Source organism: Photobacterium sp. AWH4_225 (assembly GCF_056158405.1).
This window is the reverse complement of the sequence record NZ_JBSWTF010000001.1, coordinates 2,651,448-2,766,790: the sequence shown is the minus strand read 5'-3', so window position 1 is coordinate 2,766,790 and position 115,343 is coordinate 2,651,448. Positions and strand designations below refer to the sequence as shown.

At 47.7% G+C, this 115,343-nt stretch carries 102 protein-coding genes and 1 pseudogene (2 of these 103 cut by a window edge); 52 read left to right on the top strand and 51 right to left on the bottom strand.

Translation table 11 applies throughout. The annotated features are described in order from the left end of the window. Positions 1 to 947 carry the 3' portion of a PTS glucose transporter subunit IIBC gene (gene ptsG, locus ACXAD4_RS12900; protein WP_475241898.1) on the top strand. Its footprint begins 484 nt before the window's first position, so only the last 947 of its 1,431 coding nucleotides appear in the window; the start codon falls outside the window, past its left edge; it ends in the stop codon at positions 945 to 947. Positions 948 to 1,542: 595 nt separating this feature from the next. Here the strand turns inward: ptsG and ACXAD4_RS12895 are convergent. The 3 genes from ACXAD4_RS12895 to ACXAD4_RS12885 form a co-directional block, all read right to left on the bottom strand. After that, entirely contained in the window at positions 1,543 to 2,442 is a 900-nt protein-coding gene (locus ACXAD4_RS12895) for a LysO family transporter (protein ID WP_475241895.1), read from the bottom strand. 206 nt (positions 2,443 to 2,648) lie between these two features. Continuing rightward, positions 2,649 to 3,572, bottom strand: a complete 924-nt coding sequence (locus ACXAD4_RS12890) for an HDOD domain-containing protein (RefSeq protein ID WP_475241893.1) — start codon at positions 3,570 to 3,572, stop codon at positions 2,649 to 2,651. A 98-nt stretch (positions 3,573 to 3,670) separates the two neighbouring features. Continuing rightward, entirely contained in the window at positions 3,671 to 4,252 is a 582-nt protein-coding gene (locus ACXAD4_RS12885) for an LON peptidase substrate-binding domain-containing protein (protein ID WP_475241890.1), read from the bottom strand. A gap of 292 nt (positions 4,253 to 4,544) precedes the next feature. On the opposite strand from ACXAD4_RS12885, the gene ACXAD4_RS12880 reads away from it, so the two are divergent. Both ACXAD4_RS12880 and dsdC read left to right on the top strand, forming a co-directional pair. Beyond that, a complete protein-coding gene (locus tag ACXAD4_RS12880) occupies positions 4,545 to 5,132 on the top strand; it encodes a TfoX/Sxy family DNA transformation protein (protein ID WP_475241887.1) in 588 nt (195 codons plus the stop codon). Between the two features lie 145 nt (positions 5,133 to 5,277). Further along, positions 5,278 to 6,180, top strand: a complete 903-nt coding sequence (gene dsdC, locus ACXAD4_RS12875) for a DNA-binding transcriptional regulator DsdC (protein WP_475241884.1) — start codon at positions 5,278 to 5,280, stop codon at positions 6,178 to 6,180. A gap of 101 nt (positions 6,181 to 6,281) precedes the next feature. On the opposite strand, the gene ACXAD4_RS12870 is transcribed toward dsdC, so the two are convergent. From ACXAD4_RS12870 to ACXAD4_RS12855, 4 genes are all read right to left on the bottom strand, one after another. Next, on the bottom strand, positions 6,282 to 6,830 hold the full coding sequence (locus ACXAD4_RS12870) for a hypothetical protein (RefSeq protein WP_475241882.1): 549 nt from the start codon (positions 6,828 to 6,830) through the stop codon (positions 6,282 to 6,284). A 230-nt stretch (positions 6,831 to 7,060) separates the two neighbouring features. Continuing rightward, a complete protein-coding gene (locus tag ACXAD4_RS12865; RefSeq protein WP_475241881.1) occupies positions 7,061 to 8,050 on the bottom strand; it encodes a 2-hydroxyacid dehydrogenase in 990 nt (329 codons plus the stop codon). Between the two features lie 133 nt (positions 8,051 to 8,183). Further along, a complete protein-coding gene (locus ACXAD4_RS12860) occupies positions 8,184 to 8,690 on the bottom strand; it encodes a response regulator (RefSeq protein ID WP_475241878.1) in 507 nt (168 codons plus the stop codon). Next, positions 8,687 to 10,639 carry an ATP-binding protein gene (locus tag ACXAD4_RS12855; protein WP_475242779.1) on the bottom strand — a complete coding sequence of 651 codons (1,953 nt, stop codon included), beginning with the start codon at positions 10,637 to 10,639 and terminating at the stop codon, positions 8,687 to 8,689. The genes ACXAD4_RS12860 and ACXAD4_RS12855 overlap by 4 nt, the downstream gene beginning before the upstream one ends. A gap of 258 nt (positions 10,640 to 10,897) precedes the next feature. Here ACXAD4_RS12855 and ACXAD4_RS12850 point away from each other — a divergent pair, with 258 nt between their 5' ends. The 6 genes from ACXAD4_RS12850 to ACXAD4_RS12825 all read left to right on the top strand — a co-directional run bounded on the left by ACXAD4_RS12850 (position 10,898) and on the right by ACXAD4_RS12825 (position 17,977). Then, on the top strand, positions 10,898 to 12,211 hold the full coding sequence (locus ACXAD4_RS12850) for a DUF945 family protein (RefSeq protein WP_475241876.1): 1,314 nt from the start codon (positions 10,898 to 10,900) through the stop codon (positions 12,209 to 12,211). A gap of 278 nt (positions 12,212 to 12,489) precedes the next feature. Then, positions 12,490 to 12,906, top strand: a complete 417-nt coding sequence (locus ACXAD4_RS12845) for a CBS domain-containing protein (RefSeq protein ID WP_475241875.1) — start codon at positions 12,490 to 12,492, stop codon at positions 12,904 to 12,906. Between the two features lie 203 nt (positions 12,907 to 13,109). After that, positions 13,110 to 14,513: an MATE family efflux transporter gene (locus ACXAD4_RS12840; RefSeq protein WP_475242778.1), complete on the top strand. Its 1,404-nt coding sequence runs from the start codon at positions 13,110 to 13,112 to the stop codon at positions 14,511 to 14,513. A gap of 231 nt (positions 14,514 to 14,744) precedes the next feature. After that, the gene (locus ACXAD4_RS12835) at positions 14,745 to 16,160 is read left to right on the top strand and encodes an SLC13 family permease (protein WP_475241873.1); all 1,416 of its coding nucleotides are present in this window, start codon (positions 14,745 to 14,747) and stop codon (positions 16,158 to 16,160) included. A gap of 10 nt (positions 16,161 to 16,170) precedes the next feature. Beyond that, the gene (locus ACXAD4_RS12830) at positions 16,171 to 17,493 is read left to right on the top strand and encodes an ATP-binding protein (protein ID WP_475241870.1); all 1,323 of its coding nucleotides are present in this window, start codon (positions 16,171 to 16,173) and stop codon (positions 17,491 to 17,493) included. Between the two features lie 10 nt (positions 17,494 to 17,503). Next, positions 17,504 to 17,977, top strand: coding sequence for a response regulator (locus ACXAD4_RS12825; protein WP_475241869.1), 474 nt, complete (start codon positions 17,504 to 17,506; stop codon positions 17,975 to 17,977). 76 nt (positions 17,978 to 18,053) lie between these two features. Here the strand turns inward: ACXAD4_RS12825 and ACXAD4_RS12820 are convergent, their stop codons facing one another. The 4 genes from ACXAD4_RS12820 to ACXAD4_RS12805 all read right to left on the bottom strand — a co-directional run bounded on the left by ACXAD4_RS12820 (position 18,054) and on the right by ACXAD4_RS12805 (position 23,242). Next, on the bottom strand, positions 18,054 to 18,791 hold the full coding sequence (locus tag ACXAD4_RS12820) for a YrhK family protein (RefSeq protein ID WP_475241866.1): 738 nt from the start codon (positions 18,789 to 18,791) through the stop codon (positions 18,054 to 18,056). A 142-nt stretch (positions 18,792 to 18,933) separates the two neighbouring features. After that, positions 18,934 to 19,215, bottom strand: coding sequence for a hypothetical protein (locus tag ACXAD4_RS12815; protein ID WP_475241865.1), 282 nt, complete (start codon positions 19,213 to 19,215; stop codon positions 18,934 to 18,936). A 126-nt stretch (positions 19,216 to 19,341) separates the two neighbouring features. Next, positions 19,342 to 20,328 (bottom strand): substrate-binding domain-containing protein, encoded by a 987-nt coding sequence (locus tag ACXAD4_RS12810; RefSeq protein ID WP_475241863.1) that lies wholly within the window; start codon positions 20,326 to 20,328, stop codon positions 19,342 to 19,344. 157 nt (positions 20,329 to 20,485) lie between these two features. After that, complete coding sequence (locus ACXAD4_RS12805; RefSeq protein ID WP_475241862.1) at positions 20,486 to 23,242, bottom strand: glycoside hydrolase family 3 protein; 2,757 nt, start codon at positions 23,240 to 23,242, stop codon at positions 20,486 to 20,488. 466 nt (positions 23,243 to 23,708) lie between these two features. Here ACXAD4_RS12805 and ACXAD4_RS12800 point away from each other — a divergent pair, with 466 nt between their 5' ends. From ACXAD4_RS12800 to ACXAD4_RS12785, 4 genes are all read left to right on the top strand, one after another. Further along, a complete protein-coding gene (locus ACXAD4_RS12800) occupies positions 23,709 to 26,132 on the top strand; it encodes a zinc/cadmium/mercury/lead-transporting ATPase (protein ID WP_475241860.1) in 2,424 nt (807 codons plus the stop codon). A gap of 217 nt (positions 26,133 to 26,349) precedes the next feature. Then, entirely contained in the window at positions 26,350 to 28,482 is a 2,133-nt protein-coding gene (locus ACXAD4_RS12795; RefSeq protein WP_475241858.1) for a methyl-accepting chemotaxis protein, read from the top strand. Between the two features lie 185 nt (positions 28,483 to 28,667). Continuing rightward, complete coding sequence (locus ACXAD4_RS12790) at positions 28,668 to 29,117, top strand: methyltransferase family protein (protein WP_475241856.1); 450 nt, start codon at positions 28,668 to 28,670, stop codon at positions 29,115 to 29,117. Between the two features lie 42 nt (positions 29,118 to 29,159). Continuing rightward, positions 29,160 to 29,462, top strand: coding sequence for an antibiotic biosynthesis monooxygenase family protein (locus ACXAD4_RS12785; RefSeq protein WP_475241854.1), 303 nt, complete (start codon positions 29,160 to 29,162; stop codon positions 29,460 to 29,462). 68 nt (positions 29,463 to 29,530) lie between these two features. On the opposite strand, the gene ACXAD4_RS12780 is transcribed toward ACXAD4_RS12785, so the two are convergent. Then, positions 29,531 to 29,707: a CCGSCS motif protein gene (locus ACXAD4_RS12780; protein WP_475241852.1), complete on the bottom strand. Its 177-nt coding sequence runs from the start codon at positions 29,705 to 29,707 to the stop codon at positions 29,531 to 29,533. Between the two features lie 107 nt (positions 29,708 to 29,814). On the opposite strand from ACXAD4_RS12780, the gene ACXAD4_RS12775 reads away from it, so the two are divergent. From ACXAD4_RS12775 to ACXAD4_RS12765, 3 genes are all read left to right on the top strand, one after another. Beyond that, positions 29,815 to 30,258, top strand: a complete 444-nt coding sequence (locus tag ACXAD4_RS12775) for a CopD family protein (protein WP_475241850.1) — start codon at positions 29,815 to 29,817, stop codon at positions 30,256 to 30,258. A gap of 55 nt (positions 30,259 to 30,313) precedes the next feature. After that, positions 30,314 to 31,084, top strand: coding sequence for a GNAT family N-acetyltransferase (locus ACXAD4_RS12770; protein ID WP_475241849.1), 771 nt, complete (start codon positions 30,314 to 30,316; stop codon positions 31,082 to 31,084). A gap of 68 nt (positions 31,085 to 31,152) precedes the next feature. Beyond that, positions 31,153 to 31,887 carry a glucose 1-dehydrogenase gene (locus ACXAD4_RS12765; RefSeq protein ID WP_475241847.1) on the top strand — a complete coding sequence of 245 codons (735 nt, stop codon included), beginning with the start codon at positions 31,153 to 31,155 and terminating at the stop codon, positions 31,885 to 31,887. Positions 31,888 to 31,931: 44 nt separating this feature from the next. Here ACXAD4_RS12765 and ACXAD4_RS12760 read toward each other — a convergent pair whose 3' ends face one another. Further along, positions 31,932 to 32,555: a LysE family translocator gene (locus ACXAD4_RS12760; protein ID WP_475241846.1), complete on the bottom strand. Its 624-nt coding sequence runs from the start codon at positions 32,553 to 32,555 to the stop codon at positions 31,932 to 31,934. Between the two features lie 396 nt (positions 32,556 to 32,951). On the opposite strand from ACXAD4_RS12760, the gene udp reads away from it, so the two are divergent. Together udp and ygjK are read left to right on the top strand one after the other, a co-directional pair. After that, entirely contained in the window at positions 32,952 to 33,719 is a 768-nt protein-coding gene (udp, locus tag ACXAD4_RS12755; RefSeq protein ID WP_107300108.1) for a uridine phosphorylase, read from the top strand. A gap of 644 nt (positions 33,720 to 34,363) precedes the next feature. Beyond that, a complete protein-coding gene (gene ygjK, locus ACXAD4_RS12750; RefSeq protein WP_475241844.1) occupies positions 34,364 to 36,940 on the top strand; it encodes an alpha-glucosidase in 2,577 nt (858 codons plus the stop codon). Positions 36,941 to 37,040: 100 nt separating this feature from the next. Here the strand turns inward: ygjK and ACXAD4_RS12745 are convergent, their stop codons facing one another. Further along, the gene (locus tag ACXAD4_RS12745; RefSeq protein ID WP_107300107.1) at positions 37,041 to 37,352 is read right to left on the bottom strand and encodes a hypothetical protein; all 312 of its coding nucleotides are present in this window, start codon (positions 37,350 to 37,352) and stop codon (positions 37,041 to 37,043) included. Between the two features lie 17 nt (positions 37,353 to 37,369). Further along, a complete protein-coding gene (locus ACXAD4_RS12740; protein WP_475241843.1) occupies positions 37,370 to 37,642 on the bottom strand; it encodes a hypothetical protein in 273 nt (90 codons plus the stop codon). A 254-nt stretch (positions 37,643 to 37,896) separates the two neighbouring features. Here ACXAD4_RS12740 and ACXAD4_RS12735 point away from each other — a divergent pair, with 254 nt between their 5' ends. The 7 genes from ACXAD4_RS12735 (at position 37,897) to ACXAD4_RS12705 (ending at position 44,307) form a co-directional block, all read left to right on the top strand. Then, positions 37,897 to 38,577: a TetR/AcrR family transcriptional regulator gene (locus ACXAD4_RS12735; protein ID WP_475241841.1), complete on the top strand. Its 681-nt coding sequence runs from the start codon at positions 37,897 to 37,899 to the stop codon at positions 38,575 to 38,577. A 10-nt stretch (positions 38,578 to 38,587) separates the two neighbouring features. Continuing rightward, on the top strand, positions 38,588 to 39,337 hold the full coding sequence (locus ACXAD4_RS12730; RefSeq protein ID WP_475241840.1) for an outer membrane lipoprotein-sorting protein: 750 nt from the start codon (positions 38,588 to 38,590) through the stop codon (positions 39,335 to 39,337). A gap of 30 nt (positions 39,338 to 39,367) precedes the next feature. Further along, positions 39,368 to 40,597, top strand: a complete 1,230-nt coding sequence (locus ACXAD4_RS12725; RefSeq protein WP_475241839.1) for an ABC transporter permease — start codon at positions 39,368 to 39,370, stop codon at positions 40,595 to 40,597. Position 40,598: 1 nt separating this feature from the next. Continuing rightward, on the top strand, positions 40,599 to 41,822 hold the full coding sequence (locus tag ACXAD4_RS12720; protein ID WP_475242776.1) for an ABC transporter permease: 1,224 nt from the start codon (positions 40,599 to 40,601) through the stop codon (positions 41,820 to 41,822). 52 nt (positions 41,823 to 41,874) lie between these two features. Further along, positions 41,875 to 42,558 carry an ABC transporter ATP-binding protein gene (locus tag ACXAD4_RS12715; protein WP_475241837.1) on the top strand — a complete coding sequence of 228 codons (684 nt, stop codon included), beginning with the start codon at positions 41,875 to 41,877 and terminating at the stop codon, positions 42,556 to 42,558. Between the two features lie 74 nt (positions 42,559 to 42,632). Beyond that, on the top strand, positions 42,633 to 43,793 hold the full coding sequence (locus ACXAD4_RS12710) for a hypothetical protein (protein WP_475242775.1): 1,161 nt from the start codon (positions 42,633 to 42,635) through the stop codon (positions 43,791 to 43,793). A gap of 109 nt (positions 43,794 to 43,902) precedes the next feature. Continuing rightward, positions 43,903 to 44,307, top strand: coding sequence for a VOC family protein (locus ACXAD4_RS12705; protein ID WP_475241835.1), 405 nt, complete (start codon positions 43,903 to 43,905; stop codon positions 44,305 to 44,307). 13 nt (positions 44,308 to 44,320) lie between these two features. Here the strand turns inward: ACXAD4_RS12705 and ACXAD4_RS12700 are convergent, their stop codons facing one another. Both ACXAD4_RS12700 and ACXAD4_RS12695 read right to left on the bottom strand, forming a co-directional pair. Then, positions 44,321 to 44,875, bottom strand: a complete 555-nt coding sequence (locus ACXAD4_RS12700) for a class IV adenylate cyclase (RefSeq protein WP_475241834.1) — start codon at positions 44,873 to 44,875, stop codon at positions 44,321 to 44,323. Positions 44,876 to 44,897: 22 nt separating this feature from the next. Beyond that, positions 44,898 to 45,461 (bottom strand): sugar O-acetyltransferase, encoded by a 564-nt coding sequence (locus ACXAD4_RS12695; RefSeq protein ID WP_475241833.1) that lies wholly within the window; start codon positions 45,459 to 45,461, stop codon positions 44,898 to 44,900. A gap of 130 nt (positions 45,462 to 45,591) precedes the next feature. Between ACXAD4_RS12695 and ACXAD4_RS12690 the strand changes: the two genes are divergently transcribed. Beyond that, positions 45,592 to 46,536 (top strand): LysR family transcriptional regulator, encoded by a 945-nt coding sequence (locus ACXAD4_RS12690; protein WP_475241831.1) that lies wholly within the window; start codon positions 45,592 to 45,594, stop codon positions 46,534 to 46,536. Positions 46,537 to 46,559: 23 nt separating this feature from the next. Here ACXAD4_RS12690 and ACXAD4_RS12685 read toward each other — a convergent pair whose 3' ends face one another. From ACXAD4_RS12685 to ACXAD4_RS12650, 8 genes are all read right to left on the bottom strand, one after another. Further along, the gene (locus tag ACXAD4_RS12685; RefSeq protein WP_475241829.1) at positions 46,560 to 47,432 is read right to left on the bottom strand and encodes a helix-turn-helix transcriptional regulator; all 873 of its coding nucleotides are present in this window, start codon (positions 47,430 to 47,432) and stop codon (positions 46,560 to 46,562) included. 9 nt (positions 47,433 to 47,441) lie between these two features. Further along, the gene (locus ACXAD4_RS12680) at positions 47,442 to 47,666 is read right to left on the bottom strand and encodes a hypothetical protein (protein WP_475241827.1); all 225 of its coding nucleotides are present in this window, start codon (positions 47,664 to 47,666) and stop codon (positions 47,442 to 47,444) included. Continuing rightward, positions 47,663 to 48,973 carry an FMN-binding protein gene (locus tag ACXAD4_RS12675; RefSeq protein ID WP_475241826.1) on the bottom strand — a complete coding sequence of 437 codons (1,311 nt, stop codon included), beginning with the start codon at positions 48,971 to 48,973 and terminating at the stop codon, positions 47,663 to 47,665. Before ACXAD4_RS12675 ends, ACXAD4_RS12680 begins: the two co-directional genes overlap by 4 nt. 74 nt (positions 48,974 to 49,047) lie before the next feature. Beyond that, a complete protein-coding gene (locus tag ACXAD4_RS12670) occupies positions 49,048 to 49,365 on the bottom strand; it encodes a hypothetical protein (protein ID WP_475241824.1) in 318 nt (105 codons plus the stop codon). Beyond that, entirely contained in the window at positions 49,365 to 50,879 is a 1,515-nt protein-coding gene (locus ACXAD4_RS12665) for a reductive dehalogenase (RefSeq protein ID WP_475241823.1), read from the bottom strand. Before ACXAD4_RS12665 ends, ACXAD4_RS12670 begins: the two co-directional genes overlap by 1 nt. Before the next feature lie 16 nt (positions 50,880 to 50,895). After that, positions 50,896 to 52,035, bottom strand: coding sequence for a tetratricopeptide repeat protein (locus ACXAD4_RS12660; RefSeq protein WP_475241821.1), 1,140 nt, complete (start codon positions 52,033 to 52,035; stop codon positions 50,896 to 50,898). Positions 52,036 to 52,226: 191 nt separating this feature from the next. Beyond that, entirely contained in the window at positions 52,227 to 52,532 is a 306-nt protein-coding gene (locus ACXAD4_RS12655; RefSeq protein WP_475241819.1) for an isoamylase early set domain-containing protein, read from the bottom strand. Positions 52,533 to 52,822: 290 nt separating this feature from the next. After that, the gene (locus ACXAD4_RS12650; RefSeq protein WP_475241818.1) at positions 52,823 to 53,989 is read right to left on the bottom strand and encodes a Card1-like endonuclease domain-containing protein; all 1,167 of its coding nucleotides are present in this window, start codon (positions 53,987 to 53,989) and stop codon (positions 52,823 to 52,825) included. A gap of 406 nt (positions 53,990 to 54,395) precedes the next feature. On the opposite strand from ACXAD4_RS12650, the gene treR reads away from it, so the two are divergent. The 3 genes from treR (at position 54,396) to treC (ending at position 58,807) form a co-directional block, all read left to right on the top strand. After that, complete coding sequence (gene treR / locus ACXAD4_RS12645; protein ID WP_475241816.1) at positions 54,396 to 55,340, top strand: trehalose operon repressor TreR; 945 nt, start codon at positions 54,396 to 54,398, stop codon at positions 55,338 to 55,340. A gap of 260 nt (positions 55,341 to 55,600) precedes the next feature. Beyond that, positions 55,601 to 57,025 carry a PTS trehalose transporter subunit IIBC gene (gene treB, locus ACXAD4_RS12640; RefSeq protein WP_475241815.1) on the top strand — a complete coding sequence of 475 codons (1,425 nt, stop codon included), beginning with the start codon at positions 55,601 to 55,603 and terminating at the stop codon, positions 57,023 to 57,025. Positions 57,026 to 57,127: 102 nt separating this feature from the next. Beyond that, positions 57,128 to 58,807 carry an alpha,alpha-phosphotrehalase gene (treC, locus tag ACXAD4_RS12635; protein WP_475241814.1) on the top strand — a complete coding sequence of 560 codons (1,680 nt, stop codon included), beginning with the start codon at positions 57,128 to 57,130 and terminating at the stop codon, positions 58,805 to 58,807. A 126-nt stretch (positions 58,808 to 58,933) separates the two neighbouring features. Here treC and ACXAD4_RS12630 read toward each other — a convergent pair whose 3' ends face one another. The 3 genes from ACXAD4_RS12630 to ACXAD4_RS12620 form a co-directional block, all read right to left on the bottom strand. Further along, on the bottom strand, positions 58,934 to 59,356 hold the full coding sequence (locus ACXAD4_RS12630) for a hypothetical protein (RefSeq protein ID WP_475241812.1): 423 nt from the start codon (positions 59,354 to 59,356) through the stop codon (positions 58,934 to 58,936). A gap of 185 nt (positions 59,357 to 59,541) precedes the next feature. Then, a complete protein-coding gene (locus ACXAD4_RS12625; RefSeq protein ID WP_475241810.1) occupies positions 59,542 to 60,045 on the bottom strand; it encodes a hypothetical protein in 504 nt (167 codons plus the stop codon). A gap of 417 nt (positions 60,046 to 60,462) precedes the next feature. After that, positions 60,463 to 61,101: a LysE family translocator gene (locus tag ACXAD4_RS12620; RefSeq protein WP_317522051.1), complete on the bottom strand. Its 639-nt coding sequence runs from the start codon at positions 61,099 to 61,101 to the stop codon at positions 60,463 to 60,465. Positions 61,102 to 61,713: 612 nt separating this feature from the next. Here ACXAD4_RS12620 and ACXAD4_RS12615 point away from each other — a divergent pair. The 7 genes from ACXAD4_RS12615 to ACXAD4_RS12585 all read left to right on the top strand — a co-directional run bounded on the left by ACXAD4_RS12615 (position 61,714) and on the right by ACXAD4_RS12585 (position 68,248). Continuing rightward, on the top strand, positions 61,714 to 64,146 hold the full coding sequence (locus ACXAD4_RS12615; RefSeq protein ID WP_475242773.1) for a DMSO/selenate family reductase complex A subunit: 2,433 nt from the start codon (positions 61,714 to 61,716) through the stop codon (positions 64,144 to 64,146). 12 nt (positions 64,147 to 64,158) lie between these two features. Beyond that, on the top strand, positions 64,159 to 64,776 hold the full coding sequence (locus tag ACXAD4_RS12610; RefSeq protein WP_107300087.1) for a DMSO/selenate family reductase complex B subunit: 618 nt from the start codon (positions 64,159 to 64,161) through the stop codon (positions 64,774 to 64,776). Between the two features lie 3 nt (positions 64,777 to 64,779). Beyond that, the gene (locus ACXAD4_RS12605; protein ID WP_475241809.1) at positions 64,780 to 65,556 is read left to right on the top strand and encodes a dimethyl sulfoxide reductase anchor subunit family protein; all 777 of its coding nucleotides are present in this window, start codon (positions 64,780 to 64,782) and stop codon (positions 65,554 to 65,556) included. 93 nt (positions 65,557 to 65,649) lie between these two features. After that, a complete protein-coding gene (locus ACXAD4_RS12600) occupies positions 65,650 to 66,267 on the top strand; it encodes a molecular chaperone TorD family protein (protein WP_475241807.1) in 618 nt (205 codons plus the stop codon). An 83-nt stretch (positions 66,268 to 66,350) separates the two neighbouring features. Then, positions 66,351 to 67,202 (top strand): MaoC family dehydratase, encoded by an 852-nt coding sequence (locus ACXAD4_RS12595; protein WP_475241806.1) that lies wholly within the window; start codon positions 66,351 to 66,353, stop codon positions 67,200 to 67,202. 207 nt (positions 67,203 to 67,409) lie between these two features. Continuing rightward, positions 67,410 to 67,760, top strand: a complete 351-nt coding sequence (locus ACXAD4_RS12590) for a RidA family protein (RefSeq protein WP_475241804.1) — start codon at positions 67,410 to 67,412, stop codon at positions 67,758 to 67,760. A 92-nt stretch (positions 67,761 to 67,852) separates the two neighbouring features. Then, the gene (locus tag ACXAD4_RS12585) at positions 67,853 to 68,248 is read left to right on the top strand and encodes a DUF2391 family protein (protein ID WP_475242772.1); all 396 of its coding nucleotides are present in this window, start codon (positions 67,853 to 67,855) and stop codon (positions 68,246 to 68,248) included. Positions 68,249 to 68,363: 115 nt separating this feature from the next. On the opposite strand, the gene yccS is transcribed toward ACXAD4_RS12585, so the two are convergent. Then, positions 68,364 to 70,562 (bottom strand): YccS family putative transporter, encoded by a 2,199-nt coding sequence (yccS, locus tag ACXAD4_RS12580; protein WP_475241802.1) that lies wholly within the window; start codon positions 70,560 to 70,562, stop codon positions 68,364 to 68,366. A 423-nt stretch (positions 70,563 to 70,985) separates the two neighbouring features. Here yccS and helD point away from each other — a divergent pair, with 423 nt between their 5' ends. The 7 genes and pseudogenes from helD to ACXAD4_RS12545 all read left to right on the top strand — a co-directional run bounded on the left by helD (position 70,986) and on the right by ACXAD4_RS12545 (position 78,153). Continuing rightward, a complete protein-coding gene (helD, locus tag ACXAD4_RS12575; RefSeq protein ID WP_475241799.1) occupies positions 70,986 to 73,073 on the top strand; it encodes a DNA helicase IV in 2,088 nt (695 codons plus the stop codon). 214 nt (positions 73,074 to 73,287) lie between these two features. Further along, positions 73,288 to 73,881, top strand: coding sequence for a glutathione S-transferase family protein (locus ACXAD4_RS12570; protein WP_475241797.1), 594 nt, complete (start codon positions 73,288 to 73,290; stop codon positions 73,879 to 73,881). Positions 73,882 to 73,906: 25 nt separating this feature from the next. Then, positions 73,907 to 74,176 (top strand): annotated as a pseudogene (locus tag ACXAD4_RS12565) (GNAT family N-acetyltransferase); the annotation flags it as partial. Between the two features lie 663 nt (positions 74,177 to 74,839). Then, positions 74,840 to 75,838, top strand: a complete 999-nt coding sequence (locus tag ACXAD4_RS12560) for an efflux RND transporter periplasmic adaptor subunit (RefSeq protein ID WP_475241795.1) — start codon at positions 74,840 to 74,842, stop codon at positions 75,836 to 75,838. A gap of 12 nt (positions 75,839 to 75,850) precedes the next feature. After that, complete coding sequence (locus ACXAD4_RS12555) at positions 75,851 to 77,080, top strand: ABC transporter permease (RefSeq protein ID WP_475241793.1); 1,230 nt, start codon at positions 75,851 to 75,853, stop codon at positions 77,078 to 77,080. Between the two features lie 10 nt (positions 77,081 to 77,090). Further along, entirely contained in the window at positions 77,091 to 77,771 is a 681-nt protein-coding gene (locus ACXAD4_RS12550; protein WP_475241791.1) for an ABC transporter ATP-binding protein, read from the top strand. A gap of 76 nt (positions 77,772 to 77,847) precedes the next feature. Next, a complete protein-coding gene (locus tag ACXAD4_RS12545; protein WP_475242770.1) occupies positions 77,848 to 78,153 on the top strand; it encodes a DUF6482 family protein in 306 nt (101 codons plus the stop codon). Between the two features lie 7 nt (positions 78,154 to 78,160). On the opposite strand, the gene ACXAD4_RS12540 is transcribed toward ACXAD4_RS12545, so the two are convergent. Beyond that, positions 78,161 to 79,036 carry a radical SAM protein gene (locus ACXAD4_RS12540; RefSeq protein ID WP_475241790.1) on the bottom strand — a complete coding sequence of 292 codons (876 nt, stop codon included), beginning with the start codon at positions 79,034 to 79,036 and terminating at the stop codon, positions 78,161 to 78,163. Positions 79,037 to 79,261: 225 nt separating this feature from the next. On the opposite strand from ACXAD4_RS12540, the gene ACXAD4_RS12535 reads away from it, so the two are divergent. From ACXAD4_RS12535 to ACXAD4_RS12525, 3 genes are all read left to right on the top strand, one after another. Continuing rightward, positions 79,262 to 80,251 carry a zinc-dependent alcohol dehydrogenase family protein gene (locus ACXAD4_RS12535; protein WP_475241788.1) on the top strand — a complete coding sequence of 330 codons (990 nt, stop codon included), beginning with the start codon at positions 79,262 to 79,264 and terminating at the stop codon, positions 80,249 to 80,251. Between the two features lie 135 nt (positions 80,252 to 80,386). Further along, on the top strand, positions 80,387 to 81,760 hold the full coding sequence (locus ACXAD4_RS12530) for an MATE family efflux transporter (RefSeq protein ID WP_475241786.1): 1,374 nt from the start codon (positions 80,387 to 80,389) through the stop codon (positions 81,758 to 81,760). A gap of 29 nt (positions 81,761 to 81,789) precedes the next feature. After that, a complete protein-coding gene (locus tag ACXAD4_RS12525) occupies positions 81,790 to 82,698 on the top strand; it encodes a LysR family transcriptional regulator (RefSeq protein ID WP_475241784.1) in 909 nt (302 codons plus the stop codon). Between the two features lie 37 nt (positions 82,699 to 82,735). Here the strand turns inward: ACXAD4_RS12525 and ACXAD4_RS12520 are convergent, their stop codons facing one another. The 7 genes from ACXAD4_RS12520 to torT form a co-directional block, all read right to left on the bottom strand. After that, on the bottom strand, positions 82,736 to 84,076 hold the full coding sequence (locus ACXAD4_RS12520; RefSeq protein ID WP_475241783.1) for a ferredoxin reductase family protein: 1,341 nt from the start codon (positions 84,074 to 84,076) through the stop codon (positions 82,736 to 82,738). A gap of 165 nt (positions 84,077 to 84,241) precedes the next feature. Beyond that, positions 84,242 to 85,657: an MATE family efflux transporter gene (locus tag ACXAD4_RS12515; protein WP_475241781.1), complete on the bottom strand. Its 1,416-nt coding sequence runs from the start codon at positions 85,655 to 85,657 to the stop codon at positions 84,242 to 84,244. A 140-nt stretch (positions 85,658 to 85,797) separates the two neighbouring features. After that, the gene (locus ACXAD4_RS12510; protein ID WP_475241780.1) at positions 85,798 to 86,985 is read right to left on the bottom strand and encodes a multidrug effflux MFS transporter; all 1,188 of its coding nucleotides are present in this window, start codon (positions 86,983 to 86,985) and stop codon (positions 85,798 to 85,800) included. Continuing rightward, complete coding sequence (locus ACXAD4_RS12505) at positions 86,982 to 87,629, bottom strand: recombinase family protein (RefSeq protein WP_475241778.1); 648 nt, start codon at positions 87,627 to 87,629, stop codon at positions 86,982 to 86,984. Before ACXAD4_RS12505 ends, ACXAD4_RS12510 begins: the two co-directional genes overlap by 4 nt. Positions 87,630 to 87,750: 121 nt before the next feature. Next, the gene (locus ACXAD4_RS12500; RefSeq protein ID WP_475241777.1) at positions 87,751 to 88,731 is read right to left on the bottom strand and encodes a zinc-binding dehydrogenase; all 981 of its coding nucleotides are present in this window, start codon (positions 88,729 to 88,731) and stop codon (positions 87,751 to 87,753) included. Positions 88,732 to 88,956: 225 nt separating this feature from the next. Then, a complete protein-coding gene (locus tag ACXAD4_RS12495; protein ID WP_475241775.1) occupies positions 88,957 to 89,415 on the bottom strand; it encodes a methylglyoxal synthase in 459 nt (152 codons plus the stop codon). 291 nt (positions 89,416 to 89,706) lie between these two features. Then, entirely contained in the window at positions 89,707 to 90,777 is a 1,071-nt protein-coding gene (gene torT / locus ACXAD4_RS12490; protein WP_475241773.1) for a TMAO reductase system periplasmic protein TorT, read from the bottom strand. Between the two features lie 219 nt (positions 90,778 to 90,996). Between torT and torS the strand changes: the two genes are divergently transcribed. Further along, complete coding sequence (gene torS / locus ACXAD4_RS12485; RefSeq protein ID WP_475241770.1) at positions 90,997 to 93,972, top strand: TMAO reductase system sensor histidine kinase/response regulator TorS; 2,976 nt, start codon at positions 90,997 to 90,999, stop codon at positions 93,970 to 93,972. Between the two features lie 391 nt (positions 93,973 to 94,363). Here torS and ACXAD4_RS12480 read toward each other — a convergent pair whose 3' ends face one another. After that, positions 94,364 to 95,737 carry a PTS transporter subunit EIIC gene (locus ACXAD4_RS12480; protein WP_475241769.1) on the bottom strand — a complete coding sequence of 458 codons (1,374 nt, stop codon included), beginning with the start codon at positions 95,735 to 95,737 and terminating at the stop codon, positions 94,364 to 94,366. A 16-nt stretch (positions 95,738 to 95,753) separates the two neighbouring features. Next, a complete protein-coding gene (locus ACXAD4_RS12475; protein WP_475241767.1) occupies positions 95,754 to 97,202 on the bottom strand; it encodes a glycoside hydrolase family 32 protein in 1,449 nt (482 codons plus the stop codon). 174 nt (positions 97,203 to 97,376) lie between these two features. Between ACXAD4_RS12475 and ACXAD4_RS12470 the strand changes: the two genes are divergently transcribed. Next, positions 97,377 to 98,411, top strand: a complete 1,035-nt coding sequence (locus tag ACXAD4_RS12470) for a LacI family DNA-binding transcriptional regulator (protein WP_475241766.1) — start codon at positions 97,377 to 97,379, stop codon at positions 98,409 to 98,411. 164 nt (positions 98,412 to 98,575) lie between these two features. Here the strand turns inward: ACXAD4_RS12470 and ACXAD4_RS12465 are convergent, their stop codons facing one another. The 11 genes from ACXAD4_RS12465 to ACXAD4_RS12415 form a co-directional block, all read right to left on the bottom strand. Next, the gene (locus ACXAD4_RS12465) at positions 98,576 to 99,790 is read right to left on the bottom strand and encodes a B12-binding domain-containing radical SAM protein (RefSeq protein ID WP_475241765.1); all 1,215 of its coding nucleotides are present in this window, start codon (positions 99,788 to 99,790) and stop codon (positions 98,576 to 98,578) included. A 2-nt stretch (positions 99,791 to 99,792) separates the two neighbouring features. Further along, on the bottom strand, positions 99,793 to 99,945 hold the full coding sequence (locus ACXAD4_RS12460; RefSeq protein ID WP_475241763.1) for a hypothetical protein: 153 nt from the start codon (positions 99,943 to 99,945) through the stop codon (positions 99,793 to 99,795). A gap of 59 nt (positions 99,946 to 100,004) precedes the next feature. Further along, positions 100,005 to 101,300 (bottom strand): sensor histidine kinase, encoded by a 1,296-nt coding sequence (locus tag ACXAD4_RS12455; RefSeq protein ID WP_475241762.1) that lies wholly within the window; start codon positions 101,298 to 101,300, stop codon positions 100,005 to 100,007. Further along, positions 101,297 to 101,974, bottom strand: a complete 678-nt coding sequence (locus ACXAD4_RS12450) for a response regulator transcription factor (protein WP_475241760.1) — start codon at positions 101,972 to 101,974, stop codon at positions 101,297 to 101,299. Before ACXAD4_RS12450 ends, ACXAD4_RS12455 begins: the two co-directional genes overlap by 4 nt. A gap of 6 nt (positions 101,975 to 101,980) precedes the next feature. Further along, positions 101,981 to 102,868: a sterol desaturase family protein gene (locus ACXAD4_RS12445; RefSeq protein ID WP_475241758.1), complete on the bottom strand. Its 888-nt coding sequence runs from the start codon at positions 102,866 to 102,868 to the stop codon at positions 101,981 to 101,983. A 21-nt stretch (positions 102,869 to 102,889) separates the two neighbouring features. Continuing rightward, entirely contained in the window at positions 102,890 to 103,492 is a 603-nt protein-coding gene (locus tag ACXAD4_RS12440) for a hypothetical protein (protein ID WP_475241756.1), read from the bottom strand. A 200-nt stretch (positions 103,493 to 103,692) separates the two neighbouring features. Next, entirely contained in the window at positions 103,693 to 105,003 is a 1,311-nt protein-coding gene (locus tag ACXAD4_RS12435; protein ID WP_475241755.1) for a rhodanese-like domain-containing protein, read from the bottom strand. A gap of 84 nt (positions 105,004 to 105,087) precedes the next feature. Beyond that, positions 105,088 to 106,665: a DEAD/DEAH box helicase gene (locus ACXAD4_RS12430; RefSeq protein ID WP_475241753.1), complete on the bottom strand. Its 1,578-nt coding sequence runs from the start codon at positions 106,663 to 106,665 to the stop codon at positions 105,088 to 105,090. A 123-nt stretch (positions 106,666 to 106,788) separates the two neighbouring features. After that, complete coding sequence (locus ACXAD4_RS12425) at positions 106,789 to 107,661, bottom strand: TPR end-of-group domain-containing protein (RefSeq protein WP_475241751.1); 873 nt, start codon at positions 107,659 to 107,661, stop codon at positions 106,789 to 106,791. A gap of 279 nt (positions 107,662 to 107,940) precedes the next feature. Continuing rightward, the gene (locus tag ACXAD4_RS12420) at positions 107,941 to 108,096 is read right to left on the bottom strand and encodes a hypothetical protein (protein ID WP_475241749.1); all 156 of its coding nucleotides are present in this window, start codon (positions 108,094 to 108,096) and stop codon (positions 107,941 to 107,943) included. 157 nt (positions 108,097 to 108,253) lie between these two features. Beyond that, entirely contained in the window at positions 108,254 to 108,745 is a 492-nt protein-coding gene (locus ACXAD4_RS12415; RefSeq protein ID WP_475241747.1) for an NUDIX hydrolase, read from the bottom strand. 145 nt (positions 108,746 to 108,890) lie between these two features. Between ACXAD4_RS12415 and ACXAD4_RS12410 the strand changes: the two genes are divergently transcribed. Then, positions 108,891 to 109,370 (top strand): RNA-binding S4 domain-containing protein, encoded by a 480-nt coding sequence (locus ACXAD4_RS12410; protein WP_475241745.1) that lies wholly within the window; start codon positions 108,891 to 108,893, stop codon positions 109,368 to 109,370. 73 nt (positions 109,371 to 109,443) lie between these two features. Here the strand turns inward: ACXAD4_RS12410 and ACXAD4_RS12405 are convergent, their stop codons facing one another. After that, positions 109,444 to 111,168: a sigma 54-interacting transcriptional regulator gene (locus tag ACXAD4_RS12405; protein WP_475241742.1), complete on the bottom strand. Its 1,725-nt coding sequence runs from the start codon at positions 111,166 to 111,168 to the stop codon at positions 109,444 to 109,446. A gap of 604 nt (positions 111,169 to 111,772) precedes the next feature. Between ACXAD4_RS12405 and ygeW the strand changes: the two genes are divergently transcribed. The 3 genes from ygeW to ACXAD4_RS12390 form a co-directional block, all read left to right on the top strand. Then, the gene (ygeW, locus tag ACXAD4_RS12400; RefSeq protein ID WP_475241740.1) at positions 111,773 to 112,960 is read left to right on the top strand and encodes a knotted carbamoyltransferase YgeW; all 1,188 of its coding nucleotides are present in this window, start codon (positions 111,773 to 111,775) and stop codon (positions 112,958 to 112,960) included. A 139-nt stretch (positions 112,961 to 113,099) separates the two neighbouring features. Further along, entirely contained in the window at positions 113,100 to 114,302 is a 1,203-nt protein-coding gene (dpaL, locus tag ACXAD4_RS12395; protein WP_475241738.1) for a diaminopropionate ammonia-lyase, read from the top strand. Between the two features lie 192 nt (positions 114,303 to 114,494). Then, on the top strand, positions 114,495 to 115,343 hold the 5' portion of the coding sequence (locus ACXAD4_RS12390; RefSeq protein ID WP_044623725.1) for a YgeY family selenium metabolism-linked hydrolase. 363 nt of this gene lie beyond the right edge of the window; only the first 849 of its 1,212 coding nucleotides appear in the window; its start codon is at positions 114,495 to 114,497; the stop codon falls past the right edge of the window.

The window sequence follows — 115,343 nt, the reverse complement described above, 5'->3', positions numbered from 1 at the left end:
TATGGCCTCCAGTTGGTGCTGCTATCGGTGCATTCTCGCACTGGGCTGCAGAGCAGAACCCAACAGTTGCATTCGGTATCTACGGTATCGTTGAGCGTTCTCTGATCCCATTCGGTCTACACCACGTTTGGAACGTTCCTTTCTTCTTCGAAGCAGGTTCATGTGTTAACGCTGCAGGCGAAACTCAGAACGGTGTTCTTACTTGTTACCTAGTTGCTGATGAAGCTTCTCGTATCGCTGGTAACGGCTTCGGTCAGCTAGCGGGCGGTTACATGTTCAAGATGTTTGGTCTGCCTGCTGCTGCAATCGCTATTGCTCACAGTGCTAAGCCTGAAAACCGCGTTAAGGTAATGGGTATCATGGCATCTGCAGCTCTGACTTCATTCCTAACAGGTATCACTGAGCCAATCGAATTCTCTTTCCTATTCGTAGCTCCTGTACTATACGGAATTCACGCACTACTAGCAGGTTCTGCATACGTTGTTGCTAACATCCTAGGCTTTGTACACGGTACTTCGTTCTCACACGGTCTTATCGACTTCCTAGTTCTGTCTGGTAACGCACAGAAGATGGGTCTGATGATTGGTGTTGGTCTGGTTTACGCTGCAATCTACTATGTAGTATTCCGCACTGTAATCAAAGCGATGGATCTTAAGACTCCGGGCCGTGAAGAAGAAGATACTTCTGCAGGCGCTGTAGCTGAAGGTTCTGAGCTAGCGAAAGACCTAGTAATGGCTTTCGGTGGTAAAGATAACATCACAGGTCTAGACGCATGTATCACTCGTCTACGTGTTGCAGTAGCAAGTGTTGACAATGTTGACCAAGACAGACTGAAGAAGCTAGGTGCAGCAGGTGTTGTTGTAGCTGGTGGCGGTGTTCAGGCTATCTTCGGTACTAAGTCTGACAACCTGAAATCTGACATGGATGAGTGGATTCGTAACAACTAATACGAATTACTGATTCAAAATCCAAAAGGGAGCTTCGGCTCCCTTTTTGTTTTGTTGGAGCAGGGAGCCTTGCTAGATCCTAGAACCTGGATCCTAGTTTCTAGGCAGAGCTGTAAGAGCAGGGAGAGAACGAAGAGCTAGAACTTGTGGGGCAATGAGATGCTGGGACTCAGTCCTAGAACCTAGCTTCTCAAAGGGGCTAAAGTGGAGGAATCAATATCTTTATATGGTTCTATCTAGAACTTAAGGCTGATTTTTCTAGGGATTACCCTCTAGGCTCTATGGATAATTCTGCTCTTTTCTGGGTTCCAGGAACTAGGATCTTTTCAGCCCTTACCTAGGGCCGCTTTTCTAGAAGCCCGTATCTAGGAAATTAAATCAATAAAAAAGCGAGAGGCTTAGGCTCTCGCTTCGTTGCTTTTCTCTTTTCTAGGATCAAGGAACTAGGATCTACTCTTACCCAGGGCCGTTATTCTAGAAGCCCGCATCTAGGAAATTGAATCAATAAAAAAGCGAGAGCTTCAGACTCTCGCTTTGCATTTTGCTTGTATCTAGGTTCCAGGAACTAGGATCTAGATACCTGCTCCTCCCGTTCTTACAACGACAAAAAGAACAGCATCAGCACAGGTACTAGCAGGCTTAAGATAAACCCGCTAACGATAGCGATAGGTACGCAGCGTATACCGCCGCAGTTTTGGATCACCGGCAGGGTAAAGTCCATCGCGGTGGCCCCGGCATAGCCGATAGCGGTGCTAGGGTAGCGGCTGATCATCATAGGGATCAGGCTCAGAGCGACCAACTCGCGCAGTAACTCATTGAGGAAGGCGACACCACCCATTACCGGGCCAAGGCTGTCACCAATTAAAATACCCGCCAACGAGTACCAGCCAAAACCTGATGCCATCGCAAGGCCTTGGTTGTAGGGTAGGTCAAGTAACCAAGCTGCAATCAAGCCACCGGGCAAAGACGTTGCGATAATTGTTAATGCAATGATGATACCTTTCTTGTTGAGCAAGATTTGCTTGAGGGTCATACCGCTGTTTCTCAACTGGATCCCAATGAAGAACAACAGAAGTAGTAGAATGACTTCGCTGGCCTGATCGACCCAGCTGAGATCAATACCCGCGACCAAGCCGACAACGAGCCCACCGGCCACGACAAAGATTAGCTTCATGGACTCCATTATCATATCGCGTAGCGGAAGTGTCTGGTGGCCATGCTCTGTTTCTGTGGGCATTAGCTTATCTAGCAAAGGTAAGGCTAGTAAGTTGCAGCCGCTGATAATCAAGAAGAATACCAAGGTATAGGTGATGATCTGGTTGAGGTTTTGCCCAATATTATCCAGCCCGGCAAGGCTCAGCCCCATCAGGCTAAGGATCACCAAAACCAAACGGCTGGTTTGGGTATTGATGAAGTCCAAAACCGCTGGCTTATTGACGGTGATGAGATAGCCGATTATCAGCGGCAGGAAAATATAAAGCATGCCAGAGAACATGGTGGTCCTTTTTAATGTCAGAGGGGCAACAGGCGGGATTATCCATAACCCCGTACTTATTTAGTCAACATATACCAAGGTGATCAAAGTCACTTTTTTCAGCAGCTTATCAGCTTGGCTGAGAATGGGTCAATATCCAATCTCAGCCAATTTATGCGTGCACTGCATGATGAAAGCAGGTTACAGCTTGAAGGGCGTAGTTGTCTCTATAGACCGCTGTTACTGATGACAGTCTTGAGACGTTGGTTAAACTCTTGGGAAGGGAGGTTGGTTAGCTCATACATGACTTCTGCACCGGCAAGATCGAGTTCAACATGATGATCGTCGATAGCATCATCATTGCTCTTGAACATCAGTAAGTGGTGGGCCATACGGGCGACATCGAGATAACCGGTATCTTCATCAGAAGCTGGATTTCGCAAAGACTGGTTGGTGGCGACTTCGAGATAATCGATATCGAAGCCCCAATGTTTGAGGATGACCTTGCTGGCTTCTTGACAGCTGTGCTGGAAGACATACTTGGCAATATCGATATCCAAATAGTTACCATTATCAAGATAGGACTGATACTCATGGATCAGACTGAATAGGCCGATATCGGCAAATAGCCCCGCCAGTAATGCTTTCTCAGGTTCTAACCTTTTAGGAAATTCATCGTGATTGGCGAGGTCATGGCTGATCAAGGCCATGGCGGCGGCAAGTTGGCGCGAGCGAACAGCACTTTGTTTAAGTAGCTCGTTACATTCCTTACTGAAGTGGTACCTCAGCTTGAGCTCTTCGATGGCCTTGGCGGTTATGATATCCCTTACCCTAAAGATGCCCAGGCGACTGACAGCCGTGTATATGTCATGGCAAACCACGTTGCGCCGATTGAACATCATGGTGTTCGAAATTTTGACGATGTAGGCCGTGATGCCAGGATCATCAATAAGCAAGTCTGCGACATCACGAACAGTGGTTTCGTCATCGCTGCAAAGCTTCTGGAGTTTATTGAGAACAGACGGGATAGGGGGAAGGATAAGCCGGTCCTTTTGGACTGCCGATTTAACTAGAGAGCAAAATTCTGACTCCAATCCCTTGATTATCTTGTCGTTTTCAGGTCTTAGCCAAAAAAAAGATACGTGAGTCATTTCTGTATTACGAAAAATAGAGACCCTATTATTCTATCGGGACAGGATAGGGATAGATATAGCGATCGTCATAATTTCGTGACTTACTGTTTAGGTGCTCAATTTTCAGGCGAATGGAGTAATTTATGTAGGAAGCGGGTGGTTAACTTAGCATTATCTTGTGTGACTAAGAGTTGTTTGTAGTGAACTTCTAGGGGGAGGACTTCAATCCAGCGCTGACAGACCCAGGAAATATCATCGTATTGTGGAGACGGATATAAAGCGCCGATCTCTGGCATAGATTGGAAAAACATTTTTAGCTTTTCAGCAATCTCTTCGTCGCGAGCAAGAATTGGCTCGGCCTGCCAATTCGGGTATAGCGTTGAGTCTCCTTGCATCAAGCCATCATCGTCCAACGTAATGCCATGAAGACGGATTTTCTGTGTTCCCTCAACCACAATAGATAGCAGGTTAGCTTCTGCCTGGTCAAAATTGATGACGTTACACTCCGTGGCGATAGCTGGGATCTGCTTGAGCTCACTCTCTTCCTCTGACTCATTGATCATACAGACGGCAAAAGGAGAGTTACTGGCCAGAGACTCTTTCAGCATTCTCAGATGCCGCTTTTCTACTAGGGTATATGAGGCCCTTCCTCCTGGTAGAAGATGAACGCTTGATGGGTAAAGAGCGGTTTTCTTCATGATATCGCCTAAAAGAATACCCACAAAATGAAAGTTAGTGATAAGAATAAAGATAGTGGTTACTGCATATTTTGGGACATCCGTCGGATTTTTTAGTAGCAAAAATCCGGTCGAAATTGGCACAATTTGCTTATTTTTCGCTCCGTAATATGTCTAAATTCTCACTTTTAAATGTTCATTGTTTCATATGTGGCGATTATTTTCTCACTGTGTCAAAGTCATTTTAATGACGCTATTCGTTTAGCGTTTCTGGATAAAAGACAAACCATTAACGTTTAATGGGAGAATAATTGTGCTAGGGTTCAGGGAAGAGATATTTAATTATTTGCGCGAATTTGGTGGTTTTGAAAAACGCTCCATGTTCGGGGGTACAGGTATTTTTATCGACAGTGCCATGTACGCCATCATTACTGATGAAGCATTATTCCTTCGCGGTGGTGATGAACTCGACCAACAATTGGCGTTGTTAGGCTGCGAAAAATTCAGGCATATCAAGCGCAGCACGACAGCCGTCGTAAATTATTATGATATTACCCACATCTACAATCAGGACTTGCCGTTAAGTGCAAAGTTGGTTAAGGATTCCATTGCGATATCAACATCTGAAAAAAGCTACAAGATGTCTGATAAAAGCAAAAGAATTAGAGACTTACCTAATATGCGATTAACACTGGAGCGCATGGTTAAAAAAGCCGGTGTACCAGATGTCAGCAGTTTTGTCTCTTTAGGTGCTGTGGAAGTTTTCCGCAAGGTTCGTAAAAGCCAAGGTAAAGATTTGGACGTAAAATTGTTATGGATGTTTGCTGGCGCGATTGACGGCTGCCACTGGACGCTACTGAAAGACGATCAGAAGCAACGCTTATTACGTGACGTTGAATAAGTTAGCTCTATTATTTTATCCAATCAAAAAAGCCACTGTTCTTCAGTGGTTTTTTATTTTTTACCGCCCCAAAGGACTGTTGAGGGGGAATATCGCGAGCTTTGGGTATATCATGTGATGATAAATCCATGCTGTTCAAAGATATATGCGACTACCACGTTTGACTGGGCCTGTTCTCTCGGGGCTCCATTGCTTCCTTATTGCTGCCGATCAAATGAGCTTTACCCGGGCGGCAGAAATCCTCTGCCTCACGCAAAGTGCAGTCAGCCATAAAATAAAGAATCTGGAAGAATCATTAGGTGTAAAGCTGTTTATCCGTCAGCCGCGTAAGCTGACCCTGACTGATGAAGGTAAGCGGCTCAAGGAGGTATTGGCTCTTAACTTTGGCGATATTGCCAATGAGTTGAGGGATCTGAGAACACTAGAGCTAAGTGGTGATCTCAATGTTTCTGTACCACCTACCTTTGCTCAGCGTTGGCTGTTGCCTCGGTTGAGCAGCTTTATGGATAAATATCCTGCGCTTCGGTTTCACCTGCGGACCAGAAATGAGCTGGTGGACTTCCATACTGAGTCTTTCGACTGTGCTATCTATTTTGGTAATGGTAAGTATACAGGGCTTCATGTGGTCAAACTCATGGATGAAAGTATGGTACCGGTCTGCAGTCATGAATATGCGGAGCAACATGGCCTGTATGGTAACCCGGCTAAATTGATGTCTTGCATGCTACTGCACGATGCCGCGCCTTGGGCTAGGGCAGGTAAAAACGATGAATGGCAATACTGGGCTCAGCAAAATGGGGTAGTGCTTCCTGAATCGGGGTGTACCTTTGACCGTTCAGACTTGGCTCTTCAGGCCGCTGAACGTGGTATCGGGGTGGCAATAGGGCGGGCTTCATTCATTGCTGAGCAACTGCAATCAGGGCGTTTGGTTACTCCATTTACCTTATCGGTACGCTCTCCACAAAATTATTACTTGGTGTGCCGCAAGGAAATGGCAACATCACCGCGGGTAAAGGCATTTATCGACTGGCTCGGTGAAGTACAATAGCGTTCAAGATACGGTCTTAACGATTTAGCTCCGTGCCAAAAAGAAAACGCCCTGCATGTGCATGCAGGGCGTTTGCTATTTATCAGTTTATCTCTCGATACTTAGAACTTGAATCGAGTTGATAGCATAACCTGATCACCGTAAAGCTCGTTGAAACGACCTGTCACGCCGACAGAGAACAGCTCGGTTGCGTGGAAGCGGCCGTAAACGCTACCAATCACTTCTTCGTACTCATCGATGTTCAAGTGACCGATTGTGCCGCCAACTTCTAGCTGTGGACCCAACCACTGGCGAACACCTAGGTTTACTTCTACGCCGAACTTACCGCTAGAGCTTTTCAGCGCGCCTTTGTTTTTAGAGCTACGAGCCTTAAGTTCACCAGTGATGTCAGCCCAGTTGTTCACTGGTGCGTGGAAACCTACACCAAGTGCAGCATCCCAGTCGCTGTCGAATTCAGTATCAACGCTACCGGTAATGTGGGCATTAGGGTGGATAGATGTGCTGAAACCAGCACCGTAGGTCAGCGGGCTGATGCCAATACGAGCTTCAGCGTAGTCATAGCTGAAGTTGCTCATAGTCGGTTGAGCATTCGCCTGAGCGGCCGACACAGATGCCAGGACAAGACCTGAAGCAATTAGAATTTTACGCATGACAAATTTGTCCAATGGGCTAAAAATTAATTGCACTATTTTAATGGACAAAAGGCAGTGTTCATAGCAGTTTTGTGGAATTTTGCTGGTTGTTTTTTAAGTATTTAGGCCTAAAAGTCGACCAAATTGGTAAAAAATTGTGATCGCTTTCTATTCGTTGCTATCTGGAGTTGTAAAGGGCAGGGTATCTCCTGCCCATAAGTTGTTGCTGTATAAATCGATATAGCTGATTAAATCAACTCATTGCCAGAGTGTTTCTCTTGATCAAACAAGGACATGTTGTTCAACGTGGTATCAGCAATATTGCCAAGAGCTTCTTCAGTCAGAAAAGCCTGGTGGCCGGTGAAAAGCACATTGTGGCATGCAGATAGCCGGCGGAAGACGTCATCCTTAATCACATCGTTGGACTTGTCCTCAAAGAACAGATCTTTTTCGTTCTCATACACATCAATGCCCAAAGAGCCGATTTTACTGCTTTTCAGCGCCTCGATAGCATCTTTGGAGTTGAGCAGTTCACCACGGCTGGTGTTGATGATCATCACACCATCACGCATTTTGTCGAACGCATCTGCGTTGAGCATGTGGTAGTTTTCCTCTGTCATTGGGCAGTGCAAAGTAATGACATCAGCCTGGCTGTAAATGTCATCCAAGCTGGTGTACTCCACTCCTAAATCTATTGCGACTGGGTTTTCGTATGGGTCGTAGGCAAGAACATTCATGCCAAGTCCCTTTAAAATGCGGATAGTTGCAATGCCGATTTTACCCGTACCGATTACGCCAACGGTTTTGCCGTGGAAGTTGAATCCGGTTAAGCCTTCAAGGGAGAAATTAGCATCTCGGGTACGCTGGTAAGCACGGTGGATGCGGCGGTTAAGGCTGAGCATCAGGCCAAGGGTATGCTCTGCAATCGCTTCCGGAGAGTAAGCCGGAACACGGACAACTTGAATGCCGAGTGATTTTGCCGCTTCAATATCGACTTTATCGTATCCGGCACAGCGCATTGCAATCAGTTTTACCTGGTTTTCTGCCAAAGCTTCCAGCACCGTACGGCTTAAGTCATCGTTGACGAAGGCACAGACGGCATCATAGCCCTGCACGATTTTGACGGTCTGTGGAGTTAAGCGGAAGTCGTAAAAGTCGAGCTGATGGTTGTAGTGCTGATTGATCAGCTCGAAGGAATTCTGGTCATACTTTTTGGTGCTGAAGACTGCAACTTTCATGGATCACCTTTTCGGGTTGACTGTTCCTTGGCTTAAGCCTTGGAGTAGTGTAATTGATCTTATAATTTTGTGACCAAGATAACACTTTTAGCCCTGTCCCGAAAAGGTTTGTATGACAATTAAATTTGTAGGGTTATATGTCCGACAGCGATAATCGGCGGTGGCTCAGCGCTTCCATGATCCTGTTGGTATCGAGGATCTGCATCCAAGCTAGCAATTCCGCTTCTGATTCATTGTCGATCACATAGGTAGTCAGCTGATCAATGACGATCTGTCTTAGCTGATCACCGTTCCATGGCTTGGCAATGTAGTAATCCAAGCTGGCGTTGTTGACGGCCTGCACGGTTTCCTCAAGCCCTGCCTGACCGGTTAGCAATACCTTACGTGCATTGCAGGATTCTTCTTGATGCTTGAGTTCGATAAGGAAATCAATCCCCGTTTCGCCAGGCATGATGTGGTCACACAGAATCAGCGCCAGTGGGATATGATCAGCAATGGTATCGGCAAGGACTTCCTTTGCCTCATCCACAGACTCAGCGGCTTCAATAACAAAGTACTCTTCCAGCGCTCGAAGATCATTGATGACGCTATCAAGGACTTCGCGTTCATCATCAACGCAAAGGATCAGATATTTGTTCATAGGCTCTCCTTAACTGCCTCGCCCAAAGGCAAAGTCACTATCATTTTGGTAAATAATCCGGGCTCGGATTCAACCCTTATGCTGCCATTGTGTTGATGGATGATCTGCTGGCAGACAGATAACCCGATTCCAAGGCCGAAGTTGCCTTCTCGCTTGGTGGTAAAATTCAATTCGAAAATTTTTGCTTGCTGCTCCGGCGGTATTCCTTTGCCGTTGTCTTCAACGATGACTTCAACTGCTTGCTGACCGGTAATCTCATCAGTGACTTGCTGGGTGATCACTTTGATTTCTCCCGGCTCTTCAACGGCATCAAGAGCATTGGAAACCAGGTTAGTCCACACCTGTTGCAATGCGATAGGCTGGCAATAGACTGGGGGGAGCAAACTGTATTCCTTGACGACGTGATGGCGTTTCAATTTGTTCTCGAAGATCACCAAGGTGTCTTCTAATCCCTCGTGAATGTCGACAAAGTGGATGGACTCATCATCTTGCCGGGCATAGCTTTTCAAGCTTTTGACCAGATCGGCGATGCGCTGGGCGCAGACATTGATAGACCGCAGGAAGTTGCCCATCTGATAGTAGTTTTCCCATTCCGATAATACCTGCGGTAGGTGATTTTTCTGTGGTAGCAGCCATTGCTCGAGGTGGGTTTCGTCATCAATGCCCATTTGAACGACCTTACGCGCCAGTTGCTTGTCGCCGAGTGCTCCCGTTAGTTGCTTGGCGCGTTGGCGGGCTTCAGATGTGGACAAAGGCCGTGACTGCATAGCCTGCTGCATTATGTCATTGCCACGATCCTGATTCTCATGGCTGAGGGTGGTGTTGGTGATGGTGCCAATCGTCTGCTTGAGTGTATCGCTGCCGCGCAATATGGCAGAGACTGGATTATTGAGCTCGTGTGCTACACCCGCCACCAGTTGCCCTAGCATTGCCATTTTTTCTTTTTCGACAAGCTGGTGATAGGCCTCGTCCAACGACTTCAGGGTCTGCTGCAAACGCATTTCGGTTTGAATACTGCCTTTGAGACGACGGTTGAAATTACGTAGTAAGAGGTTGGTGAACAATGGCAGCAGTTCACTGCGGGAATTCATGACTTTGTTGAAAAGCTCCCGATCTAGCTTTATCACATCCGTGCCGCATAGAGTCACCCCAGTCGAGAAAGAGGTTTCGCCGGAGATGAAAGACATACCGCCGACCAGATGGCCCGGGCCGGCCCTTACTACCTCATGGCGGCAACCGTGCTCATCTTTTTTGTACAACGCAACTTCACCGCTGGTGATGAACCAGAGGAAGTTATTTGGCTCCCCTTCCTGGGTCAGGATATGATTGGCACTGTAGCTACGGCAGGCACGGGTTTCATCGTTGCTGGCAAAGAACTCGTGCAGTGCATCGATGACCTGGTTGGCCAAACTGGTATCGTCAAGGGTGTGGCTGTGCTGGATAAACCCAGACCGGAAGCGAGACATTTGGCGTTCGATATGGGCATTGAGGATCCGGCGATGATCAAGTAATTGGCTGTATTTGAGCCAGTCTTCGTCAGGGTGTTTCAATACGAAGTGGGTGAGCTCTTTGAGCAATACTTGTTTTAGCTCTTGCGAGTTCCACGGTTTTGTCAGGCAGTAGTGAAGCCGCCCCTCGTTAACGGCCTGCATAATGGCATCGAGCTGAGGCATGTCATTGAGCAGGACCGAGCGTGCTTGTTTACTGGCAGGGTACTGATCAAGGGTGACCAGAAAGTTAACACCCTTATCATCGCCAAGTTCATTGTCACAGATCACCATGGCGACACGCTGGTTGTTGGTCGCAATGTCTTCAAGGATATCGTTGGCTTCTGTAATGCTGTAGGCATTATAGATATCAAAAAGATCTGCAAAATCAGCCAAATCCTGATTAAGCTTTTCTACAACCAGAGGATCGTCGTCCAGACAGACAATCGCAAAACTATTCACCATTACACCCTTCACGTCAAAATATTGCTATGTAACTGTTATATTTAGGTACTTTGAATTAAGTGTATAAGAAATCAGCAGTCTGGACTGAGAGCCAACTAGCAATCGCGTGAGAATAATTTCACCCCTTGTTTAAGGTGTGACTTATTTGGATAAATGTCAAAAATTCCTAGGAAATCAATATAGATTGATAAATTCATTGTTCAGCAAGCTATGATAGACTGAGTCTTTCATCTTCAGATCTGGGACCTAAAAATAATGCTAGGAAAAATCGGTGCCGTTGGTGGTGCTGTGGCTGTGGCACTGTGTTGGCCGTTCGCTACGGGACAAATTGGTGAGCGCATTTATCTTGATACACTTGGCCAATATGAGAACCCGTATCTTGCTGTATCCAATGATTCGTATCAGCGCGGATACCTTAACTCTGAGGCAGTGTCCAAAATTGAGCTAAAGGATGAGCTGAAGTTTCTTTTTGAAGATGAAGGCCTACCGACAGTTTGGTTTGTTAAGCACCATGTAAGCCATGGATTTATGGGCGTTTCTTCTACCAGCGAACTGCTGGTGGATGAAGAACTTCAGCCAATGGCAAATGCACTGTGGGGTGAGAATGTAGCACCTGTTACCTTTACGACCAGCACTGCACTGACCCGAAAGACGGACTTTACCTTCCAGATCAATCCAATCGAAGCAACAGAAATCAACGGTACCAACGTGGCCGTTTCTCCGTTTGTTATGCAGGGTACGGTCAATGCCAAAGGCGCCGGTGAGTTTGAATACCAGCTACCAGCTGCCAGCCTGACAACGACAGCACAAGAAGAAATGGTGCTGAAAGGCCTCAAAGGCGGCGGAAAAGGGTATCTGGATGGCCAGTTCTGGATTGGCGATCAATCCATGACGCTCGAGGCCGTCAGCTTTAAAGATCTCAACTCTGAGCAGAGCTTGGATTTATCTGCTGTGGCCGTTGGCATGGAGAATATCCTGACCCAGCCTGAGGCCGTGGAAGGTGAAGAAAAAGCGGATCTACAGCTAGCTAACTCTAACCATGTCAAGGTAGGTAAGTTAGTGATGCTTGATGGCAGCGAGTACAGCAACTTCAATTTCCAGATGGCCTTTTCCGATCTTGACTATCCTTCGTTGAGCCGTTTGGGCGACATGACAGATGATCTTGAAGAGCCACTTACCGAACAGCAAGCCAAGGAAGTCTCAGACGCTTTGGATGCACTGGTTGCTAAAGGGCTGGCTTTCTCGGTAAATGATCTGAGTGTCTTGGCGCCGGAAGGACAGGTAACCAGTCGCTTGAATATGACGATAGCACCTGGGATCAGCAACATTTCTCAGAATATCGGTCAAATTGCTCAGAATTTGGGGGGTGATATCCACCTTAGCCTGCCGGTTGACTTGGTCGAAGCCGATCCGCTGCTCAGTGAACGTGTCGACATGCTGGAACAAAGTGCGATTGTCGAGCGCAATGCAACCCATTACTTACTCGATATGCAGATCGAAGGCGACAAAGTGATCCTATCGAACGGTGATCAGCTGCCATTTGCCATGCTATTTATGCTGTTCATGTAAGTCTTTGCTTATCGTTTAACATGAAAAAAACCGTCGAAACCCTCGGCGGTTTTTTTGTATTTCTTTTCCCCTAATCAGCAAATCTCAGTGGCTTGATATCAAGATAGGTAATATCTATTAATAAAATCGCTTATTTCAATTTAGTAATTTCAAGGAAATAGACGACACTTATATCAAAAGGAGGTGCTCCCGGAGTGGGAGGGCCAATCTGAAAAGTTACCGCTACAGGCTGTCAGAATAGTAGTAGGCAGTTTTAGCAAGCATGATTAGGGGGATGTATGGAGTCGTTGAAGGTCAAGGATTATATGAATGTACGTCCGGTGACATTCGAACCGAAGATGTCTCTTTCTAAGGCACTGGACAAGCTACTATCAGCTAAGCAAATTGGTGGCCCAGTAGTTGATGAGACACGCAAAGTGGTCGGTTTTTTGTCTGAACAAGACATGATCCATAAATTACTTAAAGTGGGTTACTACTGTCAGGATACCCATACTGTCGAAGAGTGCATGCGTGCAGACGTATTAACTGTGTCTCCTGAAGATTCGATTATCGAATTGGCTGATACCATGGCAGGTCAAAAACCAAAAATCTATCCGGTGGTCGAATACGGCCAGTTGGTCGGAGTCATTACCCGTCGTGATGTGCTTACGGCGATAAGCAACCAAATTGGTGATTGCTTCAAGCACCCGGTTTAGTGGCATGTGATGTGACAACATAAAAGAAAGGCGCACTCAGCGCCTTTCTTTTATTCCCTATTACCCCGGGTGTTTTTCAATGCTTGCAAGGAGAGCCAGTGGCAAAGCCGTCCCAACCCACTAAAGAGAACAATAACTCGCAGCTGAAGGCAGGCAAAGACGCTAAGTTTGTCACCGGCTCACCCATGAAGCACATTGTGGTGATGTCTGGCACTGGAGCGGTTGGCTTGATGGCATTGTTCCTGGTCGACTTACTCGATATGTTCTTCATCAGTTTACTTGGTGAAATCGAACTTGCGGCGGCCATCGGTTTTGCGGGTACCTTGGTTTTCTTTACCACCTCGGCTTCTATTGGTACGTCCATTGCGATGGGGGCGCTGGTTTCCCGGGCTTTGGGTGCGAACCAGCGCGAAAAAGCAAGGTCTGTGACGGTAAATGTCATGATCTTCGCGGTTATCTTCAGTGCAGTGCTGGTTTCTGTTGTTCTCGATAATTTGCAGTCCTTGCTCGCGATGATTGGGGCAAAAGGTGCTGTCGCTGAAGCAGCAACGGATTATTTAACGATCTTAATGCCAAGCGCCCCTGTTGTGGCAGTATCGATGGCCGCAGGCGCTGCACTTCGGGGGATTGGTGATGCTCGTCGCTCCATGTACGCGACCATAATTGGCGGGGCGGTTAATGCGGTCCTCGATCCCTTATTTATCTTCGGCTTCTCTATGGGGGTTGAAGGCGCGGCAACGGCGTCTGTTTTCGCCCGAGTAGCGGTGATGGTTTTTTCAATTCATGCAGTGATTGTTCATCATAATTTAGTCGCCCGGCCTAATATCGGCTCTTTCTTATCTTCTTTGTTGCCCATTTCTGCCATTGCGTTTCCGGCAATTCTAACCAATACCGCGACCCCGATAGGCAATGCTATCGTGACTAGCAATATCGCCCAGTTTGGTGAAAGTTATGTAGCCGGTTATGCGGTTATAGGCCGAATTATGCCCGTGTGTTTTGCCCTGGTCTTTTCGCTATCGGGGGCAATCGGCCCGATAATAGGCCAGAATTTCGGTGCAGGGCGTTGGGACCGCATACTGCGCTCGCTCTCTGACGCGCTGATGTTTGTGACTGGCTACTGTGTGGTGGTATCAGTGTTGTTATGGCTAGGGCAAGATTGGCTCATAGCGGCATTTAGTTTGGAAGAGGATGCGGCAAGCCTTGTCTCGGTATTTTGTACTGTTATTGCTATTACTTTTATCTTTAATGGCGCCATGTTTGTTGCCAATGCAGCTTTTAACAACCTTAATCGCCCGACGTGGTCAACAGCGCTTAATATGGGAAAAGCAACCCTAGGGACCATCCCGTTTGTTTGGTTAGGTGGTAAGTTAGGCGGTGCGGAAGGTGTATTGATGGGGCAGGCGGTAGGAACCATTGTGTTTGGTATCTTCAGCGGCATGCTGGTGGTTAACCAGGTCCGGAAAATGGCTTCTGAGCATGAGCAACAAGAGGAGCAGTCTGAAATCCTTGAACCAAGCGTACCACTGACTCCGTTTTGTTCATCAAGGACTTATATGGGACATGAAGATGTTATCGATGAGACCTTGGCAACAGACACCAAAACGTAAATCTCATTTTTTAATAAGTCAATCATCAAAAATAGTTATATTTCACTGGTTTATTGATCTGTTTCGGTGAAATTTCCTACCTATAGACGCACAATCACCCAATCGAGAATTTTGCCGGTAGACACAAGTACTACCGGTGCCTCTGATCCTGCTGCGTAATTTCATTGATGAAGCGCCTTAATCAGCAGCGACAGACACCAGATTTTGTGTTTTTAAGGGAATAATGTAAACATGCGTCAATATCTGAGGGTACTCATACCCGTCCTCATTCCACTCATCATTCTGATGCTGCCTGCATCAGCGTTTCCAGTTGAAGGGCTAACCGTTGTTCAGCAGCGCGTTATTGCGATCTTCTTGCTTGCAGCCTTGTGCTGGGTGTTGGAGCCGATACCGATTTATGCGACATCTGTGGTGATCATTGTGCTGGAACTCATGTTGCTCTCTGATAAAGGGCTATATTTGTTCCGGGGGGCAGAAGGCCAGCCGCATTTCGGTGAACTTCTCAGTTACAGCGATATTATGGCAACCTTTGCCAGCCCAATTATCATGCTGTTCCTCGGTGGTTTCTTCCTTGCGATGGCGGCAACCAAGTACCGCCTCGACGTTAACTTGGCGCGGGTATTGTTGAAGCCGTTCGGTACCCAGCCGAAATACGTCATGTTCGGGTTGATGCTGATCACCGCTATCTTCTCTATGTTCATGTCGAACACGGCCACCACGGCTATGATGCTATCCATATTGGCACCCGTGATCGCACTGTTTGGTGCTAAAGATCCGGGTAAGATCGCCTTTGCTCTTTGTATTCCGGTTGCCGCCAATATCGGTGGTATTGGCACCCCAATCGGCACGCCGCCTAATGCCATCGCATTGAAGTACCTGACGGGCGATAACCTGATCACCTTCGGTGAATGGATGTTCTTCGGCGTACCGTTTGTTGCCGTCTTGCTGGTGTTTGCCTGGGTGCTAATCAATACTCTATACCCTGCTAAACAGGAAAAAATCGAACTGACCATCAAGGGTAAATTCTTGATGACACCAAAAGCGATTACTGTTTATGTCACTTTTGCCCTGACAATTATTCTTTGGTTGATGGGCTCAGCCCACGGTATGAACTCTTATACCGTTGCCCTGATCCCGGTTGCGGTGTTTTCGCTGACCGGCATTATCAATAAAGAAGACTTGAAGAAAATTTCATGGGATGTGCTGTGGCTGGTCTCGGGCGGTATTGCCCTCGGCCTTGCTCTGGATCAGACTGGCCTTGCTAGGCTGATGGTGCACAGCATTCCGTTCGACAGCTTCTCGCCATATATCGTATTGGCTGGCTCGGCGTTGCTGTGCTTGGTGATGGCAAACTTCATGTCACATACCGCGACCGCTAACTTGCTGATGCCGATTATGGCTGCGCTGGGTACGTCAATGGTATCGCTGGTCCCACTTGGTGGTGAAATCACGCTGATTCTGGTTGTGACCTTTGCTGCGTCACTGGGTATGTCGCTGCCAATCAGTACACCGCCGAATGCGCTGGCTCATGCAACAGGTCACGTTCAGAGCAACCAGATGGCCCGTGTCGGGGTGATCATCGGGGTAGTTGGTGTGGTACTGAGTTTTGCCATGATCTGGCTATTGCACCTGATTGACCATATCTAAGAGAGTCACCATGCATCAACCAAAAGCCATGCAGCGGATCATCGATGTCTACTTCCGTGAACCCGCCCGAACTGAAGCAGTGAAGGCGGGAACACAGGTGCTGGTGCAGGATGGCTATAACGACAAACTGTATTGGGTAAAGAAAGGCGAACTGTCTGGTTACCTCAAGAACGAAGCGGATGTTACGGCAAAAGTGTTCAGGGTCGAGCAGGGTATGTTCTTCGGTGTTCATAGCTTCTTTGCCCAAACCTTGATGGCTTCGACCACTGTTGTGGCGGAAAAAGACAGCGAAATAGCCTGGATAGATCTCAAGACCCAAGCTGTTGAGCCGGAAACCTATGGTTCTTTAGCCGAGCAGTTTATGCCTGTCATGGTGCATGAGCTGGCCCAGCGTCAGATGATGACCGGGCTGCAGGCCATCGAGAAAGAAAAGGCGCTGCAAAAACTCTATGCCGCTGAGCAGATGACCACCTTGGGGCAATTGGCTGCAGGGATCGCCCATGAGCTGAATAACGCTGTTGGTGTCTTAAGCAGTAAAACCGAGGGTTTGCAGGAAGGGATCTGTCGTTTCTTGGAAGAGAACAAACCGGAGGTCAGCCCATTCCTCGACTTGGGGATTTGCGATGGTCAGGCGGTCACTTCGGCACAGGCCCGCAAGCGTGCCAAGCAACTGCAGCAAGATCTTGGCTTGGAAAGGGATCAGGCTAGGCAGCTTGCCCGTGCAGTGCCTGACGGCGACGTGCCTGCTTACTGGTTAGAAAATCTCGACGAAGCTCTGCAGTACTGGGATATCGGTCGTGATTTGCATGATATGAAGCTCGCTTCCAAACATGCTGCCAGTATAGTCCGCTCGGTGAAGCAGCTGGGTGGCACAGATAATGCCCGTCAGCCGGATGTTGATGTTAACGATACCATCCATAAATCATTGGCACTGCTGCAAAGTAACTTGAGGCGGGTCAATGTGGTATTGCGTCCGGCGGTACTGCCGACGATGACAGCAAGCACGACTGAGTTGGTGCAGGTGTGGGTCAATATTATCAAGAATGCGTGTGATGCGATGGAGGACACCCCAGATCCACAAATCGAGATTATCACACGGCATTCGAAGAACCGCTTGCTGATCACTATCAGCAACAACGGGCCGATGATCGATGAAGCGACGCGGCGCAAAGTATTTCAACCCAACTTTACCACCAAGAAAGGCGGGTTGTCGTTCGGATTAGGGCTGGGTCTTTCGATTGTGCAGCGGATCGTCAATAGCTATGGCGGCACCATTGCACTGAAAAGTGACCCGGATAAAACAAAATTTCGTATCAAACTGCCAATCGCGTAAGGGAATGGTTATGGAAAAACTAAACATCATCTGCGTAGATGATCAAAGGGAAGTACTAAGCGCCGTATTGAAAGATTTGTCACCGTTGAATGACTTCTTTCATGTTGAAGACTGTGAATCAGCGGATGAAGCACTGGAGTTGATGGATGAACTGGATGCCGAAGGTGAGTTCATTGCATTGGTGATTTCAGACCATGTCATGCCAGGTAAAACAGGTGTTGAGCTGCTGACTGAAATCTCACAGGACTCACGCTTTCACAAAACCAAAAAGGTTCTGCTGACTGGGCAGGCGACGCACCAAGATACTATCGCCGCCATTAACCGGGCTCGCATCGAAAGCTATTTCGAAAAGCCCTGGAAAGCCGATAGCCTGCTGACAACAGCCAGAAGCTTAATCACCGAATACATCTTTGATATGGGGATGGACTACCAGCCTTGGATGGACATCCTAGATAATGGTGTGGTGTTTAGGCGGTTGAGTTAATCTGCGGTCTAATAAATAGGCTCTAAATTGCAAGCCTGTTACCAAGTTAGAGAGGGTGAGTGAAGCTCACCCTTTTTTATAGAGTGGGTCCCAAAGCTGGAACCTTTTGTTGGTTAGCTACCGCATCTTGGATAAATAGGTATGCCCGCCAGTAGTTAAACACCCCTCCAGAGAAAAACAGCAAGCTACCGATTAAAAACTGCCATGAGATAAAGTTTTCCAGCAAAGGTGAATTTGCCATGGTTTCCTCTTGCCACAACAGCGGGACAGAACCAACCGCGAAAAGCACACTTCCCACGATGAAGGTTATCGCAGTTAGGTTCATCAGTTGGGCAATAGGCCGTGAGCTGATTTTTCCAATATTGATAATATTGATCGTCGCGCCGACGACAAAAAGTAGGCTACCGATGATGAATAGGGCCGAACTGAGCGCCTGGTACTGGCTATCGATAAAAGCGGTAACTCTGCCTGCGATATACATCAATGTCCCTGTCAGGTAGATATAGCTCGCACTGTCTTCCAGCCATTTTTCCCGGCTTTGTGTAACCTGGTTGGCCCAATAACGGTGGGTGTCATAGGTATCGTGGCAGTTGATGGTCAGGTAACACAGCGAGCCCGCGAAGAATAAGGTTTGCCCCAGCCATGAATAGGTCGAAAAGCTGGGGAAAAATAAAATGCTACCCACCACAAAGAATATCCCTCCGAGCTTATACATTACAGCACCGAAGGTCTCCCAGCGAAAGTGGCTCTTGAGATCGGCGTCATGCCGGGTGATATCATGGATGCGGATACGGTTGGTAAATAGGCGTGCCATTAATCGCCCTCTTCAGTGAATTTGGGAAGGCGAGGGTAGCGGATTGGCAGAGTAACAGGGTAATCGCTTTTGAATGATCACAGCCTACTTGAACGCTGAAGCTGCGATCCTTAAGCACCAAGTACTTGGCTTTCCTAAATGCTTAGGCGGCAACAATATTGTTTCTGACCAAGCCTCGCTTGATATTTCTGCACATCTTGCCAAAACGTGAGATCTCGTCGAAGTCTGGCGAGTCGCCTCTTTCCAGTACGCATTCCCAGTAAGACACTTCCGATTCAAGCAACTCCATTAGCTTTTTGGGGCAACCGATACAACTGTTGTCTGGGCCACAGACAAAGGTATCGGGATCATACAGTGGCAGCTCTAGCTTCACTTGTTCGATGATCAATTGCATCGCGGTACGGCGATCGGGTTTTTTAGCCATGGTAAAGTTCAAATGGGGGAAAGGGGCGTCATTATAGGCCGCTAGTGGCTATTGTCTATCCCCCAAAAGTACAGAGCCGCTAGCCCTATTAGTGAAGAAAGCTTATTGCTATCTAGTGCTTGGTACTTATAAGCGGGCAGTACTTTTCCGTACCACCAGTTCAAACGGGGGGACGGGGGCGTCAAAGGTTTTTTTTATGATTGTTGACTGGATCGACTGGAATGCCAACCGGCCAAACTCGAACAATGGCTGCCTAACCGTCGTAAGTTGGGGAATAAAATAAGGGCACATTTCATGATCATCAAAACCGACGACGGATATGTCGCCGGGTACCTTCAATCCATGTTGGTTAAGAGCTTGAATGGCACCAAATGCACTGTGATCATTAGCCGCAAAAATCGCCGTGAAGCCGGCGCCGCTCTGCAGTAGATGGCGGGTTGCCTTCAAACCGCTTTCCAATGAAAATCCCCCTTCGATGATCAGGGAGCTATCAATGCTCAACCCAGCATTCTGCAAGCTTTGTTTATATCCCTCCAGGCGGCACTCTCCATCGAACACCCCTTTGGGTCCAGTTAGGTGGGCAATGCGTGTGTGGCCAAGCTGCAATAGATGGTTAGTGGCCATTTTACCGCCCACCAGATTATTGATATTGAGGGTTTTGGCCTCTGGAGACTCTTTCCGGCAGCTAAAGAGTACCGGGATATTGCCGAGTATGGCTTTAACTTCATGGGCTGGAGTCAGGCCTAAAACAACGATGACACCATCAAGGTTAAGGCTGCGGAAATATTTGAGGTGTTGGATTTCTTGCGGCCGCTGCCAGTTTGAACTTTCGGTAATTAGCTGGCTTTGGCTTTTTTCGGCAAAGTTTTTGATACCCGCGAGAATTTTATTGCTGAAAGGACAGTCACAAGAGGGCAGCAATATACCTATCTTCAGTGCCTTTTCTTCTAGGTTTAAGCGCTTACGGGGGTGGTAACCAAGCTGATCAATCGCAACACGGATGCGGCTTGATTTGAGTTTATCGATTGGTGAGCTTTGGTTTACAAAGCGGGAGACAGTTGCCGGTGAGACGCCTGCCAGTTTGGCGACGTCATAAATTGTTGAATTTGCCATATTCCCTCAGGCATGTCGGTTAGCAGCGTATTGTATGCAAGTTAGCGCTTGGCTAATAACAGAGTCTGTTATTGATGGGCTTAAGATCGCGAAAAAATGGGCTAAAAAAGAGGGAGGCGCTAGCCTCCCTAAGTTTTACCTAGCTTGATGGTCGTTGTTATAAATCAGCGCAGCTTAGCGGCTCTTCTCCTTCGTTTAGATCTTCTGGGACAAGGCGGATCTTACCGATATTGATTTCAACGTTGTCGTATGAATACATGTTAAATGCCCGGGTTAAGCTGGCGAAATCCGTGCCTGCTTGCTCAAAACAAGCCAGCGGGATTTTGATTGTCTGCCAATCAGGGTGGCCTTCTTCAGGTACAACCTTGCTGACATCGAGTTCACCCCAGCCCCCCTCGTGGTGGATGGAAACGGTTAGCTTTTCATCTGGGTTATAGTTGATAACCTTTACATCGAACTGCAGAGATGAATTGGCATTGAGGTATGGGTAGTAATCTTCAGGCTCATCGCTCGCAGTATGCATCATTACCTCAGCGGCGGCGCGGCCTTCCCATTCACCTTCATTACCGGCATAGATGACTTTGAGGGCATCGTATTGGTGTTCGTAGTCTATTCTTTCGGCAGTGATGGAACCGGCATCAGTGACACCAGAGCCTGTGATTTCAGTTCTTGACCAGCTATTGGCCTCAGTCTGTAAATAAGGTAGGAAGTCACCTGCTGCTGTGGCGCTGAATACCTCCATGATTGAGTCGGCGATACCCTCACTAGGTGCGTCCCGTCCACAACCATAATTTCGAGGGTCAAGAGGCAAGGCATTGAGATCCCCCTCAGAGGCCGGTACGTCTGTTTTACCCGAGTAGTCTAAACCGTATCCATATGGGAACAATGGCTGGTGTTCTGCGCCTTCTGCAATATCTTGCTCGCCATCTTGGTACTCATAATCTTCAAGGTTCGGGGCATGGCGGTTGATAGTGGTTGAACACTTCATGTTTGGCCAAGAATAGGAAAGCTTGCCGCTAAACTGCGCACCATTTTGCTTAAACAGCACATCCGTGATACCTCCAGCCTCGGTGCCCGGTAGCCAAGCTGCAACAAATGCATCAGAAAGGTTGATCTCCTCGTTGACATAAAGCGGGCGGCCGGAATACATAATGGTCACGACTTTATAGCCAAGTGATTTTAGCTCCTGAATCTTGGCTAGGTCTGCGGCGTAATGAGACTTGATGGATGAGTATTCAAGGGTTTGGTTATCTTTGATATCCCCCATCATTTCCGCGTATGGATCTTCACCTATCACGACAATCGCGACTGTCGTTTCGGGATCAGCTTGCGAGGTATCGGTAAAGACATTTTCCTCCCCAACCAACTCTTCTAGTGCCAGTTTCATGGTTTGCGCACCAGGGAAGTCATCTTCAATGGTATTGCCATCGCCTTGCCAGGTTAGTGTCCAGCCACCGGTTTGTTTGGTGATGTCATTGGCCGCACTACCTGTTAGCAGGAATTGATTATTTTTCTTCAGCGGCAGGACTTTATCTTCATTTTTCAGCAGTACCAGTGATTGGCTAACCGCTTCACGGGCCAATGCACGGTGTTCAGGGTGGCCCAGTAGTGACTGGTTACCTGCGTTAGTCCGGTTTACCGGTGACGGTTTATCCCACAATCCAGCTCGCATTTTAACCCGAAGAATACGGGTAACGGCATCATCGATTCGTTCCATCGGGATCAGGCCACTGTTAACCTGATCGATGACGTTATGGTAGAAGCCCTGCCAGTCCTGGCGGGCTGTGACCATGAAAATATCGTTGCCTGCCAACACCGCTTGTGGGCAGTTATTTGCCGTACAGCCATTGATTTCGGTGTGGCCATTCCAGTCAGTGACAACCAGCCCGTCAAAGCCCATTTTGTCTTTGAGTACGTCCTGCACCATGTATTTGGAACCATGGAGCTTTTTGTTGTATTCGCCGTTCTCGACTTCTGGGTGGTCTTGCCACAAATCGTAATTGGCATCGTCATGCCAGGAGTTAAACGAGGTCATCACGACCTGGGCTCCGGCATCTAACCCAGAGAAGTAACCGACGGCATGGATATTGCGGAGGTATTCTTCTGAATAGTGGTTCTCACCGCGGTCGACACCTTTGCGGGTACCGCCGTCACCGACCCAGTGTTTCACATTGGAAATGACATTCTCTTGGCCCTTGATACCTTCAGCACCATTTTGCAAACCTTCAACCATGCGGCCTGCATATTCGTAAACCACTTCGGGATCTTCTGAATACCCTTCATAGACACGGCCCCAGCGGTAGTCGCGGGGTGTCGCTACTGTTGGGGCGAAAGTCCAATCAAGGCCGGTTGCAGTGATTTCAGTAGCCGTTGCTTTACCTATTTCTTCAATCAGATCAGGGTTCCTTGCTGCACCCAAGCCGATATTGTGTGGAAAGACGGTAGCCCGGAAGACGTTGTTGTGGCCGTGTACAGCATCTGTTGCCCAAATGAACGGGATACGAAAGCCCCGTCCCGCCCAGGATTGCTCTGCAGCTTGGTGGTACTGGTTGGCAAGGTCTGCCCACTCTTGGGCGGTGGCGTATTTATTATTGTTCGGCCAGGCACCACCTCCATTGAGGAGTGAGCCGAGCTTGTATTCAGCCACTTCTTCCGGAGTGACATCGGTCAGGTTGGGCTGGATCATCTGGCCGACCTTTTCTTCCAATGTCATCTGCGCCACGATGCTGGCAATTTCTGACTCCATGGCTGCATCTTGTTTAATCGGGGAGTTAATCTGGGGCCACTCTGCATAATATGGCAGCTCAGTCGTCGGGGTGTCTTTGCCTCCAGTGTCATTGTCATCGCTTCCACAACCCGATACTAATGCAGCTAAGATCATACAGCTGAGTAAGGTTCTTTTGTTCTTTAACATCTTTCATCCTTTCTTCGTTAAATCAATAGGGTGTGGGGGTAGGCGGGAAAAATCTTATCAACTGAAAGCGTTAAATGTACGTTAATTTCACAGTATCGAATTTGTTTCATGGCTTGTGCGGCTTAGCATCACAAAGCCTGTCTAGTTATCGCAAAATATGCGTTGATATGAATAAATATTTACACACCTATAAAGGAAGAAGTTTGAATCGGCTCAAAGTAAATGCTGAAACCCTATATGCTATGAGTATTAGGAATTGTTAAAGATGGGAAAACACGGAGGCTTTAAGTCATATTTTATTTTGTTTTTACGCTGAACTGCAGCTGAAGAGGCTGGAAATTGAAATTTAGCCGTAATGAAAACACCGTAAAATCGCCGCTTTCACCTTGACCTTGGACTGTACTCCAAGGTTTATAGTTAAGGCTATGGTGAGTAAACCATTGATCACAAAGATAAGGAGAAGGCCATGTGTGCCCAATGCAATAATAAAAAATTACATGTACATGCAGCCAAAGCTGTCGGTGTCGGCCAACCATCGGTGGTGGTGGAAAACAACAGTGTTGAGTCTTGCTGTTCGTCTGGCTCCTGCCAATCAAGTACAACTCCATCAGTTTCGCAAGAATCGGATCTATCGCCGGGCGATGACGATCCTGCCTCCGGTGCCTCCCTCGGATTTTCAGTTAATAAAATCACTTCCGCAGAGGTAGCGGCCAAATCGTCATGTTGCAGTTCTGGTAGTTGTAGCGACACTGCTAGCGAAGAGCATACGACCGATGATATTACTCCTGCCCCTCATAGTACGACCCTAAGCTGGAAAGTCGGCGGTATGGACTGTCCAAGCTGCGCCAATAAATTAGAAAAGGCTATCAATGGCCTTGATGGTGTTGCTTCAGCGAAAGTGATGTTTGCCACTGAAAAATTGGTCGTGAATTGCCAATCGGCAGCGGTATCCGATGCTATCGTCGCGAAGACCCGGGAAACCGGCTTCCAGTTATTTACTGTTGGCGGCTCTTCTGAAGATGAAAAGCCTGCCAGCATGTTGAAAGAAAACCTGCCGGTACTGATGATTGCTTTGATGATGGTGGTTTCTTTCATCGTCAGTAAGCAATCAGAGGTGATGGGGCTTGCAGCCTTTACCGCTACAACCTTAGTTGGCCTTTTCCCTATTGCCCGCAAAGCTATCAGGCTGGCGAAAAGTGGTTCGCCATTCTCCATTGAAACCCTGATGAGCGTGGCTGCGATAGGCGCGCTTTATTTGGGTGAAACTGCCGAAGCAGCGATGGTATTGTTGCTTTTCCTCATCGGTGAGCAACTTGAAGGTTATGCATCAGCGAAAGCCCGCAGTGGTGTAAAGGCGTTGATGGCTTTGGTGCCGGAAAAAGCCAGTCGAGTTTTGTCGGATGGTAGCAAAGAGCAGGTCTCGGCGAGTGAGCTTAAACCGGGTGATATTATCGAGGTGGCACCGGGTGGGCGTTTACCTGCTGATGTCGAATTGATGGATGCGGCTGCAAGTTTTGATGAGAGTGCTTTGACGGGCGAGTCTGTTCCTGTCGAGCGCTTACCGGGTGAGCAAGTGATGGCCGGTGCTTTGGTGGCCGACAAAGTGGTACGCCTGCGGATTATCTCCGAGCAAGGCGAAAACGCCATCGACCGCATCCTTCACTTAATTGAAGATGCAGAATCGCGTAAGGCTCCACTGGAGCGCTTTGTCGACCGCTTTAGTCGCTGGTACACCCCGGCGATGATCGTACTGGCTGCCTTGGTGGTGGTGATCCCGCCAATGTTCTTCGGCCAAGCATGGGATGAATGGCTTTATAAAGGCTTAACCTTGTTGTTGATTGCCTGTCCGTGTGCATTGGTCATTTCCATTCCAGCTGCAATTACCTCCGGTCTGGCAGCCGCAACGCGCCGCGGTGCTTTAATCAAAGGCGGGGCGGCACTGGAGCAACTAGGTCGAATCCAAACCGTGGCTTTTGATAAAACGGGTACCCTGACCGAGGGTAAACCCGTGATGACAGACATTGTTAGCTGGGACGGAGATGAGCAACGCTTGCTGCGACAATCAGCAGCGGTAGAGATGGGATCGGCTCACCCGTTGGCCCAGGCTGTGGTTAACGCGACAAAAGAGCGCGGCTTGAATGTTGAAGAAGCACAAGAGCGTCAAGCGCTACCGGGCCGAGGCATTCAAGGCACTACTGAAGGCGATATTTTGATGCTGGTGGCGGCAGACCGTTTGCCTGAAGGTGTGACGTTGTCGGCACAACAGACTGAACAAGCCTTTGCGCTTGAAGGCGAGGGGAAAACCTTGGTGGTTGCGCTGCGTAACGAAGTACCCGTTGGCTTGATTGCCTGGCGTGATAATTTGCGCGAAGACAGTGCCAAGGCTGTGAAAGCACTTAAAGCTATGGGTATCCATTCGGTGATGCTGACCGGTGATAACCCTCGTGCAGCGGCTGCAATAGCTGGGGAAATCGATATTGCTTTTGAAGCGGGCCTGTTACCGGAAGATAAAGTGAAGCATGTGGAACTTGCCAATCTGCGCGCTAATGTTGCTATGGTTGGTGACGGTATCAACGATGCACCTGCAATGAAAACGGCCTCGATTGGTATCGCGATGGGCGGTGGTACTGATGTGGCGTTGGAAACCGCCGATGCAGCCTTGACCCATAACCGTGTTGCTGAGCTGCCAATGATGATAGCCTTGTCGAAAGCTACACTGGCAAACATCAAACAGAATGTATTCTTGGCATTGGGTTTGAAAGGAGTTTTCTTGATCACCACTTTGCTAGGCATGACAGGTTTGTGGGTGGCGGTATTGGCGGATAGCGGCGCTACGGCCTTGGTCACTCTTAATGCACTGCGCCTGTTGAAGTTTAACCACAAGGAATAAGCCTAGCCACAAGAAATAACCTAAGCCTGTTCGTTTTGCCCAGAATTGGTGCATTGCTCCTATGTGATGCACCAATTTTGACTGAGGCTGAAAATACTAAGTTTTTTATCATTTATTTCAGTAGGTTGCCCCTATCTTTCACTATCAATCCATAAAATACCAAACTGTAGAGCTTGGTATTTTTTTTGCATTTAAAACAATAGGATGATGTATATGGATGGATACAATGCAGCTCTCACAACAAGAAAAGAACTGGCTCCCTATTTTTGGCCCTAACGGTAAGCTGGCTATGCGCAAAGCATGCTGGTTAAACCGGGATAAAATCTCTTACCTTGAAGAGACATTCGACAGCATTTCGAAAACGCGGGTAAGGCTGCTCCATACTTGGACCGAAACACAGTGGGACTTCCTGCAAGATGCGATGTTCTACCTCGCGACTAAACCGGCACAAGAGCAGCCTAGCGTGTTGGCACAATTGCTAAAACGAAATAATGACTTTTCAGAGCTATTTATCGTCAATGCCGACGGCATGATCACGGCAAGTAGTTTTTCCGCTCATGCTGGCCAAATGCATCGCCAACAAGATGCTTTGACTCAAGGATGTGCAAAACAATTTTTGCATGGACCGTATATAGATAAACAAACGTTGGCGCCGGGCGCTTCAAGTTCAAGTTTCCATGATGAAGTCACATTGATGTTCTATCAACCTATAGAAGTGTCAGGCACTTTCATCGGCTGCCTATGTGGCCGCGTTCCGAATGATGTGCTGGGAGATCTTATCCAGCGAGAAGCCGGGCATATCTATAGTGAGTCAGGTGATAACTACATCTTCATGGTGGATTCCAATTTTGACTCGTCAATACAGCCTGGAACAGCCCTTTCTCGTTCGCGATTTGAAGACAGTACGTTTTCTCATGGAGAGAATCTGAAATCGGGTATCGGGACTGACTGGGGTGCAGTCAAGATAGATAAACATACCGAGTTTGAAATCGTCTTCACCGATCCGGCGACCAAGAAGCTGCACCCCGGTGTCCGGGAGACGATAGCCAAAGGTGAAAACCTGTATGTGGAATACCCCGGCTATTCTGACTACCGGCATATTCCGGTAATAGGCAAGGGGGTGACATTCCAGCTTCGCGGCTCTCCCGACCGCTGGGGGATGATGTGCGAGGCCGATTTGGAAGAGGTCTACCGTCACCGCTCCCTTTCCAAGAAACTGAGCAATAAGTACGCGCTGATTTGGCTGTTTACCGTTGTGCCCCCATTGCTGCTCGCGCATTTTATGTCATTGGGGATCCCTGTATTGGGCCTGATGATGGCCATGTCATTGTTGATAGGTTATGGCGTGTTTAAGTATTTGGTTGCAAAACCAATGGTCAGGCAATTGGAACAAATGACAGGGGTCATTAAAACCATTGCGGAAGGTGATGGGGATCTGAAGCGCCGGTTAAATAGCCAACAGTTTTATCCCGATGAGACGGGGGATTTAGGCCGTTGGATCAACAGTTTTATTGATAACCTCGAAGGTGTCGTTGGTGGCATTATCTTTGCGTCCAATGAAGTTGAACAGGTGAGTAATTCAATGCTGCGACGTTGTACCGTAGTCGATGATTGCACGGTTCAAACCTCAGGCTCTATTGATTCCCTGTTAACCTTGACCCGTCATCAGCAAGCTGAAATCCAAAAAGCAGAGCAATCAGCGCAGCAGTTGCAAGAGTTGATGCAGAGTATGGTCGATTCCGCGCAGGAAGAATACCAACAAGCGGTAAGCAATACCCAGGAAATCAAAGATATCGTTAAGGCGTCGGCAAATAGCGTGAATGAAATTAACGACGAGATGAAGCATATCGAAGAAGTGGTCCGGCTTATTTCTGAAATTACCGAGCAGACAAACTTACTGGCTTTGAATGCGGCTATCGAGGCTGCAAGGGCGGGCGAGCATGGCCGAGGATTCTCTGTAGTAGCCGATGAGGTGAGGAACCTTGCCACTAAAACATCAACCGCCGCCAACCATATTGGTGAAACGGTCAGTAAATTGCGTGGCCAATCCAAAACGGCTGTCAGCTATATGGAGCAGGGCGTTCACAATGTCGAGCAAAGCTCGATGATATTGGATTCAAGCCAGCGCAGTGACAAGCTGCAGCAAGCCGTGGACTCTATGTTCCAGACCATTAATGTCATTGCCTCTACCAGCGAGCGGCATAGTGATACAGCAGAAAAGGCACAGAACAGTATGTCATCGCTGGAACTGTCCTCGCAGCAGTTAACACGCCGAACAACTTTGGTGAAAAACTCGATTATTCGACTGCATCAGCTCGTTGATCGGTTTGAAGTCTCTTCGGCAAGCTAGATTAAAGTGAACAATAGGCACCTACAGGTGCCTTTTTTATAGTGAAGAGCAAAACATTGTGAAATGGTACGAAATATGTCAGTAAGCCTCTAGCCTGAAGATATTGCAGAGGCCATCATTGACGTGCTAGAAAAGCCTAGTCACGTTAGGGTATAGATATTTTATTTTTGGCCAAGGAGAGCGCCGTGCTTGAGTTAAAAGTCCCGCCTTTATTGCTGTTCAATATTTTCGCTGCGGTCATTCTATTGCCTGCCGAGTACCCCATCAGGCTGGATAATAATGGCTTCTTGGTTGGCTGCATACTGGTCGCAGCTGCAATGTCGATAGCCTTGTTAGCGACCATGACCTTCAAGCGAGCCAAAACGACAGTTAACCCCTACAGTTTTGATAATGTGAACACGCTCGTGACATCAGGTGTGTTTGGTTATTCAAGAAATCCGATGTACTTAGCGATGGCATTAGCCCTACTCGGTATTGGTTTTATAGTGGGCAAGGTTATTTTGGCTGTGCTGGTGGCAATAGGGTTTGTGAGCTATCTGACCAAATTTCAGATTTTGCCGGAGGAGCGCTTACTAGCAGATTTATTCGGGGCTGAGTATCGTCAGTATTGTCAGCAGGTTAGACGCTGGGTTTAGTAACAAACGCTAATTTTTAAATTGTCTTCCAAGGAGGGAATGATGTTTGCGGTTATTTTCAGGGCCAAAGCCGGCCATCAGGATGAGCAGTATTCAGAAATGGTCGTAGTGATGCGCGAGCTGGCTTTTGATAAATATGGCTGCCTGGATTTTATCGCGGTCACCGAGGGCGATCAGGAAATTGCCATCTCCTACTGGGAAACGGAAGCAGATATTCAGCGTTGGCACCAAGACAGCCAGCATGCAGTGGCCCAACAACTCGGCCGCGATAAATGGTACCAGTCATATACTGTTCAAGTGGTTGAAGTGAAAAGGCAGTACAGTTTCATGGGTAACGATAATTAAAATCACGGGGTATGACTGCTTCTCGAATCTCATACAGAAAATACCCCATTAGTTTTATGAGATTGGTTTTATGAGCAGGAACCACAGCAAAAGCCTGGCTCACCATGTTTCTTAACGGCTTTTTCTTGCCCAGCACTTCCTTCTTTTTCAGCCTGTATTTCAACAGAAGTAGGTTGCTCAACAAGCTTTTTATCTTCGGTTTTGCTGTCTGTTTTTTTGAAAATTTTGGTAAATGAAATGGCCATTAGATTTATCTCCTGATGATGTAATGTGATTCATCTATTAAGTTGCATTTTTAATGTATGTTATAGTTTGCCCAAGATGAATGTCAATGATTAAGATGGAGGGGAAAATGTTTGGGTTGTTACTAGCATTGCATATCATTGCCGCAACTATTTGGACTGGCGGGCATATTGTTTTGTCGCTGGTAGTTTTGCCGTCGGTGATGAAAAATCGCAATCCACAGCAGTTGTTAGATTTTGAGCAGGTATACGAAAAGATCGGTATGCCAGCGTTGATCATTCAGGTTGTCACCGGTTTGATGCTGGCGCACAGAATGCTGCCGGATGTCACTTTATGGTTTGATACCAGCATTCCCTTATCTCATGGGATCATGGCTAAGCTATCACTGTTGGCATTAACCGTTCTGTTTGCCCTCGATGCAAGGTTCAGAGTGATACCTAAGTTGTCTCCGGCAAATCTATGGGATATGGCGTGGCATATTATTCCAGTAACCGTTATTTCTGTGCTGTTTGTTTTAGTTGGTGTGTCGTTTAGAGTCGGTTGGCTGGTATGATAGTTGTAGATTGAAATAGTAAATATTTTCAATACTTATTCGAGATAAGGACTTCATGAATACAATGGATGTTATGCATGCTTATAACGAGCATGAAAGGAAAGTGATTAATGCTATTGGTGGAAAGGCAATAAATACAGATGGGGTGATTAAATTCGTTTCGGATAACCCCAAAGGGAGTTACATCTCTTATTTTTCTCTCACAGCGCAATCCGCTCAGGCTGCTATAGAGAAGGAAATGGCTTACTTTGGTGCACTGGGTAAGCCATTTGAGTGGAAAACCTATTCTACCGATGAGCCGAGTCAGATTGGTGAACTGTTACTTATAAATGGCTTTGAGCAAGAAGAATCAGAGTCATTTATGGCGCTAGATCTGTTAGCAGTTTCCGAGCGTGAGGTTGATGAGAGCCGGATAGTTGAAGTGACTGATGCTCAAGGGATCCGTGATGCGGTCAGTGTTCAGGAGCAAGTTTGGGGGGGAAATTACGAGTGGCAATATACTCATTTGCTCAATATGAAGACCCAAACCCCTGATGATATTTCTATATACGTGGTGTATGACGACGGTAAACCAGTCACCTCTGCATGGATAGTGTATAACGGTGGAAGTCCGTTTGCGGGGATCTGGGGTGGAAGTACTATTGCTGAATACCGCGGAAGGGGACATTATTCGTTGTTGCTCAACAAGCGAATTAATGAAGCCAAAAAGAGGGGCAAACAATATTTAATTATTGATGCCTCTGAGATGAGCAGGCCAATTGTTGAAAAGCATGGCTTTGTGTTTGTTTCCACCACAACGCCTTATGCTTTCCACCCACAAAAATAGTATTCCAGCTAAAAAAATAGTTTTCCAGCCGAAAAAATCAAATAACAAGTCAGTAAAAAGGAAGCTTGATGGGAAATAAAGTCGTTATTGTTACAGGCTCTAGTCGTGGAATTGGTGCGGCAACAGCAATCAAGCTAGCCGCAGATGGATATTCGGTTTGCGTAAATTATGTTGCTAACCAAGCAAGGGCAGAGGAAGTGGTGAACGCTATCCGGGAAAGCGGAGGCCAAGCCTTCGCCTTTAGGGCGGATGTCAGTGATGAGCAGGATGTTATTGCTCTGTTTGAGGCAACAGAGCAGCAGTTTGGTCGGGTTAATTATCTGGTAAATAACGCTGCAATACTGCTGCCCCAATCAAGTCTGGTGGATATGGATGTTGAGCGCTTTGAGCGGATGATGACAGCCAATGTCACCAGTTGTTTTTTGTGTTGCCGTGAAGCCTTAAAGCGGTTCAAAAATGGCGGAGCTATCGTCAATGTTTCTTCTGCTGCAGCCAGAACCGGTGCGCCGTTTGAATATATTGATTATGCGGCCACCAAAGGCGCGATGGACTCAATGACGAAAGGGTTATCACTTGAAGTGGCAGGCCAAGGTATTCGGGTCAATGGTGTTCGGCCAGGCTTTATTCATACTGAGATGCACGCCGATGGTGGTGAGCCAGGCCGGGTTGAGCGCTTGGCGCCTAATATTCCATTGCAGCGGGGTGGGACACCGGAAGAAGTCGCCAATGCGATTGCATGGTTGTTGTCTGACGAGGCGTCTTATGTCACTGGTTCATTTATAGATTTGGCAGGTGGGCGATAGCCCACCTCGAAATTTCTTTTTGTCTCTATTACTCTATTTCCCTTTTACCCAGCTGCCAGCCATATCCCAACCCCCATCATCAGGGAGCCGGCAATACGGTTGAGCATCTGGACATTGCCGCGCTGTTGAAGGAAGCGGCGCAATGTACGGCCACCGCTTGCGTAAAGCAGTAAGCAACTAAACTCTGTGATTAGGATAATGCTGATCAGTACAGATAATTGCGGTACCAAAGCATTATCGGTATTGATGAATGGAGGCAAGAGCGAAATCATGAATGCCCAGCCTTTCGGGTTAGCAATGGCAGTAACAAACCCCTGCATCGCCAGCCCTATTGGGGATGTATCGACTGCCTCATCGAGGTTATCCGGAATGGCCAACTTGCCTCGAGAGCGCCACATCTGGATCCCCAGCCAAAACAAATAACCGCCGCCGAGATATTTCAAAAGCAAGAAGATAGCAGGGTAGTTCAGCATAACCGCCGCGACGCCAATAACCGATGCGATGGACACCAGAGCCACCCCAATGAGCTCTCCCCACATCATCGGCAGGCTCCTGCGCACGCCAATTGTCATACCAAGAGTCATCGATAGCGTCATGCACATGCCGGGTGTTACTGAGACGAAAAAGAAAGTGGGAATAAATACAGCCAAAATGGCGAAGTCGATCATCAAGTAACGTCCTTGCAGTTAACTATACTGACTGGGCAGTGCAGGTTTTGGGTAAAAATAGGCTGTTATTATCTGCTAACTCAATGAGAAAAAATAGTGTGATAAACCGCACGCGCAAACGATTTTTGGTGATATAGATCACTATTTTATGTAACGTGAAATTCATTGAATTTCGCTTACTGTGATTGCGATCACTCAAATGATGATTTTAATCAGCTATCGTAATTAAGTGTTTTACGAGCACAAATATGTAGAAACTGTTTATACCCAAATGATTACCAGAGAGTTGCTTCAACGCTGGAGACTTCGTATTGAAGCCATTTGGGTATAAACAAAATGAATCAGCCGCTGGCCTCAATTTCCCTATCAGGCGGCAACAATTGAAAGGATATGATTATGTCTGACAACGCAGTATTCCATTTGGGTGTGAACAAAGCAGATCTTAACGGTGCGGAACTTGCCATTATTCCAGGCGATCCAGCGCGTGTAGAAAAAATCGCTAACCTAATGGATAACCCTGAGTTTCTAGCAAGCTCTCGTGAATACACGGTGTACCGCGCTAAGTTAGATGGTAAGTCTGTTGTTGTTTGTTCTACTGGTATCGGTGGCCCGTCTACTTCTATCGCAGTTGAAGAATTGGCTCAGCTGGGTGTACGTACTTTCCTTCGCGTCGGTACCACAGGTGCTATCCAGCCGCATATCAATGTAGGCGACATGATCGTTTCAACTGGCTCTGTGCGCCTAGATGGTGCGAGCCTGCACTTTGCGCCAATGGAGTTCCCAGCAGTTGCTGACTTTGATGTGGCAACAGCAATGAAAGCAGCTTGTGATGCCGATGGTGCCAAAGTGCACACAGGTGTAACAGCATCAAGTGATACTTTCTACCCAGGCCAAGAGCGCTACGACACATTCTCTGGCCGTGTTGTTCGCCGTTTCCAAGGCTCGATGAAAGAGTGGCAGGAAATGGGTGTGCTGAACTTCGAAATGGAATCAGCAACGCTGCTAACTATGTGTGCAAGCTCTGGTCTTCGTGCTGGCTGTGTGGCGGGTGTTATCATCAACCGTACTCAGAAAGAGATCCCTGACCACGCGACACTGAAAGAAACAGAAGCGCGTTCAATCAAGGTTGTGGTAGACGCTGCACGTCGTATGCTAGCAGAGTAATTAGCTCTAAATAGTAAACCAATTTATAGAAGCCAGCTCAAATGAGCTGGTTTTTTTGTGCTTTTTTCTCGGTTCTCTTGTCGTGAAAAGAGGGTTATATAGGGTGCAAATTGGGATTTAAATAGTGAGTGGCATTTGCATAAATACACAGGCTATTTTTTGCTCTATCAAAGGTGGTACCAACAGGAATTTACTGTTACATAAGAGAAGCTGATGTTACGTTTGGGCTTATAAGCCTGTTTATGATTCGTATGGTCAAACCAGCTACTGTGATACTGAGTCCATTAACGTCGTTATCCTGCAAGTATTTCCGTTTCTTCAGGTAACAAAGAAACTAATTTGCACACAGTGATCTGCTTTCAAAAAAATAAAAGTTAGTAAAAATAACACTGTGATGTTAATTCCACGAAAAATCACCACATTGAATTTAATTTCAAAGGTTTACTAATAGTATTCATTTTTGATTTGTTATTTGTTTTACTGAAATTTTTAACTGTGACTGCGATCTATTTTAGTTAAAGTTTTACCTATTATTCTCCTTCCCGCTAAGAAACGAGCTTGTTAATTGAAATAAATATACACCGCCTGCTAGCAAAATAAGACTCATCAGAGCATGGCATCAGGTGGTATTGGGGGATAATTGAATGACTTTTCGTAAAACGTGTTTAGCCGTGTTGATTGGTTCCGCCGTCGCATTGGCAGGCTGCAACAGCAGCAGTAGCTCCACAGAAAAAGAAGCGGGTTTGCCAAATAACGAGTTTGTTAATGTTATAGACCGAACTGGCTCACCGGAGTACCTGCGTGATTATGATCAGTACAGCAACCTGAAATACAACGCTTTTGTCGATAACGGCGCTTGGCATGGCCATTTGCTGCCAGCGGACGAGCAGGGCTATGGATCATTTGGCGGCATCATGCAAGTGACCCAGGAGTATGCACACTTCATGTCTGGCCAGACGTTCGACAAACTCCATATTACCGATAGCATCAGTGGCGAAGTCTTTGACCTTTCATCAGCCGATGCGGAGGTGTACAGCACACCGGGCGCATTGGTACAAATCCTCAAGACTGACAAGTTAGAAGTACAGATGGTATTGCGTTTCGTGACTGATCGTACATCACTGGTTGAGACCAAGTTAACCAACCTGACTAACCAAGACATGGATTTGCAGTTGCTATGGGACGGTGAGTTATTGCAAAAAGCGCTCTCGACAGAGGGTAACGAGAACGTCTCGGTTGAGCAGATGTACCCAGATTACAACCGTCAGATCCACACTACGGAGAACGGTATCGCCATTACCTTCGGAGACATGAAAGGTAACTGGGCAATCCGTAACGATGATGACAGTGAGTTCCGTATTGCCCGATCTGTCAGCACCCAAACTCATGTGATGCCAAACGAAATTTCGTTTGCCTCTGTTGCAGAGCAACCGCTAGCTGCGAAGGGAAGTGTGAACATTTACACCACTTACTCACACTTGCATAACGGTGTGGAAGTTACCAAAGAAAAGAACAAGATAACCGATATTTTCAACAACCCTCAGCAATACATGCTGGCTGCGGATGAGCGCTGGGCGGGCTACCTAACGTCGGGTATGGTTAATGACCAAGCCACCAAAGAGCAGGCAAGGGTTGGTGTGAAAGCTATTATGACCCTCAATGGTAACTGGCGCTCTGCGGCAGGTGATGTCCACCAAGCAACGGTCACCCCATCGGTCACCGCTCGCTGGTTCTCTGGCAACTTAACCTGGCCTTGGGATACTTGGAAACAAGCCTATGCGATGGCGCACTTTAACCCAGATGTAGCGATGGATAATATTCGCACTGTTTTCGAATATCAGGTGAAGGAAGATGACCCGATTCGCCCGCAGGATAAGGGCTATTTGCTGGATGTTGTCACCTACACTTTGCCAGAGAGTCGCGGCGGTGCAGGCTCTGAGAACTGGAATGAGCGCAACACCAAACCTTCTTTGGCGGCTTGGTCGGTAATGGAAGTGTATAACGCCCTGAAAAACGAGTTTGACCGCCCAGCTGATGCCCAGGCTTGGATCGATGAGATGTATCCGAAGCTGGTGGCCTACCATGACTGGTGGCTAACCAACCGCGACCACAACGGTAATGGTGTACCGGAATATGGTGCTGCAGTGGATCCTGCGCATAATACTGAAGATGGCCATATGTATGTATGGGTGACGACTGATGATGACCTAGTAAGCATTGTTGGTCCGGAAAATATCCTTGAGAAAGAGGGCAATGAATATAAGGTCAAAGGAATGGATAGTTACAATACCATTCTTGATGATGTGGTTTACCAAGAGCTGCATGTAGGTGCTCAGGAAGCCGCTGGCTGGGAATCTGGCATGGATAACGCCGCCCGCTTTGGCTTCATTTCAGCACAGCAGCTGAAAGATTATGCCGATGTTAACCATAACGGCGATATCGAAGCGGCGAAGAAAGACTGGGAAGTACGCTTTGCTGAAAATCGCGGTAACGATGATGAATTGTTGGGCTTCTCTATGTTGCAGGAGTCCGTTGACCAAGCATCATACATGTACTCTGACAACAAGTACTTGGCAGAAATGGCAACATTGGTCTCTGACAATGTACCAGGTAAACAGCGAGGTCAGGAATTCCTGGACGGTGCGGTAGCAATCAAAGACTACATCAATACCTGTATGTTTGATGCAGACACCCAGTTCTTCTACGACATTCACATGAATGTTGACCAAGATGGTAAGCCAACACCTGTGATGAAAAACGGTATTGCTTGTGCCGGTGAGCCGATTGTTGAACGTGGACGCGGCCCTGAAGGTTGGGGTCCATTGTTCAATGGTGCTGCAACACAAGAACTTGCTGATAAAGTGGTGCAAACCATGATGGATCCGGATGAGTTCAACACGTCAGAGAAGTATATTGGTGAAGGGATATCGTTACCGACAGCATCACAAACCAACCCTGCTTACCATGCCGATATCTACTGGCGTGGTCGGGTATGGCTAGATCAGTTCTATTTTGGTGTTCGTGCCATGGAACAATATGGCTATGGTGCAGAGGCTGTTCATATGGCCAATGATTTATTTGCCAATGCCGAAGGCATGACCGAGGATGGTGCGATTCGCGAGAACTACAACCCTGAAACCGGTGCGGTACAAGGGGCGTCGAATTTCTCATGGAGTGCTGCCCATATGTACATGCTCTACCGTGAGTTCTTCAAAAATTAATCTTGTGCCTGATAGCCGATAAAGTAAAAGCCAGCTCCTTTAAGCTGGCTTTTTATTGGAGCTATTCGTTGTACAAGCTACTGGTTTTACAAACGATGGATTAATCGAAACTATTCGTATGAAGGCTGCGCCGAGTATACTCATTGCGCTCCTCAGTCAGTATTGAATAGGTGAGGGTGCTCGAGGTGCGGGTATACAAAGGAATATAGACCTCACCATGTTCATTGGTTTTGTATACTTTCCCCCGGTTGGCCGGATTGCTAACACTAACTCTTGCGTTGGCGGCGGGTTTGCCATTTTCGGTGACTTTCACCCAACTACCTGCTTGAGTATCGATGATACGGATATCAGCAAAAGCGAGTGAACTAGCAGATAGCATCAGTGCTGCGATACTTGCTTGTTTGAATGTCATGTAAACCTCTCTACAACTTACCCTGACATTGTTGTGTTACCACCTTCTTCACTTATCACACTTTCAATCAAAAGAAGGTGATGCTTGGCTTCGATGGAGTAGCGAATCGCGTCGGTAGATAGCTGCTTCAGATCAGTATAGATAAGGTAATTCACACCAGAAAATAAACCGGCCACCAGAACAATCATCATGATCATTCTGCGCCATATTCTTTTCTCCATATCGGCAAGTTGTCTTTCAAGCAAACGGGTAACATCGTAGTTGGTCAGGTTGGGGCGGATAGGTTTCATGTTTGATAGATTGTTTGTAGCTAAGCAAAAAATGGCCGTTTTTCTAGTGTAAATCAGTCAAGGTCAATGAAATCAACTGAAGTGCAAAGCTATGTAAAGTTACAACTTAGCGTCGGATAACGTGCTTGTTTTTTGAGCCTGTTTTTTGAGCCTGTTTTTTGAGCCTGTTTTTTGATCTGGCTGCTTGAGCTTCATGAAGGCAGGGCATATATTTTAAACATACCGACCGTCGGTCGGTCTGTGAAGGGTAGGGTATGCCAAGAGTCGTAAAATCGCCGCAGGAGCGGCGGGCAGAGTTCATTGCTGCAGCAAATGCGCTGTTTTTCTCAAAGGGGTATACCAATACCTCGGTCAATGATCTCATCCAGCATGTAGGGGTTTCCAAAGGGGCGTTTTACCACCATTTTGATTCCAAGCAAGCGGTGCTGGAGGCATGGAGTGATGACATGTTGGATCAGTATCGCCAGGTGATCGGGGGATTGGTAGAGGATCCGAACCTCAGTGCGTTGACCAAGTGGGAGATCTTGCTGCGTCGGACTAACCAATGGGAAATTGGCCAGAAAGAAATCATGCTGGGCTTCTTCAAAATCATCAATATGGATGAAAACCTCCAGCTAAAACATAACTTCATGCAAAAAGTCAGTGCTTTGCTCGCAGGATACTACGAAGTCATTTTGCGTCAGGGGAATCAAGAAAAGGTATTTGATGCACCCTCTTCCACTGTTACGGCGAGGCTGATGGTTAGTGTACTTAACGGCTTTTCGGAAGAGCTCACCCGCAAAATGTTAAAAGCTGACAAGATGTCAGACTTGCTTGATGAGGTTGTTGTAGAAGTAACCGCGACTCAGTTAGTACTTGAGCGTATGGTTGGGGCGAAGCCTGGCAGTATGCCTTTGATCGATGATGAACTACTGCACGCATGGTTTACCGAATAAGGAGAGGTTGATGCAATCACTTAAGGTTTTGTTGGTTATTCTGGCCTGTTTTCCAGCTTGGGTAATGGCTGAGTCGGCAACATCGATAGTCAGAAAGTCGGATCAGCAGATGCGGGGTGACTCTAGTTATACCGAAGCCACCATGCGCATTGTACGCCCAGACTGGACCCGCACCATGAGCATGAAAAGCTGGACCAAAGGGCAGGATTTATCCTTGGTGTTAGTAACCGCGCCAGCCAAAGAGAAAGGCAGTGCATCGCTCAAGCGCTACCGGGAAATGTGGAATTGGCTACCGAGTATCGAGCGGGTAGTAAAGATTGCCCCTTCGATGCTGGGCCAGTCTTGGATGGGCTCAGACTTTACCAATGATGATTTGATCAACCAGTCTTCCATCGTGGTGGATTATACCCACAAAATGGTGGGTAGCGAAGTGTTTGATAATGACGCCAGCTGGGTGATTGATGCCATTGCCAAGCCTAATGCGCCGGTAGTCTGGAGCAAGGTTCGACTATGGGTCTCCAAGAAGACCTACCTGCAACGCAAAGTTGAGTTCTATGACGAATTCGATGATCTGATCAATACCATGAACACTTACGACGTGAAATATATGGGCGGGCGCCAGGTGGCCTCGCGGATGGAAATGATCCCTGCGGATAAACCGGGCAATAAAACGGAAATCATTACCCATCAAGCCCAGTTCAACTTCCCGATTAAAGAAAGTTTCTTCTCCCAAAGCCAGATGAAGTCGTTGCGTGACTAAGGGTTGGGAGCGGGTTAGCAAGGAAGAACCATGTTACTGAAATTAGCTTGGCGAAATATCTGGCGGCAGAAGCGGCGCACTATCCTGACGGCTTCTGCACTGGCTTTGACATTGGCCTTGTCACTGTTTATGCGCAGCCTGCAAGAAGGAACCTATGCCAACAATATCGAGAACGCCGCGCGATTTTACACTGGGCTTATCCAGTTGCAGCACCCAGAGTTTGCCGAAAGCAACAGCATTGATGACCTGCTGCCGATGGATAAGGCTTTCTTGGAGCCTGTGTCAACCAACTCGGCTGTTATCCGAGCCTTGCCGCGTATTGAGTCGTTTGCTTTAGCGGCCTCTGGGGATAAATCTAAAGGCGTAATGGTACTCGGGGTCGATACCATGGCCGAAGACAGTTATTCAAACATCTCAAATCGTTTGTCGAGGGGAAATTTTCTATCACCTGAAGATCAGCAAGTGCTCATCGGCGAAGGCGTTGCTCGTTATTTTGGTTTAGACGTTGGGGATGAACTTATCCTTTATGGTCAGGGATATAGGGGGCAGACCGCAGCAGGGCTTTACCGAGTCAAAGGGATCTTGGATTTCCCCGTTGCTCAACTTGATAACCAGTTGGTGTATATGCCAATCGCACTCGCTCAAACCCTTTACAGTACCGGAGAGCAGGTAACGGCATGGGTATTGGATATCAAGCCGCTTAGCCAATTAAACGCGACGGAGGCTCAGCTCAAACAAGCTTACGGCGACAAGGTCAACGTGCGGGATTGGCAAGATTTGGCACCGGAAATGGCTCAGCAAATTCTGATGGATAAGGCTGGCGGCATTTTCATCATGTACCTGTTATACGGCGTTGTAGGTTTTGGCTTGTTTGCCACCTTGCTGATGATGACTTTGGAGCGACAGCGAGAGTTTGGCGTCATGCTGGCAACCGGTATGCTCAAACGCAAAATCATCACCTTGATTGGGCTGGAATCTTTGATGATAGGTTTGCTTGGGGTCGTGATGGGTATGGTGATCACCCTGCCGGTGTTGGTGTGGTTCTATTTCAACCCGATCACACTGACTGGGGAAACGGCAGAGCTAGTGCTGGATATGGGGTGGGATCCTGTCTTGCCGATGGCGCTGGATCCCATGCTGATGCTTGATCAAGTTCTTATCGTTTTGGTGCTGCTGGTGGTTTGCCTGATGTATCCGATGTGGCGGATACGTCGGTTAGACGTCGTTAATGCGCTAAAGGGAGGCGGTCATGCGAGCTGATATGCTTTTCAAACTAGCGTGGCGTAACCTTTGGCGCAATAAATTGCGCACCGGGATCATGCTTGGCGCCATGGTGTTTGGCCTGATGGGTGTCGTTGCCATGATGGGGTTCCTGTCTGGCATGTACGGCAGCATGATCCACAATGCCATTGCCTGGCAGACCAGCCATATTCAAGTTCAGAACGCCCTATATCTTGATGATCCTGATATCAAGCACACCATTGTTGATCTGCCTGGGGTGGAGAAGGCCATCTCGGCACTGCCCGGCATGAAAGGCTGGTCAGCCCGGTTTGTTGCCGATGGCATGGTGGCGTCAGCGCGCAGTAATCGCGGCGTCCGCATTAATGGCATAGATACCCAAGCCGAATCGACGGTGACCCCGCTGGCTGAAAACATTACCCAAGGAGAGTGGTTAAGCGATGAGGGGCGAAACCCGGTACTGGTTTCTGAGAAAACAGCGTCCCGCCTTAAATTGCGTATTGGTTCCAAGGTGGTACTCACCTTCACCGATGCCGCTGGCGATGTTAGCGGGGCGGCTTTCAGGGTAAGGGGGATCTTCAAAACACCGTCGACGAGTTTTGATGACAGCAATGTCTTTGTACGCCGGGCTGATCTTACTGCTTTGGCGGGGATTGATGGCGCTCATGAAGTGGCTGTGCTGCTTGATAATGATGATGCCGCCATGGTGCTAACCAAGCGGTTGAGAGATGACGAGGTCATTCAAACAGGCAACCGGATCAGGGACTGGCAGCAGGTGCAGCCCTTACTTGCCTCGCTGATCAACCAGCAGGGGCTTAGCAATGCCATAATGCTCGGTATTTTCGTGGTGGCAATGGGGTTTGGCATCGTCAACATCATGCTGATGTCAGTGTTCGAGCGTACCCGCGAATTCGGCGTACTGATGGCGGTCGGGATGCAAAAGCACCGTGTCTTTTTGCTGATCATGTTGGAAACCACATGGCTTGGGATCACCGGCGCAGGTCTTGGCCTACTGGCGAGCCTTGTACTTATCAGTGTGTTGCAGTACACCGGCATCCCGCTTGGGGCGATGGCTGAAGGCTTGGGGGCGTTTGGCGTCGATACCTTGCTTTTTCCACAGGTCACCTTTGCCGAATACCAAATGATTTTCTTTACGGTTGTTGCCGCCAGCCTGTTAGCGGCGCTTTATCCTGCACGGCAAATACTCAAGCAGCGGCCTGTTGATGCCATGGCCGACAAACATTGATAGCCAGCATCGGCATAAAAGAGCGACAGAAAAGCACGGACAGAGAAAACGAATGACTATATCAATTAATAACTTGTGCAAAATTTATAACGCTGACAGTGATTTTCCGGTGCATGCGGTAAAAGATCTCGATCTTACTGTCGAGCAAGGGGAGTTTGTCGCAATCATGGGGCCTTCTGGCTCGGGGAAGACAACCTTGCTCAATATGATTGGCGGCATCGACAGCCCAAGCTCAGGCAGTGTTCTTATTGATAACTGCGATATTTGCCAACTGGATGAAAAGGCGCTCATTGCTTTCCGCCGCGATCATATCGGCTTTATCTTCCAAGATTACAGCTTGCTACCGGTACTGACCGCGCTGGAAAATGTCGAGTTCGTGATGCAGCTGCAAGGGCAAGATGAAACCACCTGCCGTCAACGTGCGGGTGAGCTATTAACCCAAGTGGGGCTGGAAGGCCAGCAGCACAAGCGCCCGGCTAAACTCTCAGGTGGCCAACAGCAGCGGGTCGCAGTCGCTCGGGCGCTCGCTCCCCGACCTCGGTTTGTGATGGCCGATGAGCCGACGGCAAACCTAGATGCCCAGAGTACCTCTGAGCTGCTGGATATTATGCAGCAGCTCAATGAGAAGGAAGGTACCACCTTTATTTTCTCAACTCATGATCCTAGAGTGATCAAGAGGGCTAAGCGGGTGATCGTGTTTGAAGATGGGCAACTCAAAGAGGATCGTCGCCAGTGAGCGGGATACAAAAGGGAGTGGCAACAGTTAGGTGTAAATCAGGGCTAAAACAAATAGGCTGTGTAGCGGCTTGGCTGGGAGTTATTACCCTAATCACTAATTCCCAAACGGCTAATGCCCAAATACCAGGTTTAGAACCCGAAAAAGACTGGGATCTCAACGGCTATGTGAAGTACATGGCTACCGGAACACTGCCAGACGGTGGTTCGAACGGTCTTGACCACCTTATTCACCAGCGCTTCAACTTCGAATATCGCTTCAATGAACAGCTACGTTTCAATGCCGGGATGCGTAACCGCTTATTGTTTGGCGATACGGCAGATCTTCCTGGATATGGCGATCTGGTGGCGATAGATACCGGGTACATGGACTTGTCGAAAAACTGGCTGGATAAGAAAGGCGTGGTGGGGAATAGCCAGTTTGATCGCCTGTATGTCAATTGGCAGCGTGATGACTGGCAGGTTCGGGGCGGCCGGTTTCGCATAAACTGGGCAATGGCCACTCTGTGGAACCCGAATGATATTTTCAATTCCTATTCTATCTATGACTTTGACTATGAAGAGCGGGCAGGCAGCGATGCCGTTATGGTTAGTCGCAAACTTGGTTTTGCCAGCTCCGCCGATGTGGTCGTTAACCCCAACTCCGACAGCGATTTGAACAGCTACGCAGGGCGCTACTTGTTTAATCATAACGGCTGGGATTATCAATTGCTGGCCGGGAAATCGCTGCTGGATAGTGTCGTCGGGGCAGGTTTTGCCGGTGATGTTCAAGGCGCAGGGGTTAGGGGGGAGGTCACTTGGTTTGAACCAACCAAAGATCAATGGCAGGGAGAGGAGCTTGAACAAACAGCGGTTGCGACCCTCGAAACGGATTACAGCTTCGGCGGCCAGCGCAACTGGATAGCCCGTGGTGCAGTGCTGTATATTTCTAACCCGCAAGATCCACAAAATGCGATCGCCTTCTTAAACTTACCACTGACAGCGAGAACATTGAGTTTTACCCGCTGGACGGCGTATGCCGATGCTAGCCTGGATGTGACTCCCCTTAGCCGCCTGACGCTCTCTACCTCCTATTATGATGATGGGTCGTACTTTGTCGGCGCCAGTAATAGCTATTCGCTGGCGGATGACTGGCAACTGCTTGGGGTTATCCAGCGCTTTGACGGCAGCGGCAATAGCTTGTTCGGTGAAACTGCCAGCACCTTGCTATTTGCCCAGATTCGATGGAATTTTTAACTTAGGCCACACTGATTAGATTACTGGTTAAATGCTCAAACTAAGAAAAAGCGAAAATACTTAACTATGCATATTTGCTGGTATCAATGACAGGGTAACGGGAGCGGAGATGATAAAACTGGAAGGGATTGACCATGTGGTACTCAGAACCACCAAACTGCCTGACATGCTGCATTTTTATTGTCAGATCCTTGGTGCAAAGCTAGAGCGCGAACTGCCCAAGGAGATGGGGTTGGTACAACTGCGTGCGGGCAGTGCGTTGATTGACTTGGTGACCGTTGATAGTCAACTTGGCCAGTTAGGCGGTAAGCCACCCAGCCAAGATGGCCGTAACCTCGATCATTTTTGCTTGCAGATCGCGCCTGTTTCAGAGCAAGCGCTCCTTGATTATTTATCCCAGCATAACATTTCTTGCGAAGGCTTTGCCGAACGCTATGGTGCCGAAGGGTTCGGCCGTTCGCTCTATATCCAAGATCCCGAAGGGAATGTGGTGGAGCTCAAGCCGAAGTTGTAGCAAATATATTTGGCTAGAGTGTTGATTGCATCTGATAAAGCGTCCGGTATGAGCGGTGCTCAAGCTCCCCGTCCGTCAGCCCAAACTGACTTGCCAGCTGTTCAAGCTCGTCTTTATACCTTGCAAGAATCGTTTCATCATCAGTCATGATAGCGAACTCCGCAAAGTGACCGATGCCTTCGAGGAAATCTAGGGTAATGTGGTAATGGCCGACAAAGTAAATGCTGCGCACTTTCTTCATCACCAAATACGGCTCATAGCCCATGGTCGTCAGCATGCTTTTAGCGGCTTTTGCATCGGTAATATTGGTGGCTTCGCAGCGGTCAGCCTCAGGCCCCTTTACTACCCATAACTTGATGCCTGAAGGTTCCATCTCTCGGATAGACACACTCTTATTTTGGGCGGCCAGTGAATGCTCTGGTGTATCGAAGTACCAATCGGTCTCTGTATTATCCAGCAACATGACTTCATGGGGCAGCGAGCTGAGTACCTGTAAAAACTCAGTTTTTGCTCCTACACGGTACTTCAACTCGACTTCATATTTCCCTTTGAAATGATCATTACTCATGTCTGCTTACCAGGTGCTTGTTTTAGTTTTGTTCATTTTCATGAATACGGCGGATCAATTTGGCAGGCGTACCGCCGTAGAGGCTATCTGGCGGTACGTCTGAGTTGACCACTGAGTTGGCGGCAATCACTGAGCGAGCACCGATGGTCACTCCCTGGTTGATCACGACGTTACCACCAATCCAAACATCATCTTCAACAGTAATAGGCTTGCAGATTGTCGCCCACTTTCGGCGCTCTCGATAATCAAGTGAGTGACTTGCACAGTAGAACTGGGTATTCGGGCCGATCAGAACATTGTTACCTATGGTGATCTTAGCGCCGTCCAGCATGGTGACATTCATATTAAGAAATGTCTGCTCGCCGATGAAGATGGTCTTACCGAATTCGCAGTGGAAAGGGGAACGAATGATACTTGAAGCCGGCATGTCACCCATTAACTGACTCAGTAGTTCGCTACGCTGGGTATCATCAATGGTTTGGTTAAGGGTCATCAATAGATGCGCTGCATTATTACGAATCTCATTAATCCCTTGGTCGCCGCCGTCAAAGTCATCACCAGCAAGCATTTTTTCGAATTCGGTCATTGTCTTTCCAATCTGTTTTAAATTGGGCCGGTTGAATAGCCCTTAGTAGATTCTAGCAAGCACTATAGCGGCACCATGATATGATTAGAAGTGACATTTACGCATTTAGCACTTGAATCAAAGGAATATCATGATCGATTTATCCCGCTTGCTAAAAAATGATATGAACCTGTTGATTTGTCTGTATGTATTATTGCAAGAGCGCAGTGTCAGTAGGGCAGCAGAAAAGCTTTATTTGTCACAATCTGCGGTCAGCAAGCAGCTAACGAAACTTCGTGAAGTCTTTGATGATCCTTTGTTCGAGCGTGAATCAAAAGGCTTATTGCCGACCCCGAAAGCCCTAGCACTCGAAGCTAAGTTGCAGCAGATCTTGCTGCAAGTTGACCAGTTGAGTGACCCTGAACTGTTTGAAGCGCAGAGCAGTACCCGCTCATTCAATTTTGAGTTGGTCGAAACCGCCTATTCGACCATCTATCCTCATTTTGTACCGGCGGCACTCGCTGAAGCTCCGAACATTACGATTAACAGCCGTGACTGGAATGAGAACAGCATCCAGCGCTTGATCAAGAGGGAGGTGGATTTTGGTATCGGGGTCTTTGAATGGGACCAACGTGCGAAATCCCATGTAGACACCATTCCAGACTCACTCAGCTATGTTGAGCTCATGCGTGACTTCTCAGCCTGTGTCTTGCGTAAAGGACACCCAGCATTGGATGAGGAGTGGAACCTAGAGACCTTCTTGAAGTACCGGTATGTTCAGGTGGTTACCGGTGGGGTCAAAAGCTGGCTTCTACATGAAGTGCTGGAGTCAAAGCGGCTGAAAATAAATAACGCGGTCAATATGTCGGACATTGCCAGCGCTGTAAGGCTGTGTGAAAAAAGCGATTTGCTGACGACATATCCGTATGAATGTGTGCGGGAGTTTGTCGATAGTGCCGATATAGTGATAAAGCGCTTGCCGCTCGACCTCGAACCAGGTGGCCAGTTCTTGCTGTGGAACAAACAGTTCGACAGTGATCCGAGCCATAAATGGCTACGGGAGCTGATTATTAACCAGTTCAATGGGCAAGTTTGAGCCTTAACGTTATTAGTACGGGGCTATTTTTGGTGTAGCCCTATTTTGCACAGTTGCCTGAAGTCCTTTGGGTTGACATTAGTATGGCTCTTAAAGAACTTCGTCATGTTAGTCGCTTCATTGAAGCCAAGCCGGTCTGCAATATCGGAAATTGAATACTGGCTGAATGCCAGTAGGCGTTTGGCTTCGACCAGTACCCTTTCATCAACCAATTCTTTGACACTAAGACCTGCATGATCTTTGGCTAGCTTATCCAATTGCTTGATGCTTTTGCCCAAAGCCAGAGCAATATCACCAGCGGTTGGTCTGTCCTGGAAATGTACATCGATATATTTCTTCAGTCGGTAGTAGTCGTTGTTGCCGATGCGTTGGGATGATTGTTTCTGGTGCTGGTAGCTGGGGACAACCGCTTTGAGAATGATAGAGCGAATCAGGTTACGAATAATTTCGTCTTTAAACTCGGACTTTGATTCGAATTCATTGACCATGGCATGAAAAAGCGGTCCTATATCATCATCGGCGTGGTGTACGCAGTTGATATGGACCATAGCGGACAGCAGTAAATCAAAGTAAGGGTCGTTACTGCCGTTCGATAGGAAGCTGCAATCAAACGACAGCACGTAGCCATCAACTGAGCGCTCTTTGGCAAAAGCGTGGATCTGGTTTTTGCCCAATACTAGCATGGAGCCGGTCCGCAGTCGGTGCTGTTGGTGTTCGACGTAGTGCAGACCTTGCCCTTCTGTTATGTAGATTAAGGCACTGAAGTTTAGCCGGTGCGGCCGGGAAACGACGTCTAGCCCCCTCACTGAATAGAGATCTGAAATCTTGTTAATGAACGGATTGATAAGGTTCACTTCTCTTTTCAGCCGCTCGAGGGGGATACACTTGGTTGTCATTATTTTCTTCTAGTACTTTTCTTGGGTTAGATCTTTTGCCATCTGCTGGAAATCGACTGTTGGTGCTGTGCTTTGTTCAACGGTCTTGGTCTGCGCTTCGGTTTGGCGAGATACTGAGTGCAATAAAGTGTGCTGGTGATCCACACTGCCCAATGCCATCAGATTAGAGCCGATTTGTAGCATGATAACCACAGAGGCCAAGCAGTAAAAAAGAAGCGAAATACGCTGTCTCATCGGGCTTCTCCTGTTCGGTTTTGAGCTGAAGATAGATTTTCGGCTTTATCCTTGCCTACAGGTATATTCCTTGCCGGGATACTCTTTCCCGGTGTCTCTGGACGGAGCTTCTGTTTGGCACGCTTTGGCTTAGCCAGCTGTTTAAACCAGTGTTTATTGAATACGACAAAGTCGGTCAAGGTATTGATCGGACACAAGCTTTGGCACCACGGACGACGAACGATTAGTGAGGTTAGGAGGATCATCACAGTGAGGATAAACAGATACATGCCGCCAATCATGCCAAAGGCGATACCGAACGGCTCGTAGACGAAAGCGGCAGGGTTTCGGTAGTAGGCACCAAGACAAAGCGTGGCGAGTAGCAAGAACCGTGGGTACCAGATAAAAAACGAATGGCGCACAGGTGATGCCTTTGCCTTACCCACCTTGGCTAGGCACTGCTGCACGGCACCAAATGGGCACAGGCTTTGGCAGTACACGTTACGGTTGTAGTAAAGGATATAGCCGATACTGAGTACCAGAAGAATAAACGGGGTGTAACTGGCGACACCGCTGATCCATGTCCCTAAAACCAAGCTCCCCATGGTGGAAGCCGAGTAGAGTGATGCAGAGTAGAAACCAAATATCAGGGTAGAGCCAGCCAGCAAGGCCGCATTTATTTTGGCCTTATGCTCAGAGCGGATACGGTTAACCCAGACAGCGGCAATGAAGAACACCAACGCTGCGGCATCGAGCCATTTTATATATTGCCAAGCAGGTTTTGCTTCACTGAACTGATATCCAAAAAGCGCCATGCGAACTGGATCGGATGCTCGGTTTATTGCCTGGGTGTAGGCTTCCGAGGTCAGGGTTGCGCCGGTCACTGCATCGGCCGATAGCGCTGTTTTGATATTCTGCTCTAGCAATGATTCGGGAAGCTTCTGCTCTACCACTTTGGCAAAGTAGGATGTGGTCTCTTTCGAGCTCAGTAAGGCGATGGTCTCAATATCACCGTGGGGGGTAAATACCGCACCAACGGTAAGTTCACCACCGTAGCCAACACCTTTGCCGAAGCTGACCCACTTGCTGGAGGCTTGTGTTGTTTCTGGATCTGAACTGCTCTCAATAGTCGTTACGATTCGATAGAGCTGGGGAGCAACTTCGATAAGCTGTTCGTCACTGGTGAGGATGCTGTCGAAGAACTGTGTTTGTGAGTGGTTGCTGCGTTGCCCGCCTAGGTACCACGCAAACGCCAAGGCCAAGATTGAAAATACACTGACAAACTTGTCAAAGTTGTTATTGCGCCGGGGTTTGGTTTTTCTTTCCATATATCTCCAAAGCCATGAGGCATTGGTTAGATGTCTCATGGCCCTTTTCCTTTGTGATCGATTAATTATCTGAATTAGTTTTCGATGGCTTGCTTGGGTTTCAAGGCGATAAGGATTCTGAGCAGTACAGCCCCAGCGATTATCAGCCCGGTGCCGACAAATCCGAGGAAGTACCAACCTGCGAGGCCTTCGTTTTCACCCAGCAAGGTGAATGCCCCAGCAATGGTGAGAATCATTGAAGCCCACCAACTGCCGACCAGTGTCCATTTCCACCAGTTCATCCCTAACTCGAATTGCTTGGCCCACTGATTAGCCCCGGCAAAGACCAGTACTTGCAAGGCACCGAAAGCCATCCAGAACAATGGGTCCAAAATTGTTGATTGCGGAAACATTAGAAGCCCTCCCAGTTACCGTCGTAGTCCCATGTCTTCTCGACCTTGAGGTATTCCTCACTACGTAGCCATTCCGGGGGCTGATGGTAGCCGGCAAATCGACCGCCGTTCCAGTCGCCGTGATAAGCTTCTGCCTCTGGGTAGTAGAAGAAATTATGCTGCATTGCTAATAGCGTCTTACGCGTTAGCCCGGTTGGATCGCGTGGGTCGGTTTCCTTGACCAGTGCATGGATCCAGTTGTTCTTGCGGGTATATGGACAGACAGCGATACAAACCCGGCACCCCATAGCGGTTTCGGTCGGACCTTGACGCCACATGGTCCAACAGCTGTCTTGATTGAAATCGAACTTGCGGTAGCCCCGAACCACGGCATCCGGTTTGTCGGCTTTGCTGATTGAACCACTCGGGCAGGAATCAGCACAGATTTTGCACTCTTCACAGAAGTGCTTCACTTTGGTATCGATAGGTTTGTCTGGCTCTAGATCCAAATCGGTGATCACAGCGGCTAGACGGATATTGGGTCCTAGCTCTGGGGTCAGTAAGATCCCGTTTCGGGCGGCTTCGCCCATCCCAGCTTGGATAGCCAATGGAGGCACCACTATTTCGTAGTCTGAACCCGGCCATTGTGGGCGGGCCGCATAACCTAGTTCTCCCAGGAAGGCTGCCATTAATCCCGAGGCATTCTTGGCACGGAAGTAACCATCATATGAGGTTGAGTAACCGATAGATGCGTACATCGGATCCCAGTTCATAGGAGTACCGAAGATGATCACATTCTTCCAGTGCTTCGGAATGCTCTCGTCCCAGCCTGGCATACCGCGCATGGTGTTTTTGAACACGAAGCTCGGATCAAGCTTGGTGATGCCGACAATACTCATGCCGAATTTGAACGCCATCTTCTTGATAAGCTCAGACGCGTGCTTGGGCGATTTAAAGGGCTGAGGCTCGCGTTTTACCCATTGGAAATCGACCTCATCAGGATGCCCTTTGGGTTTTGGAGGGAAGTTGCTGCTGTTACCTTTCAGGTAAGCTGCAGAATAGGCCCACGCCAAGGCAAATCGGTCTCGGTGCTGTTCGATATTCTGATCGTGCTTGGCTTTCTCCTCGAATGACTGGTACATGTCATCCCAGCGCTCAGGGTGGCGGGAGTAATACTCGCGTACTTGCTCATTGGGAATATCACGCCAATCTCTGGTCGGTACCCAGCCATTGCCCATTTCTTTACCCAATGCGCGGGTGCGGTGGAACAGGAAGTCGCTCCATTCAGGACGGACTGGCTCACTGACCACTTCCATCGTTGGGGCAACATCAACCCGAAAAGGCTCGCGGTTGAAATACATGTCCTTGCCTGCTTCGGTGCGCCCCCAGCCGACATTGGCATCCGGATCTCGGCCTAGTACAAAGCCCGCACCAGCGGCGGCACCTACCGTGGCAGTGGCGGCCGCGACACCACCGAGTTTGAGGAAGTCGCGCCGCGATGTATTGGCTACGCCTGGTTCTGTTTTCTCTCTCACGTTTGCTCCCTGTGTATTAGCTTAATTCGACGATATCGAGGCTCAGTTTCTTGTTGATGGTATCGATGAGCGCTCGGTGAGTAATTTTGTAGTGGCCTGATAATTTGTTGAGCTCGACCATAATGTGTTGTGCTTCGACCCATTGTCCTGTGTGGATATAACAAAGGAATAGTTGCTCGAGTCCCCATTCGTCATGCGGCTCGAAGGTAAGCAGTTGTTTGAGATCCGGCTCGAGCTGATCGAATAGTTTGAGGTCTGCCTTGATATGGGCACGGATGTTCAGGACATCGTAGTTATTTGGATTCACGCTGAGGTATTGGTTTAACGCCTCAAGCCCCTCTTCAAGCCGACCAAGCTGATGAGCACAAATACCAGCCAGCCTTACCAGCTCAATGGATGAGATTTGGTGTTCGAAGGCTCGAGCTATCCAGTTGTCAGCCTGCTCACTATTGCCCAGAGCCAGGTAGCTGCTGGTGGCGGTAATATAGGTTGAAACCAATGACTGGTCTTTGTTGTAGGCCTGCTCGGCAAGTTGTGCAGCAAGCTCGAAGTTGCCTTCCTGGTAGTAGAGACCCGCAAGGTTCTGGTAGCCACCGATAAAATCGGGGTCAGTGGCAATGCTTTGTTTGAAGCTTGTTTCGGCCATTTCACTTTGGCCAAGGTACAAGTAAGTAAAACCCAGGTGGCAATGTAGCAGGGGATTGTGGGTATTGAGTGCTATTGCCTCTTCAAACATTGATTTAGCCATCTCATAATCGCCCAGCTGCTGGTAGACCAAACCGCAATAGGTTTTGAATTCTTCTGTGCTGAGTTGGTGCTTATGTTTGTTGATAGCAACCATGGCTAACTGGCACATCTGTGCGGCCATTAGGGTCTCGAACAAGAATTTGAGTTGGGCTTGGGTGAGACTATGTTTGGCGAGAATATCACTGATGACAAACGTGAAGGCTTCATGCTCTAACCAGTCGCTATGGCTGTCTGCTCGGGAGTCGTCGCTTTCCCAGCTCATTGATTGGTCTTGGTTCTGTTTGGGAAACTGTACTTTTAAGAACAGCAGGCGCTCATTGAGCGGTGCGACTATGTCGGTTGAGTCGGGAAGCTGCGAGATCTGTCCCTTGAGATATTGGTATAGCTCAATCCACTTACTGCTAATCATTCGGGTATCCTTGATGAAAGATCAGCTCAAGTATTGTGGAATCGGTAAATGGTCAAAAGGTATAAAATAACCCGTTTTGGGTAGAAAAATGCCCTTTGCTGGTAACTTTGATTTTAATCAATAGATTTCAGAGGAATGAAAGGGCTACATGCAATGTAGCCCTTTGTATTTGTTGATTTTGTTTCTAAGTGTTAAAGGCTGTTGTGCGTAGAAACTAGGCCGTTGTCACTGCCGAAACCGTTCTGGATATAGGCATCGGCGCTTGGGTCATTTTGCCACTCAGAGCCATTGATCAGATAGCGGAATTGATATTGCTCGTCTTTGGGTAAGCGAAGCTTCAGGCTGAAGATTTTCTTTTTATTCAGCTTCATCGGGGTAGCCTGCCACTGGGTAAAATCACCCGATACCGCAACGGTTTTCGGTGTACCTACTGCTTGTGGCCACTCGAAGGTGATTTCAACTTCATCTTTGGTTTTAAAAAAGCGCTTCTTAATCATTATCACTCCTTGAATTAAAGCTAATGACTAGGAGTAAGCAATTTAAATGCCAGTAATCAATGGCTTATAAACGGCCTGCTGGCGTTGTAGTAAGGTGATATTTGATGCTGTGATCGCTCCATCTTGGGGCAGTGGCGCACCAAGGTGGCGCCCCTTTATTGCCTGTGTACATCAAAGTTTGGAATTGCGGGTAATTCATCATGAAAAGCCCCTTTTGCGGCCATAAAGCCAAAAGAAAAGGGGAAACATATGTTCCCCCTTAAATTCGTTGAGATAAGCGCCGATATCAATTAGGCGATATTGTGACTCTGACCACCGGCATCTTTGAACCAGTTATGTAGGTGGGTCTGTAGGTCACCAAGTTGATCCGGACCGATAATCGCAAGGCCAAGGTCTTGGGCTCGGACTACATCGTGATGGCGCAGTGGGCGGAAACTCACTAGCATGGCACGGGCCTGAAGGCCGCCGAGTAAATCCCGCAGCGATTCCAGTTTGTACAGAGTATCGTCACCGTCGTCACGCATGCCCTTGGTTTTACATTCAATAATATGGAGCTTATTGTTCACGACGGTAGCAACATCAAGCTCGTTTCGTACTTCACGATCGCCGATCTGACGGTAGACCTGCACACCCAGAGAGTGGTCTTGGATGGTCGGTAGATCACTTTGAATCGCACTTACCGTGCTATGTACTAGGTTCTCCAGCCATTCGCCATTGGCAAATCGACGGGCTTCTTCATGTTTGAAGGTCAAAATGCCATCTTGGTAGGTCGCAAGGCCAGTTTCTTCTAGGTCGTTGAGCAACATGCCCAATTCTTTGTAGCCTTGTTGTTTCTCACTCAGTGCCACATCAAGCTTCTGTTCTTTACGGCAAGTGGTCGCCAAGTAGTTTAGGGTGGCAAGGCCAGGACCAAGTTCCAGAGCTGAGCTTGCCCAGCGTTGTCCTAACTCCCAAAGCTGCTCGTTGAGCTCTTCGGGTACTAGGCTTTCGGGAAATTCACAACGGGCGCCGAAGATAGTGAGGTAATCGGTAAGTTGAATGCGATCTTCGACTTGTTGCTGCTCGCGGTCCGCCGGGTATAGCCAGCACATTTCATCGCTGAACGGCTCAATCACATAGATAGGCCAGTGGTAGGTGCGGAATACTTCATAGGCGGAGAGGAGACGGTGGCGGAGGCCACAACTGGCATTGAACCAGACGTCGGTTTGGGCGGCTTTGAGTTTCTCTGCCAGCTCGATAATGCGAGCGCGAATGCGGGTGATGTTGATGGAATCAGGGATAATGAAAAACTCGGCCTCGATATTGCGAGGTATCAAGATAGACGCTAGTCGGTCGTATTGTTCTTGTTGCGCTTCTGTTCCGATAAAAATCATCTTATCGGCAGGGACGCCATGGTCGAGAAGGGGAGTGATCAGTCTTACGGGGTCCTGATCGATTATGCCAACATGTGTAATCATAAAATTCCTTAAGCGTTAGCTGCGACTGTGCCGGCTCATCGATAATGGGGTACAAAGGGTGGCCCGTGCGTATTAGTCAGTCAGTGGCGCTTTTTATTTGTCATTCTTAATATATGCGGACAGTGTTCAATAAAATCAAGTCACACTGTTGCTTATGTCTATATTTTTTGTTTTAAGTGCGTTGGTTCATGGGCACTTTGGTAATAACTTAATTGAATAATTTCAAAGAAATGTCTGAGCTGTGTAAGGGTTTGTCAGGATAAATGAAGTTTTGTTCCATCCCTGAAGCTTTTTTTGGCAGAAAATTGTGTACCTGACTGCAGCTTGCTGTTTTGTGTCAGGAAAATGATTGAAATTATCCCGTTCTCAGTGACAATAGGTAGTGAAACCAATAACCAGAATGATTATGACCCAGAAACTTACCATCCTAGACATTGCCAAATTGGCAGGTGTTGGCAAATCAACCGTTTCCCGTGTACTGACCAATGATCCGAAAGTAAAGCCAGCGACTAGAGAAAAAGTCGAGCAGGTGATCCGTGAGTCCGGTTACGTGCCATCCAAGTCAGCCCAGGCAATGCGCGGCGGCAGTGCCAAGGTTGTCGGAGTCATTCTGTCACGTCTGGATTCACCGTCGGAAAACAAAGCGGTCAGCGGTATTCTCGATGTCATCTACAAAGCTGGTTATGATGCGGTGATCATGGAAAGCCAATTCAGTGCAGAGAAAACAAATGAGCACTTGGCCGTGCTGCAAAAGCGCAATGTCGATGGCGTGATTGTGTTTGGCTTCTCCGGTTGCGATCTCACCAGCATCGAAAAGCTGGGTCACAAAGCGGTGGTCATCGCAACAGATACCGACGCCATTTCTTCGGTCGATTACGACCACCAAGGTTTAATTGCCCTTGCCATGGACAAGCTGGTTTCTAATGGCAAAAAGGCTATCAGCTATATCGGTGTTGATGAGTCAGACCGTACCACGGGTTTGCTTCGCCTCAATGCCTACCTCGACAGCTGCCGCAAGCTAGGCATTACGCCGAGTTACCAGACTGGGCAATTGAGCTACGACAGTGCCTACCACATTACCGATCAGGTACTCGGCGAGGGCACAGAAGCAATTGTCTGCGCCAGTGATACCTTGGCGATGGGTGTTGCCAAACGCCTGCAAGAGCTTGGCCGTACTGATATTCAGGTCTCAGGGGTAGGGGCAACGGATCTGCTGTCTTTCTTGTTCCCTAATACATTTAGTATCGACCCGGGTTATTTTGAAGCAGGGAAAGTCTCTGCCCAGCTGTTGATCAAACAACTGTCTGGCCAGCAAGAAGTGACCCACCTCATCCAGCAGGCATCTTATTAACAAGCACCTTATTAATAGGATGCTTCAATACCTCCAGCAAAATCTCAATCTGCAACGAGCAAGATCTGGATCACTAATTTACTGTTAAGCTATAGGCGTAGGTTGTGAACTGATTCACGAAATGGGAATGTTCCCATTTTCATCGGTCAGCGGATCTGACACTATTTGTTACATCGAGTGGGAACATTCCCATTCATTTGAAAGTGAACAAAGACAGACAACCCAACACATTCCTATTTTTATAACGATGGACAATCGGCATGAGTAAGATTAACCAACAGCAGATAGAGCGTTTGGTCGAGTTAATCGGCGGTAAGGACAACATTGCAAGCGTCAGCCACTGCCTAACCCGTTTGCGTTTTGTACTAGCAGACACAGACAAGGCGCAAATTAAGGAAATTGAAAAACTGAGCATGGTAAAAGGCTGTTTTACCAATGCAGGCCAGTTTCAGGTGGTGATCGGTACCGAAGTTGATCAAGTGTATAAAGCGCTGAATGAATATACCGGCCAGTCGGGCGCTAGCAAGGACGAAGCAAAAGTCGCTGCCCGCCAGAATATGAGTTTGCTGGAGCGTGGGATCTCCCATCTTGCTGAAATCTTTGTCCCATTGTTGCCAGCTATTATTACCGGTGGTTTGATCCTCGGTTTCCGTAATGTCATCGGCGACATCAAGATGTTCGATGGCCAAACCCTGACTGAAATCAGCCAGTTCTGGGCAACTGTCCACTCTTTCCTATGGCTGATCGGCGAAGCGATCTTCTTCTTCCTGCCAGTCGGTGTGTGTTGGTCTACCGTTAAGAAACTGGGTGGTACGCCAATCCTGGGTATCGTACTGGGTGTGACACTGGTGTCACCGCAGTTGATGAACGCCTATTTGATAGGCCAGCAATTACCGGAAGTATGGGACTTTGGCCTATTCACCATTGAAAAGGTCGGTTATCAGGCTCAGGTCATTCCTGCCATGCTAGCTGGTATTGCCTTGGCACTGATTGAAACCAATCTGAAAAAAGTGATTCCTGCTTACCTATACCTAGTGATTGTGCCATTTGTTTCAATCATTACTGCAGTAGTCCTTGCCCACGCATTCATCGGTCCATTTGGGCGTATGCTTGGCGACGGTGTGGGTTACGCGGCGCAGGCTGCGATGACAGGTGATTTCGCTATCTTCGGTGCGATGATCTTCGGTTTCCTCTATGCTCCACTGGTGATCACAGGTATCCACCACACTACCAATGCTGTTGATTTGCAGCTAATGCAATCAATGGGCGGTACACCGATTTGGCCTCTGATTGCCCTATCTAATATTGCTCAGGCTTCAGCGGTTGTTGGCATCATCATTATCAGCAAGAAAGCAAACGAGCGTGAAATTTCGGTACCTGCTGCCATCTCTGCTTACCTAGGTGTAACTGAGCCTGCCATGTACGGTATCAACCTTAAGTACAAGTTCCCGATGCTGAGTGCAATGATTGGTTCGGCGATTGCCGCAGCAATTTGTGGTAGCGCAGGTGTGATGGCGAACGGTATCGGTGTTGGTGGCCTACCGGGCATCCTATCTATTCAGCCGCAGTACTGGCTGGTGTATTTCATCGCAATGGCTGTCGCTGTTGTGGTACCGATGGCACTGACCTTGTTCATGTACAAGCGTGCTGAGGCAAAAGGTGAACTGAGTGAAGCAACGGCCTAGGTAAGTGCTAGGCAATGGGGAAAGCCCTGTGTGATTTGTAGCTGGTCGATTGATTTTTAAGGCCAGCTACCTTTTTCTGATTTTTTAAGTGTGCAGGTTATTATGTTGAAAGAGCAACTTGAATGGTGGCGTACCGCTACGATTTACCAGATTTATCCAAAAAGCTTCTGTGACAGTGGCAGCAAGGGAACCGGTGATATTCAAGGGATCATTGCCAAGCTAGATTACCTCAAGACCTTGGGTGTCGATGCGATTTGGCTAACGCCGGTGTATAGCTCGCCAATGATTGATAACGGCTACGATATTTCCGACTACTACAATATCAACCCAGAGTTCGGCACCATGGCCGATTTTGATCAATTGCTGGCGCAAGCGCACCAGCGCGGTATCAAGATTGTCATGGATATTGTCGTTAACCATACCTCAACCGAGCATGCTTGGTTCCAGTCAGCGCTGGGTGACAAGAACAGCCCATACCGTGATTACTACATTTGGAAAGATCCGGTAGACGGCGCTGAGCCAACCAATTGGCAGTCGAAATTCGGTGGCAATGCCTGGGCACTGGACGAAGCCACTGGCCAATACTACTTGCACTTGTTCGCCAAAGAGCAGGCTGATCTGAACTGGGAAAACCCAAAGGTTCGTGAAGAGGTCAAAGAAGTGATTAGCTTCTGGGCCGAGAAAGGCGTTGATGGTTTCCGCCTGGATGTGATCAACTTGATTTCCAAGCAACAAGACTTCCCGAATGACGACATTGGCGATGGTCGTCGTTTTTATACTGACGGCCCTCGTGTCCATGAATACCTGCAGGAAATCAGTGAAGCCGTGTTCCAAAAGTATGGTTCTGTGACAGTCGGCGAGATGTCTTCAACCACACTTGAGCACTGCCAGCAATACTCATCGCTCGATGGCAAAGAGTTGTCAATGGTGTTCAACTTCCACCATTTGAAAGTGGATTACCCAAATGGCGAGAAGTGGACCAAAGCACCGTTTGATTTCCATCAGCTCAAATCCATCTTCAACCACTGGCAGCTAGGCCTGAATGGCAAAGGGTGGGGCGCACTTTTCTGGTGTAACCATGACCAGCCGCGTGTAGTCAGCCGTTTGGGTGATGATGTGAATTACCGTGTGGAATCTGCCAAAATGCTGGGTGCATCGGTCCATATGATGCAGGGCACCCCGTATATCTTCCAAGGTGAAGAGATCGGCATGACCAACCCGGGCTATACCTCGATTGAGCAATACCGCGATGTTGAAAGCACCAACATGTACGACATCATGGTGAACCAGCAGGGTGTGGCTCATGATGAGATGATCGCGATCCTGGCGCAGAAATCCCGTGATAACTCCCGTACCCCGATGCAGTGGGATGACAGTGAATATGCGGGCTTTTCGAAGGCTGCGCCTTGGCTCGAAGTGGCCGAGAACTATCCGCAAATCAATGCCAAAGCAGCGGTTGAGGATGAGAACTCTGTATTCCATTTCTACCGTCAGCTTATTCAACTGCGTAAAGAAGTGGCAGTGATCACTGAAGGTGATTACACCGATTTGATGCCAGAGCACGATCGTATCTTCTGTTACAAGCGCGAATCTGACAGCCAGATCTTGTTATGTGTGAACAACTACTACGGCGAAGAAGTCGAGTGTGAATTGCCGGAAGGATTGGATGTGGTAAGTGGTGAGTGCTTGCTGTCAAACTATGCCGAATCAATGAAGGTGGCGCAGGAAAACCGTTTCACGCTGAAACCGTATGAAACTCGGATCATTTTGATTGCCAGGTAATTATCACCAAGTGACCATCACCAGGTAACGATCACCAAGTAACTATAAATAGAGTTGATATTGAAAAAGCGCCGCATGGCGCTTTTTCTGTATTAGGGTGCTTTATTGTAGTAGTGAGCTTCCCCATCATGATGCCATTGCCAGATACCCTTGAGAAGAACCATGCTCGGAGGCCGAGTTTGCTGTGACTGCATCTTTGAGTCGGCAATAGGCCTCGATGCGGGCGTTGGCTCTCGCTACTTGGCCCGGCAGCGGCCTAGCGGCAGCATAGGGGCGGGTTCCCCAATAAAACTGATAGAAGGTTTCGAAGCAGCGGGCCACACGATTAGGCGTCGACTCTTTGAGGCAACCATCGATGAGCTTCCAGGCAGATCCTTTCGGCGTAAAGTTCGGCTTAACTTTGATGAGGTAGTCTTTTATCCATCGGCCACGATCCAGTGGCTTGTTCATACACACACCCAAGGCGGTATGCGATAGTACTGTCATTAGCTCATCGGTGTTGATATTAATTTCTTGGTGGGTTTCTAAAATATATTTCAAAGGAGTCATTGCTCATCCTCTCCTTTATATCTTCCCTGACGAGAAAATATAGTGTTAGATAATTTTTGTATGTTATTTATTTTTATTATTGCTTTTGTTTTTCGTTTCAAACCGTATTGCCACCTTTGCCGCAATGATCAGAAAAACGGCAAAGATAATGATATTGTGAAGAATTGACAGGAAGTCATGGATGTTCATATCACTGCATTCGCCATCATATGCACTTGTGAATATTCATTGACGGCTATTTCGGACGGCATCTTCTCTGTATCTTTCTTTTCTAACAGGATTTTGAAGTCTCGGATATCGGGGAAATGTGATTTCAAAGACATTCTTGTTAAGTCACTGGCACGCAGAGGATGGCTGGACGAGTAATGATAATGGCCATCTGCTATGTCGACTTGAAAGATAAAGGTATGTGGATCTCGTACTGCTCGAATATACACGTTTACATGGGCAGGGAAATAAAAAGCATAGATATTGAGCTCAGTATGCAAGCCTGATTCTTCCAATACCTGGATATCTCTTATTTCTATAGAACCTTTCGCAGCAATATCATGAGAGACTAATAGTTCCTCGATGGCTCTCTCGCGGGACATTGAAAAATCTGTCGTGATCTCATACATGTGAGCATTGACACAAGTGGTGTAGCGTACCTCGTCCTTGGACTCGAATACTTTGATAACAGCTGATTGCATAATGTGTTCTCGCTGTGGGTAGGAAGATGCCATTTATCTGATAAAGGCTTCCTCGCTTTACCTGCTGAATTTTACCTAACAGTGTGAGACTGGAAAGTACCATGATATTGATAATCATGATGTTCACTTTTTCCTAACCTGCTATTTAGTAGAATTAACCGGAAAGTGGATAACTCTTGATTCAGAGCAATATTGATTGGCTGGAAGGTAAAGATTAGTTGAATTGATAATGCCGACTAGTTTATGTCTTAATATGATGTGAAATGTAATATCAAAAATGACAATGTATTTAGTCGACGTAAGGATATTCTTGTTTATAAATATTAGATATAAGGTATCTGTTCTTTACCAACTCTATAATTAAAAAGGGCATCTCTCAGAGATGCCCTTTCTATTGAGTCTAGGTTTACAGGTGACTTATACAGCAGGTACCTGTGACGCCAATAACCAAATCGCCAAAACAAAGAAGATAAGGCCCATGAACTTATGCTGGTTGGTGCGGAACTTTTCGTTCTTCAGAAGTGGCTGGCCTAGGCTGCCAATCATGGTGACCAAAAACAGGTTGAACAGCAGACCAAGGACGTTAAGAAGCAGGCCAAGCACTAGCATTTGTTCGCCAGACGTTGCCGTAACCTGGGTGGATACAAATTGCGGCAGGAACAAGACAAAGAAAATCAGGGCTTTCGGGTTAAGCAAATTGCTGATCACCGCGCGGCGGTAAAGCGTTTTAGCGACACTGTTGCTTTGCTCGACTTCTGGTGCATCAGAAGGCTGGGTGCGCATACAATCCCAGCCCATTTTCAATAGGTAAGCACCACCTAACACACGAAGTACCTGCAAGGCGATAGGGTTCATCGCAATGAGGGCTGAAACCCCCATGGCTGCCAGTAGGGTAAGGATCAATCCAGAGGTTGCATTACCCAAGCTGGCAAAAACTCCCACTTTTTTTCCATAGCTTAGGCTAGAGCTGGCAATAAGCAGCATGTCTGGGCCAGGGATAAGGAGTAGGGCGATGACAGCAGTTAAATATACGGGTAAAACAGTTAGATCAATCATGGCAGTTCGGTGTTTGATTTACAAGGTGCTGGATTCTAGTCCTTTTTGTGGTTGATTTAAACGAATGAATTGCATTTTTTGGTTTATTTATTTGCCATGTTGCTGTCGTGTTGAATTTTTGTGCTAACAGGCGAGAGTCGAGAGGTGAGAGTTATGTGGCTTTGTGCCGGTAAAACGTTATTCGCCATCGCACTGAGGAAGAGCTAAAAAGGAATACTCGGCGTGTGTCTAATTGTTACTCGGGGTAAGATGATTTTAAATTGTGCTTTTTTTATCGGTGTATGAGGCAAATGTATTGCTAATGGTTTTATATGAAAAATCAGTTTTCTAATCAAAAATTGACTGGAAAATCGTGTTTTCATTATGGAAAAAGCGATAAATAGTCAGCTTTTCACTTAAGGTTAATATAAAGGCGACCATTAATAATGGTTATCATTTTTATTTGTGGTTTAGGTTGTTGTTTATATTGAATAAGTTTTGATTTTCATGATCCGTTAATACTGTGTTACATTCTTTAATAATGAGCCAGAATCAGGTTGATAGAGATCATATTTAGCTACCACTAATTGATTAATAGTGCCTACAAATTACAAAGAGGCATTATTAATGACTATCACTAACAAAATTCAGTCTTACTTATTAAGTAGACGGAAGTTTATGAAGCAGTCGGCGGCGGTAACTGGCGCAGCTGCGGCAGCAAGCTCAATGACCCTCCCATTTAAAGCGTCTGCGACCGAGGCGGCACCTGCCGGCGAAGAGACCATCAAGTACAGTGCTTGCTTGGTAAACTGCGGCAGCCGTTGTCCTTTTAAAGTCCATGTACGTGATGGCGTAGCGGTAAAAATTTCTCCTGAAGATGGCGTCGATGAGGCGATTTTCGGCCAGCATCAAATCCGTCCTTGCTTGCGCGGTCGCTCGGCACGTTTCCGTGCCTACAATCCTGACCGTTTGAAGTACCCAATGAAGCGTGTCGGTAAACGTGGCGAAGGTAAATTCAAGCGTATTAGCTGGGATGAAGCCACGACGATCCTTGCCAAAGAACTTTCTCGTGTTATCGAGACGTATGGCAATGAAGCGGTGTATTACAACTACGGTTCTGGCCTAACCGGCGGTAACCTACAAGGGCCAAATACCTGTCGTCGCTTGTTGAACGTGGCGGGTGGTTTCCTAGGTTCACACAACACTTATTCTGAAGCGCAGATGAATGCTATCCAGCCTTATGTCTTTGGTCAGGCGGGCAACATCTACGGTACTGAGCAACAAACGTTATTCTCTGAAATCAAAAACTCTGATCTTGTTGTGATGTTTGGCCAAAACTTGGCTGAAACCCGCATGTCTGGTGGTGGTCAGATTGCTGAGATCTACCACGCCCTTGAGCAGAGCAATGCCAAGGTGATCTTAATTGATCCGCGCCGCACCGACAGTGTGACAGCGTTTGCCAGTGAGTGGCTGCCAATCCGACCAGGTACTGATGCCGCGCTAGTTGCTGCGTTGGGCCACACCTTGATCAAAGAAGATCTCATTGATGAGGAGATGCTAAACCGCTTCGCTGTGGGTTGGGACGAGTCTACCCTGCCTGAAAGTGCACCGGAGAACAGCTCTTACAAGTCATACATCCTTGGCTTGGGTGCCGATCAGGTAGAGAAAACCCCTGAGTGGGCGAGTGAACTAACCGGTATCCCTGTGGTACGTATCAAGCAGCTTGCACGCGAAATTGCCGGTGCAAAAGCGGCGTGGATCTCCCAAGGCTGGGGTGTTCAGCGGACCCAAACCGGTGAGCAGGCTTCTCGGGCAATCATGATGCTGCCTATTATGACCGGCCACTTCGGTCGCCATGGCACCAACATTGGTACTTGGGGCGGTAGTGTTCCTTACGTACTATCTGGCTTGGCACTGCCAAACCCGGTTAAAGCATCTATCCCATGTTTCCTATGGACAGATGCCATTGTGCGCGGCTCGGAAATGACGGCAAAAGCTGATCATGTTCGTGGTGTTGAAAAACTGTCTACCGACATCAAATTCCTGTGGAACTACGCAAGTAACGTAGCGGGCAACCAGCACTCTGATCTTAACCGTACCCATGAAATCTTGGCGGATGAGTCAAAGCTTGAGTTCAACCTGGTGTGGGATAACCACATGACACCGACTGCCCGCTATGCCGATCTTCTGCTACCGGATGTGTCGACCATGGAAACGGATGATCTGATCAATAACTCATACCAGTCAGGTGCTTACCACTACATGGTGCGTGTTCAGCAGGCAATTGAGCCAATGTGGGAAAACCGCCGTGTGTACGATGTGCTGACAGAAGTCGCCGAAAAAATGGGCCTCAAGGAAGCTTACACTGAAGGCCGTACCTACGAGCAATGGCTTGAGCACGCCTACGGCCAGGTTCGCAAGAATAACCCGGCGCTCCCAACGTTTGCCGAGACCGATGGTATGGGCGTGGTTGATCGCCGCCTGGCAGATTCAAGCGAGCATATCGCCCTGAAAGATTTCCGTGACAACCCAGAAGCGAACCCGCTGAAAACGCCATCGGGCAAGATCGAAATTTACTCTGAAGCGCTAGCTGAGCTTGCCCAAGAGCGCCCGATGCTGGAAGGCGATGATATTTCTCCGATCCCGGTTTACCACCCTGCGGTAGAAGGTATTGAAGATCACGAGATGCTGAAGAAATACCCGCTACAGCTAACCGGCTTCCACACCAAAGGCCATACCCACTCAACGTATGCGTCGGTTGCGCATTTGAAAGAAGTGGCGCCAGATACCGTGTGGATGAACGAAATCGATGCGATGCAGCGCGGTATCAAGCATGGCGACCAAGTAGAGGTATTCAACGACCGTGGCCGTTTGCGTATGCCGGTAAAAGTGACTGCACGCATTATTCCTGGAACAGTTGCTATCCCTGAGGGGGCATGGGCACAGAAGAACAAGGCCGGTGTCGATGTGGGTGGTTGTATCAATACATTGACCACAATGAGAGCGACGGCGTTGGCGAAAGGCAACCCGCAACACACAAACCTTGTAGAAATTGAGCGAGTCTAAGGAGAATAACAAATGAAGCAATACGGTTTTTTCGTAGACTCAGCGAAGTGTACTGGTTGTAAAACCTGTTCGGTAAGTTGTAAGGACGAGAAGGATCAGGATATCGGTCCTAAGTTCCGTCGTGTGTATGAGTATGGTGGCGGCATCTGGAAGAAAGACGGCAATACCTGGACACAAGATGTCTTCAACTACTACTTGTCTATTTCTTGTAACCACTGTGATGAGCCAACTTGCGTGGCAGGCTGCCCAACCGGTGCGATGCACAAGCGTAAGGAAGACGGCCTTGTCGTGGTTAACCAAGATGCCTGTGTAGGTTGCCGCTACTGTGAAATGCGTTGTCCTTATGGCGCGCCGCAGTTCGATGCCGAGAAGAAAGTCATGTCTAAGTGTGACGGCTGTTTCGAACGTGTTGCAGAAGGCAAGAAGCCGGTCTGTGTCGATTCGTGCCCGCAGCGTGCGTTGGATTTCGATGAAATTCAGGTGCTTCGTGAGCGCTACGGCCAGCAGAATGCCATTGCACCGCTGCCAAACCCATCAATGACCAAACCTAACCTGGTTGTTAAAGCTCATGCTGATTCGCGCCCGACAGGGGATTCGACAGGCGCTGTACTGAACCCAGAGGAGATCTAAGCCATGCATGAATTACCATTAGTATTTTTCACGGTATTCGGCCAGGCTGCAGTGGGGATCTTCCTATTGTCACTGTTGGCTTTCACCACCAAGCAAATCAGCGATGTGCAGCTGAAAACAGCCAATATTGTTGCGGCAGTTTTGCTGTTGGTTGGTTCGGCAATCGGTGGCCTACATATGGGCCAGCCGCTACGTGCGTTCAACCTGCTGTTCGGCTTAGGCCGATCGCCAATGAGCAACGAGATCATCTTGAGTGGTGTGTTTATGGCGTGCGCGGTAGCAACCGTCGTGCTGAGCTTTATGCCGGGGAAAGAGTCTCTGTATAAGCTGGCCAACAAAGCGACAGTATTAGCTGGTTTGCTTTTCGCTTGGTCTATCCCGCAGGTATACCAGTTGGCAACAGTGGCAAGCTGGGATACTGCCCATACTTCACTGCAGATGTGGCTGACGGTGCTGGTTGCTGGTGGTGCGTTCGCCTTAATGCTGGGCGCTCACAAGCTGGGTTTTGCGACCTTGGCTGTCGGCGCTTTGGTTTCCCTGGCGGCGAAGCCTGATTACATTGGATTTGTTACTCAGGCAGCACCTGAATTGGCTGTAAACCAATATGGCCTATGGGGTGCACAAGCTGTAGCACTGCTGGTTGCTGTGCTGATTGGCTGTGGTATCTTCAGCCAGAAAGGCGCAGCAAAGCCATTGTTGATTGCCGGTGCAGGTGTCATGCTTGTTGGTGAGTTGATTGGCCGCGTTGCCTTCTATAACCTTTGGGCAATCCCGATGTAAGCTGATGCTTTTACTGCCCACTTCTTTAATGGGGAAGTGGGCAGTGGCAAATAGAGATTAGTGTTACTGATGACAACAGCCAGGTAAAAATTGATGATCACCCTTGTACCTAGGATCCTAGGCTTTCTGTTTTATTACTCGCCTTCCCATCCTTCAGCTGAAGCAATTCTTCCGGCACTCGCCGATCTTCCTGAGCATTTCGAAAGCCAGTATCAAGATAAGGTTCAAACCCTTGTCCAAGCGATGATTGCTGAGGTTCAAGATGAAGCTAAACCTGAATCTAGGCATGAAGCGTTAGCCCAAGAGTTTAGCTTGCTATTTGAAGGGCTAGGCGAAATGCCAGCGCCACCGTGGGGCTCTGTTTATCTCGATAGAGAAAGTATTGTGATGGGAGAGTCTACCGTTGAATATCGCCGTTTTCTGGCGAGCAGTGGCATTGTGCTCGATACCCAAATGCGAGAGCCTGATGATCAATTTGGTTTGATGATGCTGGCCTTTGCCCAGCTGTTGGAATCCGAAAAGTTTGATGCCAGCGCTGAACTGCTAGAGCAGCACCTATTGCCTTGGGCATTCCGTTATCTTGAGGTTCTCCAGCAGGTAGAAGGGATTTCGCCGTTCTATCCGAGTCTTGCCAAGATCGCACATTTATATCTTACTTCTTTGGTTGAAGAGCTAGAGCTATCGCCAGCTGAGAAGCCTTTATTTAAGTAAGATGGCTTGGATAAAATAATATGATGTAAAAACCGGGCTAAGCTCGGTTTTTTTGCTTTACGCCACAACGAAAGGAACAGCGCGTGACAACGATTCGTATCAAGCAAAACCAGCTACCGTCTTCAGTGGCGTTATTAGCCAAGGCTATGCTGAAAAAGGGATGCGAGCCTTTGCCATCGATAACCCTGGCTATTGATGGTTTTACGTTTGATATAGGTAACGTCAATCGCTACAACGAATGCTGTGGTTTGCCGCAGGATAAGCTTTCTCTCCCTTATCTGTTTGTGGCCACACAACCCGCCCAGTTGCTGTTACTTACCCATCCATCCGTTTCTCTGAAGTTGTTGGGATTGATCCATACCCATGTCAGTTTCCATCAACAAACGCCACTGCAAATCGGCAAGGCTTACAACTTCACGCTGGGTGTTATCGAGTGTATTCAAACCGACAAAGGCTTGGAGTTTGAGCTTGAGGGGCGTTTTGCCCTAGATGGCGTTTATCAGGCAAGCTACCGCAGCCGCTGTCTGTTGCGAGGTAAGCCGCCTGCCTCTAATAACCGGAAAAAACCAACCGATTCTTCAGATGATGTTGAAGGGCAACCGCCTGTTTGGGCGAAACTGGAAACGTTGGCGCTGACACCTCAGATGGCAAGAAGCTATGCAGCCGTCTCCGGGGATTACAATCCTATTCACCTTCATTGGCTAACCGCAAAGCCATTTGGCTTTAAGGCACCGATCATCCACGGCATGTATTCTGTCGCACGGATGTTTGCAGTAATTGAGCCCCCAATTAGCCAAGCTAAGTTTATCTTCCGTCGCCCGGCGTTTTTGCCCTCAACGGCAGAATTGGAGATTTGTGAAAAGAAGGAGGGGGAAGGTGAGCTAAGGCTAATCAATAGTGAAGGCAAACCTCTGGTAGAGGCGCAGTACCGTTGAGGCTCGCGAACTTTGAATCAGTGTATTAGCCGCGCAGCTTGGCAAATATAACCTGGGACTTATAACTCGTTACTTATAACTTGGCATTTATAAATAGTTACGTTTTGAGTGAGTTAGCAGATTCTGCCAAGACGATTTTTCGCTATTATATCGTCCTAACAATCAATAAACCCAAGTGCCAAACTTTGGGTATCAAAGGAAAGTAGCATGGATATTCAGCGTATTAACCCGACCAAGCGGTGGTCAGATGTAACGGTTTTCAATGGCATTGCCCATTTTGTCGAAGTGGCAGAGCAAGATACCAGCGCCGATATGACCGGTCAGGTTAACCAGATTTTTGCCCAGGCCGAAGAGATGCTGGCCAGTGTTGGTAGTGATAAATCCCGATTGTTGTCTGTGACTATCTATGTCACCGATTTTGCCAATTTCGATGCGTTGAATACTGCTTGGGAAGCGTGGTTGCCTGAAGGCTGCGCACCAAGCCGGGCGTGTGTCAAAGTCGAGCTAGCTGATCCGAACCTGTTGGTTGAAATGGCGTTTGTGGCGGCGGCTGGTTAATTCAATCAACGATCACTTAGCGCAGAAACAAATTTATCTTTTTGTTATGCAATGAGCCATGATGGTGTTGTACGGTATTTTTGCTGGATAACATCATGTTGAATTTTAATATGGAGGACGCAAGCCAAGTGTGTGTCGGCGCATTTGCCCTTGCTGTCCCTATTTCCTTTTCAGAAGAAGCATGGCGGCTAGGTGAAACCTTGCCCACACCAAATTTGATCATGCTGTTTTGCCTAGCGGTTTTCTTCCTCGGTGTCTTTACTTACGAAAGTGTCTTCCAGGGTAACGTAAAGCACCGGCTGGCAGGTTTCGTCTTTCGCATTGTTATCGCCTACCTTATTACCGCTATAGTGGTTTCTCTCATCTTGCTCGCATTAGATAAGCTTCCCTTGTTGTCAGACCCAGTGACATCGTTCAAACGTATTATTGTTATCGCCATGCCAGCGTCGATGGGGGCTATCGTTGTCGACAGCTTTGATAAAGAATAGTTTTGATAAGGAATAGCTTTGAGAAAAAAACGCCATCACAAACACAGCCTAAGATGATAGTAGTTAGTGATGGCGCTTATCTATACCCCGTAATTTAGGGTTAATTTATTACTATTTACGCGGCTTTTTCATTCTCAGCCTGAGACGACTCGTTCGTCCTTGCTGCCAGCTTGTTGGCCAGTGAGTGAAGCTCAGGCAGCATGCGCTGGATAAGGTGTAATTGCTGCAATACCATCCGGGCTGAGGTCGAATCCTCATCGCGCCATAGCGATAGGCGCTGGTCCAGCTCGCTATCCGATTCCGGTGCCTGGGCACAGTGGTTGCCTGCCAACTGAGCCGCCAGGCAGTCCAAATGCTGGTGGATTTGCCTGTGGGCCTGCGAGACCAAGTGATGGGTACTTTCGTCCTCTAGCTGGGTTCGGTGAGCACCCAAGGCAGAAATATAACTTAACATGGCATGGTTCAGTGTCAGGAAGCGGAAGCTTTCGTCTGTTGCCATACGATAGCGGCCGGGCTCCAACAGCATGTTACTGATAGCTGTACTGAGCTGGGCATCGGTATTGTGGGCATCACGGCGCGCTATACGGTAATTTAGGCTATCTTTTTTGCCAATTCGGTACTGGCCAATAATTTGCGCCAGATAGTCTCGGTTGGTCTCGATGGCTGTTGCCATCACCTTGTGCAGGCGGCGGGCTTGCCAATCCGGCAAGATGAAGCTCACTGCCAATACTGCAAGTAAACAACCGAGCAGGGTATCGCCAAGGCGAGGCAATATAACCGCAAAGCCTTCGCCAAGCTGGTTGAAACAGAACAGTACCAGTAGGGTGATGAACATGGTCGCCACACCATAATTGGCGGTACGGAAGGCAAAGAACATCACACCGGTAAATACCATCAGTACCAGCTGGCCTTCTTGACCTGGGAACAGGTATAGCAAAGGCATACCAATCAGCAAACCGGCCAAGGTGCCAATGACCCTTTGCTTGAGTCTCTGGCGGGTTGCACTGTAGTTCGGCTGGCAGACAAACAGGGTGGTCAGCAATATCCAGTATCCGCGCTCTAAATCAAGGCCGAGAATAATGCCGTAACCCACGGTAAGGGCAATCGCCATACGCAATGCATGGCGGAACAGCATTGAGCTTGGATCAAGCTGGGCGCGAATACGCTGCCAGCGCTCTTTCATACTGCGTGCTTCGGTATCGGACAGCTCATTATCACGGGCACTATCTGTGGTCGAGACGTCGGGGTTACTGACGTTAGATAGTTGGCGCTCTACCGTGGCAAGGTTATTGAATAGATATTCCAGCTGGTTGATAAACACCCGGCGTTTGGGATCGTTCTGGCTCTTGAGATAAAACAGAGACTCTTGCAGTTCATCCAAGGCTTTGACGCTTTCGATACCATGGCTGTAAGGTTTTCCCATCGCTAATGCGTGTGCAATTTCCCGACAGGCTTTGGCTTGCTGGGTCAAGAGGCGCTGGAAACGGAACAGCACATCACTGCGCTGGAACTCAGCAGCCAAATCTTGGTAGCGGTAGTGGGAAGAGCTGGCTCGTTCGTGGATATCCTGCACCAAGAAATAGATCTTGAGGAATTTATCGCCGGTTTCGTTTGGGTGGCCGCGGCGGGCACGGTGAAGCAAAGTCGCCTTGGCGTCATTTAACGCACTGACCACTTTGGCATTTTTGGTCGCAGCTTGTAGACGCAATGGCTGCGGCACAAGATCGGCTACGGGCTCGAACAGTTGGCTCTTGCTATCGAGGTAGCATGCAAGTTCGGTAAAGACTTTTGACAGACTTTGTTGAACCGGTTGGTTGGGCCACAGTATCTGCCAGCTCAAAGATAGCAAGCCATACCAAGTTGCGCCGCCCAGTAGCAACATCGGTTGGTACCACAGGTTAGGACTTTGCGCAGCACCTAGCATGGTATACACCGCCAGTAACAGCGAAGCAAAGGCAATACTGGCGTAACGCGCCCCCATCGAACCCAGCATGATAAAGCCGAAGGTAGAGCTAAATAACCCGATGGCAAACAGCGGTGGGTAGGGGAAGAGTATTTCAATCGAGAAAGAGGCAAGCACGAAACAAAGCAAGGTAGTGATTAAGGCTTTGATACGTCCGGTTAAATTATCATCGGTTTCAGCTAGCGCCGAGGCAATGATCCCCAATACTAACGGAGTGACTTCAGAAGTAGCCTCTAGATACCAGCAGGGGAGAGCAACCCCAACAAGGGCGATAAGAACACGTATGCTATAGTTAATCCGGTCATTTGCCCAGTAACGACGCAAGGTCAATTGTAAGCGGCTATTTGTCATTGTTTTTATGGTCTTCCTAGTGAAGTGCTAAAGATAACAAACTTCAGTTCGCAAGCGTTATTAATCCACATAAAAAACGCAGTTATAGGGTTTGCACAGGCATTTCTAGGTTATTTTTTGTTCGGGTTGTTCTGGAAATGAATTTTTATCACGAGGATGGTGACTTAATTAACCAACGCAAATCACAGTTTTCGTCTTGTTTAAATTGCCAACAACCCGCTGTAAAAGTCTTCGCAAAATAATAACATGGCCAAATTAATTGGCAGAAAATTTACGCAAATTATTTTTTGGACGCTAGGGTATATCTATAGAACTTGATACTCTTAAGTCCAAGTCGTTTTTTCGTTAATAGGCTACACAATGTCTAATAACGCGCGCAAAAGCTAGCGTAGTAGCAGAAGTAAGTTGAGTGTTGGTGACAGAATGCGTTTGACAGCAGGGTGGTTGGCCCAGTGGCTCGCCCAAGGTGATTATTGCAGTATTGCTCTCGGTGATAATTGTTTGGTGCTTGATAGCCAGACAGAAACAGAAGAAATTCCCTTTGATGAATGGGATGGTGCTATAGATGTACATCGCGGCGTATTATGGGGCAGTTTTGAATTAACCTCTGCTGATCAGGAATATTGCTGGACGGTACACGGTTTGCCTTGGCAGCAATGTAAGGCGTTTGCCAATATGTTGCTAGAAGCTTATCGAAACTGGGCGCAAGGCCGGGTCGAAAAGCTTGATAACTTGCTGCCAGAAATGCTCACTCGTATAGATAGCTATGCCGAAGCTGATGGCTACTTGCGTGAATCTTCCCACCGCCAATTGCACCGTTATCTTGAGAACTCCTTGGCCTCGACCGGGTTGACCCGTGAACTGGCGGGATCTTTCCGTCCGTTGGCATTCGAGAAGGTTGAGCCTTGGCTTGAAGGCAATGAAGAGTGGGTGGAAGAAGCCAATAGCCAATGGTTGGAAAAAGAAACCGAAAAGTGGTCATCATGGTTCGATAAGTTTGAATCGTCGCCGTTAAACCCTTCCCAACGCGAAGCTGTGTTGATCAACCAAGATCATAACCTGGTACTGGCAGGTGCCGGTACTGGCAAAACCAGTGTACTGGTGGCTCGTGCCGCCTACTTGATTGCTAATCAACAGTGTCAGCCAGAAGAAATCCTGATGCTGGCCTTTGGCCGCAAAGCCGCTGAAGAAATGAGTGAACGCTTGGGCGCGAAAGTCAGCGACCGTATCAAGGTCGCGACCTTCCATAGCTTGGGCACCCAAATTATCAAAGCGGTAGAGAGTGAGATGCCAAGTGTTTCTCCGGTCACACTGGATGAGAAAGAACGTGCCAAGTGGATTGCGCAGGTGTTGACCGAGCAATGGGAAACTGCCGCATCAGCCAAACGCTGGCAGAAACATCTGACCCAATGGCGTATTCCGGGCTTCAAAGCTGAAAACTCAATGGAAAAGCAGGCCAAGAGTGAACAACTGGCGGCTTGGGTATGGCGTCATATTGAACTCATTGGTCAGCGGGGCGCGAACAAGTCGCAGCTGGTTGAAAGTATTGAAAAGCATGACAATGAATCGGCTCGTGCCCGGATGAAGAGCGAGTTGGCTCTGCTATGGCCTTGCTACCGTGCCTATGAGCAGCACCTAAAAGCCAACAAGCAGATTGACTTCAATACCATGATCCAAAGGGCGACGGAATACGTCAAAGAGGGCAAGTTCACGCCGCCGTGGAAATTTGTCATGGTTGATGAATATCAGGATATCTCTCCACACCGTTTGGCCCTTATCGAAGCACTTTGTCATGCCGGTGAGAAAGACAGCAGGCCAACTTTGTTTGCCGTGGGCGATGACTGGCAGGCAATTTACCGCTTCGCAGGCGCAGATGTGAACCTGACGACCGGCTTCGAGCAGCGCTTCGGTGCCAGCCATATTACCGAGCTTGATACTACGTATCGTTTTAACAGCATGATCGGTGAAGTTGCCAACGCTTTTATTCAGCAGAACCCGAATCAGCTGAAAAAAGATCTCACCAGTTTTAAGAAACAGAAGAGAAAAGCGGTGACCTTGCTATGTCAGGACTTGATTGATCAGGAACTGGCGCAACTTGCCTCACAGCAAAAAGGCGAAGTGACCACCTTGCTGCTGGGTCGCAATAACAACCAGCGCCCTGAAAAGCTCAAGCAATGGCAGGAAAAATGGCCGCATCTTGGCATTAACTTTATGACTTGTCATGCCAGTAAGGGCCGAGAAGCTGACTTTGTGTTTGTACTTGATGTGAACCGTGGTGTATTCCCAGCGCCAGACCGGGACACAGGGCTGGCAGCTTGTCTCCAAGCACGAGGCGAAAGCTTCACCGATGCCGAAGAGCGCCGCTTGTTCTATGTCGCTCTTACCCGAGCTAAAAAGCATGTCTGGGTGTGTGCCGAGCCGCAAAAGCCTTCAACGTTCGTTAATGAACTGATTGATGATGGCTACCCGGTAATGAACAAGATCAAGCGGGTGAAAGCGAAGCAGAAGTAACTTGTATTTATCTAAGGATAAAACGCAGATATACATGATTAGGTCAGCGATTTAGCTGGCCTATTTTTTTATCAGTTTTGTAGGATGAGCCTAAGAACAGACTTATCTTTTAGTGAAGTCCTTTCATTTTATTGATGAAATGCATTAAATAACTTGATTAGATTCATTGGGTAGTATGCGCTAAGGAAAGCGATGTTATACATAGAGAGGATGCGTGATTTTAAAATTATATAGTGCTAAGGGATCAAACAGTTCAGAGAGAGTCGAGTGGGTGCTGAACTATAAGTCAGTGCCTTACTCTCGTATTGAAGTGAGCAACGAAGAACTGGTCTCAAGTTATATAGATATCAATCCTTATGGGTATGTACCATGCCTAGAAGTAGAAGGACACTGTATTTCTGAATCCATGGCAATAATTGAATGCCTTGAAGAGTTATTTCCTGAACCAAGCTTGTTGGGCGAGTCTACTTGGGAACGAGCGTCCATACGAGAAGTTTGTGAATTCGTTAATTCAAGTATTCATTCGCCACAAAACCGAACTGTTCTCAACACCCTTCGGCCTGAGTTAGATGATATTTCTAAAAAACAGGTTAGAGGGCAGTGGATTACTAGTCGATTAAATATCTTAATCTCCAAATTATGTAAACAATCGCAGTTTGCAGTGGGTAATCACTTTTCTAGTGCGGACATATTCGTTGCCTCAATTTATAAAAAAGCACTTCAACATGGCTGCGATAAGTTAGCATTTTATGACGAGCACCTAGTTTGGCTACGAAGCCATTGTGATATCTTTATTTCAGAACCTTAGTTGATAATGAACTGCGGGCTTTGCTGTCTGTTTTGAGTCCTACTCAACCTATCGAGCAAAGAAAGTGCTCAACATTCATGATTTCATGGTATCTGCAAAATACCGCGGAAAAGGTATTGGTAAGCTTTTATTAGATGGGGTTGAGCGATATTGCCGTGACAATGACTTCCTTAAGATTACATTAGAAGTGGATGAAGATAATGTAATCGCCCAAAAGCTCTACCTTTCATGTGATTATGAGGATTATAAAGTTAAGCAGAAAGGACTGCTTTATTGGCAAAAATATTTAAGTTAATTGATGCTTACTCTTCAAATTAAATCTGGGCTGTTAGCCAATATTTTGGACATGTTAACTCTAAAAGATTAATACTGAAGTAGTATATGTGATTGAAATATAATTATTTTGTGGTTTTAGGTGAGTATGTAACAAGCCACTGGTACTATTGAAAATAGCATTGGTCTGTCTCAAAAATGGGATGATTGTTTAACCTCAATTTTTGCATGTTTATTGGTTGAAACCTATAAATACTACCGTGTTTAAAAAATTAGACACAAAAATATAGGAATAACTTCGGTACTACGAATTAGGATAAATTCCAATGAATATTAAACTAGTTGGCCTTTTCACTGCTTTTGCACTGGCAGCTGCGTCATCAGGTGCTCACGCATATAGTTATAAATCCTATTATAAACATGACTATAAGTCTTATCATAAATCTGATTACAAAAAACCAGTCATTAAGTACAAAAAGACCAAGTACAAGCCTCAAAAATGTAAGCCTAGTAAGAAGTATTACGGATCTAAAAAGAAATATAACTCCTACAAATGTGATCATTACTACGGCTATTAGGAATATATAAACTAGTGGCGGTTTATTGCCGCCGCTATCTCTATTTATTCCTAGTGTTATCACAACATAAGAGCACTCAGGTTTAAAATTGGGAGATTATTATTTAGATGCATTTTATCTACAGAAAATATCTCGCTTATTTGTTTTTTCTGCCGCTGCTAGTGGCTTGTAATGATTCGTATCATGAATCTCGACCCTTTACATCTTTGGGTGAAATACAAGCGGTAGAATCGATGCCTCAGCATGAAGAGGTTTTTGTGGTTATCGCTTCAGGAACACTAAAACCTGTTGGAGAAGTTGAAGTTGGCTCTGAAGTTTCGGGGAGAATTATCGAATTATTGGTCGATTTTAATGATGTTGTGCAAAAAGGGCAGACCATTGCACGTATCGACCCAAAATTTTTTGAAGCGCAAATCCGACAAGCCGAAGCCGCTTTACTGAATGCACAAGCGCTGGTGGCAATGAAAAAAGCATCCTTACGGCAATCTATACGTTCTTTGAAGCGCATAAAAGCCCTCAATAAACGTAAGGCGGTGTCTGAGAATAGCTTGGAAGAAGCTGAAACACAGGTATGGGTAGCAGAGGCGGAGCTAGAGCAAGCCCAGGCACTTGTTATCAGTCATGAAGCTGAGTTGGAAGAAGCTAAAGTGACTTTGTCTCGCACTGAAATTCTGGCTCCCATAAATGGGGTTGTTTTGTCACGTGAAGTGATGAGTGGACAAACCGTTGCGGCTAGTCTTGAGGCACCGAAACTATTTAAGATTGCCCATACTCTAGATGAAATGGAAATACACGCCAGGATTGATGAAGCCGATATAGGTCAAATCCGTATCGGCCAGGAAGCAGAGTTTACTGTGCCGGCCTATGGTGACCAGCTTTTTACTGCCAAGGTAGAGCAAATTCGAGTAGCACCATTAGTTGTTGATAATGTGGTGACTTATACCGTTGTTTTATCGGTAGAAAACAATGGGGATTCGTTACTGCCAGGGATGACGGCAGTTGTTGAGATCACCACCGATGTGGAATCTGATACAACCAATGCCAGTTACACTTCAAGGGGGGAGGAAGTTATACCGCCGACTCCGCAATCTCTAATAGAAAATTAGGTTTGTATAGCCATGAGTTACTGGTTGTATTTATCAAATGCTCTGAGGATTATTTATCGTCACCGCCTACGTAGTGCCCTGACCATTTTAGGCATTATGATCGGTGTGACTGCAGTTGTGACTGTTATTGGAGTGGGGGCGGGGAGTCAGCATCAAGTCTTACAGCAAGTAGAGAGCCTGGGTGCTGATTTACTCTTTCTCGAACCCGATGCGATGGAAAGCGGGGGAGTGCAAATGGAAGGCAACGCTTCGACGCTCACTTTAGAAGATGTCAATGCGATACGAAAAACGGTTCCTAATGTTGTGGCTACTTCTCCGTCTGTGTTTGCCGAAGGACGGGTGATCTATGGGGCAAAAAATTGGATAAGCCGGATACAAGGAACGACCCAAGACTATTTGCTACTGAGAAAGTGGGAAATCGCCAAAGGACGGATGTTCAATGACTATGAGCAGAGCCGGGCCAAAAAGGTTGCGGTACTGGGCGAGAGTGTTGAAAAAGCCCTGTTTAAAAATGAAAGTGCTGTTGGTAAAACCATTCGAATAGGCAAAACCCCTTTTAAAGTTGTCGGAGTGTTAAATCGAAAAGGGCAGTCACCTGGTGGGTTTGATCAAGATGACAGAGTGCTGATCCCCCTATCGACTGCCAAACTTCGTATTATTGGCTTGAGCAAAACTCGACCGGGCGCTATTCACTACGCCCATATCCGTGTCGCTGACCAAAATAAAATCGGCGAAAGCATTGTCCATATTCAACAACTGTTACGTCAACAACACCGCCTGCCTGATCATAAACCTGATGATTTCATTATCAATGATTTAACCGAGCTGCAGGAGAGCATGGCGGATGCAACCCGTTCAATGACCTTTTGGTTGACATCAGTTGCAGCCGTATCGCTTGTCGTTGGAGGGATCAGCATTATGAATGTGATGTTGGTGGCGGTTCGTGAACGAACGGAAGAAATTGGCCTGCGGCGTGCCGTTGGAGCCACCCATAAAGACATCCGTAATCAGTTTATGATTGAGGCAACTTGCCTGACGACCATTGGTGGCCTGTCTGGTTTGGCATTGGGTGCGGTGCTGGTGTTTGTGATCGCAAAAATGCGTGACTTCCCAGTGATGATCACGTTAGATGCCATCCTTCTTGCTCTTGGGTCAGCGTGCTTAGTGGGGTTGTTGTCAGGCTTGTATCCTGCACTGGTTGCTTCTCGGCTTGACCCTATACGGGCATTGAAACGAGAATAAGGAGGACTCTATGGTAGAGAGCACATCGTCATTGGTCCAACTGGATACCGTTAGCCGTGTGTATGCGATGGGAAGCAGTGATGTCGTTGCCCTGCGGTCAATTTCTTTGGATATTCACTCTGGGGAGTACATCGCAATCACAGGCACATCTGGTTCTGGAAAATCAACCTTGTTGCAGATCATCGGTTGCCTCGATACACCTTCGACTGGGCGGTATGTACTCAATGGTACTCGGGTCGATGCCCTGTCTGATTTTGATCTTTCCCACGTCAGGAATTATCAAATTGGTTTCGTTTTCCAGGCTTTCCATTTGCTGCCGCAATTCAACGTTTGTGAGAATATCGAACTGCCTCTGCTTTACCGCAAGCTCTCAAGGCAACAGCGCGAAAGCAAGGTCAATGAAGCCTTGGGCAAGGTGGGGTTGTCGAAGCGAGGTTTGCACAAGCCCCATGAACTATCCGGTGGTGAGCGGCAAAGGGTAGCTATTGCCAGAGCTTTGGTTGGCTCGCCCTCCCTTTTGCTTGCAGACGAGCCCACGGGTAATTTAGATCACAGAACAGGCGATGAAATCATGGCGATTATTGAAAGGCTCAATAGTGAAGGCGTGACGGTCGTTATGGTGACGCATGACTTGGATAAAGCGGGGCGGGCACAGCGTCGAATTGAGATGAAGGATGGCCAGATACTTTAAATGAGATTGAGATGATTGATTAAAGTGATCGTCTTGTTTTTTCGTATCGTTCTTTGTTCGTTTGAGGAGAGAAATGATGACTCTGCCTTTGAGCAAACTGGAAAAGTATTTCTATATCGATAAGTTGGTGATCCACTCACTGGATTTATCTTTGTACCAAGTGTCGGTGGTTATCGATGATGAAGAGCACTATGTCACTGATGATAATGGACAGTTTTTGCGGGCTTTTTCTATTTTAGAGCTACAGAAGCAGTGCCGAAAACTGAAGGCGAAACAGCAAGTGCTTCGCCAACAGAGTGCTTACGATGAAATGGTTGGTCAGCCTAGCAGGGAAAGCACTAACCTCCTTGAAGTCCCTTTAAAAGACAACAAGCTTTATTGACCGAACTTTACCAAGCAAAGGTTTGAATGACATTTTGTTTGGTAATTGGGTTATGGGCAATGTCCTGGTTGATTTTATCCAAGAATGGCTGCCTTGCTGCTGGTAGCATCCCACGCATAGGTGAGATGTTGTTGCCGTGGTCGCCCCAGTAGTAGCAAGGGAAATCTTCCAAGTTTTCCAGCAAGTACTTCTCTTCTTCCAGTATCTGCAGCGGAGTAGGCAGGGTAAATTCACCACGGTGGATTTCCCTTTCAAGCTCTGATCCTGGCTGTACGGCCAGTGCCATTGGCGCTATCGCATCCGGCTGCATGATATTGAGCAAGCTGGTTGTATTGACGGCGTGTTCAACGGAGCGTTCCTTGCCACCGAGCCCGAAGATAAATGACGCCAGCACTTTAATCTCGGCCTCTCTTGCCATTGCCATCCCTTCAATGGCGTGCTCGCGGGTCATGCGCTTTTTGATCTTCTCAAGCACCACAGGATCGCCAGACTCCAAGCCGGAATACGCCATACTTAGGCCCGCTGATTTCATCTCTTTTAACTCGCTGATACTCTTGCGGCGAAAATCATTGAAGCCAGAGTAGAGCGAGATGTTCTTGATCTCCGGGAATGTCGCTTTGATCTTACCCAAAATCTTGAGCAGCATTTCAGTCCGGATTGCCATTACATTCCCGTCTACGAGGAAGATCGACTCTACGTGTGGGTAGATCAAGCGGGCTTCCTCAATATCACGGAAGATACCTTCAATATCCCTGACTTTGAATCGCTTATCGTCGAACATGGTACAGAAGGTACACTGGTTATTGCTGCAGCCCAGCGTGGTCTGGATTAACACGCTCTCGGCTTCCATCCAAGGGCGATAAATTTTACCTTCGTAGTGCATATGGCACTCCTTGAAACGAATCGGAATTGATGCGGTGCAGTCTAGCGAGGGGAAGAGCCATTGATAATTCGCCCCGCAGTGAAATCAGTCTTAATGCAAAATTAATAATGGCGGAATTATTAATAAAATCTTAAAACTCATTCGCTATGAAGCGGAATTATCATTTCCCCAGTGCCGAATATACTTATCACCATCAATTACGCATTCAAAAAAGAGGTTGTTCCCATGAAAGCAATGGTTATTCGTGAATTTGGTGGTGTTGAAGGTTTCGAGCAGGTTGAATTGGCTAAGCCAGAAGTAAAGGCGGGGCACGTCTTGGTGCGTATTGCTTCAACCAGCGTCAACACCATCGACATGATGATCCGTGAAATGGGTGAGGGCCTGCCGTTTTCACCGCAAGCGCCTGCTGTCTTGGGTATGGATTTTGCCGGCGTCGTGGAAGCAGTTGGAGAAGGTGTTACTGAATATAAAGCTGGCGATGAAGTTTTCGGTTGTGCAGGTGGCTTGGGCGATCTGCCGGGCACGCTAGCTGAATATATTCTGGCAGATGCCAATTTGGTTGCCCACAAACCAAAGAACTTGTCGATGACAGAAGCTGCTGCGCTACCTTTGGTGGGCATTACTGCATTTGAGGGCCTCCAACGTGCAGGTATCGCGCAAGGGCAAAAAGTATTGGTGCACGGTGCTGCCGGTGGTGTAGGCCATGTTGCCGTTCAGCTAGCACGTCATTTTGGAGCTGAGGTTTACGGTACAGGTAGTGCCGGTGAGCAAGCCGAGTTGATTGCAAGCCTAGGTGCGAAAGCGATTGATTTCAAAGCAGAGTCGGTCGCTGACTATGTGGCTAAGCATACCGATGGCGAAGGCTTCGATGTGATTTTCGATGCAGTAGGCGGTGCCAACCTCAACAACTCAATTGAAGCTGCAAAGCTTAACGGTCAGATTGCAACAACCTTGTCTTTCCTTGAGCTGGATTTGTCGATGATTCACATGAAAGGGTTATCACTGCACGTTGTCTTCATGCTGATCCCGATGATCCATAACAAGGGCCGTGAAGAGCACGGTAAAATCTTGGAAGCCTTGGCGAAAATTGCCGAAGCCGGAGAGTTAAAACCTGTTTTGGATAGCCAGCGTTTTGCGCTAAGCGAAGTTGCCGATGCCCATAACCGTCTAGCGAGCGGCCAGGCGATGGGCAAGGTGATGATTGATATCGCCTAAGGCTGCATAGTTAAGTCGCTATTTTTTAGCCGCTTATATTTAACTGCTTATATTTAAATGCTGTGAAAGGCTCGCCATAAGGGGGAGCCTTTTCTTTTCCGTATCTTTTCTTTTCCGCAGAAAGAGGCCGCAGATATGTTGTCTGTCTCACCGACTCTGAAATTAATCATAAGCAGGACGCTTCCCCTAACTGTCGGGTTGTTTGCCATTATGTTGGTGCAGTTGGTGGACTCGGTATTTATCGGGCTACTCGGGCTCAATGAGCTGGCGGTGCATGGTATGACGATGCCATTTCAGACGGTATTTGTTGGGCTGCAGGTAGGCGTTGGTGTCGCGGCAACATCGATCATAGCCAGGGCTTTGGGGGCAAAACGAAGGGAAAAGGCAGCCCTGGTAGCAACCATATCTGTAATTTTTGGCCTGTCGTTGATTGCGCTAGTCTGTGTATCTTTCTGGTTTTTCCGGGATGCGGCTTTCTCAGTTTTTATTGCGGATGATACATCACTCGAGCAAGCGAATATTCTTCAGGGACTTTTCAATGGTTATTGGCCTGTATGGCTGTTGAGTGCATTTGCCGTTGCCGCGTTGTATTTGGCAACATGTGTCTACCGCTCATACGGTGACAGCAAAATGACGGGCAGCATGTTTGTTATCGCCAGTTTGATCAACCTAGTGCTTGACCCGCTACTGATGTTTACTCTTGATATGGGGATCGCAGGTGCAGCCATTGCGACTACATTGGGTTATGGCAGTACAGCGATCTATATGTACGTCCAAGCCAGAGGAAAAGCTTGGTTTTTGCCTTTAAATTTCAATGGTACTGCATGGCACGCATTACGCGAATTAGCCAGCACAGCGGTAATGACCACGGCGAACCAGATTTTACCCGCAGTCAGTGCGTTCTTGGTCATGTTGCTTATTGCCAAAAACGGCACCGACACATTGGCTTTTTGGAGCTTGCTAACCCGTTTCGAAAGTTTTGTGATTGTCTTTACCCTGGCATTGACCATGTCTGTTCCTCCATTGATTGGTCGCTACCTCGGAGCAGGCCGTTGGGATCAAGTATCAGATTTATTGCTGACGACAGCCAAGTTCTTAGTGCTGTTTCATTTGGTGGTTGCCTGTCTGCTGGTGTTGGTTTCTCCCATGGTGATCCCGTTGCTTAGCCCGCAGGTCAACATCCAGTTGTGGTTTGAAACTGCTTTGATGGTGTTGCCATTTAGCTATGGGCCACTAGGGCTTTGCATGGTGGCGGTTTCTGCATTCAATGCGCTAGGGTTGTCAAAGCGAGCTTTGCTGGTGACATGTATCCGACTGTTTGTTTTGTTCGTGCCAGCGATTGGGCTAGGGGTCATAAGTGGCAGTGTTAGCTATATCGTTTTTGCAGCCGCAATTGCCAATGTATTGGCTGGCGTAATGGCGTCTACCTGTATTTGGCAGACATTGAACAAGCAGAAACGGGTCAAGCAAATGAATCTACCTCAGTCTGGTGAGGTTGTTGTAAGCTAATAAAACCTAAGCGGATTTGGTTGCGATTAATGAATATTGAACACCTGAGGCTTTTTGTTAGGGTGGCATCTACCCATAATATCAGTCAGGCCGGGCAGGAGCTCGGTTTGTCTCCCCCTGTTGCCAGTATGCACATTAGCAAGCTTGAAGAGAGCTTGGGTGCACGGCTTGTTCATCGTACCACCCGAAAGGTGTCACTGACCGAAGAAGGCATGGCATTTCTTCCCCACGCCGAAGAAGTGCTGCAAAGTGTCGATGCGGCTCGGGCCTCTGTGGGGAGTGCGGCAGGAGGCTTGCCGCAGGGGATACTGAGGATCACCGCACCAGCCTCATTTGGCAGAATGCACCTTATCCCCGCACTTAAAGGGTTTTTAGCCCAATATCCTGAACTTTCGGTCGATATCCGTCTGACTGACTCGATTATTGACCTAGTTGAAGGTGGCTTTGATGTCGCTATCAGAAATGCCGAACTGCAGGACTCTACTTTGATTGCCCGCAAGTTGGCTGTTGATAAGCGTATCATGTGTGCCTCGCCAGATTATATTTCTGCTTACGGTAAACCTTCTTCGCCGCAGGATCTGAAAAATCATTTATGTATCAACCATGCTGGACTAGAAGGCTGGCGTTTTACTACTCCAGAAGGTGTGCAGAACATTAAGGTCAAAGGCAATATCAGGGTTGATCATGGAGAAGCGGTACGTGATGCCAGCGTGAATGGGATGGGCATTGCTATGTGCGCGACCTGGATTGCCTACGAGCACCTAAAACGCGGTGAGCTAGTTCAAGTACTCGAAGACTATCCACTGGTGGATGAAGCGGCACTTTGGGCTATATACCCAAGTTCGCGGCTACTTGCGCCGAAAGTGCGGGCATTTGTCGACTATTTTGCCCAACACTTCGGGTCGCCACCTTATTGGGATCTTGAGTTGGGCAGCTAGGGCAAGGCGCACCCTTTGCCATAGCAGAGCCTGTGAACTAGCGAAAATTAAACAGCTCTGTATGGAAGTGCTTCATGTTAAAGTGCATCTCTTTTAGTTGCCGTGTTATCGCGTTACCAAATGCCGAAGGGCCACAAAACCAAACACTGCTATTTTGCATATCGTTAGCACGCTGTTTAATGTCATCTACAGTCAAAAAGCGGTTCAATCGATTATCGATGACATGAAACTCCACATTAGTGCCGTAGGTTGCTGCTTCCAAATCTCGGATAAGCTGTGGTGATGGGTTTTCGGTACAGTAATAGAAAAGGATCGGCTCAGAGCTATCGAGCTGTTTCAACTCCTCTAACCTTGCTTTGAACGCCGCGCAACCAATACCTCCGGCAACCCAGATTTGTGGCTTGTTGTCATTGAAATCAAAGTGCCCATAGGGGCCTTCCACTGTTACCTTCTCGCCTATTTCCAATCGTTGGTGGATCGTCGAGGTGAAGTCACCCAAGGCTTTCACCAAGAATTGGACCTTTGTCCTATCTCCTAAGCTATTGTCTTTGCAGCCGCCTGCTGCAGTAATTGTAAATGGGTGCGGCTCTTCTCCGGCTAGGGTCAAAAAAGCAAACTGCCCTGAGGTGTGGCCGGGCCATTTAGGCACGTCGATATCGATAAAGGTGGTGTTATTCAACTCATCAAAGTGAAATCCTTTGATGGTTCCTTGGTATTGCTGACGTTTGCCAATCAGACCGAAGAGGCTGAATAGGGCGCTCAATACCCCTATTGTTACAGTGCCAATAACTATAGGAGTGATTAGGCTATCCCAATAAGCGTGCTTCAGTAATACCAGCGAATGATAGGCAATAAACAGAAAAGCGACAGCCATCAGTTTATGGATAAACTTGAATCGTTTGTATTTGATCGGGGCAAAAAGCGCAATCAAGGTCAGTGCGACAAACAGGTAAAGCGTCCACTCACCAATGGATTCAGCGCCTCCTCGGAGGCTGTGAATGGTGGCGTAGAAAGAATCAGGTTCAATCGCTAAGTTTGGCTTTGCTCCCCGCTCCATTAGGCCATAGCTGACCAACTGCTTTGGAACGATGGCAAGTAGCCAGTGGATGGCACCAAATACGACGGCGTAAATACCTAGCCACTTATGTAAGCGGTACGATTTATCGAGACCGGAAGTCAGTCGTTCAACAAATGGCAGGCGCAGGGCAAGCACCATGACCAGCGTTAGTAATACTGTTGAGATGATCCCAGTTAGCTGGATGAGAGAGCTTCGCCATTGCATGAACGTGGCGTTATCGAGCAAATTAGGCTCTGCTCCTAGCCAAATAAGGGTACATAGGAAGACAAGTCCTATCGAGGTGATATAGAGTTTTTTCATAATATATAAGCTCCGTTGAGCTTATATATTACCGCGATGAATGTAACGGGGTGCCAATATAAGTAAAGGTGTGTAAATCGTGTTCAGGCAGGGGATGCAGCCTTCCCCTAAATCATCCGTGAGATGTCATGAGAGGAAGGCATTTAATCATCAGCTTACGACCAATTAGGCAGTCTGTAGTTGATGGCAATTATCAGCCGTTTGGCTACGGATCACATAGCGCAGGCGCAGCAGCATAAACATCGCTGCTACGGTCAGGCCGGTAACAATCCCCACCCAGAAGCCGGTTTCGCCCATGGCTGGAACGACCATATCTGTCAGACCCATCACCATGCCCAAAGGCAGTGCCAAGCCCCAGTATGCGGTGATCGCTAGGATCATCGGGATCTTGGTATCTTTGTAGCCACGCAGTGCACCATTGGCGGAGGTTTGTAGTGCGTCGCTAAATTGGTATACCGCGGTATAGATCAGCAGCGTCGCAGCGGTTGCACTGATCACAGGATCGGTGGTGTACAGGCGGATGATCCAATCAGGGAACAGCAAGAAGAAACTGATAGATACCAGAGATAGCAAGCCCGCAACGGCAATACCGAATAGGCTGCGCTCTTTGGCTCCTTGTTGGTTTTTAGCTCCAAGTGCATGGCCAACCCGGATAGTGATACCGAAAGATAGGCTCATTGGTATCATGTAAGTCATGCTGGAAATATTGAGGGCAATCTGCGCTGCAGCAACATTTTCGGCACCAATACGGCCGATCAGCAAGGCGATAACCGCAAAGATGCTGCCACATACTGCGATGTTCATACCGATAGGCACACCCAATTTCAGCAGGTGCAGGCAGTCATTAACCCGAGGTTTGATATCCGCAAAGTGGATGATTTTCTTATAGTGGTGATGCCCCTTGATGTAAGAGTAAAGCAGACCGGACATCACCCAATAGACGATACTGGTTGCCCAGCCACAGCCGACAGCACCAAGGGTAGGGAAGCCAAACTTACCGTAAATCAACACATAGTTGATTGGGATGTTCATCAATAGGCCAATAACCGATACCAGCATAGGGGCACGGGTATTATTCATCCCTTCACAGAAACCGTTCAAGGTATAGAACAGTGCGATCCCCGGAACACCGAAAGCGAGAGCAATCACATAGTCACCCGCAATCGGAATGATCTCTGGCGCAACACCGATTGCGTTAAGAATATTGCCACCTTGTGATAGGTAAACAATCAGCAGGCTACTGACCAGTGCAGCGACCCAGATCATCTGGATAAACTCGATGCGTACCTTGTCGAGCTTGTTGGCCCCCCGGTGGAACGCTACCACTGGGGTCAGTGCCATAATGATACCGCGAAGTAGCAGGGACACTGGCAGCCACAGACTGGTACCCAGCGCAATTGCAGCGAGATCGGCGGCACTGACTTGGCCTGCCATGGTGGTATCGACAAACCCCATCGCTTGAGTGGCAAGCTGAGTCATAATAATTGGAATCGACAGGTGTAATAACGAGCCGGACTCACGGGTAAAGCGTGAAAAAAGTGACGTGCTCGATTGAGCGCGATTTACGGTTTGATTTTGCATGGGGTATAGAAAACACCTATATAAATGCACCAGTGGAAGCAGGATGGCAGGTGTGCATTTTAGGGTGTGCCTTTCGAGGCGGGGGGAATATATCCAGCCTGTGCATAAAGTGCAAGGCCGGATATGTAAGTGAGTTTAGATTAAGCGGTTTGAACCTGTGGTTCTACCTTGAAGCCGCGGACAATATTGCTCAGGGTGATCAAAGCAAACACCACAATTACAATAGATAGATGCCATGGCTGGCTAAGGCCTAGCTTAACCAATCCCATACTGACAATCGACGAGGCGATCATCTGCCCGCCGCCTGACATAGCTGCAGCCGCGCCAGCCTGTTTCTTGTAAGGTTGCATCACCATTGCCTGTGAGCAAGGCAGGGCAATCCCGTTCCCCAGAATCATCAAAAACTGGCCCAGCATTAGGTACAGCGGCTCAACCGGGCAAAAGAACAGCCATAGTGCTGCAAAGCTATGTAGTACCGGGGTGAAGAACAGCATTTTCTGGGTGCCGATTTTCGGGCGGACTCGGTTGGTCAGGGTGGTACCAACCAGCATACCTAGCGCCGGGATCAGTGCCCACATCGCGTATTCGTCGGAAGTCATGCCGATTTGGTTCTGCATGATGAAAGGCATGACAGAAACCGTCGTGATCATCAGGCTGAAGTTAAGCCAACCGATACTGGCAAAACTCATGAAATAGCTCGAGGTGAGCAGTTGCCAATACTGCAGAGCCATTTTCTTCGGTGAAGGTACTTTCGAGGTTTGTGTCACTGTTTCCTTGAAGCGCAAAGCGATCACCAGCCAGACAAGGGTGACATAGCCTAGCAGGGAGGTGAACACCATGGTCCAGCCGAAGTGGAAGTTAATAAAACCACCAAGTACCGGTGCCATCAGTGGCGTCAGAGAAGCAGCCATCGCAATGTAGGACATGGCTAGTGGCAGCTCTGCACCACTGAACCGGTCACGCGTAGAGGCACGAGCAAGAACAGCGCAGCAACCTGTGCCTAGCCCTTGAAGAAAACGTCCCATAACCATGCCGGTAAAGGAATCGCTCAGAGTAATGATCATCACAAGGCCAGATAGGGCAATCAGCAGCCCTGTCATCAAGACTTTTTTCCGTCCCAGGGCATCAGAGATCGGGCCATAGAGAAACTGCGATGGGCCAAAGCCAAGCAGGTAGATACTGACTAGAAGCTGCGCTTGGTCGAGTGAAATATCAAAGTCTTTGGCAATCCAAGGCAGGGACGGAAACACCAACCCCATACTCAACTGGCCGACACTGATGATCAGGCACACCAGCCCGAGGGCTTTCCAGAAATTACGGTCGGTCATGACGGCTTGTTATCCTTATGGCGTTTACAGGTGTGCCGGGTACGCAATGCGCCTTCATCATCGAACTGGCTTAGTTTACTTTTTACCCGCTTTACGGTGGAAATGCTGACATCACAAGTGTCGGCAACATACTGTAACTTGTGGCCTTCAAGCAACATGGTGGCAATTTCCTGGTGTTTTCCACGATCGGCAGGACGACCACGGAACTTTTGCTGCCATAACTCAGGGTTTTCCTTTATCGCTTTACGGCTGTGCTCAGCAGCCAGCAACCTTTTGCGGGTCTGCACATTGCCGTAACCGCTCAGAAGCGAAAGCAGAACGCGGCTTGATTCAGAACCTGGAACAAATGTCAGTGGCTCAGATAGCGTATTTAACGTAACTCCCTTTTCGAGAAGCGCTGAGACAGTCGCTTGAACCATATTGAAGTCATGGCTGAATGCGGTTAGCCACCAAACCCATACCACATCGCCTTCGGTGAGTTTGTCGAACAGGTGTCGGAAGCCTTCCCTTGCCATTGGCTCGACATCACCGCGCACACGATCTTGCACCTGTTCAGCGTTAGGCTCAGTAGCGAGCAGGGCTTCAATTTGCTGCTGGTAGTCGGTATTTCTGGGGGAGAAACGTGAATAGATGTATTTCGCCATAAAGCAAAAAATAGCTCACTTGATGTTATGGCTCATAAATATACATTGAGTAGTTCATAAACACAATGAATAGAATCTATAAGGATCCTATTCATAAAGTTCTTATTACCATTCTTAGTGGTTAACTCACTTGCATGACTAACTTGCCGCTGTGCTGTTGCTCATTTAAGTGTTTTAGAGCATCAGGAAGCTGGTCGAAGCTATAGACATGATCCACCATGGCATCGAGTTGTCCTTCGCTCACCAAGTTTGCTAACTGGTTGCCGATATCAGCAAGGTGATGGATGTGCTCGATATGACCATGGGAATAGGTGCCATGCAAAGCAACTTCATGGAGGCTGAGGGCTTTGGTGGTTGCTAATAGCGGTACTTGATTGAATTGATCGGCAATCATCACGATATGGCCGTTGTAACGAACCAAGGCACTCATGGTACTGCCTGACTTGGCTGATACACAGTCGATAACGCCGTGGACTAATTTGTCTTCGGTATATTCGATAAGCCGCATGGCAATGTTTTCTGTATGCGGGTCAATTACTTCATCCGCACCATAAGAAAGCAGCCGCTGATGATGTTGGCCATCGGCAATGGCATAGACAGTAGCTCCCAATAGTTTCGCTAGTTGTACAGCAAAACCGCCGACACCGCCTCCGGCACCAGTTATCGCGATACTTTGGCCTGATTCAAGCCGAAGTTTATCGTGAACGGCTATCCAAGCAGAATAGCCTGCACAGGGCAGGGCTGCAGCTTGGGTGAAGCTGACATTGTTAGGCAAGCGGCTGAGCGCATAAGCTTTTACCTTGGTATATTCAGCGAAACCGCCACCTTCTCTTGGGTCAAGGAATGCCATCACCCGATCACCAGGTTGGAAGTGATGAACACTTTTACCGACTTTGGTAATAGTACCTGCAATATCAAGCCCGATGATCTGCGGATAATCCCAGGTGGCATAGCCCCAGTGGGCAAGCTTGTAGTCGATAGGGTTCAGGCCGACAGCTTCTACCTTAATACACACATCTTCGGCAGAAGGAGTAGGTTGGATTGCCGTTGTCAGTACCAATTGGTCGATACCTTCCGGCTGGTTCAATTTCCATGCTTTCATTGGCCACCACTGCGATTCTGATTATTTTATTTTCTGCTTTTTACTTTCTACTCATTAACCTTAAACCAAATTTAATATTTTTGGCTGATTGAAAGCAGCAGTAATAGATAGCGAATGAAAGAAGTGGAAGATTTTAGAAAGCGCAGTATCGCGAGGCTATGGTTTAAATAAAAACGCCTCTTGAGCAAGAGGCGTAATTTAGAATTCCGAGTTGTTACTAGCTGATTAGCCTAGGCGCTCAGTCAGGTAAGCATCGTAATCAGGAATTTCGATCTCTACTTTTTCAGCCAGTTTTGGTGATGAGATCATGAAGTTTGCACTGGCACGGTTGGTCGCAACCGGGATATTCCATACTGCCGAAATACGAAGTAGTGCTTTTACATCTGGGTCGTGCGGTACGGCATTGAGTGGATCCCAGAAGAAAATCATCATATCGATTTTGCCTTCGGAAATCAGAGCACCTAACTGTTGGTCACCGCCCATAGGGCCACTTAGCAGACAGTTAACTTCAAGACCCGACTCGCGCGCAATCATATGCCCTGTTGTGCCTGTGGCATACAAGACATGATCTTTTAACTTGTCTTTGTGCTCGTTAACCCAGCGCAGTAGGTGGGTCTTGCAGTTATCGTGAGCGACAAGCGCGATGTGTTTACTTTCTTCCATTGTTCGGGTTGTTACGTGCATCTATTACTCCACAGAGACAAAATTGACAACAGCTGTCGCACAGAGTTTATGCCCTAAGTGTGACAACTGTGTGGTGTGATCTGTATATCTATAACGCCATATGTAATGGATTGCACTTGGCAAGGGAAAAGCATGTGCAACTCAATTCGAGGCATCAAGTATAAGTACCAGAGCTTGCAGAGGAAGTACAAAGAAATCTTTCCAAATCATTGGTTAGATAACAGAATTCTACGAAGTGGGGCCAGCCTGTGCTGCCCCACGATTACAAATGCAACAACTTGGATAAAGGTATCAGGGTGCTTCCACATGGAAAACAGGCCTAAATTCTGCTGGAGAAAGTGACTCAGCAATGGCGCCGCTGTCGAGGTTATCAGGTGTCAGCAGGGCGAGGATAGGAGCCAGATCTTTCTTCAATGGCTTACCTTCAAGATACCTTACAGCCTGATCAACGGATAGCATCGCCTGTTGGGCCATTTTATCCGTTGGCGCGAAGAGGATTTTACCGCGTAGCAGGCCACGATAAACACCGTGACTGAGGTAAGTCGATAATATTTCCGTCTCGTCGCTCAGGTGGTTGGCCCGTAATTCACTAATCGCCACTTCTGCCGCGACGGCACCACCGACGATGTAATCAAAATGCTGGCCGGATGCCAGAAGTTGCTGGATCAGATTACGTTGTAGCTCCTTGCTGTGATCCGCCCACATAGTGGTGACAATATTGATATCGCTACTTTCTGTTGCATCGTAAAAGCCCTGAACAACCGGTTTGGTTCCACCGCGCTTTTGCGGGCCGGGCAACAAGGCGACGTTGATCATCCCGCTGCCTTTAGGATGGTGTTTGGCGAGAAACTTACCGGTTTGGTAACCCATTTGATACCAGTCAACGCCGACTCTAGCGATAACGTTGTCATGGCTGTCTTTATTGCTGGTATCAAGGTAGTTGATGGTGGCAAAAACCGGAATGTCATCGGTTAATTGGGTCAGCATGTTTTCGTAGGCAAGGCTATCTACCGTGCCGAGAATAATCGCATCGGCATTCCAAGCTCTGCAGTCGGCCAGTTGGCTCTGTTGTTTATCGAGGTTCGGATAGCCGCCGGCTTCCAACACTCTGAGTTCAACACCGAGCTTTTTGGCATGTTCAACCATGCCATAGTTGACGGATAGCCAGTAGGAGTCTTTGAGGTGTGGATAAACCGCACAAAGCTTCCAGGGTTGACTGGTCTTCTCTAACGGTTGGTACTGAATGTTTGTCGCTTGTTTATTGGCCTCAAAAGGCGGGGTATAGGCGATAATCTCCACCGCATTGGCAGCTTGGCTGAACCCGGCGAGTGCCAGCAGTGCTATCGCTATTTTTTTTATCATGTTGCAACCGTCAGGAAATAGCCTGCTCTACTGTTCAACCATTTTGGTCAATTAGTGCAGGACATTGTTGTGGTTAATAACCAATTACTTATCTAGATTGGTATAATAGCATTTTTATAGGTGTCTTTTTTATAGTTGTCTTTTGGCAAGAGTCTCGAACTTCACGCTGCTTTGTTGCTCGAATGTCCTGCCTATTTATCCGCCACGGTTTGCTTTTTTATGAATTTAACTCCCAGTAGCATTGGCCAGAAACTGCTGATTGCTTTTTCGATGATGGCTGGCTTGATGATCATCGCTGTTGTGATTGGTGTTGCCGGTTTCTCTCTGGTCGCCAAAACCGAACGCACAGTGATCAATGCCGCCGTGCCTGCTCTGGTTGAAGCGCGGCAATTGTCGGATTTAAGTACCCGAATTATTTTCAATGCTCAGGTATTGGCGAAATCAAAAGATGAAAAGGAGCGGGATCAGCAAGGAAAATCGCTAACGCTGCATATCCGGGCCTTGAATAATAGCCTGGAGGCTCTTGACCAATATGCTTTCGAACCAGAATTGATGCAACAACTGGTCACTGACGTCGAGAACATCGTCAATAATCTGGCCATGTTGGGTATGCTGGTCGGCAGAAAGATCGAGCTTAGCGAACAAGTTAAGGTGCTAAATAACACCATGACGGTAGCGACCAAACAAATTGACGAGCTATCGCAATCGCAGGTCTCCAACGCCAATACTATCGCTGTCGCCAATGTCTCGCGCATTTACGATTTGGTGGAAAAGGGCAACCAAGAAGCAGTGTTCAACGCGCTGGATAGCCTAGTTGAAGTCGATATGGACTTGAGCGAGCGATTATTCGAGCTACGCTTTTTGTCCTTGCAAGTGATCAACATGCTCGATGATAGCGAGCAGATCAGCACTATTAGTGAACTCAACAAATTGAAGGACAGGTTCGAATACGCCGTTGGCGTTATCCAACAGCGGGTGAAATCGGTCGAGGATCCAAGTCGCTCGGAGCAACTTCTTGAACAGGTGAAAGCACTTGATAACGATGGCGAGTTTTTCTTGGAGATGGAAGCGCTAATCTATGCCCATCAAGATGTTGAGCGAATGGAGCAGCAAAATTTGGTGCTGTTCCAGCAATTAAATCAAACCGTCGATGGCATTATTCAAGCGGCCAACATCGGCACCCAACAAGCCGTTAAGCAAGTAGATGAAACACTAACTGTTGCAAGAAACAGTCTGATTGCGATTTCTGCATTGGGTATGGTGGCACTGGTGCTAATCATGTGGCGCTACGTGTATGCGCGAGTGATCCGCCGAATCAACGATTACAGTAAAGCCTTGATGGCATTGGCCCGCGGCGATTTGGAAATCCGCCTGACGACTCAAGGTGACGACGAACTGGCACAGATGGGCAGGGCAATTATGGTAGCTCGCGATACCGCCTATGAGCGTCATAGATTGGCACAGGTTGAGTCGAAAATTCGTTCTGAATTACAGCAACACAAAAATAGTCTTGAGCAGCTAGTGGCCGAGCGAACCAGTCAGCTAGAAAAAGCCAACGAAAAGCTAAACAAAGAAGTGCATAACCACGCCAAAGCCCGCTCTGAAGCCGAGCAGGCCAACCGCGCGAAGTCAGCTTTTCTAGCCACTATGAGCCATGAAATTCGTACGCCGATGAATGGGGTGCTAGGGACAGCTTCGTTGCTGGCCGATACCGGCTTGAACGACAAACAAACGGAATACCTCAAGGTGATTAACCGTAGTGGCGAAACCCTGCTTGATATCCTCAATGATGTACTGGACTACTCGAAAATCGAGGCGGGTCACTTGGATATCCGCCCTGCGAATTTCTCACTGCACACCTTGGTTAAAGACGTCTACAGCTTGTTTTCTGGTAGAGCGCTGTCGAAACGCATTAGTTTGGTTACTGACATTGATGACAATGTCGGTGAGCACTGGGTAGGAGATGCGACCCGTATCCGCCAAGTTCTCGCCAATTTAGTCGGTAATGCTATCAAATTTACCGAAGATGGCCAGGTTACCGTGCTGGTATCGGCATCGGCCCATGACTCGTCTCGTTTGCATATTGAAGTGGAAGATACCGGTGTTGGTATCCCGTTGCATGAGCAGGAAATGATGTTCACGGCCTTCCATCAGTCCAGTGAAGGCCGTCAGGCTGTAGGAGGAACAGGGTTAGGTCTTGCCATCAGCAAGCGTATTGTCGAAGCCATGGGCGGTGAAATCGGGCTTGTATCCTCACCGGGCGAGGGAAGCTGCTTCTGGTTTACCCTGACCCTTGAGCCAGGAGAGCAAACCGAGACTGCGAGTGTTGATACAGTCACTGGCTTACCTGCAGCCAAGATACTGCTGGTGGAAGATAACCCAGTTAACAGTTTGGTGGCTGAGGGTTTCTTGCGCCGCCTTGGTCACCAGACTGTTGTCGCAGAAGACGGCCTGCAGGCGAGAGAAGTCTATGCTGAGCATGACTTCGATATCGTTCTGCTCGATATCAATCTGCCTGATACTGACGGGGTTACCTTACTCGGAGAACTCAAGCAGCTCAAAGGCGAGAGTAACGACGAACAGGTATCAGACAATACGCCGTTTGTTGCCTTTTCTGCCCATGTATTTAATGAAGATGTTGAGCAATACCTGGCGGCTGGCTTTGCCGGATTCTTGCCTAAACCGCTGGTCGAACATCAGTTGGTCGATGTCTTGAATTCGATCCTGGGCGGAGTCGAGCGGGTAGGCATTATTGAGGGGGAAGACCCTTTTGAACAAGGCTCAAACAAGCATCATACTAAAGATAAGAGACAGAGTGAGGTAGATACTGCAATGGCTGGAAATATGGCAGAAAACATGCCGATTTTAGATGAATCAGTACTTGGAAGTGATCTTCAGGTATTGGGTCAAGCCATGGTCGAGAAGATGATTTCCCTGTTTGCCGACTCATCGCAACAAACCATAGACAAGTTACTGCCGGCAATGCAAAGCGGTGATTTGGCGTTAGTGGCGAGCTTGTCCCATAACCTAAAAGGGGCGGCTGGCACCATGGGGCTTCGCCAATTACATCAAGTATGTTTGGAAATCGAGAAGTCGGCAAAAGAAGGAACCGTCGAAGAAGAAGCGGCTAATGCGCTAGAAGCAGTATATCAGTCGTCGTTGATGGCACTGAATAGCACTTTCGCGGAAAAATAAGGATCATTGAGGCTGAGTTTAGCAGAGAGGTAAATAAGTTTGGCCCATCGTTGATGGCGAGCTGAATCGTTCACATCATTCTATGCTGGGGCTAAGTGCTATTAGAATCGCTTTTGCCCCGTTCCTTCTTAAAAGAGATTAACCACTTACTTAACCAAAGCGTCATTTGACTTACTTTTCGTAATCTCAGTAACCTGTTTAAGTGGGGGCTCAGTAATTTATTGAGCAATATTGGCCATCTCGATCACCTGCTAAGGGACCCCACAACGGCATTGCTAGTCAGCTTAACTTTGTTCATGATCCATTTCTTACAAAGGCGCCCATCGGAGCATAGCCAGATGGGCTAAGTCATTGGTGCACCTAGGGGGGCGGTGCACCAATGAAATTATCGTTATTGATTATTTTTTACTGGGTTGTAGATACGAGTTAGCACAAATGAGGTAGCGAATGCGCTAGCTATGACCATCAAGTAACCCAAAACCGCCGTGAAAGATTGAGAGTAGAGCAAGATGCCCGGAATAAAGGTGATACCCATACCGGTCGCACTGATGTTCAGTACGTAAGTCACCAAACCACCAACAGCGCCGCCAACCATGCCAAAGATAAACACTTTGCCGTACTGTAGGTTCACACCAAAGAGTAGAGGCTCTGTGATACCAAACAGTGTTGACATAGATGCGCTGTACGCATTGCTTTTTTTAAGTTTGTCTTTGAGTTGGGTAGCAACCGCAATCGCTGCACCAAATTGACCAGCCATCGATGCTGTGCCTAGTGGTTGAAGTGGGTTAACGCCCGTTTCATTAAGTAGACCAATTTCAATTACACCTAAAGCATGGTGCAGCCCGGTGATAACGATCATTTGCTGTACCGCACCATAGAGGATGTAACCAAGACCAAGTGGCAAATCGAGCGCCATACGCACCAGAGATGTACAGCCGTGCTCAATGCTTTGTAGAATAGGGCCCAAACCAAACAGGATGACGAATATCGCGATAGTGATGGTCAAAAATGGGGTAAAGACTAAGTCCATACTCGCCGGAATAAAGCGACGTAGGTTGCGTTCTAAGTAAGAAACGAACCAGCCAGCGAATATAGCGGGTAGTACCGTGCCTTGATAGCCCACCAATGGGAAATTAATACCGAGTAGGCTCACTATCATTGGATCTGCGCCACCACTGGCAACAACCCATGCGTTAGGCAGTTGCGGTGCTACCATCATTAGTCCAACTACAATGGCAATAATCGCATTTCCACCGAATTTCTTTGCCGCAGAATAAGCAATTAAGACCGGTAAGAAGGCAAAAGCGGTATCGGTTAGCATGCTAAATAAGGCTAATATCTCAGGTGAGAAATCAACACCAGAATGAAGCATCATGCCGCGTAAACCCATCAGCAAACCGGTTGTCACTAGCGCAGGGATGAGGGGGATCAAAATGTCAGCGAGTGTGCGGACCACTTTCTGGCTTGCCGTCATATCGGCAAAGGCATCTTGTTTAAAGTCGCTACTTTCAAACTCGCCACCCAGTGCTAGCGTGAGTGACTCATAGACATGAGAAACCTTGCCGGTACCAATAATGAATTGGTGTTGGCCTGACTGGTAAAAGTAACCGCTGATTTGGTTAATCTTTTTTGCTTTGTCAGTATTGACCTTGTCATTGTCTTTAAGGATGAGGCGCAGGCGCGTAGCACAATGCTCAGCGTTGCGGATGTTATCTATGCCTCCGATACTGTCCAGTATCTCGTTTACGGTAGCGTCATAATTCATTCTGTTCACCATTTAATTATATTGTAAGGTAAGTTAGATAGGTATCGAGGTCGACATTTTTCTCAGTCGATATAGTTAACTGGTGGTTTTCTTGTTTAGGGAAGAAAAGACAGGTAAATACATCTCGTCCATCATTAATGAAAATTTCAATAATGCTTTGATCACAAATGAAGTGAATGTTATTAATGTCGTAGTCAACTTGATGCTGACGTTTATTTCCATACGCCCAATCTTGGTCGTGATGGTCATATAATGCTCTATCTAAAATGATGGTGCTATTTCTGATAGTTAATATCAACTCTTTACCACTTTGTGTATTCAATGAAATCGTTATATTTTTCTCTTTGGAAAAATTTTTTACTTCCAGAGAAAACGATAAACTGTCCAGTTCAAATCTTTGATGTTTTGATTGATGTGCATTTCTTTTTATTAATGAGTTGGAGTTAATGACGCTTGGCCGTTGAATTAATCGATTATTTTCAACAGCCAGTTCTCTAGTGAGCGTTAAGCAGTTAATCCAACCCTGTTGTTCGCTAGGCAAGTGTTCATCTGTCCCTGCCCATGCAATGAGTGTTTGTTTTTCTGGCGTATTGGCCATGGTTTGTGGGGCGTAGAAATCAAAGCCACGGTCGAGCTCGTCCCAATAGGTAACTGTAAAAGTAAGTTGCTCGAAATCAACTTGACCTAAGCAGTAAATAACGTTGAACTTATTGTGGAAGCGATTTCCATCAGCAGCAACACCTTGTGGAGAGAAAATCAGCAAGTCATAGCCATCGACTTCCAGAAGGTCAGGGCACTCATACATGTACGCGTTAAGAAAGTCGCCGCTGACTTGAATATCCAGCGCCCCTTTGAACTCCCATTCGAGTAAGTCAGCAGATTGATAAACAATGATATCACCGCTTAAGTCTGCCTCTCGTTGAGCACCCAGCAGCATAAAGTAGTGGCTGCCACGTTTAACGACTTTAGGATCGCGCACGTGGCCTGTATAGCCATGTGGTACTGATTCAATTACCGGATTAAGAGCGTGTTTAGTAACGTAGTTATTATTATCTAAGATCGCCAAACACTGGTTGGCATCGCGTTCATCACCACGCTTAACATTCCCGGTATAGAATAGGTAAGAACGGTCTTTTTCAACAATAGCGCTACCTGAATAAGCACCATGAGACTCATAGCTTTCTAATGGGGTTATTTTTGAACCATGTTCAGACCAATTTAATAAATCATCTGAGGTTAAATGCATCCAGTGTTTTATTCCATGGTAAGTATCAAAAGGAAACCATTGGTAACATAAGTGATATTGGTTGTTGAAATAACAAAAACCATTTGGATCGTTTAATAATCCATGTGGAGGGTTAATATGGAATAGTGGTCGAAATAAAGTAATTGATTTTATTTCCTCAAACTTTCTCTTATCCAATTCCGTTGCCGTGTTTATGGTCTTATATTTTTGTTCTGTCATATTTCGCACCTAATAATCTCGGGTTGAAAAAATCATAGAGAGTTTGATAAATGGTGAAAATAGCAGTGTGCTTTTATTTGTTCGCCTTGAAAGCGTATTGGACGAATTGAGAACAGGCTGTGATGTAACGCAAAGTCTTGTTACATGGCGAGAGGTAATATATGGTACTTACTGATGGAAAGAATGGATGGGTGTACAGTGACGATTCGTGACGTAGCCAAAAGGGCCGGAGTCTCTATTGCGACGGTTTCTAGAGTACTTAATGGCAGTGATCGTGTCTCTGATGAAGCTAAGCAAGCGGTAGAGTCGGCAATGACAGAGCTTAATTATCAAAAGCCACCGCAGAAGCGAAAAAAGCCAACCAAGTTGTTTGCGATTATTGTGCGCAATATGTCTAACCCATTTTTCTCTCAATTAGTCGATGTATTAGAAGAGGAAGCGTACAAGCATGGCCGCAGTTTGTTGCTGTTTAATAGCCGCAATAACCTTCAGCTGGAGAGGACTTTTCTTTCGGAGTGCATAAACCATAAGGTTGACGGTGTCTTTCTTGTGCCCCGCTCCCTGAAGGAAGCGCATTTAGAGCCTCTCAAAAAGTTACCTTTCCCTGTGGTTCTTTTGACTGCAACAGCGCGAAATACCATCAGTATCGGCACGCATCACCGGCGTGGAGGAGAGTTAGCTGCTAGGCATTTTGTTAATCAAGGTTATCGTCGAGTGGGGTATATCGGTGCCAGTGATGCGCAATCAGAACGCTTACTCGGTTATAAAAATGCACTGTATCAATTAGGAAGTGAGTTATCCAAGTCAAGTCTGCTTGCCCCATACAACTCAGATACTTTGCATCAATTTATCGCCGAGCAGATCATTTACAATGAGCGCCCCATCGAGGCAGTATTTTGCTCGGATGATATATCTGCCAGCCATTTACATAACGCATTGATAGATAAGCAGGTCAAGCAAGAAGTTGATATCATTGGTTTCGATGATACCGTTATTGCTCAGTCGTTAGGTTTTTCCAGCATTAAGCAGCCGATCAGAAAAATCGCCTTACTCGGTTTTGATTTGATGATTGAAGCTATTCAGCAGCCAGTATTAAAGCTGCGATTAGTTTTGTTAGAGCCTACATTAACGGTACGGCACCATCCTTCACTCAGGGCTATATCAAGCCAGCCTGAAATTTTACGTAATGATCAGCATAATCAAGACTAGATACAGAATTAAGAGGTTTCTCCATGCTGACAGTAATCCATTTGTTGCTGATGTACTAAAAATTACTGACTAGCTTTTGTCCAAAAACGTCTTACAGCGCCGAACTAAAACATAAAAATTGCCACCAATAGGTGCTCATAGGTTGTAGTTCGTGCACTGACGAATTAGTAGTTAAACCAAGCCGTTATTTTCTCTTTCAGGCTCGCATTCTTTTTCCACACCCAGTAGATGCCATTTTCCAGCTCGCTCACAGTCATTTGCTTGGGCTGGTAGACCGGGTGGCTGCCATCGTACTTTGACCAATCCGTTGTCAGGATCCGCCCTTCCTTTTCCAATTGACGAAAGGTCTCTGAACCAGGAAACGGGATCATGTAGTGGGGAATGACTTTATCAACTTGGATATCTTCAATAAATCGTTGGGTTTGCTCGAAAATCGATGCGTCATGCTCATCAAAGCCAAACAAGAAATCTCCCCATACCTCAATGCCATGACGTTTAATTTCAGCGATGTATTGCTTCATTTTCGAGGGCTTTACGAAGCCTTTCTTTTGTGCTTTCAAGGCATCTTCTGAAGGCGTTTCGATTCCTAAAAGTACCGCTTTGAACCCGGCTTGGGCGGCGGTCGCCAATAATTCTTTGTCGCGGGCGATCAGGACTGTTGTTTCACCGTAGAAATTCATCTTCAGTGGTTCAATCGCCCTAAATAAAGCCAGCGCATACTCTCTATCATGGGTTAGGTTATCTGAGTGCAACTCTACCCATTCAACACCTAATGATTTCAGATGCTTGAGTTCCTTGACTATATTCTCAATAGGCCGCTGCTTGAACTTGTTGAAAAACCGAGGTACCAAACAAAAATTGCACTTATACGGACATCCACGAGTGACCACTACTGACCACGTGTAGTTATAAGCTGATGGATGAATGATATCGGTGGGGTAAGGGTTGAGATCACTTAGCTCGACAGGCTCTGAGCTTTCATAAACTGGCTTTAGCGTCCCAAATTCTGCATCAGTGAGCAGTTGAGTCCAATAGTTTTCGACTTCACCGAGGATCAAGCTATCAGCATAGCCAGCCGCCTCTTGTTGGTTAAACAGAATATGCAGGCCGCCTAAAACGACACGTTTCCCTTGTTTTCTGTATTCAGTGGCGAGGTCGTAGGCTCTGTATGCATCTGGGGTCGACATAAATATCACAACCAAGTCGGCATCGATATCTAGCTGAGCCTGAGCACCGATGGTTTCATCGACCATGTCGAGTTCATACCATCTTGGGGTTGCAGCAGCGGCTGCGAAAATATTTTGCGGCGGTCCTCCAGTCGAGGCTTTGTACTTGGAGTAATCACTACCAGCGGAAGCTTTGATTAGATAGATTTTCATAATTAGCTCCTCCAGCTGTTTCCGAGTAACAGAGAGATACCGACAGAGATACCCAATGCAATGAGGATATTGGGTAGGGTGAAACCCCAGATGGCGACACAAACCGCTACGGTAACTATCACCCAAAGTAGTGTTTCTAATATCCAAGTTCCCATGTTTGACTCCAGCTGTTTAACTTGGCAACAAGGATAAAAGGTGAGAGGTTAACTTTTGGTTACCTTGTAGAGACTATGTCTACACGGGCGAAATATGTCCCGTTTTTCTGCTGATGCGTGAAATGCCAACCTTGGTTGTGACACACCTTTTCAAGCAAAACCAACCCGATACCAAACGATGATTCTGTGAGACTTAGGTCTTCGGTTTCTGCTGGCTCCACCGGATTGGTTAATTCGATGTGCTTTTCCGACAACGCAATGGTGATAGTGCCACTACCACTGTGCTGAAAAGCGTTGCGAATAAGGTTTGTCAGGACAATATGAATCAATGCTGGTGGTGCCTGCGTCTGTATAGGCTTCGAATCGGCTGCAAACTCAACGGTGACATCCTTACTTTCAATCAGGAAGCGGTGGTTTTCAATCACTTCATTGGCGATGCGATTGACATCGATATTGCTGGTTTCAAGCTCGGTTTGAGTATTTCGGCTCATCCAAAGTAATGTGGTGATGAGTGTTTGCATGGTGGCCACCGAGCGATTTATGCGAGCAATTGCTCTTTGGCCACCCCGCGGCATAGACTCAGACAATCGCTCGAGCATTTCACTGCTAGCAGAGATGATAGATACCGGTGTTCTCAGCTCGTGGCTGGCAGCTCTGAGAAAAAACTCTTCGCGCTCAATGGCATCCCGCTCACTGCGGACGCTTTCGACCAGTTGATTGGCAAGCAAATCAACCTCATGATAGCGAAAGCGTTTCAACTTATCGATCTGGCTCAAATCCAGTGTTTCCGACCATTGGGATAGCACCAGAATGGGTTTGGTCAGGCGATGGATCAGCAAGCGAATGGTAACAAAAACCAAGAGTAACAAGCCGCCAATTAATAAAAAGGCAGAATTGAATTGGCTGACTGAGTCAGGTGGGCTGAGTTCGAACAACTCGAGGTAAATGGCTTCATCATATTGGGAAACGACGTACAAAGTGACGTCGATGCTGGGGATATAATGAGTAGCTGCATACAGATATTCACCTGTTCCCGCTTCTTCAGCGGGGAGGTATTGTTCATAAATCGCGTCGTTAGCAAAGGTACTCCAATCAAACGTGGTGAGAAACTTCTGCGGGATTTGATTGAAGTCGAGATAAACCTGAAGCGTATTGCTTGGTGACTGAGGAAGTTGTCCGGATTTGAGGTATTCGCTTTCTGCCACTTTTAGCTCATACAGAAAACCGTACTTGGCCGATTCATTCAGCCCGATTTGATAGCTCTGCATGATCATTAAGCCGTAAATAGCGGTGAGACTGATCACTATGCCAAAAAGGTAGAGATAAATGTCTCGCTTTATACTGACTCGGGTCATGCATCGTCCTCTCTTATCGCCACTCCAACGCCGTGAACCGTATGGATGAGTTTGCTGTCAAACGGCGTATCAATGGACTGACGAAGCTTAAACAAGTGCACCTTGAAGCTGTCTGCGTTTGGCAGCTCATCTCCCCAGACTTCTTGTTCTAACTTTGCTTTGCTGACGACATTTGGGCTGTTGCGCACTAGGCAAACCAGCATCTTCCAGCATACAGGAGGGAGCTTTAACACTTGTCCGGCGCGTGTTGCCTGATGCTTATCCAAATCAATGGTTAGATCTGCCACTGTCAGTGAGGCAACGCTACCCTGAGCACGACGAATCAGAGCAAGAAGGCGAACTTTGAGCTCTTCCATGGCAAAAGGCTTGACCAGATAGTCATCGGAGCCTGCAGCAAATCCTGTCACTTTATCATCGAGGGTGTCTCTTGCTGTGAGCATCAGCACTGGGGTGCTGATGCCTTGCTCTCTAAGCGACTTACATACGTCGATGCCATCCATTTTCGGCATGTTTAAATCGGTGAGTATGATGTCATAGGTATTGGCAAGCGCTAGATTCAGCCCGGCTGCTCCATTGTAGGCAAAGTCAAACTCGAAGCTGTCCAGTTCCATGTAGTCACTGATGGCTTCAGCTAGATCTCTGTCGTCTTCGATTAGCAGGGCGTTGATACTCATAGAGACTTATTTCCTTTGTTGTTCTTGCTTCCATGCCCAGATAGGCGGTTTGATCAGAAGTAGCAATCGATAGCGCCAGCTAGGCGCATGCCACATCTGTTGAATCAGCTTCGCATAGCCGTGGAAGTATACTTTAAACGGATTAACAGAATTAATCCGTGGGTAAACCCCGTATTTGACCTCTTCTTCCTCACGGGCAAAGGTGCCAAACATACGATCCCAGATGATCAAAATACCCGCGTAGTTCTTATCTAGATACTGCTTATTGGTCGCGTGATGGACCCTGTGATGCGATGGTGTATTGAAGATGGCTTCAATCGGTCGCGGGAGTTTTCTTACTGTTTCAGTATGCAGCAGAGTCTGGAACAGCTGGACGAAGGTTTCACACATCAGCACCACAAATGGATTGAAGCCCAACAGAATCAAGGGTAAGTGGAAGAAGAACGGGAAAAACCAGTCGAGCGGTCCAAATCTGTAGGCTACCGAAATATTAAAGTACGGCGAGCTGTGATGGACTGAGTGTGTCCCCCATGCAAGACCGTTGCTGTGCAAAAACCGGTGCTCCCAGTAGTAGGCCAAGTCAGCCAGGATCAGACAGCCCAATATTGTCCAACCTGTAATAGGCAACTGAGTAAGGCTGAAGTGTTCATACGCGAAGACAAAGGCGGCAACATAGGCTAAGCCGACGACAAAGACGGTGACCAACAGGAAAAAAAGCGTCACAAAGTTGGTAGCACTGTCACCCAACATATTCCAGCTGAGTTTCTTTTTGAACGCATAGCGGACAAGCTCTATCAAGAATAGTGCTGCGGCAATAATGACGAAGTTATTGTCCACCCAGCTCTCGGTGAAGATGATGGTTGTTTCAGAAAAAACTTGAGACATAAAATCCATGACATATCTCCTGAGTGGTCGTTATTTATAGTAGACAGACAATTGGCTGGATTCCGGCTCTCCTTGTGTGTTGAGATAATGGGTCTCAACCAAAGCGTCGACCTGCCGCTGAAAATTGATTTGCTGCCAAGCATCAATGAGCTCAGATTCAGAGTACTTTCCTCTCTTTAGTAGTGGCTGTGCTTTTTCAATCGCAGGAAGGGCCACCAAGTTATTTGTTGCTGAATGACTTGTTGCTGAATTATTTGTGCTTGGGAAGCCGATGGTGACTGTCGCTTCGGTAAAGTCGCTGTTGAGATTCTGATACAGGACAATAATTGTGTCCCAGTTGGCGGGCAGCTTGTTTTGTTCGGCGATGATGTGCTCGAAGTCGCCCCACAATGTGCCTACAGATTCCAATGGCAGGGTTTTGGTTACACCATCCAAATATTGCTGAGATACCTCCCTTTGTTTTTCATTTGATGAAGCACTAGCGGATGCTTTTGTTACCTTGGGTTGTGGTACCTTGAGCTGTGGTACCTGATTATTCTTAGTTGTGTCAGCCATTGCCGGCTGGTGCACAACGAGCCCCCACACTGCGCCGGTGATGGCTGCAGTTGTCAGTATTGAAGCGAATAGTTTCATCTTATCTCCATCCTTTATTCACTGTGTCATAGCGTGAGGGGAGAATAAGCATGAGGTGGTTAACAAAAGGTTATTGCCGAAAACGGTAACTTGAAAAAGGGGATAAAAAAGGATCTGAACCCATAGGGCCAGATCCTTTCAGTGATTGGTCATCGCAAAATGGATTCTGTCGTCTTTCCGTTTTGCTATTGCCTGTCTTGCTATTTCTCGTTATAGAACGCAGACTTCGGCGCATTAGGGATGTCGCCGGTTTCAGTCGGGTTGCTAGGATCCCCGCTCCATTCAAACCAGCCACCGTCATAAACGCTAATGTCTTTCCAGCCCATCACATGGGCGTAGAAGAAGACTTCGGAAGCACGCCAGCCGGTACCGCAGTAGAACGATACTGTTTGGGATGCGTTAATGCCCCAATCTTTCCAGAAGTCAGTCATGATATTTGGGCTGATCATGGTGTCATCCGGGTTGCGGAAGTCTTCCAGGTGGTAGGCATCAGAGCCCGCGTGGCCCCACTTGGAACCCTTGATACGGCCTTTTGGCTCGATATAGCGGTAACCGCTCGTCTCACCAACATATTCAGCCCAGCTGCGGATACTGACCAGTGACTGATGTTCAGGATCGGCTAGGATTTCACGGGCCTCTGGAACATCAATGATGTACTGAGGATTAGCCGGGATCTTGCGGCCAAACTCAACAGGCTTGGCGTGGTTGCGCAGAGGTTGGGTTGAAAAACCTGCATTGACCCAGGACTGCCAGCCACCGTTGAGAAGGCGAACATCATCCACACCTGCGTACATCATTAGGTTTGCAACACGAGCTGCTGCTGTGTTGTCACGACCATAAAGGATGACGGTGGTATCGTGGGCGATACCAAGCCCTTTGATGGCTTCTGCCAGTTTGCTGTCATCAACACGGTTCCACCAAGGCTCAGACTCAATCATGTTGGTGTTGAGGTATAGCGCCGAAGGAATATGGGCAGCAAGGTATTTGGTTGGCGGTCCCCACGCGACTTCGACCACTTTGAAGCCTTTTGCTGGTGGGTGGAGGACATCTTTACCGTTGATTAGCTGATCGAGCCACTCAGCAGGCACCAGCTGTTGATAGTTTTCAAGTGCAGTCAGCTGACCTGAATAGTCAGTTACCGCTTGGTCAATCAGCTGGATGTTGTTATTGCCAAGGCTCTTGAGCTGATCTTGTAAAATTTCTGCTTTATCAGGCTGACAGTAAAGGTATGTCGGCTTGTTGAGGTCGATGCCTCTATTTTCGAGTTCTGCGCGGACAACCTGGGGGCGAAGCGTCGATAGCCAGTCGGCATCGAAATTAATAGCACCAGGGAAGTGACCACCGCGTGTTTGGTTGGCTTCGGGCCAGCCGTTATAGTGATTGCTCGACCGGCAGTCGATGACTTGGAAATCTTGATTATTTTCGGCGGCTAACTGATCAAAAGTTGCCGCCAAAAGTTGGGGACTCATTACAGCTGCAGAAGAGAGCAGTGCCCATTTAGTTAGTTTCATTAGAGTTACCTAGCATAAAAAGAAGAGCCAGCATTATATTATGCTGGCTCGCTATTTTATTGATATGAGTAATGTTCTTTCGGTTTAGCTTGCTTGCGCTGCGTTATTTTTCGAGCGGTTCACATTTTTGCTATTAGGCTTGCGGCCTCGTTGATTTGGCTTCTGACCTCTTGGCTTCACATCGCTGTTACGATAGTTTTTGCCGTTGCCGTTGCCGTTGCCGTTGCCGTTGCCGTTGCCGTTGCCGTTGCCGTTGCCGTTGCCGTTGCCGTTGCCGTTGCCGTTGCCGTTAGCTTGGCGCTTACGCTGCTGGCCGTCAGCATTACGAGGTTTATTGTCACCTTGTTTCGGTGCATTACCTTTGCGAGGACCTGAATTGCGTTTTGGTTTATTGCGGCTTTCAGTACGGCCATCAGTACGCTTTTCAGTGCGCTTTTCAGTATTGCTTTCTGCCGCTTCTTTTGGCTTTTTCGGTTTCTTAGGCTTTTTCGCTTTAAGCGGTTTGATCGGCAAAGAATTCGGTAGTGCATTGGTTGGTACAAAGCCCACCACATCTTTACGCTCAAGGTGCTGCTGAATCAATTGTTCAATGGCATTCAGCTCTTTGATTTCATCGGCGCACACCAGTGAAACCGCGTGGCCTTCAGCACCTGCACGACCGGTACGGCCGATACGGTGAACATAATCTTCGGCCACATTTGGCAGGTCGAAGTTAACAACCTGCGGCAACTGGTCGATATCGATACCACGGGCAGCGATGTCGGTTGCGACGAGGATTCGGATCTCACCGGTTTTGAAGTTTGCCAATGCCTTGGTACGGGCACCTTGGCTCTTGTTACCGTGGATAGCTGCCGCAGTAATGTCGCGCTCTTCAAGGTATTTCGCTAGGCGGTTTGCGCCGTGCTTGGTACGGGTAAAGACAAGCGCCTGCTGCCACTTTTTCTCTTGGATAAGCTTGGTCAGCAATGCTGGCTTTTTCTTCTTATCCGTTGGGTAGATCCACTGCTGTACGGTTTTGGCCGTGCTGTTACGCGGCGTTACCGAAATCTCTACTGGGTTGTTGGTTAGCTCGCGAGCCAATTCGCGGATTTCTTCCGAGAAGGTCGCAGAGAACAGCAGGTTCTGACGCTTGGCAGGAAGCAGCGCTAGGATCTTTTTGATGTCACGGATAAAGCCCATATCCAGCATACGGTCGGCTTCGTCCAGTACCAGTACTTCGAGCTGGTTGAACTTAACAGCGTTCTGGCCGATAAGATCCAGCAAGCGGCCAGGCGTGGCGACCAGTACGTCGGCACCCTTGCGCATGCGCATCATCTGCGGGTTGATTTTCACCCCGCCGAAAACGACCGCAGAGCTTAGCGGAAGCTTTTTGGAGTAGGTTGCTACGTTTTCACCGACCTGGGCTGCCAGCTCGCGGGTTGGCGTCAGTACCAATGCTCGTACTTGGTTAGCACGAACGATTGGGCCTTTAGATAGACGCTCGAGAATTGGCAGGGTAAAGCCTGCAGTTTTGCCTGTTCCTGTCTGTGCCGCCGCCATGACATCCCGCCCTTCAAGAACAGCAGGGATCGCCTGCGCCTGAATAGGAGACGGGGTTTCGTAGCCTTGGTTGGCAACAGCTTCAAGAATTGGGGTGCAAAGGCCCAAAGAGGCAAAACTCATAGAAAATTCTCAGTTGGATAAAAGTATGATCTGCCTCACACAGGCAGCAAGCGGGGTAGCTTACAGCAGGATCGGTAAATGTCCTAATCTTTCAGGATATTCTGTAAAGCGTCGGTGGGGATTTTAGGTATCGCTGGGATCTATCAGTATTTCAAACCGCTCGTTACCGTGGAGAGATTCAAAGTCAGGATCTTCTGCGGCTAATTCACGTAACGAGGCACTTCCGATGACTGCTTGTTCCAAATCGTTGATTGCTAGCTCTTCCGAGCCTAAACAGGCATAGGCACATGCGCGCTGGTAAAGAGCATGGGCATTGCTGGAATCAAGCTCGAGTACTCGATTACAGAGGCTTAATGCCCAGTGATACTCTCTGATTTCCATGACGGCATCTGCTTTGTAGGTAAGGGCTTCTAAATCGCCAGGGCGGATTTTTAATATATCGTCATAGACTTCGATCTTTTGCTCTGGGGTCTGTAGACCTTGCGAGCGCAGCCATAAATTATGGATTTCATTGATAGTCTCAATCTCTTTGTTGTTCTGGGCAATGATGCGGGTTTTGCGTTTGAGATCTTGCTCGAGGCGCTGGAATTTCTTCTCGTACTGATCGGCAATGGACTGGAGCTGCTGGTCGGCGGCTTTCTTGGTGTTATCACGCAACTCTCGAAGGGACTGCCAACCGACAAAGGCAAAGAGTGAGGCAGCACCTGCGATAAAGTAGAAGAAATAAGTAACAGTGACATTGGCATAGTTCATTGATTTATCAGCAACGGCCAGTTCCCGGTCAGTAATTTCCACCACTAAGCGACGCTCGAGATCTTGCTGGTCGGTGCGCAGCGCCTTGAGCTCGTCCAATACGTAGCGCTCTATCAGCGGTCGCTCCAATATGCCTTGTTCGTCAGCTTGTGTTTCTGACAGCGCAAGGGATGGCACCATTAGAGTAATGATGAGAAGTAAGGTGCGCAGGAGTAAGAATAATAGAGATAATGATAAAGACATGGCCACTTCCCTAAAGTCGCTGTGTGCGAAGGTCATAAGGGAATACTAGTTAATGGTTGAATTTACGACAAAGTTGAAGTGCTAAAGCCTTGCGAGTGAGGCTTGAAGGAGATTGTGAAAAGCGCTGATGGCCTGAGAAAGTTGATTGCTTACTAACAACGAGGCACAGGAAGATATTGGTTGGCGGCCAAAAACTTGGTTACCACCAGCGCTGGAGAGACGTCGAATTAGGACTGGTCTTCATATCAGGCAAAAGTCTTAGAGACGTTGCACTTGATATCAGTCTTCCAAACCACCTTCTTTTTGTACGCTAGCCAACATTGCCTTACGCTTCAGCTCTTTGTCGGCTTCTTGCGGGCAACTTACACGGTTGGCTTCTTCGAAGCTGGTTTCTGCGTTGTTTGAAAAAACATAATCTTTATTAAAAGTCAGCATGACGTTTTACCCTCAAGTCATCATGTTGTTTACGACATACATCCTGTCTTGATTTGGTTAAAAAACCATCATCCCTGATTAATTATTTTAAGGAGGAGCAAGGAGGCGTAGTTCACACTTTCCCCGCTCTTGTAGGCGTAGAGCGACCAAATTGTCGTTAATCTATACCCAGTAATTTCAATGCGTTTTTGGCTGATTCGAAAGCAAACTCATTCGCAATGATGTCATTGCGTTTTACCCAGCGGATAGCGGCAACATCATCATTTGCCTGCATTTTTGGCTTGTTATCTAGTGTGATGTGAAAGAAAGCATCACAGGTCTTGTATTCGATACTACGGTAGTTGTAGGTGTTGGATGCAGAGCCGATATAGCGCATGTCGGTAGGCTGAAAGCCCAGTTCCTCTTGCAGTTCACGGCAGAGGGCTTGCTCTAACGATTCATCATAATCAACAAATCCACCGGGAAAATCGAGCATACCTTTACCGGGATCGCGCCCGCGTTCTGCCACTAAGACTTCATCGCCACAGCAGATAACCGCCAGAACAGCCGATGCAGTATTGTGAAAATAGGTGAATTGGCAGTGCTCACAACGAAACGCTTTAGCATCGGTTTGAGCGAGTGATGCTTGTCCGCAAGAAGGGCAGTACATGTGATGACCTAATTGAATACATAGTCTAAAGAAACAAGCGGCGAGAATAACTTACCCGCTACGTGAATGCCAAGCCGGATTGGGTTAAAATTCAGTTAGCGTTATGACGCGAGTTAAATAATTTAAGTCACCACTGGTTAGAAAAATGTCTGAAGAACACGAAGAATATGAAGTTGAAGCCCTTGGCGTTGAGGTGAGTGCCCAGCCTATTGAGCTTTATAAGGTGTTGAAAATTGCCAACGCCGTAAGTGGTGGCGGTGAAGCCAAATTTGCGATTGCCGAAGGTTATGTCGCGGTCAACGGTGAGCTGGAACAACGAAAACGCCGTAAGGTCTATGACGGTGATGTCATTGAGTTCAACAATGAGTTCTACCTAGTGCTTTGCGACCAGCCAGTGACTGAGGTGGTAGAAAAACCTAAGAAAGCCGCTGAGCCAAAGCCAGCACCTCGCTCTAAGTCAGCATCAAAAGCGGCGAAGGGTAAAGGGCAGGGTGCGAAAGCCGGCTCTCAAGGCGGTCGCTCCCAAGGTAATAAAGCCAATAAAGCGAAGAAAGGCGGCTCAGGCAAGCCAGCAGCCAAAGGCCCAGCAGATAAAGCAACAGGCCGTAAGCCAATTAGCTTCTAACAAAACAAAGGCCGCGAAAGTCGCGGCCTTACTTTTTTAAGGGGAAGCAAGTTATAAGGGGGAGCAGGGCTTATCAAGCCCGGTGGTTGCTTAGCCCATACTTTTTGATCTTACGGTACAGGGTGGCAATCCCTATCCCTAGCTCTTCGGCGACCATTTTGCGGTTGCCCAGCCGTGAAATGGCCTCTTCTATGCGGATCTTCTCCATTTCCTCTAGACTCATTGAACAGTCATCGCTCAAGGCTTCTTGAGGGCTGGATGCTTCAGGTGTTTGTTCAAAGTATGGAGGTAGTAAGTCGACGTCGATCTGGTCGCCTTCTGGCACGACATTGACAAGATATTCCACTAAGTTGCTTAATTCACGAACGTTCCCCGGCCAATGGTAGGCATTGAGGAGGCGCATGGCTTCAGCACTGATCCCCGGGTAGGTCACCCCGATTTTTTGGGTGTGGTGTTCGAGGAAGTAGTTGATCAGCAGCGCGATATCCCCCTCACGCTCTTTTAGCGGCGGTAGGTGAATAGGGATGACGTTAAGCCGGTAATATAAATCCTCGCGGAATTTGTTGGTGGCGATCATCTCCTGGAAATTTCGGTTGGTTGCCGAAATGATGCGGATATCCACCGGGACGGATTTGTTCGAGCCAATAGGCATCACTTCGCGCTCTTCCAGCACACGCAACAACTTGGCTTGTAGGGTCATCGACATATCGCCGATTTCATCGAGGAACAGAGTGCCTTTGTTGGCAGCCTGGATAAGGCCAGTCTTGCCCTTAGTTGAAGCGCCGGTAAAGGCTCCTTTGACATAACCAAACAGCTCACTTTCCAGCAGCTGATCAGGAATAGCTGCACAGTTGATAGCAATAAACGGGTATTTGCTGCGATCACTGAGGTTATGTACCGCATTGGCGATGACTTCCTTACCGGTACCGCTTTCACCGTTGATCAGCACGCTGGACGGGCTGCTGGCAATGCGGGTGATGAGCTTTTTCAGTTGGCGCATCTTGGTACATTCGCCGATAACGGTGGCGAATTGAGGCTCATGATCTGGGATCATCAAAGCGCTATTGGGCTGATGGTAAGCCATTAAGAATAATTGGTGACCATGGGCATTATAAAATTGCCCGACTAATAATTCTTGCCGCCCTCCCAGTGAAATAATATGTTGCTGGTGGCCTTTCATTTCATTGTTGTGAAGTGACAATGGCTGAATATTAATTTCAAGGGTATGCAGCACATCCTGCGTTATATTTAGGTTGTTGAGTGCTGGTTGATTACCGTATTTTACCCGATTGTTTTCATCGAGAACTAATACGCCTTGGTCCATGTTTTCAATAAGATTAGTAAACACCTCATCGAGACCTTCACTGTTACTGTTTTTCTCGACAACTTTAGACACCACAATTTGGGCGATGTGTTTAATGTAGTCTGAGAAAAGTTGGACATTTTCCTTGATTCTTTCACGCGACTCTTCGGTAAACGCGACGAGGCTGATCACCCCTAGGCACCTTTCTTCAATCATGATAGGTACGCCCAGAAAGGCCATTTCACGGCAACCGTTTTTGTTAGTACACCCTTCGCATAAAGGATCGGTACGAGATTTAACGACAACTTTTTCTTCATGTGTCTCAAGGATATACCTGAATATCCTTGAGCTGGTGTTCAGTTTTTTTCCAAAAAACTTACTGTAGGGACCAGTACCTGCAATTCGGACCAAATCGGCATCGACAACTTCGGCATCGATCTTCAACACCGCCGACAACATCTGAGTGAAGCGGAGGATCGTTGGTTGCAACTGCATTAATTCTGAGGGTCTTGGTGTGTTCAGCATATTGACTGGCTTATTCCTTTAATGACCGAATTAACATAAAGAAAAACCGCTTTATGCTGTTTGATATGTGTCAGGGTTTTTCAATTGAAAAATTCGAAATGGAATATTTTGCTAGCAATGTCACACGGGAATATCAATATGATAATCCCCCTTTTTTATCACTATCATTTTGGTCTAGCGAGTTGATACCTCCGTGATAGCTTTTCATTTGGCTGCCTAGTTTTTCTTTATGGTTTAGCGGTGCCTTTAAATTGTCAAAGCCTGTAATTTCGCGGCTTTTCAAGGAGTAATGATAAATAAAGTTTTCTAATTTCAATGTTGGCACAGTTGTTGATTGTACTGAATTAAGTTCCGAAAAAATTACCTTTGTTAACCCTTAGTTTAAGCCTGAAGCATTACAAGAACACTGTTTGAACGGACCGTTCTTATAAGCAATCTCAGTGCCTTAAATCAAAAACCAAATGAATGATCGCTGATTGAGCAATGCTGAAGGCTGTCATTACCCATTAAGCGACTGGCCCGTGAAGAAAAGCGCTGCCAGGAACGTATAACAATTGAAACCGGGAAGAAAAACATGAAGAGCATCAACGAACTGATCAAGGAAATTAATGAGCTTAAATCTGAACTGCACGACAAAGACTTTCTGTTGACCTGGGAGCAAACCCCGGAAGAACTTGAGCGTGTATTGAAAACAGCCCAAGCCCTTAAATCAATGCGCCAGGAAAACATTGCTACCAACGTGTTTAACAACGGCCTCGGAATTTCCCTGTTCCGTGACAACTCAACCCGTACCCGCTTCTCTTACGCATCAGCAATCAACATGCTAGGCCTTGCCCAGCAGGACTTGGATGAAGGCAAATCACAAATTGCCCACGGTGAAACAGTCCGCGAAACCGCCAACATGATTTCATTCTGTGCCGATGCTATCGGTATCCGCGATGACATGTACCTAGGCGCTGGTAATGCTTACATGCGTGAAGTGGGTGAAGCGCTGGATGACGGCGTTAAAGAAGGCGTGCTTCCTCACCGTCCTGCTCTGGTTAACCTGCAGTGTGATATCGACCACCCAACCCAGTCTATGGCTGACTTGGCATGGTTGGAAGAGCACTTCGGTGGTCTGGATAAGCTGAAAGGCAAGAAAATTGCGATGACTTGGGCTTACTCGCCAAGCTACGGCAAGCCATTGTCAGTGCCTCAGGGTATCATCGGCTTGATGACTCGTTTCGGTATGGACGTCACTCTGGCTCACCCAGAAGGCTATGACTTGATCCCTGAAGTAGTCGAAGAAGCACGCAAGAACGCGGAAGCTTCTGGCGGTAGCTTCACTCAGGTTGCCAGCATGGAAGAAGCGTTCAAAGACGCAGACATCGTTTATCCGAAGTCTTGGGCGCCTTACCAAGTGATGGGTCGTCGTACTGAACTGCTACGTGCTAACGATCATGATGGCCTAAAAGCACTGGAAAAAGAATGTCTTGGCCAGAATGCCAACCACAAAGACTGGCACTGTACCGAAGAGATGATGAAGCTGACCAAAGGTGGCGAAGCACTTTACATGCACTGCCTACCAGCGGACATCACTGGCGTATCGTGTGAAGAAGGCGAAGTCGAGGAGTCGGTATTTGAGAAATACCGTATCGCGACTTACAAGGAAGCGAGCTGGAAGCCATACATTATTGCGGCAATGATACTAAACCGTAAATACCAGGAGCCTGGGCATATTCTGCAAGAGCTACTGGACGATGCGAAGAAGCGCGTTAAATAACCGCTTACGGCATCGAGTCCCTAGTCGATCTATCTGTATCTTTATGCTTGGGCATGCTAGCCCATTAGCGGGGGAGTAATACCCTTGGGTTATTTCAGACCCCCGCCTTTTTCTTTCTCTTATTTTATGAGGTCTGGTCGTGTCTACGTTCACTCTTAAAATGGAGATCGCCGATAACCGCCACTATAACGGTCAGCTATCTCCACTATTTACCGCCGCTGAAGCGGAAAAAGCCCGCTCTTTCCACCAAGCTGTGGAAGGCTACCAGCCGACACCCTTACATTCTCTTGACTGCCTGGCCAAAGCAATCGGTGTTGGCAAAATCCTAGTCAAAGATGAATCTTACCGCTTCGATTTGAATGCATTCAAAATGCTGGGGGGCGCTTATGCGATTGCCCGCCTGCTGTGTGATGAGTTCAAGCTTGATATCAATGCCTTTGATTTCGACAAGCTGAAAAACGACATCACAGAAAAAATGACCTTTGCGACCGCCACCGATGGTAACCACGGCCGTGGTGTAGCATGGGCTGCTAACAAACTCGGCCAGAACGCCGTGGTGTACATGCCAAAAGGCGCGGCTGACGAGCGCGTCAACAACATCCGTGCTTTGGGGGCCGAATGTATTGTCACCGACATGAACTACGACGATACCGTGCGCCTTGCGATCAAAACAGCAGATGAAAACGGCTGGAAAGTGGTTCAGGACACCGCTTGGGAAGGTTACACCGAGATCCCAACCTGGATCATGCAGGGTTATACCACCATGGCAGCAGAAGCTGTCGTTCAAATGAAAGAAATGGCAGTTGAACGCCCGACTCACGTGTTCCTACAGGCCGGTGTTGGTGCGATGGCCGGCGGTGTGCTGGGCTACCTCTGTGATCAATACGGCCCTGACAAACTGCACTCCGTGGTTGTCGAGCCTGACCAAGCTGACTGTATCTACCGCTCTGGTATCAGCGAAAAAGGCGAAATGATCAATGTCGATGGCGACCTTGCCACCATCATGGTTGGCCTGGCTTGTGGCGAACCTAACCCAATCGGCTGGCCGGTATTGCGCGATTGCTCCACCCAGTTTGTTTCCTGCCAGGACAGTGTTGCCGCACTAGGTATGCGTGTCCTCGGTAACCCAATGGGTGATGACCCAAGAGTTGTGTCTGGTGAGTCTGGTGCAGTAGGTGCTGGTTTGCTTGCCGCCGTTCATTTCCATCCAGAAAAAGAAAAACTGATGGAAAAAATGGGTCTCAACCAAGACTCAGTGGTACTGCTGATCAATACCGAAGGGGATACCGACCCTGTCCATTACCGCGAAGTGGTGTGGGGCGGTAAACACCAAACTGTTTGACCATATTTTTGACCCATTATTTGGGCTAGTTAGCACAGAGTCTGCGCTAACTAGCACCACTAAATGCTCAGAAATAGATATGAATAAAGAATTTTAAATTTAGTGCCTTGTTGGTGTCATCAATAGGCAGGGTGCCGTGAAAATCGATCATACCGGGTGTGATGACCACCGCCCGGTTCAAGGAGAATTATAATGAACATCCCATTTGCCCAAGTACTGGAAAAAGCCCAAGACTACAAAGCGGACATGACCCGTTTCCTTCGTGACATGATTGCGATTCCAAGTGAAAGCTGTGACGAAGAAAAAGTGGTACTGCGCATCAAAGAAGAAATGGAAAAAGTCGGCTTTGACAAAGTAGAAATCGACCCAATGGGCAACGTACTGGGTTGGATTGGTCACGGTCCCCACCTTATTGCGATGGATGCACACATCGATACCGTCGGTGTCGGTAACATGGATAACTGGGACTTCGACCCGTATGAAGGTATGGAAGATGACGAAGTGATCGGTGGTCGTGGTGCATCGGATCAGGAAGGCGGCATGGCGTCTATGGTTTACGCCGGTAAGATCATCAAAGATCTTGGCCTTGAAGATGAATACACCCTGCTAGTGACCGGTACTGTTCAGGAAGAAGACTGTGACGGCCTTTGCTGGCAGTACATCATCCAGGAAAGCAATATCCGCCCTGAGTTTGTTGTATCTACTGAACCTACTGATTGCCAGATCTACCGTGGCCAACGCGGTCGTATGGAAATTCGTGTTGATGTATCCGGTGTTAGCTGCCACGGCTCAGCGCCTGAGCGTGGTGACAACGCTATCTTCAAGATGGGTCACATCCTAGGCGATATCGAGAAACTGGCTTCTAACCTTGGCGACGACCCATTCCTAGGCAAAGGTACACTGACTGTTTCTGAAGTCTTCTTCACTTCACCAAGCCGCTGTGCGGTTGCTGACAGCTGCGCGGTGTCTATCGACCGTCGCCTGACTTGGGGTGAAACATGGGAAGGCGCTATCAAGGAAATCGAAGAGCTTGAAGCGGTT

What these genes read in the sequence shown, in the direction of transcription:
- ACXAD4_RS12895 (WP_475241895.1), bottom strand. Translation starts at nt 2,442, where the DNA reads ATGTTCTCTGGCATGCTTTATATTTTCCTGCCGCTGATAATCGGCTAT.
- ACXAD4_RS12890 (WP_475241893.1), bottom strand. Translation starts at nt 3,572, where the DNA reads ATGACTCACGTATCTTTTTTTTGGCTAAGACCTGAAAACGACAAGATA.
- ACXAD4_RS12885 (WP_475241890.1), bottom strand. Translation starts at nt 4,252, where the DNA reads ATGAAGAAAACCGCTCTTTACCCATCAAGCGTTCATCTTCTACCAGGA.
- dsdC (WP_475241884.1), top strand. Translation starts at nt 5,278, where the DNA reads ATGCGACTACCACGTTTGACTGGGCCTGTTCTCTCGGGGCTCCATTGC.
- ACXAD4_RS12870 (WP_475241882.1), bottom strand. Translation starts at nt 6,830, where the DNA reads ATGCGTAAAATTCTAATTGCTTCAGGTCTTGTCCTGGCATCTGTGTCG.
- ACXAD4_RS12865 (WP_475241881.1), bottom strand. Translation starts at nt 8,050, where the DNA reads ATGAAAGTTGCAGTCTTCAGCACCAAAAAGTATGACCAGAATTCCTTC.
- ACXAD4_RS12860 (WP_475241878.1), bottom strand. Translation starts at nt 8,690, where the DNA reads ATGAACAAATATCTGATCCTTTGCGTTGATGATGAACGCGAAGTCCTT.
- ACXAD4_RS12850 (WP_475241876.1), top strand. Translation starts at nt 10,898, where the DNA reads ATGCTAGGAAAAATCGGTGCCGTTGGTGGTGCTGTGGCTGTGGCACTG.
- ACXAD4_RS12845 (WP_475241875.1), top strand. Translation starts at nt 12,490, where the DNA reads ATGGAGTCGTTGAAGGTCAAGGATTATATGAATGTACGTCCGGTGACA.
- ACXAD4_RS12840 (WP_475242778.1), top strand. Translation starts at nt 13,110, where the DNA reads ATGTCTGGCACTGGAGCGGTTGGCTTGATGGCATTGTTCCTGGTCGAC.
- ACXAD4_RS12835 (WP_475241873.1), top strand. Translation starts at nt 14,745, where the DNA reads ATGCGTCAATATCTGAGGGTACTCATACCCGTCCTCATTCCACTCATC.
- ACXAD4_RS12830 (WP_475241870.1), top strand. Translation starts at nt 16,171, where the DNA reads ATGCATCAACCAAAAGCCATGCAGCGGATCATCGATGTCTACTTCCGT.
- ACXAD4_RS12825 (WP_475241869.1), top strand. Translation starts at nt 17,504, where the DNA reads ATGGAAAAACTAAACATCATCTGCGTAGATGATCAAAGGGAAGTACTA.
- ACXAD4_RS12820 (WP_475241866.1), bottom strand. Translation starts at nt 18,791, where the DNA reads ATGGCACGCCTATTTACCAACCGTATCCGCATCCATGATATCACCCGG.
- ACXAD4_RS12815 (WP_475241865.1), bottom strand. Translation starts at nt 19,215, where the DNA reads ATGGCTAAAAAACCCGATCGCCGTACCGCGATGCAATTGATCATCGAA.
- ACXAD4_RS12810 (WP_475241863.1), bottom strand. Translation starts at nt 20,328, where the DNA reads ATGGCAAATTCAACAATTTATGACGTCGCCAAACTGGCAGGCGTCTCA.
- ACXAD4_RS12805 (WP_475241862.1), bottom strand. Translation starts at nt 23,242, where the DNA reads ATGTTAAAGAACAAAAGAACCTTACTCAGCTGTATGATCTTAGCTGCA.
- ACXAD4_RS12800 (WP_475241860.1), top strand. Translation starts at nt 23,709, where the DNA reads ATGTGTGCCCAATGCAATAATAAAAAATTACATGTACATGCAGCCAAA.
- ACXAD4_RS12795 (WP_475241858.1), top strand. Translation starts at nt 26,350, where the DNA reads ATGGATACAATGCAGCTCTCACAACAAGAAAAGAACTGGCTCCCTATT.
- ACXAD4_RS12785 (WP_475241854.1), top strand. Translation starts at nt 29,160, where the DNA reads ATGTTTGCGGTTATTTTCAGGGCCAAAGCCGGCCATCAGGATGAGCAG.
- ACXAD4_RS12780 (WP_475241852.1), bottom strand. Translation starts at nt 29,707, where the DNA reads ATGGCCATTTCATTTACCAAAATTTTCAAAAAAACAGACAGCAAAACC.
- ACXAD4_RS12775 (WP_475241850.1), top strand. Translation starts at nt 29,815, where the DNA reads ATGTTTGGGTTGTTACTAGCATTGCATATCATTGCCGCAACTATTTGG.
- ACXAD4_RS12770 (WP_475241849.1), top strand. Translation starts at nt 30,314, where the DNA reads ATGAATACAATGGATGTTATGCATGCTTATAACGAGCATGAAAGGAAA.
- ACXAD4_RS12765 (WP_475241847.1), top strand. Translation starts at nt 31,153, where the DNA reads ATGGGAAATAAAGTCGTTATTGTTACAGGCTCTAGTCGTGGAATTGGT.
- ACXAD4_RS12760 (WP_475241846.1), bottom strand. Translation starts at nt 32,555, where the DNA reads ATGATCGACTTCGCCATTTTGGCTGTATTTATTCCCACTTTCTTTTTC.
- udp (WP_107300108.1), top strand. Translation starts at nt 32,952, where the DNA reads ATGTCTGACAACGCAGTATTCCATTTGGGTGTGAACAAAGCAGATCTT.
- ygjK (WP_475241844.1), top strand. Translation starts at nt 34,364, where the DNA reads ATGACTTTTCGTAAAACGTGTTTAGCCGTGTTGATTGGTTCCGCCGTC.
- ACXAD4_RS12745 (WP_107300107.1), bottom strand. Translation starts at nt 37,352, where the DNA reads ATGACATTCAAACAAGCAAGTATCGCAGCACTGATGCTATCTGCTAGT.
- ACXAD4_RS12740 (WP_475241843.1), bottom strand. Translation starts at nt 37,642, where the DNA reads ATGAAACCTATCCGCCCCAACCTGACCAACTACGATGTTACCCGTTTG.
- ACXAD4_RS12735 (WP_475241841.1), top strand. Translation starts at nt 37,897, where the DNA reads ATGCCAAGAGTCGTAAAATCGCCGCAGGAGCGGCGGGCAGAGTTCATT.
- ACXAD4_RS12730 (WP_475241840.1), top strand. Translation starts at nt 38,588, where the DNA reads ATGCAATCACTTAAGGTTTTGTTGGTTATTCTGGCCTGTTTTCCAGCT.
- ACXAD4_RS12725 (WP_475241839.1), top strand. Translation starts at nt 39,368, where the DNA reads ATGTTACTGAAATTAGCTTGGCGAAATATCTGGCGGCAGAAGCGGCGC.
- ACXAD4_RS12720 (WP_475242776.1), top strand. Translation starts at nt 40,599, where the DNA reads ATGCTTTTCAAACTAGCGTGGCGTAACCTTTGGCGCAATAAATTGCGC.
- ACXAD4_RS12715 (WP_475241837.1), top strand. Translation starts at nt 41,875, where the DNA reads ATGACTATATCAATTAATAACTTGTGCAAAATTTATAACGCTGACAGT.
- ACXAD4_RS12705 (WP_475241835.1), top strand. Translation starts at nt 43,903, where the DNA reads ATGATAAAACTGGAAGGGATTGACCATGTGGTACTCAGAACCACCAAA.
- ACXAD4_RS12700 (WP_475241834.1), bottom strand. Translation starts at nt 44,875, where the DNA reads ATGAGTAATGATCATTTCAAAGGGAAATATGAAGTCGAGTTGAAGTAC.
- ACXAD4_RS12695 (WP_475241833.1), bottom strand. Translation starts at nt 45,461, where the DNA reads ATGACCGAATTCGAAAAAATGCTTGCTGGTGATGACTTTGACGGCGGC.
- ACXAD4_RS12690 (WP_475241831.1), top strand. Translation starts at nt 45,592, where the DNA reads ATGATCGATTTATCCCGCTTGCTAAAAAATGATATGAACCTGTTGATT.
- ACXAD4_RS12685 (WP_475241829.1), bottom strand. Translation starts at nt 47,432, where the DNA reads ATGACAACCAAGTGTATCCCCCTCGAGCGGCTGAAAAGAGAAGTGAAC.
- ACXAD4_RS12680 (WP_475241827.1), bottom strand. Translation starts at nt 47,666, where the DNA reads ATGAGACAGCGTATTTCGCTTCTTTTTTACTGCTTGGCCTCTGTGGTT.
- ACXAD4_RS12675 (WP_475241826.1), bottom strand. Translation starts at nt 48,973, where the DNA reads ATGGAAAGAAAAACCAAACCCCGGCGCAATAACAACTTTGACAAGTTT.
- ACXAD4_RS12670 (WP_475241824.1), bottom strand. Translation starts at nt 49,365, where the DNA reads ATGTTTCCGCAATCAACAATTTTGGACCCATTGTTCTGGATGGCTTTC.
- ACXAD4_RS12660 (WP_475241821.1), bottom strand. Translation starts at nt 52,035, where the DNA reads ATGATTAGCAGTAAGTGGATTGAGCTATACCAATATCTCAAGGGACAG.
- ACXAD4_RS12655 (WP_475241819.1), bottom strand. Translation starts at nt 52,532, where the DNA reads ATGATTAAGAAGCGCTTTTTTAAAACCAAAGATGAAGTTGAAATCACC.
- ACXAD4_RS12650 (WP_475241818.1), bottom strand. Translation starts at nt 53,989, where the DNA reads ATGATTACACATGTTGGCATAATCGATCAGGACCCCGTAAGACTGATC.
- treR (WP_475241816.1), top strand. Translation starts at nt 54,396, where the DNA reads ATGACCCAGAAACTTACCATCCTAGACATTGCCAAATTGGCAGGTGTT.
- treB (WP_475241815.1), top strand. Translation starts at nt 55,601, where the DNA reads ATGAGTAAGATTAACCAACAGCAGATAGAGCGTTTGGTCGAGTTAATC.
- treC (WP_475241814.1), top strand. Translation starts at nt 57,128, where the DNA reads ATGTTGAAAGAGCAACTTGAATGGTGGCGTACCGCTACGATTTACCAG.
- ACXAD4_RS12630 (WP_475241812.1), bottom strand. Translation starts at nt 59,356, where the DNA reads ATGACTCCTTTGAAATATATTTTAGAAACCCACCAAGAAATTAATATC.
- ACXAD4_RS12625 (WP_475241810.1), bottom strand. Translation starts at nt 60,045, where the DNA reads ATGCAATCAGCTGTTATCAAAGTATTCGAGTCCAAGGACGAGGTACGC.
- ACXAD4_RS12620 (WP_317522051.1), bottom strand. Translation starts at nt 61,101, where the DNA reads ATGATTGATCTAACTGTTTTACCCGTATATTTAACTGCTGTCATCGCC.
- ACXAD4_RS12610 (WP_107300087.1), top strand. Translation starts at nt 64,159, where the DNA reads ATGAAGCAATACGGTTTTTTCGTAGACTCAGCGAAGTGTACTGGTTGT.
- ACXAD4_RS12605 (WP_475241809.1), top strand. Translation starts at nt 64,780, where the DNA reads ATGCATGAATTACCATTAGTATTTTTCACGGTATTCGGCCAGGCTGCA.
- ACXAD4_RS12600 (WP_475241807.1), top strand. Translation starts at nt 65,650, where the DNA reads ATGATCACCCTTGTACCTAGGATCCTAGGCTTTCTGTTTTATTACTCG.
- ACXAD4_RS12590 (WP_475241804.1), top strand. Translation starts at nt 67,410, where the DNA reads ATGGATATTCAGCGTATTAACCCGACCAAGCGGTGGTCAGATGTAACG.
- yccS (WP_475241802.1), bottom strand. Translation starts at nt 70,562, where the DNA reads ATGACAAATAGCCGCTTACAATTGACCTTGCGTCGTTACTGGGCAAAT.
- helD (WP_475241799.1), top strand. Translation starts at nt 70,986, where the DNA reads ATGCGTTTGACAGCAGGGTGGTTGGCCCAGTGGCTCGCCCAAGGTGAT.
- ACXAD4_RS12560 (WP_475241795.1), top strand. Translation starts at nt 74,840, where the DNA reads ATGCATTTTATCTACAGAAAATATCTCGCTTATTTGTTTTTTCTGCCG.
- ACXAD4_RS12555 (WP_475241793.1), top strand. Translation starts at nt 75,851, where the DNA reads ATGAGTTACTGGTTGTATTTATCAAATGCTCTGAGGATTATTTATCGT.
- ACXAD4_RS12550 (WP_475241791.1), top strand. Translation starts at nt 77,091, where the DNA reads ATGGTAGAGAGCACATCGTCATTGGTCCAACTGGATACCGTTAGCCGT.
- ACXAD4_RS12545 (WP_475242770.1), top strand. Translation starts at nt 77,848, where the DNA reads ATGACTCTGCCTTTGAGCAAACTGGAAAAGTATTTCTATATCGATAAG.
- ACXAD4_RS12540 (WP_475241790.1), bottom strand. Translation starts at nt 79,036, where the DNA reads ATGCACTACGAAGGTAAAATTTATCGCCCTTGGATGGAAGCCGAGAGC.
- ACXAD4_RS12535 (WP_475241788.1), top strand. Translation starts at nt 79,262, where the DNA reads ATGAAAGCAATGGTTATTCGTGAATTTGGTGGTGTTGAAGGTTTCGAG.
- ACXAD4_RS12530 (WP_475241786.1), top strand. Translation starts at nt 80,387, where the DNA reads ATGTTGTCTGTCTCACCGACTCTGAAATTAATCATAAGCAGGACGCTT.
- ACXAD4_RS12525 (WP_475241784.1), top strand. Translation starts at nt 81,790, where the DNA reads ATGAATATTGAACACCTGAGGCTTTTTGTTAGGGTGGCATCTACCCAT.
- ACXAD4_RS12520 (WP_475241783.1), bottom strand. Translation starts at nt 84,076, where the DNA reads ATGAAAAAACTCTATATCACCTCGATAGGACTTGTCTTCCTATGTACC.
- ACXAD4_RS12515 (WP_475241781.1), bottom strand. Translation starts at nt 85,657, where the DNA reads ATGCAAAATCAAACCGTAAATCGCGCTCAATCGAGCACGTCACTTTTT.
- ACXAD4_RS12510 (WP_475241780.1), bottom strand. Translation starts at nt 86,985, where the DNA reads ATGACCGACCGTAATTTCTGGAAAGCCCTCGGGCTGGTGTGCCTGATC.
- ACXAD4_RS12505 (WP_475241778.1), bottom strand. Translation starts at nt 87,629, where the DNA reads ATGGCGAAATACATCTATTCACGTTTCTCCCCCAGAAATACCGACTAC.
- ACXAD4_RS12500 (WP_475241777.1), bottom strand. Translation starts at nt 88,731, where the DNA reads ATGAAAGCATGGAAATTGAACCAGCCGGAAGGTATCGACCAATTGGTA.
- ACXAD4_RS12495 (WP_475241775.1), bottom strand. Translation starts at nt 89,415, where the DNA reads ATGCACGTAACAACCCGAACAATGGAAGAAAGTAAACACATCGCGCTT.
- torT (WP_475241773.1), bottom strand. Translation starts at nt 90,777, where the DNA reads ATGATAAAAAAAATAGCGATAGCACTGCTGGCACTCGCCGGGTTCAGC.
- torS (WP_475241770.1), top strand. Translation starts at nt 90,997, where the DNA reads ATGAATTTAACTCCCAGTAGCATTGGCCAGAAACTGCTGATTGCTTTT.
- ACXAD4_RS12480 (WP_475241769.1), bottom strand. Translation starts at nt 95,737, where the DNA reads ATGAATTATGACGCTACCGTAAACGAGATACTGGACAGTATCGGAGGC.
- ACXAD4_RS12475 (WP_475241767.1), bottom strand. Translation starts at nt 97,202, where the DNA reads ATGACAGAACAAAAATATAAGACCATAAACACGGCAACGGAATTGGAT.
- ACXAD4_RS12470 (WP_475241766.1), top strand. Translation starts at nt 97,377, where the DNA reads ATGGAAAGAATGGATGGGTGTACAGTGACGATTCGTGACGTAGCCAAA.
- ACXAD4_RS12465 (WP_475241765.1), bottom strand. Translation starts at nt 99,790, where the DNA reads ATGAAAATCTATCTAATCAAAGCTTCCGCTGGTAGTGATTACTCCAAG.
- ACXAD4_RS12460 (WP_475241763.1), bottom strand. Translation starts at nt 99,945, where the DNA reads ATGGGAACTTGGATATTAGAAACACTACTTTGGGTGATAGTTACCGTA.
- ACXAD4_RS12455 (WP_475241762.1), bottom strand. Translation starts at nt 101,300, where the DNA reads ATGACCCGAGTCAGTATAAAGCGAGACATTTATCTCTACCTTTTTGGC.
- ACXAD4_RS12450 (WP_475241760.1), bottom strand. Translation starts at nt 101,974, where the DNA reads ATGAGTATCAACGCCCTGCTAATCGAAGACGACAGAGATCTAGCTGAA.
- ACXAD4_RS12445 (WP_475241758.1), bottom strand. Translation starts at nt 102,868, where the DNA reads ATGGATTTTATGTCTCAAGTTTTTTCTGAAACAACCATCATCTTCACC.
- ACXAD4_RS12440 (WP_475241756.1), bottom strand. Translation starts at nt 103,492, where the DNA reads ATGAAACTATTCGCTTCAATACTGACAACTGCAGCCATCACCGGCGCA.
- ACXAD4_RS12435 (WP_475241755.1), bottom strand. Translation starts at nt 105,003, where the DNA reads ATGAAACTAACTAAATGGGCACTGCTCTCTTCTGCAGCTGTAATGAGT.
- ACXAD4_RS12430 (WP_475241753.1), bottom strand. Translation starts at nt 106,665, where the DNA reads ATGAGTTTTGCCTCTTTGGGCCTTTGCACCCCAATTCTTGAAGCTGTT.
- ACXAD4_RS12425 (WP_475241751.1), bottom strand. Translation starts at nt 107,661, where the DNA reads ATGTCTTTATCATTATCTCTATTATTCTTACTCCTGCGCACCTTACTT.
- ACXAD4_RS12420 (WP_475241749.1), bottom strand. Translation starts at nt 108,096, where the DNA reads ATGCTGACTTTTAATAAAGATTATGTTTTTTCAAACAACGCAGAAACC.
- ACXAD4_RS12415 (WP_475241747.1), bottom strand. Translation starts at nt 108,745, where the DNA reads ATGTACTGCCCTTCTTGCGGACAAGCATCACTCGCTCAAACCGATGCT.
- ACXAD4_RS12410 (WP_475241745.1), top strand. Translation starts at nt 108,891, where the DNA reads ATGTCTGAAGAACACGAAGAATATGAAGTTGAAGCCCTTGGCGTTGAG.
- ACXAD4_RS12405 (WP_475241742.1), bottom strand. Translation starts at nt 111,168, where the DNA reads ATGCAGTTGCAACCAACGATCCTCCGCTTCACTCAGATGTTGTCGGCG.
- ygeW (WP_475241740.1), top strand. Translation starts at nt 111,773, where the DNA reads ATGAAGAGCATCAACGAACTGATCAAGGAAATTAATGAGCTTAAATCT.